The 109,985-nt window shown below is 40.3% G+C and carries 91 protein-coding genes and 2 pseudogenes (1 of these 93 running past the window's edge); 67 read left to right on the forward strand and 26 right to left on the reverse strand.

Annotation, left to right across the window (positions count from 1 at the left end; genetic code table 11):
- The 4 genes from ACVC7R_RS04955 to ACVC7R_RS04970 form a co-directional block, all read left to right on the forward strand.
- Positions 1 to 435, forward strand: the 3' portion of a protein-coding gene (locus ACVC7R_RS04955; protein WP_447263792.1) for a threonine/serine exporter family protein. Its footprint begins 324 nt before the window's first position; the window shows 435 of its 759 coding nt (coding positions 325-759); its start codon lies off the left edge, out of view; its stop codon occupies positions 433 to 435.
- 1 nt (position 436) lies between these two features.
- Positions 437 to 886, forward strand: coding sequence for a threonine/serine exporter family protein (locus ACVC7R_RS04960; protein WP_447263793.1), 450 nt, complete (start codon positions 437 to 439; stop codon positions 884 to 886).
- Between the two features lie 162 nt (positions 887 to 1,048).
- The gene (locus ACVC7R_RS04965; protein WP_447263794.1) at positions 1,049 to 2,221 is read left to right on the forward strand and encodes a hydroxymethylglutaryl-CoA synthase; all 1,173 of its coding nucleotides are present in this window, start codon (positions 1,049 to 1,051) and stop codon (positions 2,219 to 2,221) included.
- Positions 2,221 to 3,495 (forward strand): hydroxymethylglutaryl-CoA reductase, degradative, encoded by a 1,275-nt coding sequence (locus ACVC7R_RS04970; RefSeq protein WP_447263795.1) that lies wholly within the window; start codon positions 2,221 to 2,223, stop codon positions 3,493 to 3,495. Before ACVC7R_RS04965 ends, ACVC7R_RS04970 begins: the two co-directional genes overlap by 1 nt.
- 62 nt (positions 3,496 to 3,557) lie before the next feature.
- On the opposite strand, the gene ACVC7R_RS04975 is transcribed toward ACVC7R_RS04970, so the two are convergent.
- Positions 3,558 to 4,523, reverse strand: coding sequence for a LacI family DNA-binding transcriptional regulator (locus ACVC7R_RS04975; RefSeq protein WP_447263796.1), 966 nt, complete (start codon positions 4,521 to 4,523; stop codon positions 3,558 to 3,560).
- Complete coding sequence (locus ACVC7R_RS04980) at positions 4,504 to 5,958, reverse strand: sucrose-6-phosphate hydrolase (protein ID WP_447263797.1); 1,455 nt, start codon at positions 5,956 to 5,958, stop codon at positions 4,504 to 4,506. Before ACVC7R_RS04980 ends, ACVC7R_RS04975 begins: the two co-directional genes overlap by 20 nt.
- Positions 5,959 to 6,322: 364 nt before the next feature.
- Between ACVC7R_RS04980 and ACVC7R_RS04985 the strand changes: the two genes are divergently transcribed.
- Together ACVC7R_RS04985 and scrK are read left to right on the forward strand one after the other, a co-directional pair.
- Complete coding sequence (locus ACVC7R_RS04985; RefSeq protein WP_447263798.1) at positions 6,323 to 8,218, forward strand: sucrose-specific PTS transporter subunit IIBC; 1,896 nt, start codon at positions 6,323 to 6,325, stop codon at positions 8,216 to 8,218.
- A 140-nt stretch (positions 8,219 to 8,358) separates the two neighbouring features.
- Positions 8,359 to 9,246 (forward strand): fructokinase ScrK, encoded by an 888-nt coding sequence (gene scrK / locus ACVC7R_RS04990; RefSeq protein WP_447263799.1) that lies wholly within the window; start codon positions 8,359 to 8,361, stop codon positions 9,244 to 9,246.
- Between the two features lie 194 nt (positions 9,247 to 9,440).
- On the opposite strand, the gene ACVC7R_RS04995 is transcribed toward scrK, so the two are convergent.
- Positions 9,441 to 10,631: a cation diffusion facilitator family transporter gene (locus ACVC7R_RS04995; RefSeq protein WP_447263800.1), complete on the reverse strand. Its 1,191-nt coding sequence runs from the start codon at positions 10,629 to 10,631 to the stop codon at positions 9,441 to 9,443.
- 270 nt (positions 10,632 to 10,901) lie between these two features.
- Between ACVC7R_RS04995 and ACVC7R_RS05000 the strand changes: the two genes are divergently transcribed.
- From ACVC7R_RS05000 to ACVC7R_RS05060, 13 genes and pseudogenes are all read left to right on the forward strand, one after another.
- Positions 10,902 to 13,586 (forward strand): cation-translocating P-type ATPase, encoded by a 2,685-nt coding sequence (locus tag ACVC7R_RS05000; RefSeq protein WP_447263801.1) that lies wholly within the window; start codon positions 10,902 to 10,904, stop codon positions 13,584 to 13,586.
- A 104-nt stretch (positions 13,587 to 13,690) separates the two neighbouring features.
- Entirely contained in the window at positions 13,691 to 14,101 is a 411-nt protein-coding gene (locus ACVC7R_RS05005; RefSeq protein WP_447263802.1) for a peptide deformylase, read from the forward strand.
- Between the two features lie 45 nt (positions 14,102 to 14,146).
- Positions 14,147 to 14,869 carry a peroxide stress protein YaaA gene (gene yaaA, locus ACVC7R_RS05010; protein WP_447263803.1) on the forward strand — a complete coding sequence of 241 codons (723 nt, stop codon included), beginning with the start codon at positions 14,147 to 14,149 and terminating at the stop codon, positions 14,867 to 14,869.
- A 285-nt stretch (positions 14,870 to 15,154) separates the two neighbouring features.
- Positions 15,155 to 16,441: a homoserine dehydrogenase gene (locus ACVC7R_RS05015; RefSeq protein WP_447263804.1), complete on the forward strand. Its 1,287-nt coding sequence runs from the start codon at positions 15,155 to 15,157 to the stop codon at positions 16,439 to 16,441.
- A gap of 1 nt (position 16,442) precedes the next feature.
- Positions 16,443 to 17,312 carry a homoserine kinase gene (gene thrB, locus ACVC7R_RS05020; protein ID WP_447263805.1) on the forward strand — a complete coding sequence of 290 codons (870 nt, stop codon included), beginning with the start codon at positions 16,443 to 16,445 and terminating at the stop codon, positions 17,310 to 17,312.
- A gap of 124 nt (positions 17,313 to 17,436) precedes the next feature.
- On the forward strand, positions 17,437 to 18,375 hold the full coding sequence (gene msrB, locus ACVC7R_RS05025) for a peptide-methionine (R)-S-oxide reductase MsrB (protein WP_447263806.1): 939 nt from the start codon (positions 17,437 to 17,439) through the stop codon (positions 18,373 to 18,375).
- Positions 18,376 to 18,685: 310 nt separating this feature from the next.
- Positions 18,686 to 20,410, forward strand: a complete 1,725-nt coding sequence (locus ACVC7R_RS05030) for an ABC transporter ATP-binding protein (protein WP_447263807.1) — start codon at positions 18,686 to 18,688, stop codon at positions 20,408 to 20,410.
- Position 20,411: 1 nt separating this feature from the next.
- Positions 20,412 to 22,160 (forward strand): ABC transporter ATP-binding protein, encoded by a 1,749-nt coding sequence (locus ACVC7R_RS05035; protein WP_447263808.1) that lies wholly within the window; start codon positions 20,412 to 20,414, stop codon positions 22,158 to 22,160.
- Between the two features lie 124 nt (positions 22,161 to 22,284).
- A pseudogene (locus ACVC7R_RS05040) lies at positions 22,285 to 22,707 on the forward strand (amidohydrolase family protein); the annotation flags it as partial.
- Between the two features lie 179 nt (positions 22,708 to 22,886).
- Positions 22,887 to 23,982 (forward strand): peptide chain release factor 2 gene (gene prfB, locus ACVC7R_RS05045; RefSeq protein WP_447263809.1). Its coding sequence is split into 2 segments (ribosomal slippage): positions 22,887 to 22,958 and positions 22,960 to 23,982, totalling 1,095 coding nucleotides; the frame shifts between segments, so codons are not numbered across the junction.
- Positions 23,983 to 23,997: 15 nt separating this feature from the next.
- Positions 23,998 to 24,690: a cell division ATP-binding protein FtsE gene (gene ftsE / locus ACVC7R_RS05050; RefSeq protein WP_004251332.1), complete on the forward strand. Its 693-nt coding sequence runs from the start codon at positions 23,998 to 24,000 to the stop codon at positions 24,688 to 24,690.
- Complete coding sequence (gene ftsX, locus ACVC7R_RS05055) at positions 24,683 to 25,609, forward strand: permease-like cell division protein FtsX (RefSeq protein ID WP_447263810.1); 927 nt, start codon at positions 24,683 to 24,685, stop codon at positions 25,607 to 25,609. Before ftsE ends, ftsX begins: the two co-directional genes overlap by 8 nt.
- 179 nt (positions 25,610 to 25,788) lie before the next feature.
- The gene (locus ACVC7R_RS05060; RefSeq protein ID WP_447263811.1) at positions 25,789 to 26,943 is read left to right on the forward strand and encodes an MFS transporter; all 1,155 of its coding nucleotides are present in this window, start codon (positions 25,789 to 25,791) and stop codon (positions 26,941 to 26,943) included.
- A gap of 43 nt (positions 26,944 to 26,986) precedes the next feature.
- Here the strand turns inward: ACVC7R_RS05060 and ACVC7R_RS05065 are convergent, their stop codons facing one another.
- On the reverse strand, positions 26,987 to 27,607 hold the full coding sequence (locus tag ACVC7R_RS05065; RefSeq protein WP_447263812.1) for a TVP38/TMEM64 family protein: 621 nt from the start codon (positions 27,605 to 27,607) through the stop codon (positions 26,987 to 26,989).
- Between the two features lie 136 nt (positions 27,608 to 27,743).
- Between ACVC7R_RS05065 and ACVC7R_RS05070 the strand changes: the two genes are divergently transcribed.
- The 25 genes and pseudogenes from ACVC7R_RS05070 (at position 27,744) to dtd (ending at position 58,117) form a co-directional block, all read left to right on the forward strand.
- Entirely contained in the window at positions 27,744 to 30,398 is a 2,655-nt protein-coding gene (locus ACVC7R_RS05070) for a DEAD/DEAH box helicase family protein (RefSeq protein WP_447263813.1), read from the forward strand.
- A 74-nt stretch (positions 30,399 to 30,472) separates the two neighbouring features.
- The gene (locus ACVC7R_RS05075) at positions 30,473 to 33,463 is read left to right on the forward strand and encodes a type I restriction endonuclease subunit R (RefSeq protein WP_447263814.1); all 2,991 of its coding nucleotides are present in this window, start codon (positions 30,473 to 30,475) and stop codon (positions 33,461 to 33,463) included.
- 34 nt (positions 33,464 to 33,497) lie between these two features.
- A complete protein-coding gene (locus tag ACVC7R_RS05080; RefSeq protein ID WP_447263815.1) occupies positions 33,498 to 34,502 on the forward strand; it encodes an SIR2 family protein in 1,005 nt (334 codons plus the stop codon).
- Positions 34,499 to 36,346 (forward strand): ATP-binding protein, encoded by a 1,848-nt coding sequence (locus ACVC7R_RS05085; protein ID WP_447263816.1) that lies wholly within the window; start codon positions 34,499 to 34,501, stop codon positions 36,344 to 36,346. Before ACVC7R_RS05080 ends, ACVC7R_RS05085 begins: the two co-directional genes overlap by 4 nt.
- A gap of 3 nt (positions 36,347 to 36,349) precedes the next feature.
- The gene (locus ACVC7R_RS05090; protein ID WP_447263817.1) at positions 36,350 to 37,060 is read left to right on the forward strand and encodes a hypothetical protein; all 711 of its coding nucleotides are present in this window, start codon (positions 36,350 to 36,352) and stop codon (positions 37,058 to 37,060) included.
- The gene (locus ACVC7R_RS05095) at positions 37,057 to 37,323 is read left to right on the forward strand and encodes a hypothetical protein (RefSeq protein WP_447263818.1); all 267 of its coding nucleotides are present in this window, start codon (positions 37,057 to 37,059) and stop codon (positions 37,321 to 37,323) included. The genes ACVC7R_RS05090 and ACVC7R_RS05095 overlap by 4 nt, the downstream gene beginning before the upstream one ends.
- A gap of 208 nt (positions 37,324 to 37,531) precedes the next feature.
- Positions 37,532 to 38,569 carry a hypothetical protein gene (locus ACVC7R_RS05100; protein WP_447263819.1) on the forward strand — a complete coding sequence of 346 codons (1,038 nt, stop codon included), beginning with the start codon at positions 37,532 to 37,534 and terminating at the stop codon, positions 38,567 to 38,569.
- The gene (locus ACVC7R_RS05105; RefSeq protein WP_447263820.1) at positions 38,562 to 39,734 is read left to right on the forward strand and encodes a restriction endonuclease subunit S; all 1,173 of its coding nucleotides are present in this window, start codon (positions 38,562 to 38,564) and stop codon (positions 39,732 to 39,734) included. Before ACVC7R_RS05100 ends, ACVC7R_RS05105 begins: the two co-directional genes overlap by 8 nt.
- A 15-nt stretch (positions 39,735 to 39,749) precedes the next feature.
- A pseudogene (locus ACVC7R_RS05110) lies at positions 39,750 to 40,649 on the forward strand (HAD family hydrolase); the annotation flags it as partial.
- 84 nt (positions 40,650 to 40,733) lie between these two features.
- On the forward strand, positions 40,734 to 41,489 hold the full coding sequence (locus ACVC7R_RS05115) for a hypothetical protein (RefSeq protein ID WP_447263821.1): 756 nt from the start codon (positions 40,734 to 40,736) through the stop codon (positions 41,487 to 41,489).
- A gap of 45 nt (positions 41,490 to 41,534) precedes the next feature.
- Positions 41,535 to 43,136, forward strand: coding sequence for a type I restriction-modification system subunit M (locus ACVC7R_RS05120; protein WP_447263822.1), 1,602 nt, complete (start codon positions 41,535 to 41,537; stop codon positions 43,134 to 43,136).
- A gap of 81 nt (positions 43,137 to 43,217) precedes the next feature.
- Positions 43,218 to 43,622: a YbgA family protein gene (locus ACVC7R_RS05125; RefSeq protein WP_447263823.1), complete on the forward strand. Its 405-nt coding sequence runs from the start codon at positions 43,218 to 43,220 to the stop codon at positions 43,620 to 43,622.
- Positions 43,606 to 43,971: a TIGR02328 family protein gene (locus ACVC7R_RS05130; RefSeq protein ID WP_447263824.1), complete on the forward strand. Its 366-nt coding sequence runs from the start codon at positions 43,606 to 43,608 to the stop codon at positions 43,969 to 43,971. The genes ACVC7R_RS05125 and ACVC7R_RS05130 overlap by 17 nt, the downstream gene beginning before the upstream one ends.
- A 184-nt stretch (positions 43,972 to 44,155) precedes the next feature.
- A complete protein-coding gene (locus ACVC7R_RS05135; protein ID WP_447263825.1) occupies positions 44,156 to 44,449 on the forward strand; it encodes a helix-turn-helix domain-containing protein in 294 nt (97 codons plus the stop codon).
- 98 nt (positions 44,450 to 44,547) lie between these two features.
- Positions 44,548 to 44,775 (forward strand): hypothetical protein, encoded by a 228-nt coding sequence (locus ACVC7R_RS05140; RefSeq protein WP_447263826.1) that lies wholly within the window; start codon positions 44,548 to 44,550, stop codon positions 44,773 to 44,775.
- A 158-nt stretch (positions 44,776 to 44,933) separates the two neighbouring features.
- On the forward strand, positions 44,934 to 47,183 hold the full coding sequence (gene metE / locus ACVC7R_RS05145) for a 5-methyltetrahydropteroyltriglutamate--homocysteine S-methyltransferase (RefSeq protein ID WP_447263827.1): 2,250 nt from the start codon (positions 44,934 to 44,936) through the stop codon (positions 47,181 to 47,183).
- 62 nt (positions 47,184 to 47,245) lie between these two features.
- Positions 47,246 to 48,106 carry a methylenetetrahydrofolate reductase [NAD(P)H] gene (gene metF / locus ACVC7R_RS05150; protein ID WP_447263828.1) on the forward strand — a complete coding sequence of 287 codons (861 nt, stop codon included), beginning with the start codon at positions 47,246 to 47,248 and terminating at the stop codon, positions 48,104 to 48,106.
- Between the two features lie 451 nt (positions 48,107 to 48,557).
- Positions 48,558 to 50,780 carry a polyribonucleotide nucleotidyltransferase gene (pnp, locus tag ACVC7R_RS05155; protein ID WP_447263829.1) on the forward strand — a complete coding sequence of 741 codons (2,223 nt, stop codon included), beginning with the start codon at positions 48,558 to 48,560 and terminating at the stop codon, positions 50,778 to 50,780.
- Between the two features lie 14 nt (positions 50,781 to 50,794).
- A complete protein-coding gene (gene cysE, locus ACVC7R_RS05160; protein WP_447263830.1) occupies positions 50,795 to 51,412 on the forward strand; it encodes a serine O-acetyltransferase in 618 nt (205 codons plus the stop codon).
- A gap of 32 nt (positions 51,413 to 51,444) precedes the next feature.
- Positions 51,445 to 52,788, forward strand: coding sequence for a cysteine--tRNA ligase (cysS, locus tag ACVC7R_RS05165; RefSeq protein WP_447263831.1), 1,344 nt, complete (start codon positions 51,445 to 51,447; stop codon positions 52,786 to 52,788).
- Positions 52,781 to 53,167 (forward strand): Mini-ribonuclease 3, encoded by a 387-nt coding sequence (locus tag ACVC7R_RS05170; protein ID WP_447263832.1) that lies wholly within the window; start codon positions 52,781 to 52,783, stop codon positions 53,165 to 53,167. The genes cysS and ACVC7R_RS05170 overlap by 8 nt, the downstream gene beginning before the upstream one ends.
- A gap of 3 nt (positions 53,168 to 53,170) precedes the next feature.
- Entirely contained in the window at positions 53,171 to 54,040 is an 870-nt protein-coding gene (locus tag ACVC7R_RS05175; RefSeq protein WP_447263833.1) for a PucR family transcriptional regulator, read from the forward strand.
- Positions 54,041 to 54,152: 112 nt separating this feature from the next.
- On the forward strand, positions 54,153 to 55,283 hold the full coding sequence (locus ACVC7R_RS05180; RefSeq protein ID WP_447263834.1) for an ABC transporter ATP-binding protein: 1,131 nt from the start codon (positions 54,153 to 54,155) through the stop codon (positions 55,281 to 55,283).
- A 143-nt stretch (positions 55,284 to 55,426) separates the two neighbouring features.
- Positions 55,427 to 57,643 (forward strand): RelA/SpoT family protein, encoded by a 2,217-nt coding sequence (locus tag ACVC7R_RS05185; RefSeq protein WP_447263835.1) that lies wholly within the window; start codon positions 55,427 to 55,429, stop codon positions 57,641 to 57,643.
- Between the two features lie 30 nt (positions 57,644 to 57,673).
- Positions 57,674 to 58,117: a D-aminoacyl-tRNA deacylase gene (gene dtd, locus ACVC7R_RS05190; RefSeq protein ID WP_447263836.1), complete on the forward strand. Its 444-nt coding sequence runs from the start codon at positions 57,674 to 57,676 to the stop codon at positions 58,115 to 58,117.
- A 64-nt stretch (positions 58,118 to 58,181) separates the two neighbouring features.
- Here dtd and ACVC7R_RS05195 read toward each other — a convergent pair whose 3' ends face one another.
- From ACVC7R_RS05195 to ACVC7R_RS05215, 5 genes are all read right to left on the reverse strand, one after another.
- On the reverse strand, positions 58,182 to 58,832 hold the full coding sequence (locus ACVC7R_RS05195) for a metal-dependent transcriptional regulator (protein ID WP_447263837.1): 651 nt from the start codon (positions 58,830 to 58,832) through the stop codon (positions 58,182 to 58,184).
- An 81-nt stretch (positions 58,833 to 58,913) separates the two neighbouring features.
- Positions 58,914 to 59,408 carry a thiol peroxidase gene (gene tpx, locus ACVC7R_RS05200; RefSeq protein WP_447263838.1) on the reverse strand — a complete coding sequence of 165 codons (495 nt, stop codon included), beginning with the start codon at positions 59,406 to 59,408 and terminating at the stop codon, positions 58,914 to 58,916.
- A 120-nt stretch (positions 59,409 to 59,528) separates the two neighbouring features.
- Complete coding sequence (locus ACVC7R_RS05205; RefSeq protein WP_447263839.1) at positions 59,529 to 60,461, reverse strand: metal ABC transporter substrate-binding lipoprotein; 933 nt, start codon at positions 60,459 to 60,461, stop codon at positions 59,529 to 59,531.
- Between the two features lie 27 nt (positions 60,462 to 60,488).
- Complete coding sequence (locus ACVC7R_RS05210; protein ID WP_447263840.1) at positions 60,489 to 61,337, reverse strand: metal ABC transporter permease subunit; 849 nt, start codon at positions 61,335 to 61,337, stop codon at positions 60,489 to 60,491.
- On the reverse strand, positions 61,334 to 62,056 hold the full coding sequence (locus ACVC7R_RS05215) for a metal ABC transporter ATP-binding protein (RefSeq protein WP_447263841.1): 723 nt from the start codon (positions 62,054 to 62,056) through the stop codon (positions 61,334 to 61,336). The genes ACVC7R_RS05210 and ACVC7R_RS05215 overlap by 4 nt, the downstream gene beginning before the upstream one ends.
- Before the next feature lie 178 nt (positions 62,057 to 62,234).
- Here ACVC7R_RS05215 and ACVC7R_RS05220 point away from each other — a divergent pair, with 178 nt between their 5' ends.
- Both ACVC7R_RS05220 and ACVC7R_RS05225 read left to right on the forward strand, forming a co-directional pair.
- Positions 62,235 to 64,127, forward strand: a complete 1,893-nt coding sequence (locus ACVC7R_RS05220) for a M13 family metallopeptidase (RefSeq protein ID WP_447263842.1) — start codon at positions 62,235 to 62,237, stop codon at positions 64,125 to 64,127.
- 87 nt (positions 64,128 to 64,214) lie between these two features.
- Positions 64,215 to 64,979 carry a hypothetical protein gene (locus ACVC7R_RS05225; protein ID WP_447263843.1) on the forward strand — a complete coding sequence of 255 codons (765 nt, stop codon included), beginning with the start codon at positions 64,215 to 64,217 and terminating at the stop codon, positions 64,977 to 64,979.
- Between the two features lie 213 nt (positions 64,980 to 65,192).
- Here ACVC7R_RS05225 and ACVC7R_RS05230 read toward each other — a convergent pair whose 3' ends face one another.
- Both ACVC7R_RS05230 and ACVC7R_RS05235 read right to left on the reverse strand, forming a co-directional pair.
- Positions 65,193 to 65,822, reverse strand: coding sequence for an MBL fold metallo-hydrolase (locus ACVC7R_RS05230; protein WP_447263844.1), 630 nt, complete (start codon positions 65,820 to 65,822; stop codon positions 65,193 to 65,195).
- Between the two features lie 104 nt (positions 65,823 to 65,926).
- Complete coding sequence (locus ACVC7R_RS05235; protein WP_447263873.1) at positions 65,927 to 67,003, reverse strand: DUF2974 domain-containing protein; 1,077 nt, start codon at positions 67,001 to 67,003, stop codon at positions 65,927 to 65,929.
- Positions 67,004 to 67,098: 95 nt separating this feature from the next.
- On the opposite strand from ACVC7R_RS05235, the gene ACVC7R_RS05240 reads away from it, so the two are divergent.
- The 6 genes from ACVC7R_RS05240 (at position 67,099) to ACVC7R_RS05265 (ending at position 73,674) form a co-directional block, all read left to right on the forward strand.
- Positions 67,099 to 67,776 (forward strand): response regulator transcription factor, encoded by a 678-nt coding sequence (locus ACVC7R_RS05240; RefSeq protein WP_000548968.1) that lies wholly within the window; start codon positions 67,099 to 67,101, stop codon positions 67,774 to 67,776.
- A complete protein-coding gene (locus tag ACVC7R_RS05245) occupies positions 67,769 to 68,743 on the forward strand; it encodes a sensor histidine kinase (protein ID WP_447263845.1) in 975 nt (324 codons plus the stop codon). The genes ACVC7R_RS05240 and ACVC7R_RS05245 overlap by 8 nt, the downstream gene beginning before the upstream one ends.
- A gap of 475 nt (positions 68,744 to 69,218) precedes the next feature.
- Positions 69,219 to 69,977, forward strand: a complete 759-nt coding sequence (locus ACVC7R_RS05250; protein WP_006152604.1) for an ABC transporter ATP-binding protein — start codon at positions 69,219 to 69,221, stop codon at positions 69,975 to 69,977.
- Position 69,978: 1 nt separating this feature from the next.
- Entirely contained in the window at positions 69,979 to 71,970 is a 1,992-nt protein-coding gene (locus tag ACVC7R_RS05255; RefSeq protein ID WP_447263846.1) for an ABC transporter permease, read from the forward strand.
- Between the two features lie 61 nt (positions 71,971 to 72,031).
- Positions 72,032 to 72,334, forward strand: coding sequence for a DUF898 family protein (locus tag ACVC7R_RS05260; protein ID WP_447263847.1), 303 nt, complete (start codon positions 72,032 to 72,034; stop codon positions 72,332 to 72,334).
- Positions 72,335 to 72,612: 278 nt separating this feature from the next.
- A complete protein-coding gene (locus ACVC7R_RS05265; protein WP_447263848.1) occupies positions 72,613 to 73,674 on the forward strand; it encodes a DUF389 domain-containing protein in 1,062 nt (353 codons plus the stop codon).
- Between the two features lie 362 nt (positions 73,675 to 74,036).
- Here ACVC7R_RS05265 and thrS read toward each other — a convergent pair whose 3' ends face one another.
- Positions 74,037 to 75,980: a threonine--tRNA ligase gene (thrS, locus tag ACVC7R_RS05270; RefSeq protein ID WP_447263849.1), complete on the reverse strand. Its 1,944-nt coding sequence runs from the start codon at positions 75,978 to 75,980 to the stop codon at positions 74,037 to 74,039.
- A gap of 317 nt (positions 75,981 to 76,297) precedes the next feature.
- Entirely contained in the window at positions 76,298 to 76,672 is a 375-nt protein-coding gene (locus tag ACVC7R_RS05275; RefSeq protein ID WP_447263850.1) for a hypothetical protein, read from the reverse strand.
- A 205-nt stretch (positions 76,673 to 76,877) separates the two neighbouring features.
- Here ACVC7R_RS05275 and rpsO point away from each other — a divergent pair, with 205 nt between their 5' ends.
- From rpsO to ACVC7R_RS05310, 7 genes are all read left to right on the forward strand, one after another.
- Positions 76,878 to 77,147, forward strand: coding sequence for a 30S ribosomal protein S15 (rpsO, locus tag ACVC7R_RS05280; RefSeq protein ID WP_001018251.1), 270 nt, complete (start codon positions 76,878 to 76,880; stop codon positions 77,145 to 77,147).
- Positions 77,148 to 77,842: 695 nt separating this feature from the next.
- Positions 77,843 to 78,889 (forward strand): FecCD family ABC transporter permease, encoded by a 1,047-nt coding sequence (locus tag ACVC7R_RS05285; RefSeq protein ID WP_447263851.1) that lies wholly within the window; start codon positions 77,843 to 77,845, stop codon positions 78,887 to 78,889.
- Between the two features lies 1 nt (position 78,890).
- Positions 78,891 to 79,646 (forward strand): ABC transporter ATP-binding protein, encoded by a 756-nt coding sequence (locus ACVC7R_RS05290; RefSeq protein ID WP_447263852.1) that lies wholly within the window; start codon positions 78,891 to 78,893, stop codon positions 79,644 to 79,646.
- Positions 79,647 to 79,669: 23 nt separating this feature from the next.
- Positions 79,670 to 80,680 carry an ABC transporter substrate-binding protein gene (locus tag ACVC7R_RS05295; protein WP_447263853.1) on the forward strand — a complete coding sequence of 337 codons (1,011 nt, stop codon included), beginning with the start codon at positions 79,670 to 79,672 and terminating at the stop codon, positions 80,678 to 80,680.
- Entirely contained in the window at positions 80,661 to 81,356 is a 696-nt protein-coding gene (locus ACVC7R_RS05300) for an alpha/beta hydrolase-fold protein (protein WP_447263854.1), read from the forward strand. The genes ACVC7R_RS05295 and ACVC7R_RS05300 overlap by 20 nt, the downstream gene beginning before the upstream one ends.
- 152 nt (positions 81,357 to 81,508) lie before the next feature.
- A complete protein-coding gene (locus ACVC7R_RS05305; protein WP_447263855.1) occupies positions 81,509 to 82,852 on the forward strand; it encodes a DEAD/DEAH box helicase in 1,344 nt (447 codons plus the stop codon).
- Between the two features lie 237 nt (positions 82,853 to 83,089).
- Complete coding sequence (locus tag ACVC7R_RS05310) at positions 83,090 to 84,469, forward strand: VWA domain-containing protein (RefSeq protein WP_447263856.1); 1,380 nt, start codon at positions 83,090 to 83,092, stop codon at positions 84,467 to 84,469.
- A gap of 263 nt (positions 84,470 to 84,732) precedes the next feature.
- Here the strand turns inward: ACVC7R_RS05310 and ACVC7R_RS05315 are convergent, their stop codons facing one another.
- The 7 genes from ACVC7R_RS05315 to ACVC7R_RS05345 form a co-directional block, all read right to left on the reverse strand.
- Positions 84,733 to 85,959, reverse strand: a complete 1,227-nt coding sequence (locus ACVC7R_RS05315) for a tyrosine-type recombinase/integrase (protein WP_016398787.1) — start codon at positions 85,957 to 85,959, stop codon at positions 84,733 to 84,735.
- Between the two features lie 3 nt (positions 85,960 to 85,962).
- Complete coding sequence (locus tag ACVC7R_RS05320; RefSeq protein WP_000803256.1) at positions 85,963 to 86,157, reverse strand: DUF3173 family protein; 195 nt, start codon at positions 86,155 to 86,157, stop codon at positions 85,963 to 85,965.
- Positions 86,158 to 86,164: 7 nt separating this feature from the next.
- Positions 86,165 to 86,977: a rolling circle replication-associated protein gene (locus ACVC7R_RS05325; RefSeq protein ID WP_447263857.1), complete on the reverse strand. Its 813-nt coding sequence runs from the start codon at positions 86,975 to 86,977 to the stop codon at positions 86,165 to 86,167.
- A gap of 103 nt (positions 86,978 to 87,080) precedes the next feature.
- Positions 87,081 to 88,490, reverse strand: coding sequence for a cell division protein FtsK (locus ACVC7R_RS05330; RefSeq protein ID WP_447263858.1), 1,410 nt, complete (start codon positions 88,488 to 88,490; stop codon positions 87,081 to 87,083).
- Positions 88,487 to 88,924, reverse strand: coding sequence for a hypothetical protein (locus ACVC7R_RS05335; RefSeq protein ID WP_447263859.1), 438 nt, complete (start codon positions 88,922 to 88,924; stop codon positions 88,487 to 88,489). The genes ACVC7R_RS05330 and ACVC7R_RS05335 overlap by 4 nt, the downstream gene beginning before the upstream one ends.
- Positions 88,925 to 89,108: 184 nt before the next feature.
- Positions 89,109 to 89,795: a hypothetical protein gene (locus ACVC7R_RS05340; protein WP_447263860.1), complete on the reverse strand. Its 687-nt coding sequence runs from the start codon at positions 89,793 to 89,795 to the stop codon at positions 89,109 to 89,111.
- A gap of 4 nt (positions 89,796 to 89,799) precedes the next feature.
- On the reverse strand, positions 89,800 to 90,015 hold the full coding sequence (locus tag ACVC7R_RS05345) for a helix-turn-helix domain-containing protein (protein WP_000626832.1): 216 nt from the start codon (positions 90,013 to 90,015) through the stop codon (positions 89,800 to 89,802).
- 114 nt (positions 90,016 to 90,129) lie between these two features.
- Between ACVC7R_RS05345 and ACVC7R_RS05350 the strand changes: the two genes are divergently transcribed.
- Together ACVC7R_RS05350 and ACVC7R_RS05355 are read left to right on the forward strand one after the other, a co-directional pair.
- Positions 90,130 to 91,494, forward strand: coding sequence for a hypothetical protein (locus ACVC7R_RS05350; protein ID WP_447263861.1), 1,365 nt, complete (start codon positions 90,130 to 90,132; stop codon positions 91,492 to 91,494).
- A gap of 20 nt (positions 91,495 to 91,514) precedes the next feature.
- Positions 91,515 to 91,907, forward strand: coding sequence for a hypothetical protein (locus ACVC7R_RS05355; protein ID WP_000159996.1), 393 nt, complete (start codon positions 91,515 to 91,517; stop codon positions 91,905 to 91,907).
- A gap of 185 nt (positions 91,908 to 92,092) precedes the next feature.
- On the opposite strand, the gene guaA is transcribed toward ACVC7R_RS05355, so the two are convergent.
- Positions 92,093 to 93,655, reverse strand: a complete 1,563-nt coding sequence (guaA, locus tag ACVC7R_RS05360) for a glutamine-hydrolyzing GMP synthase (RefSeq protein WP_447263862.1) — start codon at positions 93,653 to 93,655, stop codon at positions 92,093 to 92,095.
- A gap of 140 nt (positions 93,656 to 93,795) precedes the next feature.
- On the opposite strand from guaA, the gene ACVC7R_RS05365 reads away from it, so the two are divergent.
- Entirely contained in the window at positions 93,796 to 94,494 is a 699-nt protein-coding gene (locus ACVC7R_RS05365) for a GntR family transcriptional regulator (RefSeq protein ID WP_024054207.1), read from the forward strand.
- A gap of 234 nt (positions 94,495 to 94,728) precedes the next feature.
- Positions 94,729 to 95,919, forward strand: coding sequence for a methionine adenosyltransferase (gene metK, locus ACVC7R_RS05370; RefSeq protein ID WP_447263863.1), 1,191 nt, complete (start codon positions 94,729 to 94,731; stop codon positions 95,917 to 95,919).
- Positions 95,920 to 95,958: 39 nt separating this feature from the next.
- Here metK and ACVC7R_RS05375 read toward each other — a convergent pair whose 3' ends face one another.
- The 5 genes from ACVC7R_RS05375 to ACVC7R_RS05395 form a co-directional block, all read right to left on the reverse strand.
- A complete protein-coding gene (locus ACVC7R_RS05375) occupies positions 95,959 to 96,597 on the reverse strand; it encodes a GNAT family N-acetyltransferase (RefSeq protein WP_447263864.1) in 639 nt (212 codons plus the stop codon).
- A 172-nt stretch (positions 96,598 to 96,769) separates the two neighbouring features.
- Positions 96,770 to 97,069, reverse strand: coding sequence for a DUF1827 family protein (locus ACVC7R_RS05380; RefSeq protein ID WP_447263865.1), 300 nt, complete (start codon positions 97,067 to 97,069; stop codon positions 96,770 to 96,772).
- A 63-nt stretch (positions 97,070 to 97,132) separates the two neighbouring features.
- Positions 97,133 to 97,582 (reverse strand): NUDIX hydrolase, encoded by a 450-nt coding sequence (locus ACVC7R_RS05385; protein ID WP_447263866.1) that lies wholly within the window; start codon positions 97,580 to 97,582, stop codon positions 97,133 to 97,135.
- 89 nt (positions 97,583 to 97,671) lie between these two features.
- On the reverse strand, positions 97,672 to 99,921 hold the full coding sequence (locus ACVC7R_RS05390) for an AAA family ATPase (RefSeq protein WP_447263867.1): 2,250 nt from the start codon (positions 99,919 to 99,921) through the stop codon (positions 97,672 to 97,674).
- Positions 99,922 to 100,160: 239 nt separating this feature from the next.
- Entirely contained in the window at positions 100,161 to 100,391 is a 231-nt protein-coding gene (locus ACVC7R_RS05395) for a DUF1797 family protein (RefSeq protein ID WP_004253825.1), read from the reverse strand.
- 202 nt (positions 100,392 to 100,593) lie between these two features.
- On the opposite strand from ACVC7R_RS05395, the gene ACVC7R_RS05400 reads away from it, so the two are divergent.
- The 4 genes from ACVC7R_RS05400 to ACVC7R_RS05415 form a co-directional block, all read left to right on the forward strand.
- A complete protein-coding gene (locus ACVC7R_RS05400) occupies positions 100,594 to 101,277 on the forward strand; it encodes an amino acid ABC transporter permease (RefSeq protein ID WP_447263868.1) in 684 nt (227 codons plus the stop codon).
- A complete protein-coding gene (locus tag ACVC7R_RS05405) occupies positions 101,277 to 102,011 on the forward strand; it encodes an amino acid ABC transporter ATP-binding protein (RefSeq protein ID WP_447263869.1) in 735 nt (244 codons plus the stop codon). The genes ACVC7R_RS05400 and ACVC7R_RS05405 overlap by 1 nt, the downstream gene beginning before the upstream one ends.
- A gap of 139 nt (positions 102,012 to 102,150) precedes the next feature.
- Entirely contained in the window at positions 102,151 to 103,008 is an 858-nt protein-coding gene (locus tag ACVC7R_RS05410) for a bifunctional methylenetetrahydrofolate dehydrogenase/methenyltetrahydrofolate cyclohydrolase (protein ID WP_447263870.1), read from the forward strand.
- A gap of 236 nt (positions 103,009 to 103,244) precedes the next feature.
- On the forward strand, positions 103,245 to 109,985 hold a 6,741-nt coding region (locus tag ACVC7R_RS05415), incomplete at its 3' end, for an Ig-like domain-containing protein (protein ID WP_447263871.1).

The raw sequence follows: 109,985 nt of genomic DNA on the forward strand, positions 1-109,985 counted from the left end.
AATGCCAAGCCTTCACCTTATACCAATGTTCAATTGACGGTTGCGGCGACCTTTAGTGCTCCTTTCTTTTCAATCATGTTTGGCGGCAATACCTATGATGCCATCGGAGCAGGAGTGGCGACCATATTTGCCTTTACCTTTTCTCTCTATGTAGAAAAGTTTATTCGTATTCCCTTTATGACAGCTTTTGCAGGTGCCCTTGTCTTTGGCTTGATTGCACAATTTTGGGCGCGCTATTCTGGTTTGCCATCTACAGCTGATTTGGTCATTGCAGGTGCGGTCATGCCATTTGTACCGGGAATTGCTCTAACCAATGCTGTTCGAGATATCATGACCAATCACATTAACTCTGGTATGAGCAAGATGTTTGAATCCTTGCTAGTTACCCTTGCCTTAGGGGCAGGCACCTCTGTCGCCCTTGTACTCATGAACTAATATGACTCTAACAACATTTTTATTGCAGGCGCTGGCGAGTCTGCTGGCTATTATCACTTTTTTAATCGTTTTAAATGTCCAACGTTCCATGCTCATCCCCGGTGGAATCTTAGGAATGTCTATCTGGTTACTCTATCTGATACTCAAGGAGCCAACAAATGTTATTTTGGCGACCTTTATTGCTGCTGTGATTGGTTCTTGTATCAGTCAGATTATGAGTATTATCTACAAAACACCAGCAGTTGTTTTTGCTTTGGCTATCTTGGCTCCACTAGTACCAGGTTATCTGTCTTATCGAACGACTTCCTTCTTTGTCACAGGCGACTATAGAAACGCCATTACCAGTGCAATGTTGGTGATGATGCTGGCCCTTGTTATCTCAATAGGAATGGCCAGTGGGACAGTTGTGCTGAAATTGTATTACTATCTCAAAAAGAATCGGGTTAGCTAGGGCTCGATTTTTTTCATGGCTAGAATGGCTGAAAAATAGGAGTACGACGATAGAAATGAACTTGATTTGGTGAATCAAGTCTTTTTTCGCTCATTTGACCTCAATTGTGATAAAATAGAGGTGAACGAATTTTTACAATGAATGATAAAAATAGAGGTAAATATGAAAATCGGTATTGATAAGATTGGTTTTGCGACCAGTCAATACGTTTTGAAATTACAAGATTTAGCAGAAACCCGAGGAATTGATCCTGAAAAATTGAGTAAAGGACTCCTTTTAAAAGAATTGAGTATCGCTCCGTTAACAGAAGATATTGTGACCTTGGCTGCCAGTGCAGGAAATTCTATCCTGACTGAAGAAGAGAAACAAGAGATTGATATGGTGATTGTAGCTACAGAATCTGGAGTCGATCAAAGTAAGGCGGCTGCGGTTTTTGTACACGGTTTACTTGGGATTCAACCTTTTGCCCGTAGTTTTGAAATCAAGGAGGCTTGCTACGGTGCAACTGCGGCCCTTCACTATGCTAAGTTACACGTAGAAAATTCTCCTAAATCAAAAGTCTTGGTGCTGGCTAGCGATATTGCAAAATATGGTGTCGAAACTCCTGGGGAACCAACTCAGGGGGCAGGTTGTGTTGCCATGTTGATTAGCCAAGATCCACGTGTCATGATTTTCAATAACGATAATGTTGCGCAAACTCGTGATATTATGGACTTTTGGCGTCCAAATTATTCAACGACACCATTTGTCAATGGAGTCTACTCAACGCAACAGTATTTGGATAGTTTAAAAACAACTTGGGAAGAGTATCAAAAGCGTTATGACTGTAGCTTGAAAGACTTTGAAGCTATTTGTTTCCATTTGCCATATCCTAAGTTAGCTCTGAAGGGTTTGAAAAAAATCCTCGATAAATCTCTACCTCAAGAGAAAAAGGATTTACTCCAAAAACACTTTGACGAATCCATTGTTTATAGCCAAAAGGTTGGGAATATCTATACCGGTTCACTCTTTTTAGGGCTTTTGTCTCTTCTTGAAAACTCTGATAGTCTCAAAGCAGGAGACAAGATTGCTCTCTACAGCTACGGAAGTGGTGCTGTATCTGAGTTCTTCAGTGTGGAATTGGTTGAAGGTTACGAGAAGCAGTTACAGGAAAATCGTCTAGAGCTGCTAGACCGACGTCAAGCTTTGACTGTTGCTGACTATGAACGAATCTTTTTTGAGGAAGCAAACTTGGATGAGTCAGGTTCTGCAACGATGTCGGGTTATGAAGGACAAGACTATGCTCTGGTTGAGATTGTAGAACACCAACGTCGCTACAGCAAGGTTGAAAAATAATGAAAAAAAATTGGAATGGATTTGCTAAAAAATCAACCCAAGAGCGCCTAGAGCTAGTGAAGTCTCAGGCGCTTACTTCTATAGAGGCACAGGAAAGTTTAGACCGAAATGAAAATCTAAGTTTAGCAATTGCGGATCAACTGAGTGAAAATGTAGTAGGAACCTTTTCACTCCCCTACTCAGTAGTTCCAGAAGTGTTGGTAAATGGTCAAGAGTACACAGTTCCCTATGTAACAGAAGAACCATCCGTCGTTGCTGCGGCTAGTTTTGCAAGCAAAATCATTAAACGTGCGGGAGGTTTCACTGCTCGGGTTCATCAACGTCAAATGATCGGTCAGGTTGCTCTCTATCAAGTACCAGATAGTGACCAAGCTCGTCAGGCCATTCTGAATCAAAAAGCGGAACTCCTTGAGCTGGCCAATCAAGCCTACCCATCAATCGTTAAGCGGGGTGGGGGTGCTCGTGATTTAAAGGTTGAGTTTATTTCTGGAGAGACGGACTTTTTAGTAGTCTATCTTCATGTGGATACTCAAGAAGCCATGGGAGCCAATATGCTCAATACCATGTTAGAGGCTATAAAACCTAGTCTAGAGGTTCTAAGTCAAGGGCAAAGTTTAATGGGGATTCTATCCAACTACGCAACTGATTCATTAGTAACCGCAACTTGTCGCATCGCCTTTCGGTATTTGAGCCGCCAAAAAGATGAAGCGCGTGAACTGGCAGAAAAAATGGTTTTAGCCAGCCAGTTTGCTCAAGCAGATCCTTATCGAGCAGCTACTCACAACAAGGGAATTTTTAATGGGATTGATGCTCTCTTGATTGCGACTGGAAATGATTGGCGTGCCATTGAAGCGGGAGCGCATGCCTATGCCAGTCATGATGGTGCTTATCGAGGTCTCAGTCGTTGGACGATGGATTTGGAAACAGAAGAGCTAATAGGAGAGATGACTATGCCGATGCCAGTTGCTACCAAGGGTGGATCAATTGGTCTTAATCCTCGTGTGGTTCTCAGCCATGAGTTGCTAGGTCATCCATCAGCTAAGGAATTGGCTCAAATTATCGTGTCAATTGGTCTTGCACAAAACTTTGCAGCTCTTAAAGCTCTTGTCAGCACAGGAATTCAGCATGGACACATGAAACTTCAAGCGAAGTCTCTAGCCCTCCTTGCAGGAGCCACAGAGGCTGAAGTGCCTAAGTTGGTAGAAAGCTTGATTGCTGAAAAAACCTTTAATTTAGAAAAAGCCCAAACACTTTTGAAACATTTAAGATCATAAAAAAAACTCAGACTGATTCAGTCCGAGTTTTTTTATTTATATTCAATGAAAATCAAAGAGTATTAAATACTTTTACCTGGTAAAAGAGAGACTGGCAAGAAATAACCAGTAGTAGCAACCTCTTTGCCTTCAATTTTTTGTAGAAGTAAATCAACTGTTAGGCGAGCAATTTCTTCCAAGGGTTGTTTAATAGTAGTGAGGTGAGGATAGTAATTCTCGATAAAGTAAGTTCCATCATAGCCAATCACCTTAAGCTGTTCAGGAACAGAGATACCAAGATCCTGGGCGATTTTGATAATGAGGATAGCTGTTAAATCATCCGATGCAAAGATGGCGTCGGGTTTTTGTTTGATTAGGATATTTTTGATTTCCATTTCCTTGCGAAGGGGAGAAAAATCACTGGAAACATTGATAATAGGAGCCTTTGGTAAGATCGAAGCGAAACCTGCATGACGAAGTCCAGTTGGAGAATTGGAATTGTCATTACCTGTAATCATAATGATCGATTTGGCTCCGGTTTTAGCCAAGGTCTGAGCAGCTAGGACTCCGCCAGCATAGTTATCAGAAGAAACGACAGGAATATCTGGAGATAGGTTCCGGTCAAAGGAGATGATAGGAGCCGTCACGCGATTGTAATCTTCGATACCTAAGTTATGACTTCCTGAAATGATACCGTCCACCTGATTGGCTTCCAACATTTCAATGTATTCACGTTCTTTTTTCGAATCGTGTTCACTATTACAAATGATAGTTTTGTAGCCTTTTTTGAAGAGTTCGTGTTCCAATTTATCAATCAATTCAGCATAGAACACATGGCTAATTTTAGGGAAAATCAAACCGATTAATTTGGCAGACTTTCCTTGAAGACTGCGAGCTAAGTTATTGGGTTTATAGCCTAGCTCACGCATAGCATCCTTAACTTTTTGGATGGTTTTTTCAGACAGATAACCCTTTTTATTGATAACACGTGAAACAGTAGTAGGGCTGACACCGGCTAGCTCCGCGACATCAGTTAGTTTTGCGACCATATTCTAATACGTAGTAAGTTCCAGTTGGGTTTCCAGATTTAATGAGGATTCCATTTTGATCTTCGAGAGGGAAGACACGACCAGAAAATACTTTTTCTCCTTTATTGATAAAGATTTCAAAGACGGAATTGTCGATGAAGATATTGACAGTTGTAGCTTGATTGTCAATTGGACATGAGCGAGTAGTTCCAAATTCTTGAGCATATTGCTCACCTGCTTGACTACGGTCAACGGTAACTTGACCATTGACAAGGTCAAAGTTGATAGAGAGCCCCTTGCCATCTTTATCAGCAAAAAGAACGATTTCACTTTGGCTGTTGGCTTCTAGGTTTAGCTCAAGTTCATAAGTATTCTTGGTTTCAGAGCGATTAGAAAATTCTTCTTCTGATGCTCGTAGTTCCTTGATAGCAGCTACAGGGTACTGATAGAGTTTGCCATCCTTAATGGTAAGTTCCTTGACTAGTGAGAAGGTTCCTTGATGATCGAAACGGTCAGATGGATAAGAAACATCTGGCAAACCAAGCCAGCTGACTGCTAGGGCACGTCCATCAGGGGCGTTGAAGGCCTGAGTCGCGTATGCTTCAAATCCATAATCGAGATTGTGAAGTTCTGAGACGTCTACCATACGAGCATTTTCTGGATCAAAGGAAGCACCGATTTTATACATATTTGGGTAGATGTTATCATAATCAAGAACTTTTTTGTCTAAACCTTGTGGGCAGTAGAGAAGTACAGGCTGTTCTCCGACAAAGACAAGATTTGGGCACTCCATCATATAAGCAGTGCGGTCATTGTTGAAGTCAAGGTCTCCGACTTCTTGCCAGTTAGTGTAATCATTATCGACAGCCTTGTAGAGACGGACAAATCCTTTTTTCTCCAAATCTTGACCGCCAACGATAGCGTAATATTGGCCTTTAAAGTTAAAAATCTGTGGATCGCGGAAGTGGTCAGTGGCATCAGCAGGTTGATCGATCAAGATTTTGTCAATCTTTTCAATCTTTCCATCCTTGTCCACTAAGGCACCAATCTGGTAAGGGTGGCGAATCCAATTTTCATCACGAACATTTCCAGTATAAAACAAGAATAATTGATCCCCAAACTGCATTGCAGATCCTGAGTAAGCACCGTGGCTATCGAGTGGAGTATCAGGCAAAATCTTGACACCAGTTTCTGAAAAATGAACTAAATCATCACTTTCAAGTTGTACCCAAGACTTTAACCCATGAGCTGCACCAAAGGGAAAGTTTTGGTAAAAGACAACCCACTTGCCATCGAAATATGAAAAACCATTTGGATCATTAAGGAGTCCTTCTTTTGGCTCAATGTGATAGCTGACGTGCCATGGGGATTGTGCCATCTTTTCTTGGATTTCTTTTCTTTCTTCTGGTGTCCAATCTTCATAGCGTCTATAACGACGCTCGGTAGTCCATTCCATTTATATTCCCTCCATAAATTCTACTATCTTTATAGTAAACGTTTCCTTATAAAAAAGCAAGTCTTTTATATCGAATTTGAGAAAAAAATGTCAAACGATTGACAGACAATTAGGAGCTTGTTTTTATGAAAATCAATGAAAATATGAAAGTTTTTGAAAAAATACACATAAAAACACGTAGAAAAAGGCGTTTTTGAGAGAATTTTATTAGGAAAGTAGCAAAAACTATCAAAAAATTTAACAATCGAAAAACTTTTTCTGCAAAACGCTTGACATATTTTTAAATCGTGATAGAATAATAATTGTAGGGCGAATAAATCGCTTTCAAACAAGAACAAATTTTTTTATAAGGAGATTTTTGCAAATGACCAATACAGAAATTGCAAAAAAAGTCATCGAAGCCTTGGGTGGACGTGAGAACGTCAACAGTGTAGCTCACTGTGCGACTCGCCTCCGTGTTATGGTAAAAGATGAAGCGAAAATCAATAAGGATGCTATCGAGAACTTGGAAAAAGTTCAAGGGGCTTTCTTTAACTCTGGTCAGTACCAAATCATCTTTGGTACTGGTACAGTAAACAAGATGTACGATGAAGTCGTAGCTCTTGGATTGCCAACATCTTCTAAAGAAGATATGAAAGCAGAAGCTGCTAAACAAGGAAATTGGTTCCAACGTGCTATCCGTACTTTCGGTGACGTATTCGTACCAATCATTCCAGTTATCGTAGCGACTGGTCTTTTCATGGGTGTTCGTGGTCTCTTGACCGCTCTTGGAATGACACTTCCAGAAGATGTAACAACTTATACTCAAATCTTGACAGATACTGCCTTTATCATCTTGCCAGGTTTGGTTGTTTGGTCAACATTCCGCGTATTCGGTGGTAACCCAGCGGTTGGTATCGTTCTTGGTATGATGCTTGTTTCTGGTTCACTTCCAAATGCCTGGGCCGTTGCGTCTGGTGGTGAAGTAACTGCAATGCAATTCTTTGGATTTATTCCAGTTGTTGGTTTGCAAGGATCCGTTCTTCCAGCCTTTATCATCGGGGTTGTCGGAGCTAAATTTGAAAAAGCTGTTCGTAAAGTTGTGCCAGACGTTCTTGACCTCTTGGTAACACCATTCGTAACACTTTTCGTGATGTCAATTCTTGGTTTGTTCATTATCGGACCAGTCTTCCACGTTGTTGAAAACTACATCCTTCTTGGAACAAAAGCTCTCCTTAACTTGCCATTCGGTCTTGGTGGTTTCTTAATCGGTGGAGTTCACCAATTGATCGTCGTATCAGGTGTTCACCATATCTTCAACTTGCTTGAAGTCCAATTGCTTGCTGCTGACCATGCTAATCCATTCAACGCTATCATTACTGCAGCTATGACTGCTCAAGGTGCTGCGACTGTTGCCGTTGGTGTGAAAACTAAAAATCCAAAACTTAAAACGCTCGCTTTCCCAGCTGCTCTTTCTGCCTTCCTAGGTATTACAGAGCCTGCTATCTTCGGGGTTAACTTACGTTACCGTAAACCATTCTTCCTTTCATTGATCGCTGGTGCAATCGGTGGTGGACTTGCTTCAATCCTTGGACTTGCTGGTACAGGTAATGGTATCACCATCATCCCAGGTACAATGCTTTACATTGGTAATGGGCAGCTTCTACAATATCTATTGATGGTAGCTGTATCATTCGCACTTGGTTTTGCTCTTACTTACATGTTTGGTTACGAGGATGAAGTAGAAGAAGTTTCAGGAGCAATTTCTGAAGCTGAAACTGACCGTTTAACAGAAGAAGCAGTAACTGGTAATCTTGTTTCACTTAGCGAAGGTGTCATCCAAACACCAATCGTTGGTGACGTTGTTGCTCTTTCAAAGGTGAATGATCCAGTGTTCTCAAGCGGAGCTATGGGACAAGGTATCGCTGTAAAACCAAGTGAAGATGTCGTTTATGCACCAGCTGATGCTGAAGTAACAATCGTCTTCCCAACTGGCCATGCTTATGGATTGAGAACAGCTAACGGTGCTGAAATCTTAATTCACGTTGGTATCGATACTGTTTCAATGAACGGTGAAGGTTTCAACCAAAAAGTTAATCAAGGTGATAAGGTTAAAGCTGGAGATGTTCTTGGAACATTTGACTCAGCTAAGATTGCTGCTGCAGGTCTTGATAACACAACTATGGTTATCGTAACAAACACTGCAGACTTTGCTTCAGTAAATTCAGTTGCTTCTGGATCTGTTGCTAAGGGTGATGCAATTATCGAAGTTAAAGCCTAATAAATCAAAAAAACGAACAAATGTCATGTTTGTTCGTTTTTGTTTAAATGGTAAAATTTACAGAGAAAAAACTAAAATATAGAGTAATCTTCCTTTTAGGAATATGCTATAATAGAGAAAATAAATACAAGAGGTTTATCATGACTAAACTATACGGAAGCTTGGAAGCAGGCGGTACAAAATTTGTCTGTGCTGTCGGAGATGAAAACTATAACGTTGTAGAAAAAGTACAATTTCCAACAACAACACCTATCGAGACAATCGATAAAACCATCGAGTTCTTCTCAAAATTTGAGAATCTTGCAGGACTTGCCATTGGTTCATTTGGTCCAATCGATATTGATAAAAACTCAAAAACTTACGGGTTTATCACAACAACTCCAAAACCTAACTGGGGAAATGTAGACTTGCTCGGTGCCCTTCGTCGCGCTCTAAACGTGCCAATGTATTTCACAACAGACGTAAACAGTTCTGCATACGGTGAAGTAGTTGCTCGTAACAATGCTGGCGGTCGTATCGAAAACTTAGTTTACTACACAATCGGTACAGGTATCGGAGCTGGTGTTATCCAACGTGGTGAGTTTATCGGTGGTGTTGGTCACCCTGAAATGGGTCACTATTATGTGGCTAGACACCCAATGGATATTGAAAAAGAATTCAACGGTGTTTGTCCTTTCCATAATGGATGTTTGGAAGGCTATGCAGCTGGTCCAAGTTTGGAAGCTCGTACAGGTGTTCGTGGGGAAAACATTGAACTGAACAATCCTGTATGGGATGTTCAAGCCTACTACATTGCTCAAGCTGCAGTTAATGCTACGGTAACTTTCCGTCCAGATGTGATTGTATTTGGTGGTGGAGTTATGGCTCAACAACACATGCTTGATCGAGTGCGTGAGAAATTCACAGCTCTTCTCAATGGCTACCTACCAGTGCCAGATGTACGTGATTATATCGTTACACCGGCTGTTGCAGGAAATGGTTCGGCAACTCTTGGGAACTTCGTCCTTGCTAAGAGCGTCGCAAAATAAGTATCAAAAATTAGAGGCTGGGACAAAAGTCCTAGCCTCTTTTTGATGTTAGATTGTCGAGCAAGACGCAGTGGTTGAGTGGGCTCTACTACGCTGATTTCATCAGCTTTTACAGCCCTACTCAACTGTGCGGAGGTGGGACGAAGAAATCGAATTCTAACGAATTACCGATTTCTGTCCCACTCTCTCTTTCTTTAGTCTTTTTCTATTTTTGTTTCCTGATGGAATATGTTTTGCCAAGTTTCGTGGCGGCGCCAGATGCTGGTATGAATGGTATCACCGACTTGGTAACGGATGAGTTTTGTTTTCCGACTGATAGAGGTTAAATGAAGCTCTTTAATGGCTGAGGTCAGTTCTTTTTCAGCCTTATAGGCATTCTTGTCCAGTTCTTGTCCGTCCTGGCGGATATAAATGAAGTCTTCTGCAAGTAATTCCTCCAATTGATTTCCTTGGTCGATTAGTTGCTCTCTCATGAGCAATTTTTTATAGACATTATCTAGGATTTCATCTTCAGGGATTGGTGCTGGTTCGATATGAATGTCTGTGTCAAAAACACCAAAACGTTCTGATAACATTGATTCAACCTGGTCCGCAATTTCATGACTTTCAAAAACAGACAGATCTGGGTTCATTTCCAGAGTAATATCTAGATAAATATTGCTTCCGTAGGTACGCCCCCGTTGTGATTTGACCTTGCTAATCTTGGGGATTTCCATGATAGCTTTTTGATAATCTTCTAGCAAGTGTTCATCAAAACCATCAGAAAGGCTGAAGGATGACTCGATAAAGATGTCATAAGCAGTTTTAAGAATAAAGAAGGTAATGATAATGGCGACCAACTTATCCACGATTGGATAGTTGAAGCTGCTGGCTAGAATAGCAATAGAAGTTCCAAGAGATGTTACGGCATCTGACAAATTATCCTTGGCTGCTGCCTTAAGGGCTTTAGACTTGGCTTGCTTGCTCAGATGGGTATTGTAGAGATAAACTACAAACATGATGATAGCAGAGATGACTCCCAGAGTCGCCCCAAGTGGATCAATGACTGTTTGCTCTCGGCTGAGTATCTTTTGAATGGTATCTCGTAGAACATCAAAACCAACGTAAAACATGATGATGGAAGTGATGAGACTGGCCAAGTCCTCTATTTTCCAATGACCGAAGCGATGGTCTTTATCTGCCGGTTGGCGAGCCAAACGAATCCCGATGAGGAGGGCCACGTTTCCGACGATATCTGAAACGTTGTTAAAACCATCTGCCACCAAACTGGATGAATGGAGTAGGTGTCCGGTTGCTAGCTTAGCTGCAGACAAGAATAGATAGGTCAAAATGCTGATAATAGCACCACGCTCAGCCAATTTTAAGTTTGAAACCGATTGATTCATCTAACTCCCCTTCTAGCATTTCAGTATGTTTTCATTATACTGGTTTTCCAAGGAAAATTCAAATAGAGGAAGTAAGCTAATTTCACCTCAACCCTTGAAAACTTTTGAAATTTTGATATAATAGAACTACTCAAGGGAGTAGCTGGCGGGAAACCGCGATAGTGTCGTCATTACGAATTATTTCCGGCACTATATTAAACAGCGAGACTTGTTTTTTTAAAAAACAGGTCTCTTTTTTTGTAAAAAGAGGCCAAAAAGGAGGAGACTGTTTTGTCAAAAGAACAAAATAAAGACTTGTTTTACACTCAAACCGCAGAAGAAGTCCTAAAGAACTTGGACTCATCTATCGAAGGTTTGTCAACTGCTCAAGCTCAAGAACGCTTGGCGACTTATGGTCGTAATGAGTTAGAAGAGGGTGAGAAACGTAGCCTACTAGCTAAATTCCTTGATCAATTTAAGGACTTGATGATTATCATCTTGCTGGCGGCAGCGGCACTTTCTGTGATTACAGAAGGAATGGACGGTCTAACGGATGCCATTATCATCTTGGCCGTTGTTGTCTTGAATGCTGCCTTTGGAGTTTACCAAGAAGGGCAAGCAGAAGCAGCCATTGAAGCTCTGAAAAATATGTCTAGCCCGATGGCCCGTGTTCGTCGTGATGGTCATGTTATTGAGATTGACTCGAAAGAATTGGTACCTGGAGATATCGTCTTGCTTGAAGCAGGAGATGTAGTTCCTGCAGATATGCGCTTGTTTGAAGCAGCTTCTCTAAAAATCGAAGAAGCAGCTCTTACAGGGGAATCTGTCCCAGTTGAAAAAGATGTGACAGGACTTGTTGAAGCAGATGCTGGTATCGGGGACCGTGTAAACATGGCTTACCAAAACTCAAACGTAACTTACGGTCGTGGTATTGGTGTTGTGACTAACACTGGTATGTATACAGAAGTTGGTAAGATTGCAGATATGTTGGCTAATGCCGACGAGACAGAGACACCATTGAAGCAAAGCCTGGAACAATTATCTAAGGCCTTGACTTACTTAATCATTGTGATTGCAGTTATTACCTTCTTGGTTGGTGTCTTTGTTCGTGGTGAACATCCATTAGAAGGCTTGATGGTGGCGGTTGCCCTTGCAGTAGCGGCTATTCCAGAAGGGCTTCCTGCCATTGTAACCATCGTTCTATCTTTGGGAACTACAACCCTTGCAAAACGTAATTCGATTGTCCGCAAATTGCCAGCGGTTGAAACTCTTGGTTCAACAGAAATCATCGCATCTGATAAAACAGGTACCTTGACTATGAACCAAATGACGGTTGAGAAAGTTTATACCAACGGTCAATTGCAAAGTGCTGCAACTGAGATTGCTGCTAACAATAATACCCTCCGTATCATGAACTTTGCCAATGATACCAAGGTGGACCCATCTGGTAAGCTGATTGGTGATCCAACGGAGACTGCTTTGGTTCAGTTTGGTTTGGACCACAACTTCGATGTCCGTGAAGTCTTAAAGGATGAGCCACGTGTGGCTGAATTGCCATTTGACTCAGATCGAAAACTCATGTCTACCATTCATAAGGAAGCAGATGGCTCTTACTTTATCGCTGTCAAGGGTGCGCCTGACCAATTGCTTAAACGCGTGACACGCATCGAAGTCAACGGAGAAGTTCGCCCAATCACAGAAGAAGATAAAAATGCTATCCTTGCTACCAACAAAGACTTGGCCAAACAAGCCCTTCGTGTCTTGATGATGGCTTATAAGACAAGTCATGAAATTCCAACCTTGGAATCTGAAATTGTTGAATCTGACCTCATCTTCTCTGGTTTGGTCGGCATGATTGACCCTGAGCGTCCAGAAGCTGCAGAAGCTGTCCGTGTTGCTAAGGAAGCAGGTATCCGTCCAATCATGATCACTGGTGACCACCAAGATACAGCGGAAGCTATCGCCAAACGTCTCGGAATCATCGATCCAAATGATACAGAAGACCATGTCTTCACTGGTGCAGAGTTGAATGAACTCACTGATGAAGAATTCCAAAAAGTCTTTAAGCAATACTCTGTTTACGCGCGTGTATCGCCTGAGCACAAGGTTCGTATCGTGAAAGCTTGGCAAAATGAAGGCAAGGTTGTTGCCATGACAGGTGACGGGGTTAATGATGCGCCATCACTTAAGACAGCTGACATCGGTATCGGTATGGGGATTACAGGTACAGAGGTTTCTAAGGGAGCTTCGGATATGGTCCTTGCTGATGATAACTTTGCAACCATTATCGTAGCGGTAGAAGAAGGACGTAAGGTCTTCTCAAATATCCAAAAATCAATCCAATACCTCTTGTCTGCTAATATGGCTGAGGTCTTCACTATCTTCTTTGCAACCTTGTTAGGTTGGGATGTGCTTCAACCAGTGCATTTGCTATGGATTAACCTGGTAACAGATACGCTACCAGCTATCGCCCTTGGTGTGGAACCTGCTGAGCCAGGTGTCATGACTCACAAACCTCGTGGCCGTAAGTCTAACTTCTTTGATGGCGGTGTCTTCGGAGCAATCATTTATCAAGGAATCTTCCAAACTATGCTAGTTTTAGGTGTTTATGGTTGGGCTCTTCTCTTCCCAGAGCACCAAAGTCATACTGAAATCCATGCGGATGCCCTTACCATGGCTTTTGCAACTCTCGGTTTGATCCAATTGCTCCATGCCTTTAACGTTAAGTCGGTTTACCAATCGATCTTTAAAGTGGGACTCTTTACGAACAAGACCTTTAACTGGTCTATCCCAGTTGCCTTTGTCCTCTTTGTGGTGACAATTTTGGTTCCTGGATTTAATAATCTCTTCCACGTGTCACATTTGAGTTTGACTCAATGGATGGTGGTTGCTGTAGGAGCGCTTATGATTGTAGTCCTTGTTGAGATTGTCAAAGCAGTTCAACGAGCACTTGGAAAAGATAAAAACGCTATTTAAACATTGAAAAGTCATCTTTGGATGGCTTTTTTGCTTTTATATATGGTAAACAGAGATAGATTTTATGCTATAATCAAGTTGAGAAAAAGATGGAGGAAAGAGTCTTGGAAAAGAAAATTGTAACAGATATCTTGTTTTTGTCGCAGGTATCCCAGCCTGCTAGTCAGGAAGATATACCCCTAGCAAAGGATTTGCAGGATACCCTACAGGCTAACCGAGAAACTTGTGTTGGACTGGCCGCCAATATGATTGGGGTGCAAAAACGCGTCATTATTTTTAATATCGGCATGATTCCCATGGTCATGTTTAATCCAGTCCTTTTGTCCTTTGAAGGTCCTTACAAGACAGAGGAAGGTTGTTTGTCTTTGACAGGTGTCAGACCGACAACTCGGTATGAAAAGATTACCGTGGTTTATCGGGATATCCATTGGCAGGAACAGACCATCACTTTAACTGGTTTTCCAGCTCAGATTTGCCAGCACGAATTGGATCATTTGGAAGGGATCATCATTTAGGCTTAAATCCTTGGTAGTCCTAAAAAAATATGCTACACTAACACTATGAAAATTCTAATCCCAACTGCAAAAGAAATGAATACCGAAATCCCTAGTTTAGAGGCTAAACCCTTACGTCCTGAAAGTCAGGCAGTGCTGGATGAATTGGCAAGATATTCTGCCCAAGAGCTGGAGAGTTTTTACAAAATCTCTGCCGAAAAAGCGCAAGAGGAGTATGACCATATCCAGGCCTTGAAAAATGGAACTGCGACAAACTATCCAGCCTTGCACCTCTTTGATGGACTCATGTATCGCAACATCAAACGGGACGATCTCACCAAGGCGGAGCAAGCCTATCTCGAAAAACACCTCATGATAACGTCAGCTCTCTATGGTGTGATTCCAGCCTTTGCGCCGATTGCGCCTCACAGACTGGACTTTTTGATGAAGCTCAAAGTCGCTGGAAAAAGCTTGAAAAGTCACTGGCAGCTAGCCTATGAGGAGTCAATGAGAGATCAGGACCTAATCTTTTCTCTCTTGTCTTCGGAGTTTGAAAATGTCTTTCCTAAAGAAATTCGTGAGAAAATGGTGACTTTCAAGTTTATGGAAGAAAGAGATGGAAAGCTTAAAATCCACTCAACCATTTCCAAAAAAGCTAGAGGTGCCTTCCTAACAGCCTTGATGGAAAATCAAGTAACTTCGGTTGAAGAGATTACAAAACTAAGCTTTGCAGGTTTCAATTATCGAGAAGACCTGTCTAGTGACAAGGAATTGGCTTTTGTAAAATAGATTGAAAATAGAGAGTGGGACAGAAATCGGTAATTCGTTAGAATTCGATTTCGTTGTCCCACCTCCGCACAGTTGAGTAGGGCTGTAAAAGCTGATGAAATCAGCGTAGTTAGAGCCCACTCAACCACTGCGTCTTGCTCGACAATCCAAAGGCAATTGAGAGGCTAGGACTTTTGTCCCAGCCTCTTTTTGTGATTTGGTGCTCCTATTTTTAGTTTAGAATGGTAGGAATTTTCTCACAATTTTGGTATAATAGGACTATTAGAAAATTTCGAGGAGACAAACATGTCAGTTAAGATTGCTTTACTTGGATTTGGTACAGTAGCCAGTGGTGTGCCATTCTTGCTAAAGGAAAATAGAGAAAAAATTGTTCAAGCAGCTCAGTCAGAAATCGAAGTAGCTAAAGTTTTGGTCAAAGACGATCAAGAGAAAGCACGCTTGCTTGAAGCAGGAAATGATTTTAATTTTGTAACAAATATCGATGAAATCTTGTCAGATAAAGACATCACGATTGTTGTTGAGTTGATGGGGCGTATCGAACCTGCTAAAACATTTATCACTCGTGCTTTAGAAGCAGGCAAACACGTCGTGACAGCCAACAAGGATCTTTTGGCAGTCCATGGTGCAGAATTGCTTGAGGTAGCCAAAGCGCACAATGTTGCTCTTTACTACGAAGCAGCTGTTGCAGGAGGAATCCCAATCCTTCGTACCTTGGTCAACTCACTAGCATCAGATAAAATCACACGTGTTCTTGGTGTTGTCAATGGAACATCTAACTTCATGATGACCAAAATGGTCACAGAAGGCTGGTCTTATGAAGATGCTTTGGCAGAAGCCCAACGACTTGGCTTTGCTGAAAGCGACCCTACCAATGATGTTGACGGGATTGATGCGGCCTACAAGATGGTCATCCTCAGTCAGTTTGCCTTTGGTATGAACGTCAAGTTTGAAGATGTTGGCCACCAAGGAATTCGCAACATCACTCCAGAAGATGTAGCAGTAGCTCAAGAGCTTGGTTATGTGGTTAAATTAGTTGGGTCTGTTGAAGAAACAGCTTCTGGGATTGCTGCTGAGGTTACACCAACCTTCCTTCCTAAAGATCACCCACTTGCAAGCGTTAACGGTGTTATGAATGCTGTCTTTGTCGAATCTATCGGTATCGGCGAGTCTATGTACTATGGACCAGGTGCAGGTCAAAAGCCAACTGCAACAAGTGTTGTGGCTGATATTGCTCGTATCGTTCGTCGTCTGAATGATGGAACAATTGGAAAAGCCTTTAATGAATACAGCCGTCCAGTAGTCTTGGCTAAGCCAGAAGATGTCAAAGCCAACTACTATTTCTCAATCTTGGCTCCAGATTCAAAAGGTCAAGTCTTGAAATTAGCTGAACTCTTTAATGCGGAAGATATTTCCTTCAAGCAAATCCTTCAAGATGGTAAGCAAGAAGGCAAGGCTCGTATCGTCATCATCACTCATAAAATCAACAAGGCGCAACTTGAAAATATTACAGCAGCTTTGAAGGATGTAGCTGAATTTGAACTTCTCAACACCTTCAAGGTTTTAGGAGACTAAGATGAAGATTATTGTACCTGCTACAAGTGCCAATGTGGGTCCTGGTTTTGACTCGGTTGGTGTAGCTGTAACGAAGTATCTAGAAATTCAGGTTTGTGAGGAACGTGAAGAATGGATGATTGAGCACCAATTAGGCAAATGGATTCCACGTGATGAACGTAATCTTTTGCTCAAGATTACGCTACAAATTGCTCCAGACCTACAACCAAGACGTTTGAAGATGGTCAGTGATATTCCTCTTGCGCGTGGACTAGGTTCTTCTAGTTCAGTCATTGTTGCTGGGATTGAACTGGCAAATCAATTAGGAAATCTCAAATTAAGTGATCACGAGAAGTTGCAATTGGCGACTAAGATTGAAGGGCATCCTGATAATGTTGCACCGGCTATCTATGGAAATCTGGTCATTGCGAGTTCAGTAGAAGGTCAGGTTTCAGCTGTTGTGGCGCCTTTCCCAGAGTGTGCCTTTCTAGCCTACATTCCAAATTATGAATTGCGAACTCGAGATAGTCGTGGTGTCTTGCCTAAGAAATTATCCTACAAGGAAGCTGTTGCAGCAAGTTCGATTGCCAATGTGGCTATCGCAGCCCTACTGACTGGAGATATGGTCAAAGCAGGCCAGGCTATTGAGAGTGACCTCTTCCACGAGCGTTACCGTCAAGAACTGGTGCGAGAATTTGCGACGATCAAGAAAGTTGCCAAGAGAAATGGTGCTTATGCGACTTACTTGTCTGGTGCTGGTCCGACTGTTATGGTCTTGGCTGATCCTGACAGGATGCCTAAGATTAAAGCAGAGCTTGCAAAGCAACCCTTCAAAGGCAAGCTTCATGATTTGCAAGTAGATACACAAGGCGTTCGCGTCGAAGCAAAATAAATAGAACAATAGGATGGGGAAACTCTCTAGTAGAGGGCTTCCTGTCCTTTTTTTGAAAATGAAAGATGGGAACTGAAATGTTTCCTGTGTTTAGCGACCAACAGATGGTCAAGGAGGATTTGAAATGGCAGAAATATATTTAGCAGGTGGTTGTTTTTGGGGCTTAGAAGAGTACTTTTCCCGTATTTCTGGAGTGCTGCAAACCAGTGTTGGTTATGCCAATGGACAGGTAGAAACCACCAATTATCAACTGATCAAAGAAACAGATCACGCAGAGACTGTGCAAGTCATTTATGATGAGAAGGCGGTCTCGCTCCGTGAGATTTTACTCTATTATTTCCGAGTCATTGATCCTTTATCTGTCAACCAACAAGGGAATGACCGTGGTCGTCAATACCGCACAGGGATTTATTACCTAGAAGAAGCTGATCTACCAACGATTAATACAGTAGTTCGCGAACAAGAACTCCTCATCGGTCGTAAAATAGCAGTAGAAGTGGAGAAACTACGTCACTACATCCTGGCTGAAGACTACCACCAAGACTACCTCAAGAAAAATCCTGGAGGCTATTGCCACATTGATGTGAGGGATGCGGAGAAGCCACTCATAGATGCCGCCAACTATGAAAAACCGAGTCAGGCAGTTTTACGAGAAAATTTGTCAGAAGAGTCTTATAGAGTTACCCAAGAGGCTGCGACGGAAGCTCCCTTTAGCAATGCTTATGACCAAACTTTTGAGGAAGGGATTTATGTCGATATCACGACTGGTGAGCCCCTCTTCTTTGCCAAGGATAAGTTTGCCTCAGGCTGTGGTTGGCCAAGCTTTAGCCGACCTATTTCTAAAGAGCTGATCCATTACTATCGTGACTTGAGTCATGGCATGGAACGTATCGAAGTTCGTTCACGTTCAGGAAATGCTCACTTGGGACATGTCTTTACAGACGGACCTCAGGAACTAGGTGGTTTACGCTATTGTATCAATTCTGCTTCCTTACGTTTTGTCGCTAAGGATGACATGGAGGAAGCTGGCTATGGTTACTTGCTTCCATATTTGAACAAGTAGAAAGAGAGAGTGGGACAGAAATCGTTAATTCGTTAGAATTCGATTTCGTCGTCCCACCTCCGCACAGTTGAGTAATACTCAATGAAAATCAAAGAGCAAACTAGGAAGCTAGCCGCAAGCTGTACTTGAGTACGGTAAGGCGACGCTGACGTGGTTTGAATCTGATTTTCGAAGAGTATAAGGTTGTAAAAGCTGATGAAATCAGCGTAGTAGAGCCCACTCAACCACTGCGTCTTTTTCGACAATCCAAAGACAATTGAGAGGCTAGGACTTTTGTCACACTCTCTTCATTTTGAAATAGAAGGGACTTATGAAACACTTACTTTCTTATTTTAAACCATATATCAAGGAGTCTTTCCTAGCGCCCTTGTTTAAGTTGCTAGAAGCCGTTTTTGAACTCTTGGTTCCCATGGTGATAGCTGGGATTGTTGACCAATCGATCCCTCAAAAAGATCAAGGACATCTGTGGATGCAAATGGGTCTCCTCTTTGTTTTTGCGGTTATTGGTGTTTTGGTAGCTTTAGTAGCCCAGTTTTATTCAGCCAAGGCAGCTGTCGGCTTTACCAAGGAGTTGACCAATGACCTCTATCGCCATATTCTCTCCTTGCCCAAGGACACTAGAGACCGCCTGACGACTTCGAGTTTGGTGACGCGTTTGACTTCAGATACTTATCAGATTCAAACGGGAATCAATCAATTTTTACGTCTGTTTTTAAGAGCTCCCATTATTGTCTTTGGGGCTATTTTCATGGCCTATCGTCTCTCGCCTGAATTGACCGTCTGGTTTTTGGGCATGGTTGCCATTTTGACCGTTGTCATTGTCGTTTTATCACGTTTGGTCAATCCTCTTTATAGCAGCTTGAGAAAGAAAACAGACCAGCTGGTTCAGGAAACACGCCAACAGATACAAGGTATGCGCGTGATTCGTGCCTTTGGTCAAGAAAAAAGAGAAATTGAACATTTCCAACGACTCAATCAAGTCTATACGGCTATTCAAATGAAGACAGGTTACTGGTCTAGTCTTCTGACACCTTTGACCTATTTGATCGTCAACGGAACCTTGTTAGTGATTATCTGGAATGGCTATATTTCTATCCAAGGAGGTTGGCTCAGTCAAGGTGCTTTGATTGCCCTGATTAACTATCTCTTGCAAATCTTGGTAGAGTTAATCAAATTGGCCATGCTCATCAATTCGCTCAACCAGTCTTATATTTCTGCCAAGCGGATTGAAGAAGTTTTTTCCGAAAAACCTGAGGATATTCATTCTGAGATTCAGGCTGGAAGAGTGTTTGGTCCCCAAGTTTTACAAGTCAGTCACTTGACTTTTACCTATCCAGATGCAGCTCAACCTTCTCTAAGGGATATTTCTTTTGGAATGAAAGAAGGGCAAATTCTTGGAATCATCGGTGGGACTGGTTCTGGTAAATCAACCTTGGTACAGGTTCTACTTGGCCTTTATTCGGCAGATAAGGGAAGCATTTCCCTTTATCGAGATGGACGTAGTCCTCGCAATCTTGCTGAATGGCGATCTTGGATGGCCTATGTCCCTCAAAAGGTTGAACTCTTTAAGGGGACCATCCGTTCCAACTTGACTTTAGGAATGGAAGAGACAGTCTCTGACCAAGAACTCTGGCAGGCTTTGGAAATTGCCCAAGCCAAGGATTTTGTCAGTGAAAAAGAAGGGCTCTTGGACGCAGAGGTCCAAGCAGGAGGTCGTAATTTCTCAGGTGGTCAGAAGCAACGCTTGTCCATTGCCCGAGCAGTTTTACGTCAAGCACCTTTTCTCATCCTGGATGATGCGACTTCGGCCCTTGATACGATAACTGAGTCTAATCTTCTAAAGGCCATTCAGGAAAACTTGCCAAATACCAGCTTGATCCTGATTTCCCAACGGACTTCGACCTTGAAGATTGCAGAGCAGATTCTTCTTTTAGAGAAGGGGCAACAATTAGCACTTGGAAATCATGAAGAATTGATGGAAACTAGTCAAGTCTATCGTGAGATCAATGCATCCCAACATGGAAAGGAGGACTAGAATGAAAGGCAAACATGCAAGTCAAACCCTTAAACGATTAGCAAAAGATTTAGCAAGCCATCCCATCCTTCTTTTCCTGGCTTTCTTGGGAACCATTGCTCAAGTGGCCCTATCCATCTATCTGCCAATCTTGATTGGACAGGTGATTGACCAAGTCTTAGTGACGGGCTCATCTCAGGTGTTCTGGCAAATTTTTCTCCAGATGATTTTGGTAGTCATCGGAAATACGCTGGTACAATGGGCCAATCCCCTCCTCTATAATCGTCTCATCTTTTCCTATACCAGAGATTTGCGAGAAAAAATCATTGAGAAACTCCATCGTCTCCCAATCGCCCTTGTAGATAGACAAGGTAGTGGGGAAATGGTCAGCCGTGTGACGACAGATATTGAACAGTTGGCCGCAGGTCTGAATATGATTTTCAACCAATTTTTTATCGGAGTATTGATGATTTTGGTCAGCATCCTTGCCATGCTCCAAATTCATCTCTTGATGACGTTATTAGTGCTCCTCTTAACACCTCTGTCCATGGTCATTTCACGCTTTATCGCCAAGAGGTCCTACCATCTCTTTCAGAAGCAGACAGAGACTAGGGGGATTCAAACCCAGCTGATTGAAGAATCACTTAGTCAGCAAAACATTATCCAGTCTTTTAATGCTCAGGAAGAATTTATCGATAGACTTCATGAGGCAAATGACAACTACTCAGGTTATTCTCAATCGGCTATCTTTTATTCGTCAACAGTCAATCCCTCGACACGATTTGTCAATTCCCTTATTTATGCTCTTCTTGCTGGGGTAGGGGCCTTACGCATCATGGCAGGTTCCACTTTGACCATTGGTCGTTTGGTGACTTTTTTAAACTATGTGCAACAGTATACCAAACCCTTTAACGATATTTCATCAGTTTTGGCTGAGTTGCAGAGTGCCTTAGCCTGCGCAGAACGTGTTTATGCTGTGTTAGAAAGTCCTGAAGTTACAGAAACTGGTCTGGAAGAATTAAACAGTGACCAAGTCAAGGGAGCCATTTCCTTTAAGCATGTTTCTTTTGGCTACAATCCTGAAAAGATTTTGATTAAGGACTTGTCTATGGATATTCCAGCGGGTAGTAAGGTTGCCATCGTTGGTCCGACAGGTGCTGGGAAGTCTACCCTGATCAATCTTCTCATGCGTTTTTATCCTATTAACTCAGGAGATATTTTGCTAGACGGTCACTCGATTTATGACTATACCCGTGCATCATTGAGACAGCAGTTTGGAATGGTGCTCCAAGAAACTTGGCTCAAGCAAGGAACTATTCATGACAATATTGCCTTTGGAAATCCTGATGCTAGCCGAGAGCAGGTTATTGCAGCAGCTAAGGCCGCGAATGCAGATTTCTTTATCCAACAGTTGCCACAGGGCTATGATACCAAGCTTGAAAATGCGGGTGAATCCTTGTCTGTTGGTCAGGCTCAGCTTTTAACCATTGCCCGTGTCTTTCTAGCCATCCCTAAGATTTTGATCTTAGACGAAGCGACATCCTCCATCGATACTCGGACAGAGGTGCTGGTTCAGGATGCCTTTGCCAAACTCATGAAGGGGCGGACAAGCTTTATCATCGCCCACCGTTTATCGACCATTCAGGATGCTGATTTGATTCTTGTCTTGGTAGATGGAGATATTGTCGAACATGGGAATCATGAGGAGCTTATGGAGAGAAAAGGCAAATACTATCAAATGCAGCAAGCAGCAGCTTTTAGCCCAGAATAAATGGGAAAGCCATTATAATGCCAATGAACAAACAAGAAAAGTTGCCTTGGGGTGACTTTTTTGTTACAATAACTAGAAAAATTGTGATATCTAATACTCAATGAAAATCAAAGAGCAAACTAGAAAACTAGCCTCAGGGATTGCACCAGTCGTCCAACTTCAAAAAGCAGGAGTGCCGGTTGGTATTGCGACAGATTCCGTTGCTTCTAATAACAACCTTGATATGTTTGAGGAAGGGCGGACCGCAGCACTGCTACAGAAGATGAAGAGTGGTGATGCTAGCCAATTCCCAATCAAAACCGCCCTCAAGGCCTTGACGATTGAGGGGGCTAAGGTATTAGGAATGGCAGATGTGATTGGTAGTCTAGAAGTCGGCAAGCAGGCTGATTTCCTCGTCATCCAGCCCCAAGGAAAAATTCATCTCCAACCACAAGAAAACATGCTGTCTCATCTAGTCTATGCCGTCAAATCCAGTGATGTTGATGATGTCTATATTGGTGGAGTACAGGTCGTGAAAGATGGTCAAGTTTTGACGGTTACCTTGTAAAAATAAGTATAAATTCTCTCAATCTCATGAGATTTTTCTCGTGAGATTTTTAAAGTTTAGCCTAGAATAAGCTTGTCTGACTTCAAAGAGTAACATTTTGAAAATAAATTTTAAAAAAGTCAGTTAGATAATTATGAGAAAATATGGTATAATTGAAAGATGCAAAAAAAGGAGTAACTATGGACATTTCAGAAATTCGTCAAAAAATTGATGCAAATCGTGAAAAATTAGCTTCTTTCAGGGGGTCTCTTTGACCTCGAAGGTTTAGAGGAAGAGATTGCTATTTTGGAAAACAAAATGACAGAACCTGATTTTTGGAACGATAATATTGCGGCCCAAAAGACGTCGCAAGAATTAAACGAACTCAAAAATACCTATAATACCTTCCACAAGATGGATGAGCTACAGGATGAAGTTGAGATTTTACTGGACTTTTTGGCAGAGGATGAATCCGTTAAGGATGAGCTGGTTGAGAAACTCTCTGAGTTAGACCAGATGATGACTAGCTACGAAATGACCCTTCTCTTGTCAGAACCCTATGATCACAACAACGCCATCCTTGAAATCCATCCTGGTTCAGGGGGAACAGAGGCTCAGGACTGGGGCGATATGCTCCTTCGTATGTATACTCGCTATGGAAATGCCAAAGGCTTCAAGGTTGAGGTCCTGGATTACCAAGCAGGTGATGAGGCAGGAATCAAGTCAGTAACCTTGTCTTTTGAAGGACCAAATGCTTATGGTCTTCTCAAGTCAGAGATGGGAGTTCACCGTTTGGTTCGAATCTCACCATTTGACTCTGCTAAACGTCGCCACACCTCATTTACTTCTGTAGAAGTTATGCCAGAGTTGGATGATACCATCGAAGTTGACATCCGAGAGGATGATATCAAGATGGATACCTTCCGTTCAGGTGGAGCAGGTGGACAAAACGTCAACAAGGTTTCAACAGGTGTCCGTTTGACCCACATTCCGACAGGTATCGTCGTAGCATCAACTGTTGACCGTACTCAGTACGGAAACCGTGACCGTGCTATGAAGATGCTTCAGGTAAAACTCTATCAGATGGAGCAGGAAAAGAAAGCTGCTGAGGTAGACTCGCTCAAGGGTGAGAAAAAGGAAATTACATGGGGAAGCCAAATCCGCTCCTATGTATTTACACCTTATACAATGGTAAAAGACCATCGTACAAACTTTGAAGTAGCGCAAGTTGATAAGGTTATGGATGGAGACCTAGATGGTTTCATCGATGCTTATCTGAAATGGCGTATCAGTTAAAAGAAAGGAAGTCACATGTCAATCATTGAAATGAGAGATGTTGTCAAAAAATACGACAACGGGACAACAGCCCTACGTGGCATCACTGTAAATATCGATGCAGGAGAATTCGCCTACATCGTAGGACCTTCAGGTGCTGGTAAATCAACTTTTATCCGTGCCTTGTATCGTGAGGTCAAAATCGACAAAGGAAGCTTGCAAGTTGCAGGTTATAACCTCGTTAAGATAAAAAAGAAAGATATTCCGTTCTTGCGTAGAAACGTTGGAGTAGTCTTTCAGGATTACAAACTTTTGCCAAAGAAAACCGTTTATGAGAACATTGCTTACGCCATGGAGGTTGTTGGTGAAAGTCGTCGTAACATCAAAAAACGTGTTATGGAAGTCTTGGACCTTGTTGGTCTGAAGCACAAGGTTCGTTCATTCCCGAATGAACTTTCAGGTGGTGAACAACAACGTATCGCCATTGCGCGTGCTATCGTAAACAATCCTAAGGTTTTGATTGCCGACGAACCAACAGGAAACTTGGACCCAGATAACTCATGGGAAATCATGAACCTCTTGGAACGTATCAATCTTCAAGGGACAACTGTTTTGATGGCGACCCACAACAGCCAAATCGTAAATACCTTGCGCCACCGCGTTATTGCCATCGAGAATGGTCGCGTGGTACGTGATGAAGCGAAAGGAGAGTACGGATACGATGATTAGTAGATTTTTCCGCCATCTGTTCGAAGCTTTAAAGAGTTTAAAGCGTAATGGGTGGATGACCATTGCTGCTGTCAGTTCAGTAATGATTACCTTGACCTTGGTTGCTATCTTTGCTTCAGTTATCTTCAATACTGCGAAATTAGCAACTGATATTGAAAACAACGTCCGCGTCATGGTTTATGTTCGTAAAGACGTTGAAGACAACAGTGAAACCATTGTAAAAGAAGGCCAAACAGTCACTAACAATGACTACCACAAGGTCTATAACGCCCTTAAAGCTCTGCCAGCTGTAAAAAATGTAACCTTCTCAAGTAAAGAAGAACAGTACCAAAAGCTGACTGAAACTATGGGTGATGAGTGGAAGGTGTTTGAAGGAGATGCAAACCCTCTTCATGATGCCTACATCGTAGATACCAATTCACCAAGTGATGTAAAACCTGTAGCTGAAGAAGCTAAGAAAATTGAAGGTGTCTCTGAAGTCCAAGACGGTGGTGCCAATACCGAACGTCTCTTCAAGTTGGCTTCCTTCATCCGTGTATGGGGATTAGTCATCGCAGGACTCTTGATCTTCATCGCAGTCTTCTTGATTTCAAATACCATCCGTATTACTATCATTTCACGTAGCCGTGAAATCCAAATCATGCGTTTGGTTGGTGCCAAGAACGGTTATATCCGTGGCCCATTCTTGCTAGAAGGTGCCTTTATCGGATTGTTTGGAGCAGCTCTTCCATCAGCATTGGTTTACTTTATCTATAATCGAGTGTTCCAATCTGTCAACCCATCCTTGGTTGGTCAAAACCTATCTTTGATTACACCGAATACCTTTATTCCATTGATGATCGGTCTCTTGTTCCTCATTGGAATCTGTATCGGTTCACTAGGTTCAGGAATCTCAATGCGTCGATTCTTGAAAATCTAAGTCACATAACTGGATAAAACACATAAAAAAGTAGGATGTCATCAAGACTTCACAAATCTTGATGCCCCGCTTTTTCTTTTGGTCTTGGTGCTTACTCGCTTGCCAATTTTGGGTAAAGAGTGTATGATAGGAAAGGACCTTTTTACTAATATGAAAAATGAACAATGAATGAGGAAAAGATGAAACAATTTTTGGAAAAAGTGAGCATACTCTCCCTATCGTTAGTATTGATCACATCGTTTTCAATTTCGAGTGCCCTGCCTGCTATGTTTGACTATTATCAGGGTTATTCGACTGGTCAGGTTGAACTCTTGGTCAGCCTCCCATCCTTTGGGATTATGGCCATGCTTTTATTGAACGGAGTTTTAGAGCGTATTTTTCCTGAACGCCTCCAGTTGACCTTGGGACTCTTGATTTTATCCATCAGTGGAACAGCACCTTTCTGGTATCAGGGTTATTACTTTGTCTTTGCGACACGCTTGCTATTTGGGCTTGGAGTAGGAATGCTCAATGCCAAGGCTATTTCGATCATCAGTGAACGTTACCACGGCAAAACTCGTATCCAAATGCTTGGTTTTCGTGGGTCAGCTGAGGTAGTAGGAGCCTCTATCTTGACGCTGGCAGTCGGTCAGCTCTTGGCCTTTGGCTGGACAGCAACCTTCCTAGCCTATGCAGCTGGTCTAGTAGTTCTCGTACTCTTCCTTCTCTTTGTCCCTTATGGAAACGCAGAAGTTCATGAGTCCAAGCATCAGACAGAAGAAGCAGTAAGATTGACTGCTTCTATGAAAAAGCTCATTTTCTTCCTTGCCATTGCAGCTGCAGTGATTGTATGTACCAATACGGCTATTACCTTCCGTATCCCGAGTCTCATGATTGAGGCAGGTTTCGGAGATGCTCAGTTGTCGAGTTTGGTACTCAGTGCCATGCAGTTGATCGGGATTCTAGCTGGAATCAGCTTTTCTTTCCTGATCTCGACCTTCAAGGAAAGACTTCTATTGGTAGCTGGTGTAACCTTTGGAATTGGTCAAATCATCATCGCTCTTGCTCCATCACTCTGGGTAGTCGTTGCTGGTTCTATCCTGGGAGGTTTTGCTTACAGCATCGCCCTGACGACAGTCTTTCAGTTGATTTCTGAGAGAATCCCTGCAAAACTCCTCAATAAAGCAACTTCCTATGCGGTTTTAGGATGTAGTTTTGGTGCATCTTTAACGCCATTCGTTCTCTCAGGGATTGGTCTGGTCACTCAGGATGGTCGCATGACCTTTATCATTCTAGGGGCATGGATGATTGCCACTTCGGTCCTTGTTTCCCTTTTATTGAAAAAAGAAGCCTAACAAAGAAAAAAACTCAAGGAGAATCCTTGAGTTTTTTTGTGTATTAGGCAAACATCTGCCAAAAGTAATCGATGATGTAGGTCAAGCCATAGGTGTAAACGACCAGAGTAAAGGGCTTGGTCAGGATGATAATGGTCATATACCGCTTGAAGCTCATCTTGGTCAAAGCAGCCAACATGCAGAGAAAATCAGCTGGACTAACTGGCCAAATCATCATAAAGATAAAGAATCGGTCAAAGCGATTGCCCTCATCCAGCCAGCCGATATACTTGTCATAGGTGCGTTTGCTGACCATGGACTGGACAAAAGGCGCACCATAGAGCCTTACTAGGTAAAAGATAATAGCACAACCAATGACAATACCGATATAGTTGTAAATGGTCCCAATGATATGACCGTAGATAAAGACACCTGCTACAGATGTCAGAGCACCAGGGATAATAGGCACGACCGTCTGCAAAATCTGTAAAAAGATAAAGAGCGGTGGGCCCCAGATGCCTGCCTGTTGGATAAAGGCAGAAAGGGTTTCCTTGGAGTGCAGGATACCAGCCTGATAGGCCCAGATGCAGAATATTAAAGTACCAACTCCACCGAGGATGGAGGAAATATGAATGGCTTGCTGTAGAAGGGGAGAAACAGCTTTCATTTCTTTCTCGTGTGACATGTAAACTCCTCTTGTCTAGTATGATTCTACTATACCATATTTTAGGGAGAAAGACTAGATGGGATACTTCGTGTGACTTTGCATCAAGTATGGTAAAATGGGAATAAGAAAATGACAGCTTAGAATGAGGAAAATCATGTTAGGATTGAAGTTTAATGGCACTTGGCGCAACTACCAAAAACAGGTATTGGACAATTTCCAAGAATACCAAGCAGATGGCCATGTCCACTTGGTGGCAGCACCAGGTTCAGGGAAAACAACCATAGGAATCGAGTTGATTGCTCGCTTTGATAAGCCTGCCCTCGTTTTGGTACCGACGGTGACCATCCGGGAACAATGGGTGGATAGGATTGGCCAGGCCTTTTTAGAGGGTGAGGACCAAGTCCAAAGTCTCGTGTCTCAAAATCTCAAGGACATGAAGCAAATCACCATCGCCACCTACCAAGCTTTTCACAGCGCTATGCAACAGGTACAATCACAAGAAGATAATGGCAAGGTTGAGGATTTTGTAGGCTTTGACCTACTTGCCAGACTCAAGGAAAGGGGTGTCGAAACTCTCTGTCTGGACGAATGCCATCACTTGAGAAATGAATGGTGGAAAAGTCTAGAAGACTTCCGTAAAAACTACCAGCAACTGCAAGTCATCTCTCTCACTGCGACACCGCCTTATGACAGTGAACCAGAACTCTGGGATCGCTATCTCCAGATGTGTGGCGAGATTGACCAAGAAATCACGGTGCCAGAACTAGTCAAGGAAGACACTCTGTGCCCTCATCAGGACTTTGTCTATATTTGTTTTCCGACTAAGGAAGAGGACAAGCGCCTAGAAGAGTTTGAAGAAACCAAGTGGCAGTATGTCAGCCAACTAGTCGTTGATTCTGACTTCCAAGAGTTGATTCGGAGCTCCAAGGTTCTTAATGGCCAAATCTCGGCAGATCTACTTCTTGAAGATCCCAAGTATCTCTCGGCTATCCTCATTTATCTACAGTCTCAAAAACAGGAAATTCCCAAGCATCTACAAGATTTACTGGGAGCTGAAGGCTTGCCTGCCCTCAATTATTATTGGCTAGAAGTTCTCTTGCAAGGCCTTCTCTATCAGACTCCTGACTGGTATGAAGATCCACAGGAGACCAAGAAAAAGATAGAAGCAGAACTGAAATTAAGAGGACTGATTGAAAAACGTCAGGTTTTCTTGGTCAAATCCAAAGCCAATGATCAAATCCTCAACCAATCTCTAGGAAAACTAGCTGGTATTGCATCTATCTTTGAGACTGAGTATGCTAGTCTAGGCAAGGACTTGAGACAGTTAGTCTTGGCGGACTATATCCGTAAGGATTTTACGACTTATCTGGGAGATGACCAAGCACCCATCACGCAATTAGGAGTCCTCCCTTACTTTGAAACCATTCGCAGAAGTGCACAAAAGCAAGGCCTTTCTGTCCCCATAGCAGTCCTTTCTGGTAGTGTCGTGATTATACCCGCGAGTGTCAAGGCAGAACTCGAAGAAGTCATCCCAAACACTAGCTTAAGCTTCTCTGCCATCGGGAAACTCGATCAAGAGTCCTATCTCCAAGTGAGCTTTCCATCCAGCTTTAAGGGGATGGTCGCAGCAGTGACCGAGCTCTTCCAACGAGGTTCTATCCAGGTCTTGGTCGGAACCAAGTCTCTCTTAGGTGAAGGGTGGGATGCGCCTTGTGTTAATTCTCTGATCTTAGGTAGTTTTGTGGGGAGCTTTATGCTCAGCAATCAGATGCGAGGGCGTGCCATTCGTGTCTGGTCAGGACATCCAGAAAAGACAAGCAATATCTGGCATCTGGTCGCAATCAAACCCTATACAAAAAATCTTTTCTTGCGGGAAAATGAAGAGGAAGAGGAAGTAGATAAGGATAATTCCTATCAAGATTTACTCAATCTAACTCGCCGTATGGACCATTTCCTGGGCTTGTCCTATAAGGAAGATACCATCGAGACAGGGCTGGATCGCTTGGACTTTCCTGAGTTCCCATTTAAGAAAAAGAAACTCGAAGACTATAACGAGAAGATTATGGAACTATCCAAGGATCGCGCCTCCCTACGTAAAAAATGGCAGGAATCTCTCATCGTTGCAGATAAGATTGAGATTGTCAATGAGGTAGCAACAGATCGTAAGCAAATCCCTCTCTTGACACTAGTTGATGGTGAAAAGTGGGTTCGCTATTCTTTCTTATTGATTGCAGTTAATCTCCTCCTCTATCTTTTTAAAACAAATGGTATTCATCTTGCTTGGTTAACGACTATTAGTCTTGTTTTGCTTACTATTGCTTTGGTCCGTTATTTCTTTTATAAGAGTCCTTATGTACGTCTACGTCAGATCGGTGAAGCCATTCGTAAGGTCATGGTGACTGCAGGGCATTTGTCTGATGACCAGTCGCGCGTGCAGGTGGAAGAAGATAAGGATAGCTATTGCGTTTTTGCCTATCTTAAGGGTGGCAGTATGCGAGACAAGGAACTCTTTTCTCAGACCTTGGGCGAATTCTTTGCCCCAGTCGACAATCAACGCTACCTATTAGTCGCTCAAAAAGCACCAGCAGGACAGTCCAAGTATTTCGTAGTGCCTAGCCTCTTTGAAAAACGCAAGGAAGATGCTCAGCTCTTTCTAGACGCAGTCGCCCCTCAGTTAGGTGATTACCAGCTAGTCTACACCCGCAACGAAGCAGGCAGAAAAGTCTTACTCGAAGCCCGACTCAAATCCCTAGCCAACAAAAATGACCGCCTCATTACCAAGAAGAAGGTTAAAAGTGCGTTGAAATAGAAGGAAGTGAGCGTTTTCTTTCCAGAATATGATATAATAATAGCAAGAATATGGTCCCTGAAGGAGAAATATAGATGCAGGTAAAACCAGAACTGGAAATAGAAAAACAACTGATAAACCAGCTGGTAACTGGTGAGAGCCAATGGACTTATAGAGAAGACCTAAAAACAGAAGAACAACTATGGGACAATTTCTTTGAGAAGCTAGCCCAAAATAACGTTGCTCTGCTATCAGATCATCCCTTGACAGAACAGGAAAAACGCCAGATTCAGAACCAACTAAACTTTGTTAGCTATTATGATGCTGCCAAGTGGTTGGTCGGAGAAAATGGCATTGCCAAAGTCGAGGTTCAAAGAGAAGATGCGAGTCTAGGCACCATCCGATTGTCAGTCATTTGGCGCGATAATATCGCAGCAGGAAAGTCTAGCTACGAAGTTGTCAATCAAGTCCAACGAGAAAAAGTAAATCCTCTGGACCAAGACCGTAGATTGGATGTTACCCTGCTGATCAATGGCTTACCTATGATTCAAATCGAGCTCAAGAGCACTCAAGCAGCATTTATCGATGCCTTTCATCAGATTAAAAAATATGATCGTGAAGGGAAGTTCCGTGGCATCTACTCTAGCTTGCAGATGTTTGTTGTGACGAACAAAGTAGATACCCGCTATATTGCTGCAGCTCGTGAAAATAAACTTAACAAGCAATTTCTAACCAAGTGGGTGGATAGGGACAATCATCCTGTGACAAACCTGACTAGCTTTGCTCACGAAGTCCTTTCTATCCCTCGTGCTCACCAGATGGTCATGCAGTATTCGGTCATTGATGATAGCAAGAAATCTCTCATCCTCTTGCGCCCCTATCAGATCCACGCCATCGAAGCAGTGCAAGAAGCCTCTCGCCAGCAGGCATCAGGCTATGTCTGGCATACGACAGGTTCAGGGAAGACTTTGACTTCTTATAAGGTAGCGAGGAATCTCCTTCAGATTCCATCTATCCAAAAGACGATTTTTGTCGTGGACCGTAGAGACTTGGACCAACAAACCACATCATCCTTCCTCTCCTATGCGACCAATGATGTTATCGACATCGATGAGACGGATAATACACATGATCTGGTTAAGCGCTTATGCAGTAATGATAAGCGTGTCGTGGTGACAACCATCCAGAAAATCACCACCATGATGCGCAAGTTTGACCAAGGTCTTTACCAACGAGATGCGGACAAAATCAAAGGACTCCGAGTGGCCTTTGTCGTGGATGAATGCCACCGTGCCGTGACCCCACAAACACAAAAAGACATTAAAGCCTTTTTCCCACAGTCCCTCTGGTATGGATTTACAGGCACACCCATCTTTAAGGAAAATAAACGCCAGCAGGTCGGCGACCTAGCTCAAACTACCCAGCAACAGTATGGAGACCGTCTCCATGAGTATACAGTCAAGGAAGCTATCCACGATGGAGCTGTCTTAGGCTTTAAGGTGGATTACCGTAATACCCTCATTACAGATCAGGCTGAAAATGGAATACCAGATACCGTCTATGAAAATGAGGAGCACATGCTGGAAGTCTTGGATGCCATTATCAATAAATCCCGCCAACAACTAGGCTTCCAAAAAGGTGTGGGCAATACCTACAATGCTATTCTAACCGTCAAGTCCATCCCGCAAGCCCAAGCCTACTATGACCTTCTCAAAAAAGTCAAGGCTGGTCAGACACGTGTCAAGGTATCAGAGAGAGTCAAGATGGTCCTCCCAGACTTTCCGAAATTTACCATTACCTACTCTGTCACAGAAAACGAGGAGGACTCAAGAGCCAACCAAGACCACATGAAACAGGTCTTAGAGGACTATAATAGAGAGTTTGATACTCACTTTACCATGGCAGATCTTCGAGGCTTTAATACCGATGTCAATAACCGCCTTGCCCGTAAGCAAGATAAATATCTCTACCGCAATGAACAGTTGGACTTAGTCATCGTGGTCAATCGTCTCTTGACGGGATTTGATGCTCCTTGTCTATCGACTCTCTTTATCGATCGTAAACCCATGCAACCGCAGGACTTGATTCAGGCCTTTAGTCGAACCAACCGTATCTTTGATTCTAGTAAGACCTATGGTCATATCATCACTTTCCAAAAGCCTATAGCCTTTAAGGAAGCAGTCGATAATGCCCTCAAACTCTACTCAAATGGTGGAGAAAATGATGTCCTAGCACCAAGCTGGGAAGAGGAAAAGAGAAACTTTTTGAGAAGTTGTAGCGACTTCCAAAATCTTGTGACAGATGATCCCGAAGAAGGACTCCAGATCGAGCAAATCTCTACACCTGAATTAAGAAAACTAGCCAAGGCTTATCAATCCTTTGATAAATACTTGGCTTCTATCCGAGTTTATAAAGAGTATGACGAGGAAGAAATCTATGCAGAGACTGGACTAACTGCAGAAGAATTGGAAAACTATCTAGGTTTCTATCAAAATATCCTTGCCGAACTTAAAAGTCGTTCAGAAGATGGTGATGAAGATGGGGAGCCACTGGATATCCACTACGAACTGGAGTCTATCCAAGTCGATGAGATCAACTATGCCTATATCCTGACCTTGATCCAAAGTCTGATCGAGCAAGAGCAAAGTCAGGAAAAGAGTCTCAGTGCACAGGATAGAGAAGCAGTGGATACCTATATCCAAAGTCTGGAGAAGACCAATCCAAACCTTGCGCAGATCATCTCAGAACTTTGGCAAGAAGTACAGGCAAATCCAGACCGCTATAGAGGTCAATCCATCGCCAATATCCTTGACCAAATGATTGAAGCAGTCATCCAGCAGCATATCCAAGACTTTAGTAAGACCTGGTATGTGGGCGAAGATGAACTCCGCTACTATGTCAATCACTACCGCAAGGGAGCAAAAAAACAACTAGGAGAAAGTCAACTGACCAAGAGTCAGCGCTACAAGGACTATAAAGTTGAGGTGTCAGATGCACTCAACCCACTCCTCTATAAAAAACAAATCAAAGAAGCCTATACCCAACTGATCGAAGAAGTGATTGAGCCGTTGAGGGTTGGGAGGTAGAGGAAAGTATTTTATTCTTATTCGAGGAACAAATATGGTTGAAAAATTTGATATAAAACAGTTGCGTTATTTTGCAATGACTAAGAGGCTTAATTTTCTAATTGGATCAGGGACTTCAGTTCCAGCCATACCTTTAATGTCTTTTTTCAAAAGTGAAGATATTTCAGATGAGGAAGCTAATAATTTACTATCTGATAAAGTTAAAGCAGTTTCAATGAAAGTTCTTGAAGATATTAGTAATGCTAATGATGAAGAAAATATTAAAGCAGTTTTAAAAAGATATTCTGAATTTATTAAAGTTATACTTCAACTACTTTATCATGCAAATTCTAGACAAGTGACAAAAAATATTAATATTTTTACTACTAACTACGATCTCTTCATTGAGAAGGCACTAGATGAATTGATGAAATATGAATCATTTGTTTTTAATGATGGAAGTAATGGATATTTTAATAGAATTTTAGATAGTGCTAACTATAATAAGTCTGTTGCATATAGGGGATTAAATGATAATTACCTTAATGAACTTCCTACATTATCTTTGATTAAACCACATGGTTCGATGAACTGGGAAAGAGGGCAAGAGGACAATATTTTAATAAGGCAAAGTGTAGTTGAAAATCCTGTAGTAGTTAAACCAACGGGCTTAGAGGGTCAAGAAACGTTTCTAAATAATCATTTTCATGACATGCTAAGAGTATTTCAACTTGAGTTAGATAAACCACAATCTATTCTTATTGTTATTGGATTCTCATTTCAAGATAAACATATTGCTAAAATGTTGAACAGATCTTTGAAAAATCCTGAATTAAATGTCTTTATATTTTGTTATTCTGAATCTGATAAACAAAAAATATTAACAAATTTGGGCCTCAGTGATTGTCCAAGAAATTTGAATATCATTGCACCTAATGAATTAGAGGAAAAGTATAAATCAAAGCAAAAAAAAGACGATGGAAGTGAATGTTTTAGTTTCGATATTAGTAATCTAACTGAGTTGCTTAGAGATGTATCTTTTGAGGAGCAGTCAGAATGAAGACGAGTATCAAAAAATTAGGTGTAATAGTAGGTGTTGATGGGGATATTTCTCAAGTTGGAATGTATCATTTATCTAATGATGCAGAATATCTATGGCATGGTGATGTGTTACAAGGAGCAAAAATTGGAGCATATCTAACAATTTTACAGAACAATGTAAAAATTATCGCTTCTGTTGTTACTGAAAAAGTTGCTGATCAAAAAAATACAATTAGAAGCACAGAATTTGATAATCGTTTTTCAAAGAATTCTATAAATCGAATCGTTCATTTAAAAACTAAAGGTGTTATTGAAAACGATGAATTCCAAGTAACAAGTCAATATGTACCAATGATTGGAAATGAAGTATGTATTACTTCAAAAAAAGACTTAGAATTAATATATGGGATTAATAAGTCTGAGCCAACTGTTTCCATTGGACAGTCAATCTTAGAAGGTCAAGTTGTTCCTTTATCGATTAATAAAATTTTTGCTTCTCATATTGGTGTTTTTGGGAATACTGGTAGTGGTAAGTCTAATACATTGCATAAATTATTTTTAGAATTATTTCGGTCAGACTATCGAGAAAAAATTTTAGAGCATTCAAAATTCTATGTTATTGATTTTAATGGTGAATATACGAAAGATGATAGCTTTGGTGTAACTAATACCTACAAGAAAGTATTTAATGTTGAAACTAGGAGTAATACATCAAAAAAAATCCCTATTACTGAGGACTACCTTTTTGACCCAGATATTCTATCAATTTTATTTGGTGCTTCATCAGCAACTCAAGTTCCATTTCTTAGGAAAGCAATGAAAGAGTGGAATGAAAAAGAACATACGGGAGAAGTTATTGCAAAATTTGTGGTTGGAACGTTGAAAAAAATTCTTACAACGGGGGATGCAGCATTATCTGATTCAAGAGATAATTGGATCAAAGTAGCAAAATCATACATAGCAAAAGATAACTGGATATTATTTGATCAAGTTTCCTCATTATCTTACCATGCAACATCAAAAGCTTATATTTTTCAGGGAGAAGAACGAATATATTTAAATGATAAGTCTGATTTAACTGAACAGATAGAAAAAAAGTTACAGATAGATGAAATTAGGCAAAAACTTGCAGAAAGTTTTGATTCTTTGAACTTGATAGATAGTTTAAAGTTCTTTTTAGATTTTCAAAAAGTTCACTATAGTACTTGGAAATCAACTAATATTGAGCATATTAATCCTTTGTTTCATAGGATTGATACAGCTCTGAATAGCTTGAAGAAAGTTGTTAAAGTTAAGAAAGATATAACTACCGATTTTTCTAGTCTAAATATTATTAATCTTGTACATGCTAATCAGGAGATTACTAGATTAATTCCTATGCTTATCTCTAAGATGATATATGATCAACAGAAAGCGAAAATAGCAGGAAACGATGTTACATGTACTAGTCATTTGATTATTGATGAAGCACATAATATTTTAAATGCTCAAAACCATTCTGTAGGAGATACTTGGCAGGACTACAGATTGAATATTTTTGAGGAAATCATTAAAGAAGGGCGAAAATTTGGTTTCTACTTAACTTTATCTAGTCAACGACCCGCAGATATTTCACCTACTATTCTTTCACAGGTTCATAATTATTTCATCCATAGATTGGTTAATGATAATGATTTACGTATGCTCGTAAATACCATGCCTACGTTGGATAAAACTTCCTTTAATAAAATTCCTAGTTTAGGTAAAGGTGAAGTTATAATTACTGGTAACGCAATTCAAGTTCCAGTATTTTTGAAAGTAGATAAAGAAGAAGTCATTAGACCGAATAGTGATGATGTTATTTTGACAGATTTATGGAGTTGAACTATGAATAAAAAAGAAATGTGTAGATTACTCGGAGTAGTAGATGAAAATGAATTGAAAAGGTTATTGGAAAGTGAATCGGTTGAGTATGCTGATGTAATTTCTGAGGAGAATTATTTTATAATTAATCGCAAAACATCTAAGCATGGAATTCCTTTGATTAATCGTAGTGAATTTGAACATAAAAAACATAAGTTGCTTGAATTGCCAACAGATTTAAATGAACGTCCTTATATTTGTGAAGCATTTCTGACTAGAAGAAGTCTGGATACTTTAGGAAGCAAGAAGAGAAAGAAATTAAAGGATCCAGTCAATTGGGAATGTGTTGCTTCAGATATATTTGCAAAAAAGTATTTTCATAGAGGACATATTATTGGTCATTCATTAGCCAATGAACTTGTTAAAAAAATTTACAATAAGAATAAGAGAATCTTATTTGTTCAAACAGCATGGAGTAACATGAATTCTCAAGGTCTTAATACTTTTAGTCAGTCTTATTTCGAAAATATACTTGAAAAAACCATAGAAAATGGGAAGAACATTTTTTACAAATCAAAATTAATCTATAAAAATAAAAATGACAAAATACCTATTGGTATTCAAATTCAAGCTATCTCTATTGATGAAGAACTGTCTATTAATGTTTTTATTCCAAATGTTTCTCCAGAAATATCAATTGATTATACAGAAGGTAAGGTAACGAGGTTAGAATGAAAAAACAAATAAATGATCCCAGTATTATTTTTTCAAGATTCAATGAAGATTCGTCATGGAAATCAAAAAAATTCAAAGAATTATTAAACCCAACGGAGGGAATTAGACGAGGTCCATTTGGTAGTGCTTTAAAAAAATATTTTGTTCAAGTGGCGAGTAAGCTGTTTATGAAGAGTAAAGTGGGACTTACATCCTCTTTATGCGTTTATGCGCTATTGCGGAAGACTATCTTGAAAAGAAACAGTGACTCAACTCTTCAATGACCTCAATAGCATCCGAGATAGCAAGTACCGTCTCATTTCTAGTAACAAGAAAGAAAAAGGTCAAACCAGAAGAATCAGCCCAGTATAAGGATATGGACAATCCCCTTAGAAAGGAATTGCTAAGGGGATTTTTGGTGGATTCGTGGTATAATTTTAGTATGTAGAATTATTCTTAGTAAAAATAGAGTTTTAATTTAGAGAGGTTGAAATGGGTTTATCTAATATTGAAATAAAAAAGGAGTTATCTAGGCGGTTCCAAGAAGCTAGAAAGAAATCTCGACCTCAGACATGTTTGCTATGCAATAAGCCACTTACTAAACTTTGCAATTCACATTCGGTTCCTCAATTTGTCTTAAAACATTTGGCTGAGAATGGAAAAATTATGCAGTCTAGTTCACTAATGTTTTTTGAAGATATAGATTTATTTGAAACTGAAAAAGGTGTGAACAATTCTGGAATCTTTAAATTTATATGTCATTCTTGTGATAATGAATTCTTTAATGATTATGAATCTGAAGAAGCATTGTTAGGGGAAATTTCAGATAAAATGTTAGCTGAAATTGCTTTGAAAAATGGATTGATGAATGTTTCAAAGCGAAGCCAAGAAGTAAAATTGTATAGTTCTCTTCCAGAAAGAATAATTGGTATTGACGATATGATAGATTTGTATAGTTTAGATTTAAGAGATTTTCTTCAAGAAGTGGAAGTTCATAAGCGAGAAATTTTAAATAATACAAAAGGTGCATATCAAATCGTGTTTAAAGAGATTCTCCCATTTGTGGTTCCTATTGCTACACAAGTAGCTATTACACTACAATTTGATATGTATGAGTATCCCGTAAATGATGTTTTTAATCCTGATCCAAAAGTCAGTATGCAAGATTTACATCTGGTCATTTTCCCTTTTAAAAAATCATCTCTGGTTTTATCTTTCTATCATAAAAAAGACAAAAATTATAGAACTCTAAGACATCAGTTTAATAGCGAAAATCCTAAAAAAATCAAAGAATTTTTAAATTATCTTGTATTTGCCTACACAGAAAATTTTTTTATTTCAAAAACAATTTATGAAAAAATTCAAAATAATAAAAAACTAATCCAGCTAAGTCGTGAATTGTATCAGAAACCTAATCTTGGTAATTTAAGTATGTATGAATTTTTTAATTTGAAATATGAACCAGTAAAGCCTGACGAAATTCCCAATTTCTTAACAAAAGACTGGGCACTAGGAGAAAATGATGAGTAAAAATATTGTTCCCCGAATTAGATTTAACAGATTTGATAGTGTTTGGGAAGGAAATAGAATTGCAGATATAGTTAAGATATCTGCGGGTGGTGATGTAGATAAAGAAAGATTGAAGGAAAGTGGGAAATATCCCGTTATTGCAAATGCTTTGACAAACAAAGGAATTGTTGGATTTTATGACGATTATAAAGTGAAAGCTCCTGCAGTGACTGTTACAGGTCGTGGAGATGTTGGATATGCAGTAGCTCGACATGAAAATTTTACTCCAGTTGTTAGACTTCTGACTCTTCAATCAGAAAATATTGATGTTGATTATCTTGAAAATCAGATTAATTCAATGAGAATTTTAAATGAGTCAACGGGTGTTCCTCAGCTAACAGCTCCTCAACTTGGGAACTACAAAGTGTATCATCCTGAAATTGATGAACAATCCGCCATCGGATTCCTCTTCCGCAACCTTGATGACCTTCTGGCTAGCTACAAGGACAATCTCGCCAACTACCAATCTCTTAAGGCGACCATGCTTTCCAAAATGTTTCCAAAAGCTGGACAGACAGTCCCTGAGATTCGTTTGGATGGATTTGAAGGTGAGTGGGAAGTTCAAATTTTAAAAGAATTAGCTCGTTTTTCTAAAGGGAATGGTTATACTAAAAATGACTTAATTAATTCTGGCAGAGAGATAATTCTATATGGTCAACTTTATACTAATTATCAAACTGTAATTTCTAAAGTTAATACTTTTGTTACTACAGTAAAAGCAAATGCAGTGATTAGTAAAGGTGGAGAAGTTATAGTTCCAGCATCTGGTGAAAGTGCAGAGGATATTTCGAGAGCATCAGTTGTTGAGAAATCAGGAATTATTTTGGGTGGTGATTTAAATATAATCTACCCAGATAAAAAAAAGGTGGACTCTATTTTCTTGGCTTTAACCATTTCAAATGGAAGTCAACAGAAAGAACTGATTAAAAGAGCACAAGGTAAATCAGTCGTACACTTAAGAAATAACGATTTAGAAAAGGTTATTTTACACTATCCCTCTATGGCTGAACAACAAGCCATCGGCACTTACTTCTCTAATCTCGATAACCTTATCAACTCTTACCAAGAAAAAATTACTCAGTTAGAAACTTTGAAAAAGAAACTCTTGCAGGATATGTTTATATAAAAGGAGTGCAGTAAAATGTCAAAAGTAAAATCAGAAACTCTAAAGAAAGAAGAAAAACCTGTAGTAGCTATCTGCTATGATTTTGATAAAACCCTGTCTCCTGATGATATGCAAGCGCAAGGATTTATACAGAAGCTCGGGTATGAAATCAGTGAATTTTGGAAGAAATCCAATGGTTTTGCCAAGGCTAATAATATGGACAAGAACCTTGCCTATATGTTTACGATGAAAACAGAATCTGCAGGAAAGGTTTTATTTACAAAGACAGAGTTAGCCAAGTTTGGTTCAGAGGTAGAACTATTTCCAGGAGTCAAAGACTGGTTTGAGCGTATTCGAAAGTATGGTGAAAAAAACGGAGTTATTGTTGAGCACTATATTATTTCATCTGGTTTGAAAGAAATGATAGAGGGGACTTCAATAGCTAAAAATGGTGCTTTTAAGAAAATTTATGCAACTTCTTTTTATTGTGATGAAAATGGTGTTGCAGTCTGGCCTGCTCAAGTTGTTAACTACACCAATAAGACTCAATTTCTTTTTAGAATTACCAAAGGTATTTTAGATGTCAATGACGATGCAGTGAACGATTTTTTTGCTGAAAGTGATTTACGAGTTCCTTTTAGAAATATGGTTTATTTAGGGGATAGTGATACTGATATACCCTGTATGAAGCTAGTCAAAACAAGAGGTGGCTACTCTATCGGTGTATTCAATCCAAAAACCAATGACAGAAAGAAAGTTCACAAAATGACTCAGGATAATCGTATTGATTATTTTGTTCCAGCTGACTACTCAGAAAATACAGAACTTGATAAACTAATCAAGACGATTATTAAAAAGACAGCTTATAATGAATTGTTAGAAAACAAGAAAAATGCTGATAAAATTGAAGCAAGCTCTAAAAAGCCAAGAAGAAAGCCAAAACTAAGGTGATTTTTTACTAAATAAAAGAATATCGAACAAAATTTATCGATGCTAGTATATATACATAAAGGAGTTGCCATGGTATCTGTAACACAACGTATCAAAGAAATTAGCCAACCTCGAGGTGGTTATCTGCCCATCAAGTTATTTTCAGTAGAGCAGTTCGAAGATCACAGAGTTCTGAATCCTGTAGAGTCTGTATCTCCTAGTTTAGTGGGGATTTGTGTGGATTACTTGACCCGTTTTATGAAAGGGGCAGAAGCCAGTGATGCTTTCAGAATTTCTCTCTTGGGAGCTCAGATGGTGGGCATGGGAGACCTAGCAGAAGCACTGCTCGATTTGGTGACAGGATTGGATGACTTATCGATAGAAAGTGCTTGTCGTCTAGCGTCCTTTGATGTCGTTTTTCGTGCAGGAAAACAGTATTATAAGCCTTTTGAGGAAATTACGGTGGATGCAGAAACGATAGAGAATATTCGTATCATGGTAGAACGAAGCCTTTGCTTCTTCGATCTCTATGGTCCTTTGGTAAAAGATGGCTTTCATTTTCTTGGAGGTTATACAGATACGATTGATAAGGGTGATGGAGATTTTCTTACCAAGGATACATTATGGGATTTTAAGGTGACTAAAACAGCTCCTAATAAAGACCATACACTACAAGTCCTTGTATACTATATCATGGGTTTACATTCCTATGATCCTGACTTCCTATCTATCGAAAATCTTGGATTTTATAACCCTCGAAAAAATATCGTTTATCAACTCCCAGTCTCTGATATTCCTTTGGACTTGATTCAAACGATTGAGAATGAAGTGATTTGTTATAAATGATTGCTTGTTTAAAAAAATTAATTGCAGAACTTAGAAAGAAACACTATGGAAACAACACAAACGTCCCAGTCGCTCTACCAAGCACTGTGGAACTCAGCGGATGTTCTCCGCTCTAAGATGGATGCCAACGACTACAAGTCCTATCTTTTGGGCATGGTCTTTTATAAGTATCTGTCGGATAAGATGCTCTTTTTCGTGGCGGAGACCATGGAGGAGGGGACAGATAGTCTTGAGGATGCCCTTGAGGTCTATCGCAACTACTACGAGGATGCGGATACTCATGAGGATTTGGTCTCTGTCATGAATGACGAGCTCAACTATATCATCAAGCCAGACTTGACCTTTACGGCTCTGGTAGCACGTGTCAATGAAGGGACTTTCCAGCTGGAAGATCTGGCGCAAGGTTTTCGTGATATCGAGCAGAGTGACGACCTCTATGAAAATCTCTTTGAAGATATCGACCTCTACTCTAAAAAGCTAGGGGCAACTCCACAAAAGCAAAACCAAACGGTAGCAGCAGTCATGAAGGAGTTGGCTGTGCTAGATGTAGCTGGTCATGCGGGTGATATGCTGGGGGATGCCTATGAGTATCTGATTGGTCAGTTTGCGACTGACTCGGGTAAGAAAGCTGGTGAGTTCTACACTCCTCAGCCTGTTGCCAAACTTATGACTCAGATTGCTTTTTTGGGCCGTGAGGATCAGGAAGGCTTTACTATCTATGATGCGACTATGGGGTCTGGCTCTCTCTTGCTCAATGCCAAGAAATACTCTCATAAACCGCAGACAGTGGTCTACTTCGGTCAGGAACTCAATACCTCGACCTATAACCTAGCTCGGATGAACATGATCCTACACGGTGTTCCAGTTGAGAATCAATTTCTCCACAATGCCGATACCTTGGATGAAGACTGGCCGACACAGGAGCCGACCAACTTTGACGGGGTTCTCATGAACCCTCCATACTCTGCCAAGTGGTCAGCAAGTTCAGGCTTTATGGCTGACCCTCGTTTCTCTCCGTTTGGGAAACTGGCGCCCCAGTCCAAGGCTGACTTTGCCTTTCTCCTACATGGATATTACCACCTCAAGCAGGATAATGGGGTCATGGCTATCGTTCTTCCCCACGGTGTTCTTTTCCGTGGCAATGCGGAGGGAACCATCCGTAAGGCCTTGTTAGAAGAAGGGGCTATTGATACAGTTATCGGTCTTCCTGCCAATATCTTCTTTAATACCAGCATTCCGACAACGGTTATCATTCTCAAAAAGAATCGAACTAATCGAGATGTTTACTTTATCGATGCTTCTAAGGAGTTTGATAAGGGGAAAAACCAGAATATCATGACGGATGCTCATATCGAGAAGATTTTGGAAGCCTACAAGTCTCGTGAGGAAATTGACAAGTTTGCCCATCTAGCGAGCTATGAAGAAATCGTCGAAAATGACTACAACCTCAATATTCCTCGTTACGTAGATACCTTTGAGGAAGAAGAAGTTGAACCATTGACGGAAATCGTCAGCAAGATTAACGAGACAAATCAAGCAATCCAAAGCCAAACAGCTTCCCTACTTGAAATGCTCGGCCAACTCCACGGAACTACAGCAGAAGCTGATGCAGAACTCAAAGAGTTTTTGAAAAACTTTAAAGGGTGATGAGGCTAATTGAATCGCTCATTTTATAGATATAACTTTGTTTCCGTATTTCCTGGGAACTAGTAGAAGGTTAGGAGAAATATGGAAAACAACAACCAACGTGCCCTTTGTCAGCAACTCTGGGCGGAAAATAAATACCTTGTTTTGAGCCATTCCAGCAATATTTACAAGGACATTCGCCAGTATCTCAAGCAAGAAGTGGTGGAGCTGAGTCAGGTTCAAGAGATGATTGACCGTGCCTGCCAGATCCCAGAACACAGGGGTCAGGTTTGCAACGCCTTTCAGCATATTTGGGGTTATTTTAAAAAGCAAGCCAGCCTTGATGAGCGCAAAGACTATATGCTCCTGCTGGATCGTTACCGCTTTGGTCAAGCTTCCAAGGAGGACTTGATTGCTAAGACGAGAGACTTGCTTGAACGTTACCCAAATGCTTATCTGCAACATTCTACCTTGCTGAAAGGAGACTCCCATGAGACTTTGGCATGAGGCTTTGATTTCACAACTTCCCCGTCCTCAGCTCTTGGGACAGCATCGAGAGTGTTGTGCTCTGCGTGGTAATGGCTGGGGCAGAAAGCATGCGACGGTGGACTATGTCTTTACCCACTCGCCCTATCGTCTCTATGCCTATCATCGCTTGATCATGGAGGAAATGGCTGACCGTGACTACAATGTCAGTCCAGAGTGGCTGGACAAGAACTACCGTGGCAAGACCTGCCCTCCGTATCAAGACTTAGCAGAGGAAAAGCTGAAAAGTCCTATCTATAGCGAGCATGACGATTCCTACTATGAGGAGTGTCTGGCAAATCTCCGTGAAAAGGGGATAGAGCTGGAGTAAGAATCGGGACTTTCTTAAATTTATAACTCTTTTCGTATTTTTTCGAATCATAAAAATGAGACCTTTAGAATTTTCTAAGGTCTTCTTTTTATAAGTATTTGAATTTACTTTTAATAACTTTTGAGTTATAATTTTAAAAAAGCCAAGCGTGAACTGAAGGACTTAAAAGAAAGAGGGTTAAGTGATGAAAAATAGTGCCATTGGGAGTAATTGGAAGGATGTCCGGTCAGAACTCTTCACCAAGGAGAAAATCCTTGAAAGTGATATGCGGGTGGCAATCATGAGTGAATTGATAGAGGCTAGACGAGAGCAAGGAATTAGTCAGAAAAAGCTAGAAGAACTCAGTGGAGTGAGCCAGCCTGTCATAGCTAGGATGGAAACAGGTAAGACTAGCCCTCAGTTGGATACGGTCTTAAAAGTTTTGGCCAGTTTAGGAAAGACATTGGCAGTCGTTCCACTTGAACAGGGAAAAAGTTGAGTGAATTTGCAATAAGTGATAGTTTGTTTATAAAGTAATATTGACATTTTTTGATATATTGATTATAATTATACTAATTCAAAATAGGGGTGACAGTTATGAGGCGTGTTCGAGGTGTAGATGTTGAAGTCAAAAAAGATGATACAGGTGGTTTTATTAGTGTTGATTGGCATTGTCCATATTGTGGAGGGTATAATGCAGGTCTCTATTTTACGACAAAAGCTGATGTGTTAGAATATAGCTTTGAGGTTGATCATGAATGTTGTGATTGTGGAAAAACTGTCACAATTGAATGTGAAGATGCAGAAATCGATTATTTCGATTAATAATTCGCAGTAAAGTTTTTTTCTCGGTTAATTCCGAGTTTTTTTGTCTCAAAAAATGATATAGTTTCAAACTATATCAAAGCCTAATTTTTTACAATTATACAGACAGTTTCTTTTCTGTTAAGATAGTTTCAACAACAATTTTTGGAGGACAAAACATGTCAACTACAATTATCGGTTTCCCTCGTTTGGGTGAATTCCGCGAATTAAAATTTACAACTGAAAAATACTTTAGAAAAGAAATCTCAGAAGAAGAACTTTTGGCTGCGGCTAAAGAATTGCGTGCGAAACACTGGAACATCGTCAAAGAAAAAGGCATCACTGAAATCCCATCAAATGACTTTTCACACTATGACAACTTCCTTGATGCTGCTTTCCTTTTCAACGTAGTTCCTGCATCTGTTCAAAACTTGGAATTGTCTGATCTTGAACGTTACTTTGCTTTGGGACGTGGTTACCAAGGAGAAAAAGGGGATGTTCGTGCCCTTCCAATGAAAAAATGGTTCAACACCAACTACCACTACATCGTTCCTAAATTTGAAAAAGACACTCAAGTAAAATTGGCGGGTCACAAGATCTTTGATGAGTTCCAAGAAGCAAAAGAACTTGGTCTTAACACTCGTCCTGTCCTTGTAGGTCCATTCACTTTCCTTCAATTATCAGACTATGAAGAAGGCGTGAAAGCAGAAGACTTCGTAGATAGCTTAGTAGCTGCTTACCAAGATGTTTTTGCAAAATTGGCTGAACTTGGTGCGACTCGTATCCAATTGGACGAAGCTGCTCTTGTGAAAGACTTGACAGCTGAAGAAAAAGCACTCTTCTTGAGCCTCTACAACAAGCTTTTGGCTGACAAGAAAGGTCTTGAAGTTTTGCTTCAAACTTACTTCGGTGACGTTCGTGACGTCTATGCTGACCTTGTCAAATTGCCAGTAGATGCGATCGGTCTTGACTTCGTTGAAGGTAAGAAAACACTTGAACTCGTTAAAGGTGGCTTCCCAGCTGACAAGACTCTCTATGCAGGTATTGTCAATGGTAAGAACATCTGGCGCAACAACTACGAAAAGAGCTTGGCTGTTCTTGAGCAAATTCCAGCTGAAAACATTGTTTTGACAAGCTCATGTTCACTTCTTCATGTGCCATTTACAACTGCTAACGAAGAATTTGAACCAGCTATTTTGAACCACTTTGCATTTGCAGTTGAAAAATTGGATGAAATCCGTGACTTGGATGCTATCCGCAACGGTCAAGGTGCAGAAGCTCTTGCAGCTAATAAAGAACTCTTTGCGACTGAACGTGTTGGTGAAAATGCGGAACTTCGTGCGCGTATCGCAGGATTGACAGATGCAGACTACACTCGTTTGCCAGCCTTTGCTGAACGTGAAGCTATCCAAGAAGATGCCTTCAAACTTCCAGCACTTCCAACAACAACTATCGGATCATTCCCTCAAACCAAGGAAGTTCGTGCTAAACGTTTGGCCTTCCGTAAGGGTGAATTGACTCAAGAAGAATACGATGCCTTCCTTGCTGAAACCATTGATGAATGGATCAAATGGCAGGAAGAAGTTGGATTTGACGTGCTTGTACACGGTGAATTCGAGCGTAATGACATGGTTGAGTACTTCGGTCAAAACTTGTCAGGTTACCTCTTCTCTAAAAACGGTTGGGTACAATCATACGGTATGCGTGGGGTGAAACCACCAATCATCTGGGGTGATGTCACTCGTCTCAACCCAATCACTGTCAAATGGTCAAGCTATGCACAAAGCCGTACGGACAAACCTGTCAAAGGGATGTTGACTGGACCTGTTACTATCCTTAACTGGTCATTCCCACGTGAAGACATCTCTATCAAGGATTCTACTCTTCAAATCGCTCTTGCTATCAAGGATGAAGTTCTTGACCTTGAAGCTGCAGGTGTGAAAATCATCCAAATCGACGAGGCTGCTCTTCGTGAGAAATTGCCACTCCGTCGTAGCGACTGGTACGAAGACTACCTTGACTGGGCTATTCCAGCCTTCCGCTTGGTACACTCAACTGTAGCACCAGATACACAAATCCACACTCACATGTGTTACTCAGAATTTACAGATATCATCCCAGCTATCGACAACATGGATGCGGACGTTATCTCATTTGAAGCTAGCCGTTCAAATCTTGAAATCTTGGACGAACTCAAAGCTCAAAACTTCCAGACAGAAGTGGGTCCTGGAGTTTACGATATCCACTCTCCTCGTGTGCCTAACGAAGGCGAAATCGACCACACCATCGAAGCCATCCTTGCGAAAGTCCCAAGCAAGAAAGTATGGATCAACCCTGACTGTGGTTTGAAAACACGTGGTATCCCAGAAACGAAAGAAAGCTTGATCCGCCTAGTAGACGCTGCGAAAGCTGCGCGTGAGAAATTGTAAGAAAAGACAGTTCTCTCTACATGGTTGATCAGTAAGAAATCAACTAGAAAAGGTTCATACATATGTCACGTCAAACACCGTCCCTCTCATTTGAAGTTTTCCCTCCAAACCCAGAAGTAGGCAATGACAAAATTATTGCAGCCCTGAAAGACATGCAGGGCTTGGCACCACACTTCATCAGTGTGACTGCTAGTAATAATAAATTTAATATCAAAGAGACGACGGTTCGTTTGGCAGACTATATCCAAAATGACTTGGAGATTCCAACCATTGCTCACTTGCCAGCTATCTACTTGACTAAGGATAAGGTGGCTGAGACTATTGCGGATTTGGATAAGGTTGGGGTTCAGAAGATCTTGGCTTTGCGTGGAGATATCATTCCTGATGTTGAGCCACAAAAGGATTTTCGTTACGCCACAGACTTGATTGAGTTTATCAATGAACAAGCCCCACACTTTGATATTGTTGGAGCTTGTTACCCAGAAGGGCACCCGGATTCGCCAAACCAAATCTCAGATATTCAAAATCTCAAGAGAAAAGTGGATGCAGGCTGTTCAAGTCTTGTCACTCAGCTATTCTTTGACAATGAGCGTTTCTACGATTTCCAAGACAAGTGTACCTTGGCTGGGATTGATGTTCCCATTCATGCAGGTATCATGCCAATCCTTAACCGTAACCAAGCGCTTCGTCTCTTGAAGACTTGTGAGAATATCCATCTCCCACGTAAATTTAAAGCTATCTTGGACAAGTATGAGAATGACCCTGAGTCACTCAGAGCAGCAGGACTTGCCTATGCCGTAGACCAAATCGTGGACTTGGTAACGCAGGATGTAGCAGGCGTGCATCTCTACACCATGAACAATGCAGATACGGCTCAGTACATCCACCAAGCAACCCATGCCTTGTTCAATCACCAACCTTAAATAATCAAAAGCAAACCATTCTTCTTTTCATAGCAGAATGGTTCCTTTTTTATAGAAAAGACAGTACTTTTTAAGAAAAATATGATAAAATAGACTCTGTACGTACTTGATACAAAGATGAGGATATAAACGTCTAAAATCTGTTCAAACTTAACTGGAACCAACCAAATTATCTTGAGTAATTGAACACGCCTACAACTCTGTGGAAAAAGATAAATCCTCCTAGGAGCGGTCGCTCCGTCGTTGGATTTCCTATTTTCCTTTGAGTTGTTTAACGGCTTAGTATCTTGATAGTTGAACACGGGCTAAATCCCTAGTGAAAAAGATAGATTTCCTGGTGTGCGTGGCACACTGCGTCAATCTCCTATTTTCATACGGGATTCTTCACGCCCTTTGTATCCTGATTTTTGTAGGCAAGGCGTATAATTTTATCAATCCAAAGGGGATTAAAATGACAAAACAAGTGTTTCAAACGACTTTTGCGGGTCGTGAGTTGATCGTAGAGACTGGTCAGGTTGCTAAGCAAGCAAATGGCTCTGTTGTCGTGCGTTACGGTGAGTCAACTGTTTTGACAGCAGCTGTCATGTCTAAGAAAATGGCAACTGGGGATTTCTTCCCACTCCAAGTCAACTACGAAGAAAAAATGTACGCAGCTGGGAAGTTTCCTGGTGGCTTTATGAAACGTGAAGGACGTCCTTCAACAGATGCGACTTTGACAGCGCGTTTGATTGACCGTCCGATCCGTCCCATGTTTGCGGAAGGTTTCCGTAACGAAGTGCAAGTCATCAATACGGTCCTTTCATACGATGAAAATGCATCTGCACCAATGGCAGCCATGTTTGGTTCATCATTGGCCTTGTCTATCTCAGACATTCCATTTGACGGACCAATCGCTGGGGTACAAGTGGGTTATGTCGATGGGGAAATCATCATCAACCCAACCCAAGAACAAGCAGAGCAATCGCTTCTTGAATTGACAGTAGCCGGTACCAAGCATGCCATCAACATGGTAGAGTCTGGTGCTAAAGAATTGTCAGAAGAAATCATGTTGGAAGCTCTTTTGAAAGGGCATGAAGCAGTCAAAGAATTGATTGCCTTCCAAGAAGAAATCGTTGCGGCTGTCGGCAAAGAAAAAGCAGAAGTTGAATTGCTTCATGTAGATGAGGAATTGCAAGCTGAAATCATCGCAACTTACAACAGTGACCTTCAAAAAGCGGTCCAAGTAGAAGAAAAATTGGCTCGTGAAGCTGCGACCCAAGCAGTGAAAGACCAAGTCACAGCCGTTTACGAAGAAAAATATGCAGACCACGAAGAATTTGACCGGATCATGCGGGATGTGGCTGAAATCTTGGAACAAATGGAACACGCAGAAGTGCGCCGTTTGATCACAGAAGACAAGGTTCGTCCTGATGGACGTAAGGTCGATGAAATCCGTCCTTTGGATGCGGTTGTTGACTTCGTACCTCGCGTGCACGGTTCAGGTCTCTTTACTCGTGGACAAACTCAGGCTCTTTCTATCTTGACTTTGGCGCCAATGGGTGAAACGCAAATCATCGATGGTTTGGATCCAGAGTACAAGAAACGCTTTATGCACCACTATAACTTCCCACAATACTCTGTAGGGGAAACGGGTCGTTATGGTGCACCTGGTCGTCGTGAAATTGGTCACGGTGCGCTCGGTGAGCGTGCTCTTGAGCAAGTCTTGCCAAGTTTGGAAGAATTCCCATATGCGATCCGTCTAGTAGCAGAAGTCTTGGAATCAAACGGTTCTTCTTCTCAAGCTTCTATCTGTGCGGGAACGCTTGCCCTTATGGCTGGTGGTGTGCCAATCAAGGCGCCAGTAGCTGGTATTGCTATGGGTCTCATCTCAGATGGAAACAACTATACCGTATTGACAGATATCCAAGGTTTGGAAGACCACTTTGGAGATATGGACTTTAAGGTTGCAGGTACTCGTGACGGGATTACAGCCCTTCAAATGGATATCAAGATCCAAGGGATTACTGCAGAAATCTTGACGGAGGCTCTTGCCCAAGCCAAGAAAGCTCGTTTTGAAATCCTTGATGTGATCGAAGCAACTATTACAGAAGTTCGTCCAGAATTGGCTCCAACTGCTCCGAAAATTGATACCATCAAGATTGATGTGGACAAGATTAAGATTGTCATCGGTAAGGGTGGAGAAACCATCGACAAGATCATCGCTGAAACAGGCGTTAAGATTGATATCGACGAAGAAGGAAATGTGTCTATCTACTCTAGCGACCAAGCCGCTATTAACCGTGCTAAAGAAATCATTGCTGGTTTGGTTCGTGAAGCCAAAGTGGACGAAGTCTACCATGCCAAAGTTGTTCGTATCGAAAAATTCGGTGCCTTTGTCAACCTATTTGACAAGACGGATGCCCTTGTTCACATCTCTGAAATGGCTTGGACTCGTACCAATAATGTAGAAGATTTAGTTCAAATTGGTGATTTTGTTGATGTGAAGGTTATTAAGATTGATGAAAAAGGTCGTGTAGATGCTTCTATGAAGGCACTCTTGCCACGTCCGCCAAAACCTGAACGTTCAGAAGAAAAAGGGGATAAAGGTCATCGTCATGGCGATCGTCCTCGTCACCACCACAAGGACCACAAACCTAAGAAAGAAACTACAGAAACACCAAAAGACTCAGAATAAGAAAGGAGAAATGTATGGGATGGTGGCGTGAAACCATTGATATCGTAAAAGAAAATGATCCAGCGGCTCGCACCACTTTGGAGGTTTTGTTGACCTATCCAGGTGTCAAAGCCTTGGCTGCCCACCGTCTCTCTCATTTTCTCTGGAAGCATGGCTTTAAGCTTTTAGCTCGCATGCACAGCCAGTTTTGGCGTTTTTGGACTCAGATTGAGATCCATCCAGGTGCTCAGATCGAATCAGGTGTCTTTATCGACCATGGTGCAGGACTTGTGATTGGGGAAACAGCCATCGTTGAAACAGGTGTTCTCCTCTATCACGGAGTTACTCTTGGTGGGACAGGTAAGGATAGTGGGAAACGCCATCCGACCGTTCGCAAAGGAGCCCTCATATCTGCACATGCTCAAGTCATCGGACCTGTAGAAATCGGTGAAAATGCCAAGGTCGGTGCTGCAGCGGTCGTTGTAGCAGATGTTCCTAGCGATGTGACGGTTGTCGGTATTCCAGCTAAAATTGTCCGAGTACATGGGCAAAAGGATGAACCAACCATTCATGAAGTTGAAGGAAAACGTGAATATTACGTCAATAAACTTGAGCAGGCGAGAGAAGCCAGTCACAGGTCGTCTGGTTTGTAAGTTTATAGCAAGACACAGAAAGGAGTCAGTGAGTGATTAAAATCTATGACACCATGTCTCGTGATTTGCGAGAATTTGTCCCAATCGAGGACGGTAAGGTTAAGATGTATGTCTGTGGGCCAACCGTCTACAACTATATCCACGTGGGAAATGCCCGCTCGACAGTTGCCTTCGATACTATTCGTCGCTACTTTGAGTACCGTGGCTATGAGGTTGCCTATATTTCTAACTTTACGGATGTGGATGATAAGATTATCAACCGTGCCAAGGAAGAAGGCATCACACCTCAGGAAGTGGCGGATAAGTACATCGCTGCCTTCCGTGAAGACGTGACGGCTCTTGGTGTTAAGCCTGCGACTCGTCATCCTCGTGTAGTCGAGTTTATGGCTGATATCATCCGCTTTGTCTCTGACCTGATTGAAAAAGGCTATGCCTATGAGAGTCAAGGGGATGTCTATTTTCGTGTGGAAAAATCCCATAACTATGCTAAGTTAGCCAATAAAACTCTAGAAGACTTGGAGTTAGGTGCTTCAGGTCGGACAGACGAAGAAACAGCTCGCAAGGAAAATCCTGTGGACTTTGCCCTTTGGAAAGCAGCCAAACCAGGTGAGATTTCATGGGATAGTCCTTGGGGACCTGGTCGTCCAGGTTGGCACATCGAGTGTTCGGTCATGTCTACTGAAATTTTGGGTGATACCATTGATATCCACGGTGGTGGAGCTGACCTCGAGTTTCCTCACCATACCAACGAAATTGCCCAGTCGGAAGCCAAGACAGGCAAGACCTTTGCCAACTACTGGATGCACAATGGTTTTGTCAACATTGACAATGTCAAGATGTCCAAGTCTTTGGGGAACTTCATTACGGTACACGATGCCCTCGAAACGATCGACGGTCAAGTATTACGTTTCTTCTTTGCGACTCAGCATTACCGCAAACCGATCAACTTTACGGAAAAGGCTGTGCGTGATGCCGAGACCAATCTCAAGTATCTGAAGAACACTTATGGGCAACCATTTACTGGAACTGTAGATGCGGGGGAGTTGCAAGCTTTTAAAGATAAGTTCGTAGCTGCAATGGATGAGGATTTCAATACAGCAAATGGTATCACAGTCGTCTTTGAAATGGCCAAGTGGATCAACTCAGGCAACTATGATGCAGCGGTTAAGGAAGCTCTTACGGCAATGTTAGAGGTCTTTGGTATTGTCTTTGTCGAGGAAGTTTTGGATGAGGAAATCGAAGCCTTGATTCAAAAACGTCAAGAAGCGCGTGCCAATCGTGACTTTGCGACAGCTGACCAGATCCGTGATCAACTAGCTGCTCAAGGGATTAAGCTGCTTGACACCAAGGATGGAGTGAGGTGGACACGTGATTGATGTCAATCTCATTAACGGGATTGCGCTAGCCTTTGAAGGAGATGCGGTTTATTCCATGTATATCCGCCGTCATCTCATTCTTAAAGGCATGACCAAGCCCAACAAACTCCACCAAGAGGCAACCAAGTATGTATCTGCCAAGGCTCAGGCGCGCTTGATTTCACTGATGTTAGAAGAAGAAGTTCTAACGGATAAAGAAGAAGAAATCTATAAACGTGGTCGTAACACCAATAGTCATACCAAGGCCAAGAACGCAGATGTAGTGACCTACCGCATGTCTACTGGCTTTGAAGCGGTCATGGGTTATCTTCATATGACCGAAAATATAGAGCGCCTCGAAACCTTGATTTCTTGGTGTATCCAAAAAGTGGAGGGCTAGGAAATGATTGCAAAAGAATTACTAGACTGGTTTCCACAAGCTCAAATTGTAGACCAGCCAATTGATAAAGCAGGTTTTCTTACGCTTCCAGTCTCCTCTCAACAATGGATTTTACTGGAGGAAGCTGGACTAAGTGAACGCGAGAAACAGTTGGTGGCTCTTTTAACGCAGCAGGAGCAAACCATCTCTCAAAATCCCTGGTATAGTTATTTGATCGAGGGCAAGGGACAAGCACCGCAAAGCTTTAAAAAGCTACAAGCTGTCTATTGTCACCTTTCTTATTACCAACAGGAAAACCTAACTTCTTGGTTGGATATGATGAAAACCCTCTTTCCCAATTGTGAAACAGTGCTTCAGGTGGGAGCCCAAGATTACCTTTTTGTTCTCCAACAGGACAAATATACTTCTGTTCGCTCGATCTTAACTGACACCTTGGAAGCAGTAGAGTATGACTTTGGGGTTCGTTTGTCTATCATGTTGGGACAGGTTTGGTCGCAAACAGGAAATCAAAGTTTGATAGAGGTAATCAAAGCAGAACGTGACTTGTTTAAAAATTGGTGGCGTCATGGTCATCAAGGATTTCATACTTTTTCTCAGCTCTACCTTTGGAGCCTGGGTGAACAAATGGTGGATCTCGGAATCATAAAAGAGTATCTACACCAGATGATTTTGGATCAGGATCAAATTCAGGAAATCATTCTCTCATTATGGGAAAATAGTGCAGTCCTAACTAAAACAGCACAACAACTGTATTTGCACCGCAATTCCCTCCAATACAAGATTGACAAATGGGAAGAATTAACCGGACTGCAGTTAAAAGAATTGACAGATTTGACCTTGTGTTACCAATTGATTTTACCAGATATTATTTAAAGTTTTGTGCAAGTTGCACAGAACTTTTTTATTTTTTTGGTCACCTTGCCATAGAAATGTAAAGCGTTTTCATCTATAATAAAACTATCAAAAATTAAAGGAGTTCACCGAAATGGTAGAATTAAATCTTAAAAATATTTACAAAAAATATCCAAACAGCGAGCACTATTCAGTTGAAGACTTCAACTTGGACATCAAAGACAAAGAATTTATCGTTTTCGTAGGACCTTCAGGATGTGGTAAATCAACTACTCTCCGTATGATTGCAGGTCTTGAAGATATCACAGAAGGTACTGCATCTATCGATGGCGTTGTTGTCAATGATGTAGCTCCAAAAGACCGTGACATCGCCATGGTATTCCAAAACTACGCTCTTTACCCACACATGACTGTATACGATAACATGGCTTTCGGTTTGAAATTGCGTAAATACAGCAAAGAAGATATCGACAAACGTGTGCAAGAAGCTGCAGCAATCCTTGGCTTGAAAGAGTTCTTGGATCGTAAACCAGCTGACCTTTCTGGTGGTCAACGTCAACGTGTTGCCATGGGTCGTGCCATCGTCCGTGATGCAAAAGTATTCTTGATGGACGAACCTTTGTCAAACTTGGATGCCAAACTCCGTGTATCTATGCGTGCTGAAATTGCGAAGATTCACCGTCGTATCGGTGCTACAACTATCTACGTAACCCACGACCAAACAGAAGCGATGACACTTGCTGACCGTATCGTTATTATGTCAGCAACTAAGAACCCTGCTGGTACAGGTACTATTGGACGTGTTGAACAAATCGGTACTCCTCAAGAAGTTTACAAAAACCCAGTTAACAAATTCGTAGCAGGATTCATCGGAAGCCCAGCTATGAACTTCATCAATGTTAAGTTGAACGGTGACCACATCGTTGCTGATGGATTTACTTTGAAAGTTCCAGAAGGTACTTTGAAAGTTCTTCGTGAAAAAGGCTACGAAGGTAAAGAATTGATCTTCGGTATCCGTCCAGAAGATGTGAACGCAGAAGAAGCATTCCTTGAAACATTCCCAGAATCAGTTGTGAAAGCAACGATCTCTGTATCAGAATTGCTCGGTTCAGAATCTCACCTCTACTGCCAAGTTGGTAAAGATGAATTCGTTGCTAAAGTTGATGCACGTGACTACTTGCAAGCTGGTGCAACTGTAGAACTTGGATTTGACTTGAACAAAGCTCACTTCTTCGATGTAGAAACTGAAAAAACAGTTTACTAAGATAGATTTGAATGAATCAACACTACTAGAATTTTTCTAGTAGTGTTTTTTATAAAGTTTAGAAACTCGGATAGAAGGAGACTTTACTAGTTTTCTTATTCATTAAAAAGTGTTAAAATGGTAGGAAGAACTGGAGAGTATGCATGCCAAAAGAAGTAATTTATTCTGGCGATGAAGTCGTCGCTTTAACGCAAAAATATTTATCGAAAGAAGATGTGGCTTTTGTCCATAAGGCCTTGGTTTATGCTGTAGAGTGCCATAGTGGCCAGTATCGTAAATCAGGCGAGCCTTACATTATCCACCCTATTCAGGTAGCAGGTATCTTGGCTAAGCTCAAGCTGGACGCTGTCACTGTTGCCTGTGGTTTTTTGCATGACGTGGTAGAAGACACAGAAGCTACTTTGGATGACTTAGAGCGCGAGTTTGGCCATGATGTTCGAGTGATTGTAGACGGTGTTACCAAGCTTGGTAAGGTCGAATACAAGTCAATCGAAGAGCAACTGGCTGAGAATCACCGCAAGATGCTTATGGCCATGTCAGAGGATATTCGCGTTATCTTGGTCAAACTCTCTGACCGCTTGCACAATATGCGCACCCTTACGCATCTTCGTAAGGACAAGCAGGAGCGTATTTCCCGAGAAACCATGGAAATCTACGCACCACTGGCTCACCGTCTGGGGATTTCCAGTGTTAAATGGGAACTAGAAGACCTTTCCTTCCGTTATCTAAATCCGACAGAGTTTTACAAGATAAGTCATATGATGAAGGAGAAACGTCAAGAACGTGAAGCCTTGGTCGATGAAGTTGTGACGAAACTCGAGGAGTATTCATCTGAGCGCAACCTGACAGGAAAAATCTATGGTCGTCCAAAGCATATCTACTCCATCTACCGTAAGATGCAGGACAAGAAAAAACGCTTTGAAGAAATCTATGACCTGATTGCCATTCGCTGTATCTTAGATACTCAGAGTGATGTCTATGCTATGTTGGGATATGTCCATGAGCTATGGAAACCAATGCCAGGTCGTTTCAAGGACTACATTGCCAATCGTAAGGCCAATGGTTACCAGTCCATTCATACGACTGTTTATGGACCAAAAGGACCGATTGAATTCCAGATTCGTACCAAAGAGATGCACGAGGTTGCTGAGTACGGGGTTGCGGCTCACTGGGCCTACAAAAAAGGAATCAAGGGTCAAGTTAATAACAAGGAATCTGCTATTGGGATGAACTGGATCAAGGAGATGATGGAACTCCAAGACCAGGCAGATGATGCCAAGGAATTTGTAGATACTGTCAAAGAAAACTATCTAGCAGAAGAGATTTATGTCTTCACTCCAGATGGGGCAGTTCGTTCACTTCCAAAGGATTCTGGACCGATTGATTTTGCTTATGAGATTCATACCAAGATTGGAGAAAAAGCGACTGGAGCCAAGGTCAATGGCCGTATGGTTCCCTTAACTACCAAACTGAAAACAGGTGATCAGGTTGAAATCATCACCAATCCAAATTCATTTGGACCAAGCCGTGACTGGCTCAACATGGTTAAAACTAGCAAGGCCCGCAACAAAATTCGTCAGTTCTTTAAAAACCAAGACAAAGAACTATCCATCAATAAAGGTCGTGAAATGCTGATTAGTCAGCTCCAAGAAAACGGCTATGTGGCCAATAAATTTATGGATAAGCGCCACATGGATGAAGTCCTGCAAAAAACCAGCTACAAGACAGAAGAAGCTCTCTTTGCAGCCATTGGTTTTGGAGAAATCGGAGCCATTACTGTCTTCAACCGTTTGACGGAAAAAGAACGTCGTGAAGAAGAGCGTGCCAAGGCTAAGGCAGAAGCAGAAGAACTGGTCAAGGGTGGCGAAGTCAAGGTAGAGAACAAGGACACGCTCAAGGTCAAGCATGAGGGTGGAGTTGTCATCCAAGGTGCTTCTGGACTCTTGGTCCGGATCGCCAAATGTTGTAATCCTGTTCCAGGTGATGATATCGTTGGTTATATCACCAAAGGTCGCGGAGTTGCCATCCACCGTGTGGACTGTATGAACCTTCGTTCACAGGAAAATTACGAGCAGCGTTTGCTTGATGTCGAATGGGAAGACCAATTCTCAACCAAGGAATATATGGCTCATATCGATATCTATGGACTCAACCGTTCTGGCCTTTTGAATGATATCTTGCAAGTCCTATCAAACACAACGAAGAATATCTCATCGGTTAATGCCCAACCGACCAAGGATATGAAATTTGCCAATATCCATGTATCCTTTGGGATTTCTAACCTTTCAATGCTGACAACGGTAGTTGATAAGATTAAGAGTGTACCAGAAGTCTACTCAGTCAAACGGACCAATGGTTAAGTTGGCTCGATACAGTCAGAAAGGATTTTTATGAAAATCATCGTTCAGCGAGTCAAGCAAGCTCAGGTTTCTATTGAGGGGCAGATTCATGGTCAAATCAAACAAGGACTCTTGCTCTTAGTGGGGGTTGGACCTGAGGATCAGCAGGAAGATTTGGATTATGCAGTCAGAAAACTTGTCAATATGCGGATTTTCTCAGATGCTGAAGGCAAGATGAATCTGTCTGTTAAGGATATCCAAGGAGAAATTCTCTCCATCTCCCAATTCACTTTGTTTGCCGATACCAAAAAAGGCAATCGACCAGCATTTACAGGTGCTGCCAAACCTGATATGGCTGAGGCCTTCTATCAAGGTTTTAACCAGGAACTAGCCAAAGAGCTTCCTGTTGAAACAGGTGTCTTTGGAGCAGATATGCAGGTAGAACTGGTCAATGATGGGCCAGTAACCATCATTCTTGATACCAAAAATAGATAAGAAAAACCAAGCTTGTGAACTTGGTTTTTTGTTTATAGACAGCAAGGTTTTAAATAATCAAGATTTACTTCATCTTTTCAACATAGAGCTGTTTGGCGATTTCGAGGCTGACTTGAAGTTCTTCATTGTTGTGAATTAAAGTAAAAGTATTAGAGAAATCATCAAACTGTTGAACTTGGAGTTTGTCTCCGATATTGAGAGCATGTTTTTCCAGATATTTTAGGAGATCAAAACTATCGTGAACCCGAGTCAGGAGATAGGTTCCAGCTTCTTTGGTTTCTGATAGTGGTAGGTTATTGATTTCAACCAAAAGCTCTCCCTTGGCAGGAATAGTACCGCCGTGAGGGCAAGTTTTTGGGAAACCTAGCATACTTTCTAATCTCTCTACAAAAAAGTCTGAAACGGTATGTTCTAATACTTCAGCTTCCTCATGAATTTGGTCACTGGTATAGTCTAGATGGTGGACCAGGAAAACCTCAATCAGACGATGTTTACGATAAAGCTCTGAAACAAGTCTTAGACCAATATCGGTTAGTAAGTATCCTTTTTTCTTATCTTTTAAAATGAGATTTTCAGACTGCATGCGCTTGATCATTTCGGTTACAGCTGGAGGAGATACCTGCATTCGAGCAGCAATTTCCTTATTGGTAATCTTAGGAACATCCATGCCAATCTCATAAATACATTTTAAGTAGTCTTCTTTATTTGGTGTCATTCGCATTTCCTTGTTTATTATCTCCATCTAGTATACCAAAAAAAGCTAGATTTCTCTAGCTTCTTGCTACAAGATCTGGACTTAGTTGAGTTCTTTTGCAGCTGCAATAGCGGCTTCAAAGTCTGGCTCGCTATTGATATTCTCCACGTATTCGACGTAGCGGATGGTATTATCAGTATCGAGAACAAATACAGCTCGAGCAAGCAGATGCCATTCATTGATCAAGAGGGCGTAATCTCGTCCAAAGGAGTGGTCGAAGTAGTCTGAAAGCATAATAGCATTCTCAATACCTTCAGCACCACACCAGCGTTTTTGAGCAAAGGGAAGGTCCATAGACACCGTAAGGACAACAGTGTTGTCCAAGCTAGCCAATTCTTGGTTAAATCGACGAGTCTGTAGTGAGCAGATACCTGTATCGATAGAAGGGATGACGCTTAAAATCTTTTTCTTGCCTTCAAAGTCAGCCAGTGTTTTTTTAGAGAGGTCAGTCGTTGTGAGCGAGAAGTCAAGCGCCTTGTCACCTACTTGTAGTTGTTTTCCTGTGAATGTCACAGGATTTCCAAGGAATGTAGTCATAAGGTACTCCAATCTTTTTTCTTTCATTCTACATTAAATGTTCAGAGTTATCCAATAGTTTGACCGGAATTTAAACAGACAAAAAACGCCAATTCAAGGAGACTGACGTTTTTTAAACGATTATTTAGCCAAACCTTCAGCAATCTTGTCAAGGTTGTATTTCATCATGTTATAGTAGCTATCGCCTTCTTTACCTTCTTCAGCAATTGAGTCCGTAAAGATTTGAGCATAGATTGGGATGTTTGTGTCTTTAGAAACAGTCTTCATTGGACGATCATCGACACTAGATTCAACAAATAATGATGGAACTTTCATTTGGCGAAGTTTTTCCACCAAAGTCTTGATTTGGTCAGGTGTTCCTTCTTCTTCAGTGTTGATTTCCCAAATGTAAGCACTTGGTACACCGTAAGCTTTAGAGAAGTATTTGAAGCATCCCTCGCTGGTTACGATGAGTTTCTTGTCATCAGAAATAGCGTTGAATTTCTCTTTGGCTTCCTTGTCAAGCTTGTCTAGTTTTTCAGTGTATTCTTTGAGATTCTTTTCGTAGAATTCCTTGTTGCTAGGGTCTTTAGCGATGAGTTGCTTAGCAATATTTTGAGCATAGATGATCCCATTTTCAAGGTTGAGCCAAGCATGGGGGTCTTCTTTGCCTTTTTCATTTTGGCCTTCTAGGTAGATGATATCAACGCCGTCGCTAACTGCAAAGTAGTCTTTGTTTTCAGTTTTCTTGGCATTCTCAACTAATTTTGTAAACCAGGCATTTCCACCTGTTTCAAGGTTGATACCGTTGTAGAAGATTAAGTCGGCTTGTGACGTTTTCTTGACGTCTTCTGGTAGTGGCTCGTATTCGTGTGGATCTTGTCCTACAGGAACGATACTATGAAGGTCAATCTTGTCTCCAGCGATATTTTTAGTAATATCAGCGATGATGGAGTTTGTAGCGACGACCTTTAATTTTTGGTCACTTGTGGCTGTGTCTTTTTTTCCGCTAGCACAGGCAGCTAATCCAATGATAGCAAGAAAAAGAACAAGCAATGTACCTAATTTTTTCATTAGATTCCTCCAGAGGGGCTTCCCTCATTATTGTTTGATTTTTTTATTTTTCAGTTTCAAATAGCGTTGTTTTGGTGCGATAAAGAAACTGATGAGAAAGAAACTGGCAGATGTCAGCACGATACTTGAACCTGCAGCCAGGTTAAAGCTATAACCGATAAAGAGTCCCAAGACAGAGGCTAGAGCTCCCAAGCTTGATGAAAGGAAAATCATGCTCTTAAGACTATTGGCGTAGAGATAAGCTGTCGCAGCTGGGGTAATCAGCATGGCTACGATAAGGATGGTTCCGACACTTTGCATGGCAGTCACTGACACCAGAGTCAAGAGTACCATGAGTAGATAGTGGTAGAAATTAACTGGCATACCCATAGCCTTGGCTAAGAGTTCATCAAAGGATGTAATCAAGAGTTGCTTGAAGAAAATCCCGATAATCAAGAGAATGAGAGCTCCCATACCGATAGTAATATACATGTCTATGTCTTGTACAGCCAAGATATTCCCAAAGAGAATATGGAAGAGGTCAGTTGAGCTTTTAGCTACGCTAATCAAGATGATACCTAGAGCCAAGAAAGATGAAAAGGTAATCCCTATGGCGGTGTCACTCTTGATAATAGAGTTCCCCTTGATGTAGGTGATGATGACAGAGGCAAGCAGTCCAAATATGATAGCTCCGATAAAGAAGTCAATTCCTAAAATAAAAGAAAGAGCTACACCAGGTAAGACAGCGTGCGAGATAGCATCACCCATAAGGGACATCCCACGGAGAATGATAAAGCATCCGACCGCTCCGGCAACAATACCAATCACAACAGCTGTGATCAAGGCGTTTTGGAGAAAGTGGAAGTTCTGCAATCCATCTATAAATTCTGCAATCATAGGTCACCTCCATTGAAAAAGAGTCGGTCACCATAAGCTTGTTTGAGATTGGCTTGGGTAAAGGTCTCCTTAGTTGGACCAAAGGCAATCAGTTCCTTGTTGATAAGGAGTACCTGGTCAAAATAATGGAAAACCTTGCCGAGATCATGGTGGACGATAAGGACCGTCTTGCCAGCTTTTTTAAGATCTCTCAGCGTATTCATGATGATTTCTTCACTGACAGAGTCAATCCCAACAAAGGGCTCGTCTAAGAGAATATAATCAGCATCTTGAACTAGACAGCGGGCGATTAAAACACGCTGGAATTGACCACCAGAGAGTTGACTAATCTGACGATCTGCGTAGTCAGATAGACCAACAATTTCTAGCGCTTCAGCCACCTTTTTCCAGTGACTTGCCTTCAAGGTATGAAAGAGTGGAATGGATGGATAAAGTCCCAGAGAGACACATTCTTTTACCTTGATAGGAAAGTTGTAGTCGATATGAATTTTTTGCTCGACATAGGCAACTTTCTTAAGAGATTTGTTCATTTCTTTATCATCGATAAAAGCATGTCCTTCATGTGGGATAATGCCCAGCATACTTTTTAATAAGGTTGATTTTCCAGCACCGTTTGGACCAATAATCCCGGTAATCGTTGGTCCTTGGAGCACTAGTGAAATATCCTTTAGTGCCAACGTTTCTTTGTAGGAGACACTGAGGTTTTCGATACGTATCATACAGTTGTATTCCTCCTGGGTTTTAATATACCTTAATTTTATTTTTAAGTCAAGTTAATTTTGGTAAAAATTTAAAATATAAACATCTAAAGAATCAGAAGATACGGCATTTTTAATTGCATTCCCAAGGGATTTTTGCTAAGCTAGGAATAAGTGAAAATAGGAAAGTGAGAACAAGATGACACGTTATCAAGATGATTTTTATGATGCTATAAATGGTGAGTGGGAAAAGACTGCAGTCATTCCTGCCGATAAATCGAGAACAGGTGGTTTTATCGACCTTGACGAAGAAATCGAAGAGTTGATGCTGACGACGACTGACAAGTGGTTGGCAGGAGAAGATGTGCCAGAAGATGCCATCTTAGCAAATTTTGTCAAGTACCATAGTATGGTCAGAGATTTCGATAAGCGAGAAGCAGATGGAATTGAACCAGTCCTCCCTTTATTGAAGGAATACCAGGATTTAGAAAGTTTTGCGGATTTCGCAAGTAAACTAGCAGCATTTGAATTAGCTGGCAAACCAAACTTCCTTCCATTTGGTGTATCACCAGACTTTATGGATGCTAGAACCAATGTTCTCTGGGCTAGTGCTCCAGGAACAATCTTGCCTGATACAACCTACTATGCGGAAGACCATCCTCAGCGTGAGGAATTATTGAACCTTTGGAAAGAGAGCACTCGTAATCTCCTCAAAGCCTATAACTTCTCAGATGAAGAAATCGAAGACTTGCTAGAGAAACGATTGGAATTGGACCGCCGTATCGCAGCTGTCGTACTTTCAAACGAAGAGAGTTCAGAGTATGCCAAACTTTACCATCCATATTCTTATGAAGATTTCAAAAAGTTTGCGCCTGCCCTTCCATTGGATGACTTTTTCCAAGCAGTGATTGGACAAACTCCAGATAAGGTTATCGTAGATGAAGAACGTTTCTGGCAAGCAGCAGAGCAATTTTATAGTGAAGAAGCTTGGCCTCTACTCAAAGCAACCTTGATCTTAGGTGTAGTCAATCTTTCAACGAACTATTTGACAGATGAGATTCGTATCTTGTCAGGTGCTTATGGCCGTGCTCTTTCAGGAGTTCCAGAGGCTCAAGATAAACGTAAGGCAGCTTACCATTTAGCTCAAGGACCTTTTAAACAAGCTCTCGGCCTTTGGTACGCCCACGAAAAATTCTCTCCAGAAGCTAAGGCGGACGTAGAGAAAAAAGTGGCGACCATGATTGACGTCTATAAGGAACGTTTGGCTAAAAATGACTGGCTGACTCCTGAAACTCGAGAAAAAGCCATCGTCAAACTCAATGTCATCAAGCCTTATATCGGTTATCCAGAAGAACTGCCAGCTCGCTATAAGGACAAGGTAGTGGATGAATCTGCTAGCCTCTTTGAGAATGCCCTAGCATTTGCGCGTGTAGAAATCAAGCACAGTTGGAGTAAGTGGAATCAGCCAGTTGACTACAAGGAGTGGGGAATGCCTGCTCACATGGTCAACGCCTACTACAATCCACAAAAGAACTTGATTGTCTTCCCGGCTGCTATCTTACAGGCACCATTCTATGACTTGCATCAGTCATCTTCTGCCAACTATGGAGGTATTGGTGCGGTTATTGCCCATGAAATCTCTCACGCCTTTGATACTAATGGAGCTTCCTTTGATGAAAATGGAAGTCTCAAGGATTGGTGGACTGAGAGCGATTATGCAGCCTTTAAAGAAAAAACACAGAAGGTTATCGACCAGTTTGATGGTCAAGAATCTTACGGTGCAAAAATCAATGGGAAATTAACTGTATCCGAAAACGTTGCCGACCTTGGAGGAATTGCTGCAGCGCTAGAAGCTGCTAAGAGAGAGCCAGATTTCTCAGCTGAAGAGTTCTTCAACAACTTCGCTCGTATCTGGCGTATGAAAGGTCGTCCAGAATTGATGAAACTCATGGCTAGTGTCGATGTACACGCACCAGCTAAACTCCGTGTCAACGTCCAAGTACCAAACTTTGATGACTTCTTTACAACCTATGATGTCAAAGAAGGTGACGGAATGTGGCGCTCACCAGAAGACCGCGTGATTATTTGGTAAAGTGAGTCCTTAACCAAGTATAACTTGGCGTGAATGATTCATTTTTGAAGTTTATACATCTGAAAATGCAATGCTATCGAGGTTAATATGAAGAAATTTTTAATGATGCTTTCAGCTATTTTTTCGATTTCAGTTTTGGCATCTTGTGGTCTCAATAAAAATAATAGCAATACAGAACCTTCATCTGAACTATCATCTGTTTCCAAAGACGATAAGTCTAGTACATCAACAGAAGCAAAGACTGAAAATACAAGCGACTCGTCAACCAAAGTGTCACAATCAACTGCTGAAAATAAGAAGGAAACGGGACCAGATTTGTATAAAGAAGTGATTGAACGTTATAATCACTATACAGAGCTTTTACATCAAGGGAATAGAGAAGATTTATACGAGGAAAATAAACAACATAAGATTGCTTCAGAGGAATATGGTCTGATCTTTTCACGAATGGATTATCAAAATGCACCAGACTTTAAATATGCCCTTCTTGATTTGAATAAGGATGGTCAAGACGAGTTGCTTATTGGAGATGAAAAATTTGTTTCAGCCATTTACTATTTGGAAAATCAAAAACCTAGTTTACTTCACACAGCATATGTAGCTTCTGCAGGTGGCTTTCGCTCAGGCTTTGTTATTTACGAAAATGGTCAAGTCTCTTATGCAGACTGGCAGTCAACTCGTCCAGAAATGAACCTGGCTCTATATTCGTTTACTAAAAATGGAGTACAGAAGATTAAAGAAGCAACTATTCAAATCGGTGGCAATGAAAAAGCAGAGCAAGTTTTAGATATTTCTTCTGAAAAGCTTGATTTGTCTAACATTGACTGGAAAGAATTAAATACAGCGAATTAGTTTTAAATCATTTTTCTAGTCAATTTTGATTCTACCGAGCAAGTGTTGATATAGAAATTGAAACTACGAAAAAGAGACTGGGAAAAAACTCAATTTCAGGAGAAAATGAAGGAAATTTTCCCACAATAAAACGCATAGTATCAAGGTTTTTCAACACCTGATATTATGCGTTTTTTGATTTAAAAGACTTTTGTCCCAGCCTCTTTTCGATTACTAGAAAAATGGATTGAAAGTTTTTTCGTGGGCGATAGTCGTAGCAGGTCCATGCCCTGGATAGACGTCGTAGTTAGGGAGGGTGAAGAGCTGGGTTTGGATACTGTGGAGAAGTTGTTCCATACTACCTGTAGGTAGGTCTGTTCGGCCAATGGTTTCCCGGAAAAGAGCATCTCCTGTCAAGACTAGATGACCATCAGGAAAGACGATAGAGACACCACCGATAGAGTGGCCTGGAGTAGGTAAGACTGTGAAGCGGAAGTCTTCAAGCTGGTATTCCTCATGAAAGACAAAGGTGTGCTCAGCTGGTTTACATACGACATTCGCCATATCATCGTGTCGAGGAAGCCCAGAAAGATTATCAACAGGGGTATAGAGCCAAGCAGCTTCACTTTCTGCCACATAGACTGGAGGATTTCCATAAGTATCTCTGACCAAGTCAAGACTCATAATATGGTCGTAGTGGGTGTGGGTCAGGAGAATCGCACAGACCGGTTTATTGATGTTTTCGATAGTTTTGCGAATGGCCTCCCAATGGCTACCAGGATCGACTACAATCAGGTGTTGCTCCTCTTCGAGATAATAAGTATTTTCATAGGCGACAGGATTCACAGTTTTATGGATTTTCATAGGATTTCCTCTTTCAAAGATTTACAGTTTCTAGTATAACACAGAAGCACAAAATAAGGAATCAACAAAAGAGTCCCTCCATAAAGGAAGGGACTTTTAACTTTTTAAAAATGATTTTTCCAGGCTTGGAAGCGTGCATCCAGTAGGAGTTGTGTCAGATTTTTTAAGATTTCGACTTGCTCGGGCTCTAGTGTCTGGGCTTGAGAAACAAGTTGTCGAACATGGTCAATAGCATTTTTAGAAGATAAATCGTTGATGGAAGTGATTCCAGATTCTAGGATGGTTCCGAAAAAGAGATCAAAATAGAGTTCGAGTTCTTCATCGGGAACACTGTCCACCCATTCTTTAAGAGCGTCTTTGATTTGTAGACTTTCACTACTAATTTCCTCTAGTTGAACAAAGTGGTGTCCTTCAGTTAGCCAGCTGAAAGTATTGTGTTGGGCGATACCTCCAAGAGCCGTAGATTTGACAACAATAGGAGTATCAGGCACTTCCAGCATCATTCCAATGACAGAACCTTGAGGTACAAAACGCTGAATTTTAGGGATAATGTCTTGGTAGCCAGTGGTTTCAGTCAGTTGAGCCTGCAAACCAGGAGCATCGTAGGTGTAGATAGCCGAAATTTTTTCCTGCAAATCAGGTTGGATTTGACTTGCGGCATAGACGGCTAGATTGCCACCTTTAGAATGTCCAGCAATGAGTACTTTTTGTTTTGGATATTGTTTAAAGAAATCTTCTAGGTAGGTTAGAGCATGTTTTTGGGCAGGAATTTCCTTCATGTAGGTCATATGGAAATCTTCCTTCCAACCAATAATACTATCGTCTGTACCACGAAAGACAATGAGATAAGTATCTAGGTTCAGACGATAGGTCATAGCAGCAAACTGTTTCTGTTGCTCAGTGTCAATCTCGTTGACAAAGTTAGAGAGTTTGCTATTTTTAAAACGTTTGTGTTGGGCAAGCTGGTCTAAAAGTTGCAGACGTTCTTTATTGGTCAACATGGTACTTTCTCGAGGGACACGTGTTGCGACATCACTTAAACGATTGACTGGCTGGTCCAATAGATTATCAAAAGGAAGATAAGTCAGCTCTGTCAAAGCAAGTACATCCAGTTCATTTAAGGGAAGATCATAAAAAGAATCGTACTGAACATCAGTTAGATAGTCAAAAATATTGGCCATGGGAATTCCTTTCTTAACTTTTATCATATCAGATTTGCATCAATTTCGCTAGTAGTCAGAAGAATTTTGCTATAATATAAAAAAAGGAGGAGCAGATGCATAAGATTTTACTAGTAGAAGATGATCCAGTAATCCGTCAGCAAGTTGGGAAAATGCTCTCCGAATGGGGATTTGAAGTAGTCATGGTAGAAGACTTTATGGAAGTTCTGACGTTATTTGTTCAGTCTGAGCCTCATCTGGTCCTGATGGATATTGGATTGCCTCTCTTTAATGGTTATCATTGGTGTCAGGAAATTCGCAAGATTTCCAAAGTTCCTATTATGTTTCTGTCTTCAAGAGACCAGGCTATGGACATCGTGATGGCTATTAATATGGGAGCTGACGATTTTGTGACCAAGCCTTTTGACCAGCAGGTCCTTTTAGCTAAGGTACAAGGATTATTGCGCCGCTCTTATGAATTTGGAAGGGATGAAAGTCTCCTAGAGTATGCTGGAGTTATTCTCAATACTAAGTCTATGGATGTGCATGTCAATGGAAAAGCTATCAGTTTAACAAAGAATGAATTTCAAATTTTGCGGGTTTTATTTGAACATGCAGGAAATATCGTAGCGCGTGATGATTTGATGCGGGAACTCTGGAACAGTGACTTTTTTATCGATGACAATACCTTATCTGTTAATGTCGCTCGCTTGCGCAAGAAACTGGAGGAAGAAGGTTTGATTGGTTTTATCGAAACGAAGAAAGGGATAGGGTATGGATTGAAACATGCTTGATATTAAAAGTTTTTTTCTAGCTTATATCCGTTCTCGTAGCCGTTTTTTTGCTTTTATTCTATCGCTTACAGGTTTGCTTTTTCTCTTTGAAATCTTGTTTGATAAGCAAGGGCCCTACTTTAACTATTTCTTCTTTCTATCTACATTTTTGACATTTTTGTTTTTGGTATTTGATTTCTTGATAGAATTGCAACGTTATCGTAAGGAATTGCTCTATGGCGAAAGAAAAGCTAAGTCACCAATGGAAGTCCTTCTAACTGAAAAATTGGAGAAAAGTGAATCTGAACTCTATCAAAAGAAATCAGATGCTGAAAACCGCTATAATGATTTGGTGGACTACTATACACTCTGGGTTCATCAGATAAAAACACCCATTGCAGCCAGTAAACTCCTAGTGAGTGAGGTGGAAGATCGCCAACTGAAACAACAGTTGGAACAGGAAATGTTTAAGATTGATTCCTATACCAACCTCGTTCTACAATACTTACGCTTAGAAAGTTTCCATGATGATCTAGTGTTAAAGAAAGAAAATATAGAGGATCTAGTCAAGGAAGTCATTCGTAAATATGCCCTTTTCTTTATTCAGAAAGGTCTTAGTATCAGTCTGCATGATTTGGATAGAAAGATTGTTACAGATAAGAAATGGCTACTAGTGGTCCTTGAGCAAATCATCTCAAACAGCCTCAAGTACACTAAGGAAGGTGGTCTTGAAATCTATATGGACGGTCAGGAACTCTGTATCAAGGATACTGGGATTGGAATCAAAAACAGTGATCAATTGCGTGTTTTTGAACGTGGATTTTCAGGCTACAATGGTCGCATGACCCAACAATCATCTGGACTTGGGCTCTATCTAACCCAGAAAATCAGCCAAGCATTGGGACATCAGATCCGAATAGAATCCGAACTTGGGCAAGGAACAACTGTGCGGATTCAGTTCTCAGAAGTGAATTTACTGGTTGAATGAAAAGAATTATAAAGAGGCTGGGACAAAAGTCCTAGCCTCTCAATTGTCTTTGGATTGTCGTGCAAGACACAGTGGTTGAGTGGGCTCTATGACGCTGATTTCATCAGCTTTTACAGCCTACTCAACTGTGCGGAGGTGGGACGACGAAATCGAATTCTAACGAATGGCCGATTTCTGTCCCACTCTCTTCTTTAGACCTCAAATAGGGTGGGCAATAGGCTTCAATCAGATAACAATTTTAATCTTACAAAAATGTAAGATTATAGACCTCTTTTGTAAGGTTATGTTATGGCAAGCTATCTTTTTTTGGAGTAAACTGATAGCATAAAGAAAAAGGAGAGAAAGCATGAAATCAATTTTACAAAAGAAACAAATCAGTAAGCCGAGTCCAAAGGATATCGAGCGAGTTCAAATCGGCATCGAAATGATGCAAGCTCAGTTTCACTTAATGGGATATTAAAAAGGAGAAGTTAAAATGACACTATTAGATGTAAAACACGTTCAAAAGATTTATAAAACTCGCTTTCAAGGCAACCAAGTAGAAGCCCTGAAAGATATTCACTTTACCGTTGAAAAAGGCGACTACGTCGCTATCATGGGTGAGTCTGGATCTGGAAAATCTACTCTACTCAATATTCTTGCTATGCTTGACAAGCCAACGCGTGGGCAGGTCTTCCTAAACGGAACTGACACAGCCACCATTAAAAATTCTGAAGCATCAAGCTTCCGTCGTGAAAAGTTAGGTTTTGTCTTCCAAGACTTCAATTTGTTAGATACGCTTTCTGTTAAAGACAATATCTTACTCCCTTTGGTATTGTCTAGAAAGCCTATTACAGAAATGATGAAAAAATTAGTCGTGACGGCTGAAAATCTTGGCATCAATCAATTGCAGGAGAAGTATCCTTATGAAATCTCTGGCGGACAAAAACAAAGGGTAGCAGTTGCACGGGCTATCATCACAGAACCAGAAATTCTCCTTGCGGATGAGCCAACAGGAGCTCTAGATTCTAAATCATCTGCAGCCCTCCTGGATATCTTTGATCAGATCAACGAGCAAGGGCAAACCATTCTCATGGTAACCCACTCAACGGCAGCAGCTAGCAGGGCTAAACGTGTCCTTTTCATCAAGGATGGCATTCTCTACAATCAAATCTATCGTGGTGAAAAGACGGATCGTCAGATGTTCCAAGAAATCTCTGACACCTTGACTGTTATGGCGAGTGAGGTGAACTAGTATGTTTCGATTAACCAATAAGTTGGCCATTTCCAACTTAATCAAAAACCGCAAACTCTATTACCCTTTTGCACTGTCTGTTATTTTGGCAGTCACTATCAGTTATCTATTTTATTCCCTAGCCTTTAATCCAAAAATTGTGGATTTACGTGGAGCGTCCGCGATTCAATTTACCCTACAACTTGGACTTATCGTAGTAACATTTGCCTCTGCCGTTATCGTGCTTTATGCCAATAGCTTTGTCATGAAAAACCGTTCCAAAGAACTGGGTGTATATGGCATGTTAGGCTTAGAAAAGCGCCATTTGATTGGGATGACCTTTAAGGAACTCCTGATTTTTGGTCTAGTAACAGTTACTGCTGGGATTGGGATTGGCGCCATTTTTGATAATCTGATTTTTGCTTTATTGCTCAAACTTGCAAAGATGAAGGTGGAGCTAGTCGCAACCTTCCAATGGTCCGTAGTGCTTTCAATCCTTCTGGTATTTGGAGTCATCTTTTTAGTCATCGTTTTCCTAAATACCCTACGTATCATCCGTATGGATGCACTCCAACTCTCTCGTGAGAAAGCAAAAGGTGAAAAGAAAGGCCGTTTCCTAGTCCTTCAAACACTTGTAGGGTTAATTGCTCTAGGTAGTGGCTACTATCTAGCACAAAGCGTTACAGATGTTATGAAAGCAATCGCTACATTCTTTATCGCTGTTATATTGGTCATTATTGCTACCTACCTCTTGTTTAATGCTGGAATTACCGTTTTCTTGCAGTTGCTCAAGAAAAACAAGCGTTATTACTACCAACCCAACAACCTCATCTCTGTTTCTAACCTTATCTTCCGTATGAAGAAAAATGCTGTCGGTTTAGCAACCATTGCCATCCTTTCAACCATGGTTTTGGTGACCATGTCTGCAGCAACAAGTATCTATAACGGATCTGAGAATATGAAAAAACTCATGTATCCTCACGATTTTGATGTTAAGGGGCAAAATGTAGCAGTTGAGGATTTAGACCAACTATTGAGTCAATATGCCAGTGAAAAGAACCTAACGATCAGCAATAAGGATGTTCTCAGCTTTTCAAGTTTCGGTCTTTCTAGTCAAGATGGGACCAAATTAACCATCTTTGAAAAAGGGCAAAACAACGTTATGCCCAAGACAGTTTTTCTAGTTTTTGACCAAAAAGACTATGAAAAAATGACTGGACAAAAGCTTGGTTTAACGGATAATGAAGTCGGACTGTGGGCTAAAAATGACCAACTAAAAGGTCAGAAAGCATTTAGCCTTAACAATCAAGAGTATCGTATCAAGAAAGAAATCCAGCAAGATTTTATCATCAATCATGTTTCAAACCAGTATGTTCTCTTGATCTCAGATTATAACTACCTTGTCGTTTCAAATCTACAGAGCTTTTTAGAAAAATACCAAGATTCTGCTATCTATACTCAGTTATACGGTGGCATGGATGTAACCGCCAGTCAAGAGGAGCAGTTAAAGCTAGCTGATGATTTTGATGAGTATGTGAATAATTTTAGTCATAATCTCCAGAGTAAAGAGGGTATGGTATACGGTGGAAATACTGCAAGTGATGCAATTACCCAAATGAACGCTCTCTTTGGAGGAGTACTCTTTATCGGTATTTTCCTCTCCATCATCTTTATGGTAGGTACTATACTGGTCATTTACTACAAACAAATCTCAGAAGGTTATGAAGACCGTGACCGCTTTGTGATTTTACAAAAAGTTGGTTTAGACCAAAAACAAATCAAGCAAACCATTAATAAGCAAGTCTTGACTGTTTTCTTCCTCCCTGTAATCTTTGCTTTCCTACACTTGGCTTTTGCCTATCATATGTTAAGTTTGATTCTCAAGGTTATTGGCGTTGTCGATACAGCTATGATGCTAAGTGTAACACTTTCTATCTGTGGTATCTTTGCCCTTATCTATGTTTTAATCTTTATGATTACTTCAAGAAGTTATCGTAAGATTGTCCAAATGTAAAAAAAAGAATGTTATACTAGAAAACGACTAGAATATAGTCCAAAAAATAAAGGAGGCAAAAATGAAAGAAAGTTATTTTGACGGAGGAATCCTAGATTATATCGGATACTCTATCTTAGTAGCCATAATTTGCAGTCTTACCTTGGGTATCGCAACACCTTGGGCAGTTTGCATGATGCAAAATTGGAAAACCAAACACACGGTTGTAGATGGTCAACGTCTATACTTTGACGGGACTGGAGCACAACTGTTTGGTAACTGGATCAAGTGGTTTCTTCTAACCATCATCACGTTTGGAATCTATGGCTTCTGGTTGAAAATAAAAATGGAGCAATGGATTGTCAAACACACTCATCATATTTAAACATTAAAACGGTATCTTCTTTTCGAGGAGATATCGTTTTTTCTTCTTCGGATAAGGATACAAAAATTTCTTCCTTTCTCTATCTTTTAAATTAATTGATTTCTTCAGAGAAAGACCGTCAAATTTTTGATATAATAGTTAGGATAGACTGATGGATATTCAAGGGATCATTTTCAAAAGAATGACAGATGAGAATTAAAAACATGTCAGTTTGGACAGAAGTCTCTCTACCATCATCCATGCAGAAACAAGATTATATGAAATAAAAGGAGTAACCAATGACCGGAAACTATTCAACACGGGAATACCGTGAGAAATTATATGATGACCTTCATGTTCGATTAAGTAATATATTGATTTTAATGTGTTCGATTTTTATTGCCTCTATAGGCCTAAATATGAATTCAACAGCTGTCGTTATTGGAGCTATGCTGATTTCCCCTCTTATGACACCGATTGCTGGAATGGGGTTTGGTTTAGCTATTTTTGATACGCGTTTAATTGAGCAATCTCTAAAGGTTTTATTTACTCAAGTATTGGTCAGTTTGCTTGTATCGGCTCTGTATTTCTGGATTTCTCCCTTATCTTATGCAAGTAGCCAGTTGATTGCACGAACCTCTCCAACCATTTGGGATGTTCTCATTGCTATTGCGGGTGGGATAGCAGGTGTCATTGGTTCAAGGAAAAAAGAAGCAAACAATATCGTACCAGGAGTAGCCATCGCAACAGCTCTGATGCCACCTATCTGCACTGCAGGATATGGTTTAGCTAATGGAAATGTTCGATTTTTATTTGGGGCCCTTTATCTTTTCTTGATCAACTGTGGCTTTATCATGCTAGCCAACATTGTTGGAACAAGAATTATGATGAAAAAATCTGCCTTAAGTTCATTTAATGAGCTAAACATTAAAATTAGAATTGGGTTGATATCCTTGATTGTATTATTGGTCCTTCCAGCCAGCTATTCAGCAGTCACTCTGACGATGAATGAAAAACGAAAACAAGAGATCAAACAGTTCGTAGGAAAAGAGTTCGCCAATTATACGGTCATTAATCAAGTTTACGAGTCAAGTAATAATGAATTGGTCTTGACTGTTGTTGGAGATCCGATTTCAGAAGAAGAATTAGAAACAATTCGCCAAAAACAAGCCTCTTACGGTATTGAATCTGTTCAATTGAAAGTCAAGCAATTCCATAATTCGGAAAAATTAGATAGTGAGACGGTCAAGGAATTTTACGAAAACATTGACAAGTATATCGAACAAAAACTCTCTGAAAAAGATTCACAAAACGATCGCGCAAAAGAAAATGAAGCAGACAATGAAGCAGACAAGGATTGAGGATATTGACTTGTCTAATTCATGAGAGCAAATCTTGGGAGGATATCCTATATCCAAAAGTTAATGGATAGAAAGGATTGTTGATGAGGATAGCATTTTTAGTGAGTTGACCAATCACTACTGAGTCAGGTTAAACAAAATATAAAAAAGAGAGTGGGACAGAAATCGGTAATTCGTTAGAATTCGATTTCGTCGTCCCACCTCCGCACAGTTGAGTAGGGCTGTAAAAGCTGATGAAATCAGCGTAGTAGAGCCCACTCAACCACTGCGTCTTGCTCGACAATCCAAAGAAAATTAAGAGGCTAGGACTTTTGTCCCAGCCTCTCTTCTTATTGAAAAATATTTCTCAGACTATAATCGTTTTATTTCTCAACTCGTGATTTGTTGGCGATATCAGCAAGGATTGCGGCTACAAACTCATCTACTGGGACAGTGTTGGTTTCTTTTTGTCCATAGCGACGAACGTTGACAGTTCCGTCTTCCATTTCCTTGTCACCAACGATCAATTGGTAAGGAATCTTGCTAGTTTGTGATGCACGGATCTTGAATTGCATTTTTTCATTACGTTCATCCACATCAGCACGAACCCCACGGTCACGGAGCTTCTTAGCCACTTCCCAAGCGTAGTCCACATGTTTCTCATTAGATACTGGGATGAGGGTTACTTGATGTGGTGCCAGCCATGTTGGGAAGGCACCCTTGTAGTTTTCAATCAAGATCGCTGTGAAGCGTTCCATCGTTGAGATAACCCCACGGTGAATCATAACTGGACGGTGCTCTTCACCATCAGCTCCGATGTATTTAAGGTCGAAACGTTCTGGGAGCAAGAAGTCAAGCTGGATTGTAGAAAGGGTTTCTTCTTTACCAAGGGCAGTCTTAACCTGGATATCCAATTTTGGACCGTAGAAGGCAGCTTCACCTTCAGCTTCAAAGTAGTCAACGCCCATTTCATCAAGGGCTGCACGAAGCATGGTTTGTGCATTTTCCCACATCTCATCGTTGTCGAAGTACTTGTGAGTATCTTGAGGGTCACGAAGAGAGAGACGGAAGCGGTACTCAGTCAAGTTGAAATCTTCATAAACATCGATAATCAACTGAAGGGCACGTTGGAATTCTTCTTGGATTTGTTCTGGAGTCACAAAGAGGTGACCGTCGTTAAGAGACATTTCACGTACACGTTGAAGACCTGTGAGGGCACCTGATTTCTCATAGCGGTGCATCATACCGATTTCAGCGATACGGATTGGCAACTCACGGTAAGAGTGAACATGGTGTTTAAAGACTTGGATGTGGTGTGGGCAGTTCATTGGACGTAGGACGAATTCTTCACCGTCACCCATATCCATAGTTGGAAACATATCTTCTTGGTAATGATCCCAGTGACCAGAAGTCTTGTAAAGTTCTACAGAAGCAAGTGGTGGAGTGTAGACGTGTTGGTAGCCTGAAGCCAACTCTTTGTCTACGATGTAGCGCTCCAACTCACGACGAATAGTCGCACCATTTGGCAACCAGAATGGAAGTCCTTGGCCGACTTCTTGAGAAATCATGAAGAGGTCAAGCTCTTTACCAAGTTTACGGTGGTCACGTTCTTTGGCTTCTTCACGCATTTGAAGATAGTTCTTCAAGTCTTTCTTGTCAAACCAAGCTGTACCATAGATCCGTTGCATCATGGCGTTGTCGCTATTTCCACGCCAGTAAGCACCAGCTACATGGAGAAGGTGGAAGATTTGGATACGGCCTGTTGAAGGAACGTGTGGGCCACGGCAGAGGTCCACATATTCACCTTGGCGGTAGATGGTCAAACCACCTTCGTCTTCTGAGTGCTCTTCAATCAGTTCCAATTTGTATGGATCATTTTTGAAGATTTCACGCGCTTCATCTTTAGTCACTTCCTCACGAATAGATGGGAAGTTTTCTTTCACGATTTTTTGCATTTCTTCTTCGATACGAGGAAGATCTTCGTTAGAGATTTGACCAGCTTCATTATCTGTATCGTAGTAGAAACCATCTTCGATAGCTGGACCAACACCCAAGTGAATGTCTGGGAAAAGGCGACGAGCGGCTTGGGCAAATAAGTGAGCAGCTGAGTGACGCAAGATATCCAATGCATCTTCGTGATCTGGTGTCACGATTTCGATGCTTCCGTCTTCAGTGATTGCACGAGTCGTGTCGATGAGTTTGCCGTTAAATTTACCAGCTAGAGCTTTTTTAGCAAGGGAATTGCTAATTGATTGAGCAATTTCAAAAGTTGTAACGCCAGATTCGAATTCACGAACAGCGCCATCTGGGAAAGTAATCTTAATCATGATGTTCTCCTTATTTTGGTTATCCATTATTTCTAAAGCAGAAGTGTTTCCCTATTTTGCAGTCTTAAATCAAGAAAAACAAAAAGCGACATCCAAAAAGGACGTCGCAACGTGGTTCCACCTTCATTTATGCTCCTCAAAAAAGAGGGACACCTCTGATTGGCTCTAACGTAGCCACCGTTTTATGTTTGCATAAAAGTCAGTAGAGTAGTATCAATATAGTCTTTCTATGCGTTCTCAGCAACCACGCACTCTCTGGTAGAAAGGTTCTAAGTGACTTGTCTCTATGCATTATTATAGCATGATTGCGAGATTTTTCAAGGTTTTTGTGAAAGTTTTTTATTTTTCAGTTTTTGCACTATATTCTTAATAGCGGCACCGACAGCCATACCCGCGAGGGCAAAGATTTCATAGGCTAGGAAGTAGAGAAGGATAAATTCTCCGAAAGTAATGATGGTAAAGCAAAAGAGGATTCCAACTCCAATTAACCACCAAACTGAGAACTTGAAACGATAAGAGTAGAATAGTGATACTATGAAAGTCACCAGTGGAGAGAAGATAATAACGTTGCTGATGGTGAGTTCCTCCAAGATATAGTTTTTAGTAATAGTCCAAAATAACAGCTCATAAAGTGGCCAATAAAAGAAAAATATGACCAAATAGTAGGGGAGATAACGATAGTATTTACGCATGGTAATCACCTCTCTTTTCAAGATGTCTACTTAGATATCCTTCCTATAACTATTATAGCACATTTGCGGTAAGAACAGTAAATTAGTTGACAAAGAACTTAGTTATTGGTAGAATAAGAAATGTCGTAAAGACAAATAACTTCTTCTTGGTTACAGGCATGCCAACCTGTCACTCGGATGAAGCCAAATAAAAAGGAGAAACATCATGGCAATCTCAAAAGAGAAAAAAAATGAAATCATTGCACAATATGCACGTCACGAAGGTGATACAGGTTCAGTAGAGGTTCAAGTTGCTGTCCTTACTTGGGAAATCAACCACCTTAACGAACACATCAAACAACACAAAAAAGACCACGCTACTTACCGTGGATTGATGAAGAAAATCGGTCGCCGTCGTAACTTGCTTGCATACTTGCGTAAAAACGACGTTAACCGTTACCGTGAGTTGATCAACTCTCTTGGACTTCGTCGCTAATCATGATGCTAAGGGCGTTAAAAATCCGTATGAAAATAGGGAAACGACACCGTGTTCGATGAACACAAGGAGTTTCATCTTTTTCACTAGGATTTTAGCCCGAGCTCAAATCAGCTCTCTGACTTCAGAGGGCTTTTTGTTTTTTCCAAATGCTTAGGCCGTGTTCAATTGAGCACATCTTTAAAATAAGGCTACTCTAGTTGAGTAGCTTTTTTATTTTGTCACCTTACCTCGATATACTCAAGTATTATCTTCGGTTACGGTTCCTAGCACTGTAAGGTAAAATAAACCAGAATAATCTCCCTTAGCGGAGATTTTTTTGTTTCACTAAAATTTTTGTACAATCTTCAGCTCTCTGACTTCAGAGGGCTTTTTGTTTTTGCCAAGTGCTTAGGCCGTGTTCAATTGAGCATATCTTGAAAAAAAGGCTACTCTAGTTGAGTAGCTTTTTATTTTTGTCACCTTACCTCGATGTAGTCAAGTATTATCTTCGGTTACGGTTCCTAGCACTGTAAGGTAAAATAAACCAGAATGATCTCCCTTCGGGGGGATTTTTTGTTTCACTAAAATTTTTGTACAATCTTCAGCTCTCTGACTTCAGAGGGCTTTTTTTGTGTCTTGTTCCTGCTTTGGAAATGTGGTATACTAATTATGAAAATTGTCTAAATTTTTAATTTTTATTAAGGGAGGGTTTCATGCTTTCCAAATTTTCTGGAAGCCATCAAAACCTGCGATATGTTTTTCTCCTAGCTATCTTGCTCGGAGCTTTGGGAATTTCTTTGTTTCTGGCAGTTTCTATGGGTTCTGTTCAAATCAGCTTGAGTGATACCTATCGGATCATTTTGAGTCAGTTAGGGACTCCTTTTGAGATAGGAGATATCTCAAGGTCTACGCTTGCTATTGTTTGGAATATGAGATTGCCACGGGTTTTTCTTGGTTTGATTGTGGGTGCAGGCCTTTCCATGTGTGGCAGTGTCATGCAGTCAACCGTCAATAATCCAATCGCAGAGCCCTATGTCTTAGGAATTTCTGCCGGGGCAACCTTTGGAGCAACTTTGAGTATTATTCTTGGATTTAAAGTTATGATTGGTTTAGGTTCTTTCCTTGGTGCGATTTTAGCAACGCTTGCAGTTCTTCTCATTGCATCGATGCAGGGCAGGATGACAACTTCTAGCTTAATCCTATCGGGGACAGTTGTCAATGCACTCTTTTTGGCTTTTTCAAACTTTATTATCTCTATTGGTGCCAATGCTGACAGTGTTATGACCATCAAGTTTTGGACTATGGGTTCTTTAGCGGGAACCTCTTGGGGACACTTAACCTTACCAACTATAATCGTGGGACTAGCCTTTTTATTTTTCTCCACTCAATATCGTGTTTTCAATGCCATGATGATGGGAGATGAGGGGGCTTTGACCTTGGGGATTCCCCTACGTTTTTACTGGTATCTCTATGTGACGATTGTAGCTGTGATGACGGCAGTCCTAGTTTCGACTTGTGGGATCATCGGTTTTGTCGGTTTGATTACACCTCATCTAGCCCGAAGTTTGGTAGGGACAAATTACAAAAGGCTTTTTCCGATTGCAACCTTACTAGGCGCCCTCTTTGTCGTCTGGGCAGATGTCTTTGCTCGCATTCTGATTCAAAATGCTGAACTACCGATTGGAATTTTCACGGCCCTAGTAGGAGCACCCTTCTTTATCTATATGGTTGCAAGTAGACGAGGGGAGGTGAAGGTCTGATATGGACTTAATGTGTCAGGATATTCACTTTGGAATCGGAGAAAAAAAGATTCTCAAAGGAGTCTCACTTAAACTTGAGGGAAAGCAATTTCATACTATTTTGGGACCAAATGGAAGTGGAAAGACCAGCTTGCTGAAACTCTTCTATCGACTGGAAAAGCCAAATCAGGGATTGATTTCTTTAGATGGGAAGCCTCTAGACCAAATGAGCGTCAAAGAAACGGCAAAGCAGATGGCAGTTATCACGCAGTTTAATCAACTTCAGTTTGATTGTACGGTTGAGGAGATTGTCATGCTGGGTAGAACACCCCATCTCTCTTTCTTGCAAAAGGAAACAGACAGAGACTTTGCTTTGGTTGAGGATGCTTTGGTCAAGGTAGATATGCTCGAAAAGAGAAATCGACTCTACTCTTCTTTGTCAGGAGGAGAGAAGCAGCGGGTTCTGTTAGCACGCGCCTTGGCCCAAGAGCCAACCCTCTTGCTCTTAGATGAACCGACCAATCATTTGGATATCAAGTATCAGCTAGACTTATTGACCATTGTCAAAAATCTTCAGATCAACGTGCTAGCTGTCTTGCATGATATTCAGCTAGCTTGTCGCTATTCAGACTATCTCTACCTAATGAAAGAAGGGGAGATTGTTTACCAAGGAACTCCAAAAGAGACCATCACACCCGAGTCATTGCAGGCTGTCTATGGCGTTCAAAGTAAGGTAACTTGGACAGAAGATCAGCAAGCCATGATTCACTATTTATAAAAACTAAAAAGGAAAATAAAAACATGAAAAAAACACTTAGTATTTTACTTGTAACAGTAGCTACCTTATCTTTGGCAGCTTGTGGTAACGCATCTAAAGAAACAGCAACGGCACCGGCTACAACAGAAGCTAGTCAAAAAGCTAATACAGAAACCAGCTATCCTGTAACCATCAAAACTTATGATGCTAAAGGAAATGAAGTCGAACAAGTCTTTGAAAAGGCACCTGAAAAGGTCATCACCAACAACCTCTCAACAACTGAAATCCTGCTTGAACTCGGTTTGCAAGATAAAATTGCTGGCATGCTCAATCCTGATAATGCCGTAACTGGTAAATACAAGGATGCTATTGAAGCCATCCCTCACATTGGCGATAAAAAATCTGTCTCACAAGAAACAGTTCTTTCTTATGAACCAGATGCCTTGATGGGACGCAACATGATGTTTTCTGAAAAGTCAATGGGAACCATTAGTGCTTGGAATGAAAACAAAATCCCTGTTTATACGCAAAAAGCTTCACTTTCAACTATCCAACAAGATTTAGGAAATATCGTCGAAGATGTGAAGAATCTTGGTACCATTTTCAATGTCCAAGACAAGGCGAATCAATACGCAGAGCAATTACAAGCTAAAATCGATGCGGTTAAAAAAGCCAACCCAGATTCACAGGGTGAAAAGAAAAAGGCTTTGATCATGGTAGCTTACAATGATGAAACCTTTGGTGCCTACAAGTCAGCCCTACAAGAAAGCTTGCTCAACCAACTTGGTTATACCAATGTCGCAACAGGAACTTCTGGCTTGACCCTGGAAAATCTAGTGTCAATGGATCCAGAGTTGATTATCTATGTAACCAGCGATCGTAATCAAAAGTTAGATGAAAAAGCAGTGGATTTGATGAAGGCAAATGCTGTTTTAGAAAATGTACCAGCAATCAAAAATAAAAAAATCATGACTATCTCTTACGATGAGTTGATGGATTACGGTCCTGCAGTGATTGATTCCCTTGAAAAAATCAATGACTTTATCAAGAAATAAGGAGTTTAACTGGGAGGGGATTCGAGTTAGGATCAGTCTTCCTTCAAACTATGATCCTCAACAAGCCTACCCAATGGTTCTGTTAAATGATGGGCAATTGGACTATTTGTCAGAACTATCCCAATCTGTGATTTTGGTGGGTTTGATCCCAGAAAATCGTCTGGATGACTTTACACCTTGGAAGGCTAGTGCTTTGAAAGAAGGGGTTCCAGATTTTGGTGGGAGGGGAGATGAATACCATCAGAAGCTCTTTCAGGGAATTTTAACAACTCTAAAAAAAGACTATTTACTTGATGAAAGCAGAATTGCTTATGGTGGCTATTCGCTTGGAGGTCTGGCTGCCGTTTATAGTCTCTATAGTAGTCATCTTCCTATTGCCTGTATCTTCTCTATCTGTGGTTCCTTCTGGTATCCAGGCTTTATAGACTTTTGTAGGGGACATACCTTGATACAGAATCAAAGTCTGATTTATCTGCAAAATGGGCAGACAGAAGGTGCTAATCATTCCAATCGACTGTCTAAGGCTCCTATGTATGCCAGAGATTTACATGATTTGATTTCAGAGAAAGTCCCTTCAACTTATTCGACATTTGATGCTTATGGGCATCATGAAGCCCTCGACCAACGCTACCACTATTTTTGTGATTGGTTGAGAGAAGAATGGAAGCTTAAGTAACCTGATAACACTCCTTGTTCATGGTAACTAGGAGTGTTTCTTATGTATGCTTGGTTGATAAAATGTTCATGGTATTATTCTTGACGGAAATCCAGCCCCTGTTATAAACGAAATTATGGTATAATGAGTAGATAGATAGAATCGAGGAAATTATGTCATTTACACAATTTAAATTTAAAAACTATATAGAAAAAGCCTTGGAGGAGTTGAAGTTTACGACTCCTACCGAGGTGCAGGAAAAGTTGATTCCTATTGTTCTGGCAGGTCGTGACTTGGTTGGTGAATCCAAAACAGGTTCAGGGAAGACTCATACCTTCCTGTTACCGATTTTCCAACAATTGGATGAAGAAAGCGATAGTGTGCAGGCAGTTATCACAGCTCCAAGTCGTGAATTGGCAACGCAGATTTACCAAGCAGCTCGTCAGATTGCAGCTCATTCGGATGTGGAAGTACGTGTCGTTAACTACGTTGGTGGAACAGACAAGGCGCGTCAGATTGAAAAACTGGCTAGCAACCAACCTCATATCGTTATTGGAACTCCAGGTCGTATCTACGACTTGGTAAAATCAGGCGATCTAGCCATTCACAAGGCTAAGACCTTTGTAGTCGATGAAGCCGACATGACCTTGGATATGGGATTCTTGGAAACAGTTGATAAGATTGCAGGTAGTCTTCCTAAGGACTTGCAGTTCATGGTCTTTTCAGCAACTATTCCACAAAAACTACAACCATTTTTGAAGAAATACTTGTCAAATCCTGTCATGGAGAAAATCAAGACCAAGACAGTTATCTCTGATACCATTGACAACTGGTTGATTTCGACCAAGGGTCGTGACAAGAATGCTCAGATTTATGAGTTGACTCAAGTTATGCAACCATATCTAGCCATGATTTTTGTCAATACCAAGACGCGGGCAGATGAATTGCATACATACCTAACAGCTCAAGGCTTAAAGGTGGCTAAGATCCATGGAGATATTGCACCTCGTGAACGCAAACGGATCATGAATCAGGTGAAAAATCTTGATTTTGAGTATATCGTCGCAACTGACTTGGCGGCGCGTGGGATTGATATCGAAGGTGTCAGCCACGTTATCAATGATGCCATTCCACAAGACTTGTCCTTCTTTGTCCACCGTGTTGGACGAACTGGACGTAATGGTCTACCAGGTACAGCCATTACCCTTTATCAGCCAAGCGATGACTCTGATATTCGTGAGTTAGAGAAATTGGGAATCAAGTTTGTACCTAAGGTTGTTAAAGACGGAGAATTCCAAGACACTTATGACCGTGACCGTCGTGCCAACCGTGAAAAGAGACAGGATAAGCTTGATACTGAGATGATTGGTCTGGTTAAAAAGAAAAAGAAAAAGATCAAGCCTGGCTATAAAAAGAAAATCCAGTGGGCTGTTGATGAAAAACGTCGGAAGACTAAGCGAGCAGAAAGTCGTGCCCGTGGACGTGCAGAACGTAAGGCTAAACGTCAGACATTTTAAAAATGAGAACAGTAGAACTAAGCGGTTTTACTGTTTTTTAAAATCTCAATAAGATAAGAATTATAGGAAATGATGCTTTGAAACTTGGAACAAAAATTATCTTTAAATATTGATACTATCGTTTTTTTAGTTACAAAGTCTCTCAAGTAAACGCTTGTAAATTGTAGTGATTTATGTTATTCTAAAAAAAAACAGATTTTAAAAAAATATTAAATCTGTTAAAGAAAAGAGGTCATTATGGCAAAAGGAATGTTTAAGCAAGAACGTTTTTCATTGCGTAAGATGAAAGTTGGATTGGCATCTGTGGCTATCCTCTTTGCTTTTGCACAACTTGGACAAGTTGCTGCTGATGAAACTAGTAAGGTTCCGTCAAGTGAAATTACTAAGGTAACTGAGACGCCAAAAGCAGTAGAAGAAGTCAAATCACCAATTAAAGAGGCGAAAGCAGAAATTGTAGCAGAAAGTGAGAAACCTGTTGTAAAAGAATCAGAAGCAAAACCAGGAGATTTGATTGATGTTTCTACCAAACTATCACCTATTAATGTCAAAGAAAGTCAAGAAGGCAATCAAAAAGTCCATGTAGAAACAGCGACTGCAGAAGTTTCAAAAACAGAAGTGATTGCATCTAAAGATGAGACAATTCCGGCACCAGCAACGACGACTACTGAAGGTACAGTAACTGGCAAGGATGAAAAAGGAAATACATTTACTCAGTACGAACGAGTAGACAAGACAACAACTGTGGAAATAACTAAAACACCACCAACTGTTAAAAAAGCAGGAGCAGCTGATATTGTTTTCGTGGTTGACCGTTCAGGATCTATGGGTGGAACCATTAATACTGTTCGTAAAAATGTCAATGAGTTTGCAAGAAATCTTGCCAAAGATGGAGTAGCGGCACGTTTTGGATTAGCTACATATAGTGATGAAGTATACGGACGTCGATTAGGAAAAACTGACGAAGATACAATTCTAACGAAATTTGGTGAGACTTATTTTACAACAGATCCAGTTGAACTTGAAAAAGCTTTAGAAAAAATTAAGATTGCACATGGGGGAGATTCTCCTGAAACAGCAACTCCTGCTCTCACAAAGATTGTTTCTACTTACGACTGGTCTAAGTCACCAAAAAATAAAAAGTTTGTGGTGTTGTTAACAGATGCTAGGATGAAAGAAGATCCGTCAATTCCATCTATCGCTGAGACATTAACAACTCTGAAAAAAGCTGGTATTGATAGGATCGTAGCAACAACCTTTTATAATCAACGAAACTATAAAGATTTTGTGTCTGAGGGACGTTTAATGGATATTGATCGTAACTTGGCTGACTCTTTAACTAAGGATGCAGCTTCATGGATTGTGGAAACAGTCGGTGAAGGCCGTCAATACAAGGTAACAAAAGACAGCTACCAATTCTACTTAGAACGTCGTACAACTGTGCCAGTTTTGGAGCAGAAAGCAACTCCTAAACCAGCACCTACTGCTTACAAACCAGAACCAGCTAAACTTCCTGAAACTGGAAGCAATGATACAAGAAATCAAAGTCTCATGGGACTTGGTCTATTGTTCGCTGGACTTGGATTAGCCCTAGGAAACAGAAAATTAAAAAAACACTAAGATAAATTAATAAAAACAAAACACCTGAATTAGAGCTATATAGGCTTTATCAGGTGTTTTTTTGATTCTGGAATTAAGATTTTTGTTGTTAAATTGGTGCTATAAAGAAAATAAAAACGCTGAAATTATTGATTTCAGCGTTATTTGAATAACTCATTTTATTCCCACTCAATTAAAAATTTCATAGGTTTAGTGCCAGAAAACCTTGATTTATTAAGGTTTACAATGCCTTTTAAATATATTTGGCGGGATTTCTGGCGGGGTTATCTTTTTAGGTTTTGATTCCCGTTGAATTGAATTTTTGTTTTTGGAGCTGTATGTATGGATATATTCCCACTCATTATTTCAGCAATAGATTCGTCAGCTCCACGCCAAAGGTGTGAGTAATGTTTCAAAGTAATTTCTGGGCTAGAATGACCTAACCTTTTCGACAAAATCAAGACAGATACATTAAACTCGTTTATCAAATAAGAAGCGTTACTATGACGAAGTCCTTTACCCTGTATTCGCTTTACATTAGCTAGTTCAGAATATCGTTGAATAATTCTAGCTAGTGTAGATTTTATCATTGGAAGGCTATCATATGTAAATATAAAATCAGTTTCATTGCCTAAACCAATTTCTTTCTGTCTGTCTTTCCAACGCTTTAAAATAGAAATCGTATCATCATCTAGGGAAATAATACGTTTGCCATCACTTGTTTTGGTATAGGCATTTCTTTGCCAGTTTTTCCTTGATTTTAGAATAAGCATATGATGAACACGCATACGCTTTTTATCGAAATCAATATCATTCCACCAAAGTGCCATTCCTTCATTTACTCGAATACCTGTCATGAAAAAAGTCCAAAGCATAACGAAATTAAGATGTTCATAAAAATCATCAAGACAGATTTGAGCAATAACACGCTCAAATTCTACTTTAGTCCAGTATGGAACGATAGCCTTTCCTTTCGGAATAGCTTTGGCTTTCTTAGAGATATTAGTTTCCAAATAACCCATTTCTACAGCATAATCAAGAGACTTTCTAAACATACCAAAGATTAGACTAGCGTAGGCTTGAGAGTAGCCAGAACCGTTTTCGTCTTTGCTTGACAGTAACCATATCCGATAGTTTTGAATATCTTCAATAGTCAAACCACGTAGTGTCTTGTTATAAAATCGTTCAGCAATCTTTTCAAGATTTTTGATTCTGACAGCATAAGTACTTTCTTCCACATACGATTTATAATATGGTATATAACAATCTAAAATAAACTGCTTGACAGTCATATTGTAATTAGCGTAAGTATGAGCTTTGTGATACTCTCGTTTTACCCGAGTCAATTCTAAATACGCCTCTCTGGCAGTAGAAAAAGGCTTACCGTTGCTATCTTTTCTACTTTTCTTTCTAATACGTTTACCACTGATTCTATCAATGCCTAGCTCTGTTTCATAGAAATATTTTCCTTTCGTATCAACAAACACACCGCTATAACGTGTTTTTGCCATTTGTTATTCCTCATCTAGTTTTACACCGATAAGGTTTTCTACCCTTTCCCGTGGGACTAGTCCAAGTCTACGGTTATTGTAGAATGGTATACCTTTATTATACACCAAATCCTGCTTTACCGCTTGAATAATACTAATTGCAGTATGTTTCTTATATCCTAGTTTTATCAAGTCGTCTTTACTAATCAATGGTTTCATACGCTTACTATTCCCTTCTGATTTTTATTCTTGTATCAGTTGAATTTTGAATAATCTCCCCATTGTCATCTATTGATAGATTGTAAATCGCAATATCTTCTTTGTACTCAAGATTATCTAAATGACCTACTGAAAAACTGGGGGTTAATCTCTCAAAATAATTTCTTTCTAAATTTTCATAGCTTACTATCGGTTTTATTAAACCACGAGATGAAAAATATTTTTGCTGTTTATATCCACTTGGAATAGCTAGTAAATCTTTTGTGATATATTTTGTAATGTAGTTAGCAACTTTTTCAGAAGAATCGATTTTTGTAACGGTACTAAATCCTAATTGATATGAATCAACATTATAGACTTGCTTGCCATTCTTTTTTATCAATCGACCAGTTTTAGTATTTCTTGCTTTTGTTAATTTTGGACTAAAACCGCCTGTTACTCCATGAAAATGAAGCCGTCCATTTTTGTGTAATTCTGGTATGAAAATGTAGTGAAATTTTCCATATTTTTCACGCTGAGCTTTGAGCCAAGTGCGTATTTTCTTTTTTACGATTAAATAATCATGGGAATTGATTTTTTCGTCGTTAAAAGTTAATGTCCAAAATAAATCGAAATCATTGCACAGCATGTAGTGACGAATACGCCTTTTTATCCTATTGGCTTGCTGATAGAGTTCTTTTTCACTTGGACTTTTAGAAGTATTAGATACTGTAGTATCGGTTTCTCCTAGTCTTCTAAATTTTGGTTTTCGATAGTATATGACCTCGAAAGTATTTGGATTATATTGAATTATTTTTGTGTTATATAATTCTCTAGTCATTAGTCCTCCGCTTATCATGCCTGCATGTCAAGTAGCAGGCTAATATACACATCTAGCGAGCCCTGGCTTGCTTATGGGCAAGCCGGCTCACTAGATAGTTAGTTCATTCTATCTGCTTTCTTGGAATAGTTTGAAAGTCTCTTATTTTATCTTTGAAAGCTATTGAATCTAAATCAAAATATGGAGTCTCAAAATATTTTATTCCGTTTGTTTTCGGAGTTAAAATATATCCTTTTCCAACTCCTCCTCTGTACTCCGCCAAAAGGTCTCTTTTCTCTTTACCCATGACACTGTAAAACGTTTCTTCGGATATGCTTGATTCACTTCCTAAAATAATTCTTGTCTGGCACTGTTCGGTTACTGCACGTGGTAAATCTGAAGCAAGTAATTTTTGGCTTGCCAAGATGAGTAAACCACGTCCGGAAGCTCGTGATTTTAGAGCAAGTATTTTTAGCAATCTAACCATCTCCTTTTGTTGGGAAGGTGTGCCAGATTCTAAGGCTGCAAGCACCTCATCAAATATAAGATAATGGGCAGGAAGTGAGAAATCACTATAAGTAGTTGAAAAATCAACCGAAGAAAAGGAGAAATAACGTTTGTAGGTATCTTCCATTTCAAAAACCATTTGTTCAAGAAGTAGAACAATCTCTTCTGCCGTACGTGCAACAGTAATACCGAGATTTTCAAAGGTTGCACCTAAAGAAGTTCGTTTTGCGTCAATTAAACTCACAGAATGCCCCTGTTTAATTAGCATACCAGCAAGAGAAGAAAGATAAAGTGATTTTCCTGCTCCGCTAGGGGCTATAACAATCTGGTGGCAAGCCTCACTAGCTATATCAAAACAAATATTATCATAAAGTTTTATTGGCTTATAATTGATATAATAATCTTCATCTGCTATCTTGAATAGTTCACTAACAGTATATCTTGGATTTGATTTTCCATATTTTATAACAACGTAACTATTTTGCACAGTTGATTCCAAGATATTCCAGTCCTCGTTAGTAGCTTGAATAAGAAATTCGGTCAACCGCCTTGTTATTTCTTTTACTTGCTGAATATTAGGAATTGTCCCTGAAGGATTGAGTTCAATTATAATCCTTTCATTTTCTTTATAAAATTTCCATTCAACTGTTTTTATCTGTATTTTATTAGAGGGAAGTTGAATTAGGTCTAAACGTTCTGTTGCAAGTCTAAGAATGCTTAAAAATCTGTACTTCCATATAGGAGAGTAAGTAGAAAATAAGAATTTTACTACAATATACCATATAAAAATATCTAACAGAACAGAAGATATAACAATACTTATCTTGTAGATAGTGCTTAATAAAGGAAAATGTGATGAAAGAAAGGTAATGATAACAGATATTAGGAACACCTTTAACAGTTTCTTAATAAGAGAGTACTGCCTTTCTTTACGGCTTTCTATAGTTTCTGAAACAGATAAGTAAGTAGGGGTATATTCACGACAATCATATTTACTAAGTTTCCTTTTTATTTTAGATACTATCATGATTTAGCACCCGATAACTTTATTTCTGAAATAATGAGCTTGAATTCTCGGTACGCACCACCATTTCGACCATCAGGTACCCATTTTAACGCTAATAATGCTCCTTCTAAATCTATTGTTTTAGCAATGATTAACTCATTATTAATTTTTTTTAAAAAAGATTCATCGTTGTATATCTCAATAGTGAAAGGTTTTATGCTACTTAAATCTCCACCAACCTCTTGAATAGCCTTAACAATTTCTGGCTGAAGAGCCAATAAAACTTTTTTACTTATTGTTCCATCAATGACTTCATTTTTTTCATTACGTTTAGGAACATCTCTACATTCAATAACAAAAGCACTAGTAGGAGTATGTTCTACATTGGACGTACCAATTAGTAGATTTTTCAAGCTTGGTGAGTTAAAACTCACTTTTCCAAAATTATTTTCCATTTGTTACCTCTTTATCTTTGTGTGCACACTAGATTAATTTCATCAAGCAGTTCATGACCTCCTTGACAGTCATATTGTCTCATTTTTAATTAGTTGAAATGTGGGGATAAAAATTTTTTGACAACAAAAAAATCCCCACGCGAAGTGGGGAAAATATGCTATACAGTACTAAATAAAAATTTTATTATTTACGATAAATTAAACTTTCGAGTGTTAGTTTATCTATCATTGGTAATAAAATATACTTTGCTAATAAGTCTAACTTTTCTGGAAGTTTTTGATAGCTAAGATAAGATTCCTTATTTTTAGGTGATAGTGTGACAGAGTCCTTTTTCCTAAATAAAAATACTGAATCGTTTTCTAAAACTTCTATAGTATCAAACTGATTATAGGTAAAATCAATAAATTTATCTTTTAATTCATTGTAAGAAGAACTTGCCAAAGGAAAATGTTGTTGAAAATATTCTTTGATATCCTCTGTATTTGTTAGTGATAAATTCAATAAGTGCTTAGAATATTCTGGTATTCCTTGAATATCAAGAATCATTTCAATAAAGAAATCTTCTAAATATTCGTCTATATCACGGCCCCATAATACTTCATTCTCATCATTAAAATAATGTTCTTCATTAACAAAGTAATTCAATACACTTGGAGTTATTAAATAGGGATTGTTCCTACTTAAATCAGATAAATTGGAGTAATTTAATATTTTCCCAATAAGTTTTTCATCTGAATGTAAATCGATATGTCTTTTGAGTTTTAAATCTTTGTATTTCTTTTGGATTCTTTGTGAACATTTTTTAAAAATAAAATGACATGAATTAGGAAATTTTTGCTTACATAAATTATTGAATTGCTTACTTGACATATATTTAAACTTCTTCTATATCATCTGGAATATAAGTAATTACATCATATACATTGCAGTTCAAAATAAAACATAGGGTATCTAATGTAGCTGTAGTTATTGGTTTTCCTTTTTTCATTCTATGTAGTGTATTGCTGGATAGACCGTGGTGAAAAATTAATTCGTACTCTGTTTTTCCTTGTTTAAACAAGGTTTCGTAGAAGGGTTTATATGAAATCATCGTTCTCATCTCTTTTCTAAATAGATAATTTCATTTTATCTCTATTAATTTATTGACTATACTCAATAAATTGACTATAATTAAAGGGAGATTAATCGATTGGAGGATTTTATATTGAAACTTGAAGATTTCCAGACTTTTCCATTTAAAAGTGTGCAAGAATATATTTCAGACAAAGAAAAAGCAATAAAATTTAGTTTCTTATTGCAAGGAGACGAACCTGACCGTTCTGAATTGATGAAATTAATATATAAAGACATTTTCGAATGGTATGATGACAAAGTACATAGTGGCGACACTCTTATAACATATCGTACAGCAATTTTTCGAAAATATTATGGAAAATCATATAGTAAGTTATCCAGAGATAAGCAACGCGAGATTCTTAATATTATAAAATCATACACTGAATATGATGATGATTTTCCTTTCGAATTTGAGCTTGACAATAAAGAAAAAAACGTTTATCAGATTTGTAATAATTATCAAATAGGAAATTTTGGAATTTTTCCAAAAGGAAGAATAAATCCTAAAAGAGCACAGTCTCCTTATAATGATTATTTTGATCTTACTCTATCAGTAATATGGGACTTATATGATGGCACATTGACTCCAGATGATGAGTTTAAAAGAGCAATTTTAGATGAAAAGGAATATTTTGACCAATTTAAAGATTTTGAAACATTTCTATCCGATAACTTCTTAACTGTATTTTTTGATGATGAAGGATATTTAATTCGATTATCTGAAATTGATGATTTTGAGGAATATGTAAGAATTAGTAATCAAATTATTTATACTAGAGGGCTTGCTATTCTAACCTACCTTCAATCAATGTATGATGATAATAGTGAATTGCCTACCCAACAACTTGAAGAAAAGAAAACAGTTCCTAGACCAACTACCAAAGAGTTAGCACATCGAACTCTTAAAATTGCAGAAGAAGAAATAGATAAAATTTCTAAATTTGATGAATATTATAATGAACTTGAATTTAATCTTCATAAAGAAAAATTTGAAACTACAAAAAAACGAATATACGGTGCTATTGTTCTTTTCTTGTTCATTGTATCACTATTTTTTTACACTTCAGAAATTATCATGTTCATTTGGATTTTATCTACAGTACTATATGTAGCAGATAAAATCAGAATTGTTAAAGAAAAAATAAAATACGATAAAATAATAAATGCGACTCAAGAAAAATATAGGGAAGAAAAGAAAAAATTATTATCTACTTTGCGAAAAGAGTACTACTCCATTCCAACTGAATTTAGAACATATAATCATATTTCAGGTATACGATATTTTTTAAACGCTGATATTGCATCAAATTTGCAACAAGCTATTCACTATTATTCAAATGAATACAATTCTAAAATGATGCAAGACCAAATTTATAGCTTACATCATTCAAACACAATATTACAAGATAGAATTAAGGAGCTCGAATTAGAAAGAGAGCTGGAAAAATACTAATCAAAAAGGAGAATACTACAATGACAAAATTTAATTTACAATCAAATCAAATTTATAGTGAATTAAGTAAGTTTGAGATAGAAGAAATACTGTATAATGCTACAAAACAATTGAACGGTAGTGTTGAACGGCAAAGTTCTGAAGAAATTTCATACTCTGGACAGGGAAATTTTTTTGATTACATGAAGCACCCAGGTTTAAGTAGATATACATGTTGGCAAGTCTTAGTTACTATATCAGATTTAGGAGATAAACGAAAAGTTGAGCTAACTGCAGTCGGAGAAAGTCCGATTAGTTACCTACTAAATAATTTTCTATCATTCATTACTTTTTATACCTTATTCCAACGTCATCGTAATCTTAATTTTGGCATATCAAAAGAAAAGGCTAAATACCTTTCTAATTTGTTGTAGAAGATAATTTATATACAAAAAACTCTCTTAGTACATATTCACACTAAGAGAGTTTTTTGTAATCTATTTGCCAAGTTTGGCGGGAAAATTGGCGGGGTAACTTTTCTAAAAAGATAAATTTATACCATTCTAACTTCTATAAACCCGATAGAATCGGTGTAAAACATTCATTTTTACTTTCTATATTATTCCCACTCTACAGTTGCAGGTGGTTTACTTGTAATATCGTAGACGATGCGGTTAACGTGGTCAACTTCGTTTACGATACGGACAGAGATTTTTTGAAGGACTTCCCAAGGGATTTTAGCGAAATCAGCTGTCATACCATCGATCGAAGTGATAGCACGGATAGCGATGGTGTAGTCGTAAGTACGGCCATCTCCCATAACACCTACGGAACGAACGCCGGTGTTAACAGTGAAGTATTGCCAGATATCACGGTCAAGACCAGCTTTGGCGATTTCTTCACGGAGGATAGCGTCTGATTCGCGAACGGTTTCCAGTTTTTCTTCAGTAATTTCACCCATGACACGGATAGCAAGCCCTGGACCTGGGAATGGTTGGCGCCACACGATGTGGTCTGGCATACCAAGTTCTGTACCAAGGGCACGAACTTCATCTTTGTAAAGAGTGTTGAGTGGCTCGATCAGTTCAAACTGCATGTCTTCTGGGAGTCCACCAACGTTGTGGTGAGACTTGATGGTTTGAGCAGTATCCGTACCAGACTCAATCACGTCAGTATAAAGAGTTCCTTGAGCCAAGAATTTCACATCTGTTAGTTTGCTTGCTTCGTCATCAAAGACATAAACAAACTCGTTACCGATAATCTTCCGTTTTTGTTCAGGATCAGATACACCAGCCAATTTATCAAGGAAACGTTTGGCAGCGTCTGCTTTAACGATATTGAGACCAAACTTACCACCAAGCATCTCCATAACTTGGTCAGCTTCCCCTTTACGGAGAAGACCGTGGTCTACAAAGATACAGATCAATTGGTCTCCGATAGCTTTTTGGAGAAGAACTCCAACTACAGAAGAGTCAACACCACCGGAAAGTCCGAGGAGAACACGTTTGTCTCCAACTTTTTCGCGGATTTGTTTGATTTGCATCTCGATGAAGTTATCCATAGTCCAGTCGCCTTTGGCACCACAGATATTCAAAGCAAAGTTACGCAAAATATCATAACCATGAACTGAGTGACGAACCTCAGGGTGGAATTGGATACCATAGATTTTCTTGTCTGGATTTTCAATAGCTGCATAAGGGCAGTCAGCAGAAGTACCAGTACGGACAAAGTCTGCAGGAATTTCTGTAACAGCGTCTCCGTGGCTCATCAAGACTAGTTGCTCTTCTGGAGTACCCGCAAAAAGAGCTGATTCTGTGTGAGTCAATGTTGATTGACCGTATTCACGATTTCCGGCATCGCCTGCAGGAACTACCTTACCACCAAGCTTGTGGGTCAAGAGTTGCATACCGTAGCAGATTCCTAAAATTGGAATACCAAGTTCGAAAATTTCTGGATCAATATCAAATGATCCTTCCTCATAAACAGAGTTTGGACCACCTGAAAGTACAATCCCGATAGGATTGATAGCACGGACTTCGTCAGCCGAAATCTTGTGACTTTTTAGTTCTGAAAAGACACCAATCTCACGGATACGACGTGAGATAAGTTGGTTATACTGGCTACCATAGTCCAGTACGATGATCTTTTCGACATCTTGCAAATCAGTTGAAATGTTGCTCATCTTTTCCCTTTCTTGAAAGAAATATCTTCTTGAATATTCTATCATAAAAGGGGTAGAATTACCAACCAAACAAGTGCGGTTTGACTTTTCCCTATGAGATAGGGTACAATGGAAAAAATAAAGAAAAGAAGTGATCAAGCATGTTACCAGCTTATATGAAAATCCACGACCAAATCAAGAAAGACATTGATGAGGGGAGTTGGAAAATTGGAGAAAGACTTCCAAGTGAGCGCGATTTAGCAGAAGAATTTGCCGTTAGCCGCATGACCTTACGTCAAGCAATCTCTCTTTTGGTTGAAGAAGGGGTTTTGGAACGACGTGTAGGTAGTGGGACCTTTGTTTCAAGCACACGTGTTCAGGAAAGAATGCGTGGAACAACTAGTTTTACAGAGATTGTTAAAGCTCAAGGGAAAACTCCGTCTAGTCACTTGATTTCTTATCGTCGAACCATCCCAAATGAGCAAGAAGTGGCTAAACTAGGTTTACTGCCAACTGACAATATCATTCGTATGGAACGTGTTCGCTATGCGGATAAGGTTCCTGTTGTCTATGAAGTGGCATCGATTCCTGAGAAATTTATAAAAAATTTCAAAAAAGAAGAAGTAACCAAGCACTTCTTTCAAACTTTGCAAGAGCATGGTTATCGAATTGGTAAATCTCACCAGACCATATACGCACGTTTAGCAAAAGAAAAGATAGCTCATTACCTAGAAGTCGAAAAAGGGCATGCTATTTTAGGTCTGACCCAGGTTTCTTACTTTGATGATGGTACAGCTTTTGAGTATGTAAAGAGCCAATACGTTGGGGAGCGTTTTGAATTTTATCTAGAAAACAATTAGGTTAACATCACTCTTGAAGTAGAAACCCGTCTACTTTAAGAGTTTTTATTTGGTTAAGATTGGAAAACATTTTCCAAGTGAGAAAAATAGTAATCATACGAGTATTTTTTAAAAATTCGTGTTATAATAGTTAGGTTATATGGTCCCGATAAGGTGGTGGGATTGATTGCAACTACTCTTCCTACCAGTTCTTTGTAACTCTATAACGAATATTTTTTAAGGGGGGACATTTTTATGTCAGAACGTAAATTATTCACGTCTGAATCTGTATCTGAGGGGCATCCAGATAAGATTGCAGACCAAATTTCAGATGCTATCTTGGATGCTATTTTAGAGCAAGATCCAGAAGCACACGTTGCTGCTGAAACAGCTGTTTATACTGGTTCAGTTCATGTCTTTGGTGAGATTTCAACTACAGCTTACGTAGATATTAACCGTGTAGTTCGTGATACCATTGCAGAGATTGGATATACCAATACAGAGTATGGATTTTCTGCTGAGACGGTAGGAGTACACCCATCATTGGTAGAACAATCTCCTGATATCGCCCAAGGTGTTAATGAAGCCTTGGAAGTTCGTGGTAATGCAGATCAAGATCCACTTGACTTGATTGGAGCTGGAGACCAAGGTCTCATGTTTGGGTTTGCGGTGGATGAAACTGAAGAACTTATGCCACTTCCAATCTCACTCAGTCACAAGTTGGTTCGTCGTTTGGCAGAGCTACGTAAGTCTGGTGAAATCAGCTACCTTCGTCCAGATGCGAAATCTCAAGTTACGGTTGAATATGATGAGAATGACCAACCAGTGCGCGTGGATACAGTCGTTATTTCAACCCAACACGATCCAGAAGTTACCAACGAACAGATCCATGAAGATGTGATTAACAAGGTGATCAAAGAAGTGATTCCAGCTTCTTATCTGGATGATGAAACGAAGTTCTTTATCAATCCAACAGGTCGTTTCGTTATCGGAGGACCTCAAGGAGATTCAGGTTTGACTGGTCGTAAGATCATCGTGGATACCTATGGTGGTTATTCTCGTCACGGTGGTGGTGCCTTCTCTGGTAAGGATGCGACTAAGGTTGACCGTTCGGCTTCTTATGCAGCTCGCTACATTGCTAAAAACATTGTTGCTGCAGGTCTTGCTAAGAAAGCAGAAGTGCAATTGGCTTACGCAATCGGTGTCGCTCAACCTGTATCTGTTCGTATCGATACTTTCGGTACTGGAACAGTCGCAGAAAGTAAGCTTGAACAAGCAGCGCGTCAAATCTTTGACCTTCGTCCTGCAGGAATTATCCAAATGTTGGACCTCAAACGTCCGATTTACCGTCAAACAGCGGCTTATGGACATATGGGACGGACTGATATTGACCTTCCATGGGAACGCTTGGACAAGGTCGAAGCCCTGAAAGAAGCAGTTAAGTAACATAAAAAAAGATTGGTCTAAGGACCAATCTTTTTTTGTTTAACATTCGTTATCCAGTACCTTTACAAAAGCCCAGTTTCCAATCGATTTTGTTCCGTATTCTAACATCATCGAATCCAGTAATTCATACTTGTTTTTTTCATAGAAGCAAACATTTTTTTCAGTACTAGTAATCAAGCCCAAGCGTTTGCAGCCTTTGGATTTCAGATAAGGTTCAACACCTTCTTGTAGAAAAGCACTCCCGATTCCTTGGTGTTGACTAGAAGCGTTTACTCCTAACATCATCAAATACCAGTCAAAATTTCCTGATCTTTTCAAATGCTCTTCGGAGCGTTCCACCAAATCAAGATATTTCAAGAGATTGCGCGGAGTAATAAAACGGAAAAGCTTGACCATACCATTCAGCAAATAAGATAGAATGGAAAAATCCTTTTGTTGCAGGAGGGCAACGGCCATGATTTCCCCGTCTTGTTCAGCGACTAGACAGGTCTCTCCTTTGATATAGAGTCTGGTCAGAAGGCTATCCAATAATTCTAAGAATGCTGGGTAATATTCTGGTTTTTTTAAATCATCTTTGATAAGAGTCATGAAAGGGTAGTCCATAAAGGATCCAGCCAACACTTTCCCGATTTTTTGGTATTCATCTAGCCTGGCTTCTCTGTATACTAATTCTTTCATATCAAACTCCTTCATTAAAATCTCTCTATCTATTATAACGAAATTTCTCACATTTTTCGATTGAAATGTGAAATTTTCACAAAAAAGCCTTATTCACAATAATTTATTTAAAGATATAAACAAGAAAAGGTATTAAAAAACCCCGCAGTTTTAACTGTAGGGTAGATTAATTCTATTTTGTAGGGATTGAAATCTCAATTAATTTATCAGAATAGAGGGTTTTAATATTTGCCTTATCAATAGCCTGTTGATCAATTTTACGACTGAGGAAAAATTCTTTGATTTTTTCCATTTCTTTTTCACGGATTGCCCGATGTTTATTGGAAATGAGGATTTCGTAATGAAGCGGAGCCTGAGTAAAAATAACATCTGTATTTCCCGCAGAATAAACCTCTACAAGCGTTGCGTCTGTGTTTTCTAGCTGACTTTTAACAAGTTGCGAGTGTGAATTTGTAGTGTTGATAAGCTTCATAGGGTTTCCTCCTGTATTTCTATGTCTATTATAGCACTTTTTGGGAAATTTGGTAAAGATAGTTTAAATTTGATGTTGTTTTTTCCAAGCTTCAATCGCCCATTTGTGACTTCCACGTTTTAAGTTAGTAATAGCTTCATCGATTGGGAACCAAGCTAGGTGATTGAAGTTCTCGAGAGGTTTTTGAATTTCTTGATAAGAAGTAGCTTCATAGAGATAAGCTGGATTGTAGTAGTAGGTGTCACGATGGCTAGAGTAGAAGTATTCATCCGCTTGGCCATAGTAGGTGCCAATTTCAGCAGAAAATCCTAATTCTTCAATCAATTCTCGTTTGAGAGCTTCGAGATGGTTTTCGCCTTCTTCAATTTCACCTCCTGGTAAGAACCATGCACCATTTGGAGCTTGTACGAGGATAATCTTTTCATGATTTGCATCCGGTATGACTGCATAAACGCCATATCTATTTTTGTAGGTAACTCCCTCTTTTTTTTCTCCAAATGTTGGATTTGCCATAAAGTTCTCCTTCGTGAGTGCGCTTTCTTTCTATAATAGTAAAGAATGTTCTTACTGTCAAGTAAGAACATTCTTTTGTATGTGAGGAACTAGTCGTCTGACTCAACTGTTTCTATTTTATTTTTTGGCTTAATCAGGATTTTCCCCTTACTTGTCATGACTGCCTTGAGCTCTTTTTCGCTTGGATTTTCAAGGTAATAGTCCGTAATGGCATCTTCGATATAGTCCTGAATCGTACGACGTAGTGGACGAGCTCCCATTTTTGGATCGTAGCCAAGGTCTACAAGTTTTTCTTTAACCTTATCTGTAACATCGAGATGGATGTTATTGCTTGAGAGTCGTTTATTTACATCATCTAGCATGAGGTCAACTATTTGAAGGAGATTTTCCTTGCTGAGAGCCTTGAATTCGATAATACCATCGAAGCGGTTCATGAACTCAGGGCTAAAGAAATTGCCTAATTCTCCAAGGACGGAGTTGGTACGACCTTCTCTAGCAGCACCAAATCCAACACTAGCTTCAGCTTTGCCTGTACCTGCATTTGAGGTCATGATAATGATGGCATCCTTAAAGCTAACAGTTCGCCCTTGACCGTCCGTTAAGCGCCCGTCATCTAAGACCTGAAGGAACAGGTGCATGACATCAGGATGGGCTTTTTCTACTTCGTCTAGTAGAATAAGTGAGTAGGGGTTGCGACGGATTTTTTCAGTCAGTTGTCCCGCTTCATCATATCCGACATATCCTGGAGGGGCACCGACGAGTTTAGCTACGCTATGTTTTTCCATGTATTCGCTCATATCAAAGCGAATCATGCTATCAGCAGAACCAAAAAGCTCAATAGCCAGTTGTTTAGAAAGTTCTGTTTTACCAACACCAGTAGGACCAACAAAGAGGAAGCTACCGATAGGACGGTTTGGAGTTCCAAGGCCAACACGGTTGCGGCGGATAGCCTTAGCAATCTTATCAACTGCATCATCTTGGCCAATAACATGAGCCTTGAGGTCGTCTGCTAGATTGATCAGTTGAGACTGCTCTTTTTCTTTCAAATCACCAACTGGAATATTAGTCTTTTGCTCAATAATGTGTTCAATCGTCTTTTCGCTGATAATCGGGGTATCCTGATCCGTTACTTTTGTCTTTTGCATTTCTTTATATTTAGCAATCTGGTCACGGAAGTAGGCTGCTTTCTCAAAATCTTCATCTCGAGTTGCTTGGGCCTTGAGATTTTCTGCTTCGATTAAGCGTTGGTCGATTACCTTAGGATCCACAAAATTCAAGGTTAAGTTCATTTTAGAACCAGCTTCATCTAGGAGGTCAATTGCCTTGTCTGGCAAGAAACGATCTTGAATGTAGCGGTTAGAAAGAGTCGCAGCGGCTTCGATAGCAGCGTCTGTATATTGAACGTGGTGGTAATCTTCGTATTTTTTTTGAATACCTTTAAGAATAATAATGGTTTCTTCAACTGTCGGTTCATCAACCTTAACAGGTTGCATCCGGCGTTCAAGGGCAGCGTCTTTTTCAATGATGCGGTACTCATTGAGGGTAGTAGCACCCACTAACTGAAGTTCGCCACGAGAAAGGGCAGGTTTCAGAATATTTCCTGCATCCATATTACCGTCTCCAGCAGAACCAGCACCGACAATCTCGTGAATTTCATCGATAAAGAGGATGACATCTTTGCGCTGACGAATTTCTTCCATGAGTTTCTGCATGCGCTCTTCAAACTGTCCACGAATTCCTGTGCCTTGGACAAGACTTACGACGTCTAGGCGAATGACTTCTTTCCCTTGCAGTTTATGGGGAACGTCACCGTCAACTATTTTCTGAGCGAGGCCCTCGACAACGGCTGTCTTACCAACACCGGGCTCACCGATAAGGACAGGATTGTTTTTGGTTCTACGGTTAAGAATTTCAATGACACGGATGATTTCTTCGTCACGACCGATAACAGGGTCGACATTTCCACGACGAGCAATCTCAGTTATATTGATACCGTACTCTTCCAAGAGTCCTTTTTCTTGACTAGGAGGAGGTGTTTGAGCGGGCCCGCGATTTTGGGAACCATAACCACCATTGCCACCATATCCACCACCTGATTGAGTTGGAGGAACATTGTTATTTGAAGAAGGTCTAAAGTTATTTAGATCGTTAAAGAAGTCTCCAAAGGGATCAAAATCACGGTTGTTTAAATCTGTAATTCCTTTAAATAAGCTATTGTTAGGATCTGTTTTGATAATTTTGTAGCAATTTTGACAAAGGTCAATTTGCTTTTGTTGTCCATTAAGATTGGTGTAAAGATGGATCGTTGAGTCATTGATTTTACAATTTTGACAGAGCATACCTCTACCTCGTTTCTTTCTTGACTTTGACTAAAAAAGAAAGGTCAAAAATAGTCAAAGTTCTTTAGTTTCATTATATCATGATTGAAGGGGAAAGCAAGCAAAAAGATTAAGTCTTAGAAGTCAATATTAAAGACTTTAGTAGATGAAATATAGCATAAAAAGAAAAATCCCATTTGTCAGACAAAAAGGATTTTCCTGGGTCAAAGCAGGAGTATTCTCCAGCCTCTATAAAACGATTAGTATAAAAGTTCGTAGATTTCCATCGCAATCAAGTCGATGCTATCAAATGTATAAGTTTCACGAGCTTCAACATCACGAAGTGTAAAGAGTGGTCCGTTTTCTTCGTCGTGGTTAAATGCAACCTCTGCGACAACAACTCCTTCGCGTTCAAAGTTACGTTTTAAGTTACCACCATCTTTTGTCATTGCTTCTAAGCGATTGATGATTCTAACCAAATGTGATTCCATTTTGATTCTCCTCCATTTCTTATCTTTACTATTTTACCATAAACAGACTCTACTTGACTAGAAAAAACATAGATTTCTCGCCATTTCCCTCGTCTTTGAAAATTTATTGAAATTATCAGGTAAGGATGTTGCATTTTTATGCAAAATATGTTATCCTTATACAAGTTTTGAGTTTAAATTAAATATAGAAAGTAGAGCATCCATGAATTTTTCTTTTTTACCGAAATACCTGCCATATTTTAACTACGGTGCCATTGTTACCATTATCATTTCTATTTTAGTGGTCTTTTTAGGGACCATTCTAGGAGTGCTATTGGCCTTTGCACAACGTTCAAAGATGAAGCCACTTGCTTGGTTTGCCAATCTTTATATCTGGATCTTCCGTGGGACACCGATGATGGTGCAGATTATGATTGCATTTGCGCTGATGCATATTAGTGCTCCAACTATTCAAATTGGGATTTTAGATGTTGATCTTACTCGTTTGATTCCAGGAATTTTGATTATTTCGATGAATAGTGGTGCCTATGTATCAGAAACCGTTCGTGCTGGGATTAATGCAGTACCAAAGGGCCAATTAGAAGCTGCTTATTCACTAGGGATTCGTCCGAAAAACGCCATGCGCTATGTCATCCTCCCACAAGCTATTCGAAATATTTTACCAGCCTTGGGGAATGAGTTTATTACCATTATCAAAGATAGCTCGCTCTTGTCAGCAATCGGAGTGATGGAGTTGTGGAATGGGGCTACTACAGTATCAACAACCACTTACCTACCTTTGACTCCGCTTTTATTTGCAGCCTTTTACTACTTGATTATGACATCAATCTTAACACTGGCCTTGAAAGCTTTTGAAAATCGTATGGGACAAGGAGATAAGAAATAATGACTGAAACACTTATAAAAATTGAAAACCTTCATAAAAGCTTTGGAAAGAATGAAGTTCTAAAAGGAATCGATCTTGAAATCAAAAAAGGAGAAGTAGTAGTCATTATCGGACCTTCTGGTAGCGGTAAGTCAACCCTTCTTCGTTCGATGAATCTCCTCGAAGAAGCTACAAAAGGAAAGGTTATCTTTGAAGGTGTCGACATTACGGATAAGAAAAATGACCTCTTTGCCATGCGTGAAAAGATGGGAATGGTTTTCCAACAATTCAATCTCTTCCCCAATATGACAGTGATAGAAAACATCACGCTTTCTCCTATTAAGACCAAAGGCGAAAGTAAGGAAGTTGCTGAGAAGAGAGCGCATGAGCTATTGGAAAAGGTTGGTTTACCTGATAAGGCAGATGCCTATCCACAAAGCTTGTCGGGCGGTCAACAACAGCGTATCGCTATTGCGCGAGGTCTTGCTATGGAACCAGATGTCTTGCTCTTTGATGAACCGACTTCTGCCCTAGACCCTGAAATGGTAGGAGAAGTACTAACAGTTATGCAAGAACTTGCTCATTCAGGAATGACCATGGTTATTGTAACGCATGAAATGGGCTTTGCTCGTGAAGTAGCAGACCGTGTCATCTTTATGGCTGATGGTGTTGTTGTCGAAGACGGAACCCCAGAGCAGATTTTTGAACAAACCCAAGAACAAAGAACCAAGGACTTTTTGAGTAAGGTTTTGTAAGACTAGAGTCAATTAGAAAAGCTCCAAATGGAGCTTTTTCTTATAGTTTCAGACTATAAGGTCTATTAGAAAAGAAGTGTTAGAATGCAGATGGATTTTTTGTTATAATAGAGAATATTTGTTAGAAAAGAGAAAAGACATGACACAGATGATTGATGGGAAGGCCTTGGCAGCCAAGTTACAAGCTCAATTGGCTGAAAAAACGGCTAAACTAAAAGAAGAGACAGGCTTGGTACCTGGCTTAGTCGTTATTTTAGTTGGAGAAAATCCTGCCAGCCAAGTCTACGTTCGCAACAAGGAACGTTCAGCTATCGCAGCAGGTTTCCGAAGTGAAGTAGTGCGAGTTCCTGAAACCATTACCCAAGAAGAATTGTTGGAGTTGATTGCCAACTACAATCAAGATCCAGCTTGGCACGGGATTTTAGTACAGCTACCATTGCCAAAACATATCGATGAAGAAGCTGTTTTATTGGCTATTGACCCTGAGAAGGATGTGGATGGTTTTCATCCGCTCAACATGGGACGCCTTTGGTCTGGTCACCCAGTTATGATTCCTTCAACTCCTGCAGGAATTATGGAAATGTTTCATGAATATGGGATTGATTTAGAAGGTAAAAATGCGGTTGTCATTGGTCGTTCCAATATTGTTGGGAAGCCTATGGCGCAGTTATTGTTGGCTAAAAATGCAACTGTAACCTTGACCCACTCTCGCACCCACAATTTAGCCCAAGTAGCTTCTAAAGCTGATATTCTGGTAGTAGCAATTGGCCGTGCTAAGTTTGTGACTGCTGATTTTGTGAAGCCTGGAGCAGTTGTTATCGATGTGGGAATGAACCGAGATGAAAATGGCAAGCTCTGTGGAGATGTTGATTACGATGCTGTTGCATCAATCGCTAGCCATATCACACCTGTCCCTGGTGGAGTTGGACCGATGACCATTACCATGCTGATGGAACAAACTTATCAGGCTGCTTTACGTTCACTGGATAAAGATTAACCTCTAGTACAATCATTCATAAATTTTTAAAAAGCAAGTTCTAATGAACTTGCTTTTCTTTGGCTCTATTTCTAATAAAATTCTAGTAAAACTTCTACAAATTATTGAAAAAACTCTACTATTTTGATATATTAAAAGTATCAATATGTATATGCAAAAATAAGTAAGCGTCTAGAGGGAGGTTTATTTTTTGAGAAAAAATGTAATCGCTTACTAAAAGTTAGAAAGGAACCATAATGGATAAGAGATTTTTTGAAAAACGCTGTCATTTTAGTATTCGTAAATTTGCAATTGGTGCGGCTTCGGTTATGATTGGAGCTAGTATCTTTGGTCTTCAGGTAGCCCAAGCTGCAGAAACTGAAACATCCAGTTCAAACGAAGAAGTCATTCATCAAGTTCAACCCTTAGATAAACTTCCAGATGATCTTGCTGCTGCCATTGCAAAAGCTGAGCAAAATGGCGCACAAGATTCCGCTACTGAAAAAGAAGAAAAGGATACGGATGAACCAGTAAAACCAGCAACTGAAGAAAAGGTGACTGAGGCAACAAGTCCTAAGGAAGAAAAGGAAGCAGAAGTAGTTAGTCCTAAGGTAGATAAATCTGAAAAACCTGCTGTCCAAGTGGATGGGAAAGAGGCTGTAGTTTCAGAAGCAAGTTCTGAAAATCCAGCAGTTCCAGAAGAACATACGGATACAACGAATCAGAACAAACCGGCAGCTGACCATAAGCCTAAGGAAGAAAAAACAGCGCCAACAGACTTACCTCAAGTTACCAAAGAGAAAGAAAAAGAAGACCAACTTTTACAGGAAAGAAAACAAAATTTTAACAAAGACTGGTATTTTAAATTAAATTCTCAGGGTGATTTCTCTAAGAAAGATGTGGATGTTCATGACTGGTCTAAGTTGAACCTTCCTCATGACTGGAGTATCTATTTTGATTTTGATCACAAATCTCCTGCTCGAAACGAGGGTGGCCAATTAAATGGTGGTACTGCCTGGTATCGTAAAACCTTTACTGTAGACGAAGCTGCCAAGGACAAAGACGTTCGTATTAATTTTGATGGAGTTTACATGGACTCCAAGGTCTATGTAAATGGTCAATTTGTCGGTCATTATCCAAGTGGTTACAATCATTTTTCATATGACATTACTGAATTTTTAAATAAAGATGGTAGTGAGAATACCATTGCTGTCCAAGTTACCAATAAGCAGCCAAGTAGTCGTTGGTACTCAGGTAGTGGTATCTATCGTGATGTGACGCTTAGCTATCGTGACAAGGTGCAAGTGGCTGAGAATGGCAATCACATTACAACTCCAAAATTGGCTGAACAAAAGGATGGCAATGTTGAAACACAAATTCAAAGCAAGATTAAAAACACTGCTAAGAATTTAGCCAAGGTATTTGTAGAGCAACAGATTTTTACCAAAGAAGGGAAGGCTGTTTCAGATTTGGTTCGTTCTGTAACCAAGAACCTAGCAGGAAATGAGACAGCTGACTTTAAGCAAACAATCTTAGTCAACAAGCCAACTCTCTGGACAACAAAAAGCTACCATCCTCAGCTCTATGTTCTGAAAACAAAGGTTTATAATGACGGTCAGCTAGTTGATGTAACAGAAGATACTTTTGGTTATCGTTATTTCAACTGGACAGCTAAAGAAGGTTTCTCTCTGAACGGTGAGAGAATGAAATTCCATGGGGTTAGTATCCACCATGATAACGGTGCCTTGGGAGCTGAAGAAAATTATAAGGCAACTTATCGTAAATTGAAACTCTTGAAGGATATGGGAGTTAACTCTATCCGTACGACTCACAATCCAGCAAGTCCACAGTTGCTTGATGCTGCGGCAAGTCTAGGACTTTTGGTGCAAGAAGAGGCCTTTGATACTTGGTATCGTGGTAAGAAAACTTATGACTATGGACGTTTCTTTGACCAAGATGCGACTCACCCAGAAGCTAAGAAGGGTGAAAAGTGGTCTGATTTTGATCTGAGAACCATGGTCGAACGAGATAAAAACAATCCTTCAATCATCATGTGGTCACTCGGTAATGAAGTGGATGAGGCTGATGGTGGAAAACGTTCACTAGAAACAGCTAAGCGTTTGAAAGCTGTCATCAAAGCTATTGATACAGAGCGCTATGTGACCATGGGTGAAAATAAATTCAGTCGTGCTTCTACGGGCTTGTTCTTAGAATTAGCAGCAATCATGGATGCTGTCGGTATGAACTATGGAGAGCGTTTTTACGATGCCGTTCGGAAGGCACATCCAGACTGGTTGATTTATGGTTCTGAGACTTCTTCAGCAACTCGAACACGTGATTCCTACTTTTATCCTGCTAAAAATCTCTATCACGATAATCGTCCAAATCGTCATTATGAACAATCCGACTATGGTAATGACCGTGTAGCCTGGGGTAGAACAGCTACTGAATCTTGGACCTTTGACCGTGATCGTGCTGGCTATGCGGGTCAGTTCATCTGGACTGGTTTCGACTATATCGGTGAGCCTACACCATGGCATAACCAAGATCATACACCAGTGAAAAGTTCTTACTTTGGTATTATTGATACGGCAGGATTGCCTAAGAATGATTTCTATCTCTACCGTAGTGAATGGTATAGTGCCAAAGAAAAACCAACTGTTCGCATCATGCCTCACTGGAATTGGACTGAAGAAACGCTCAAGGAACGTAATATGCTCATCAATGGCAAGGTTCCCGTTCGGACCTTCTCAAATGCCGCTAGCGTAGAATTACTTCTGAACAACAAATCTCTTGGTAAGAAAGAATTTGTTAAGAAAACAACTGAAGATGGCCGCCCTTATCACGAGGGAGCGAAACCAAGTGAATTGTATCTTGAGTGGTTGGTTGACTATAAACCAGGTACCCTAACAGCTATTGCTCGTGATGAAAATGGCAAAGAAATTGCGCGTGATAGTGTAACAACAGCAGGTGAGCCAGCTAGAGTTCGTCTCACCAAGGAAGAACATGTCATCACTGCAGACGGAAAAGATTTATCATATATCCATTATGAAATCGTTGATGAAGATGGCAATGTCGTTCCAACTGCCAATAATCTGGTTCATTTCAATCTTCATGGGCAAGGACAAATCGTTGGTGTGGATAATGGCGAACAAGCTAGCCGTGAACGCTACAAAGCTCAGAAAGATGGCACATGGCAGAGAAAAGCCTTCAATGGTAAAGGTGTTGTCATTGTTAAATCTACTGAAAAAGAAGGGAAATTTACCCTGTATGCAGATTCTGCAGGTTTAGCTTCTGATCAAGCAACAGTCACAACTGTTTCCGGTAAAAAAGAAAACCGTCACTTTGTCGCTTTTGCCCCTGTTAAGGCAAGAACTGATGTCAGTGAAAATCCTAAATTACCAGAGACAGTGACAGCTATTTATAGCGATGGTAGTGTCGAAGAAAAAGCAGTAACTTGGAATATCCCAGATGATCTCCTTACGAGTGCTGGTGAGAAAAAAGTTCTTGGTAATGTTGAAGGACTCGAAGCTAAGGCTGAAGCCCTTGTCAAGGTAGTTGCGCTCGATAAGTGGTTGCCTAAGGTAGCAACAGTCCCAGTTGGTACAGCTGTGGAAGATTTGGACAAGACTGTTACGGCTGTTTTGTCAGACGGAAACTTAGTTGATGCAGATGTCGTTTCTTGGACCTTGAAAGATCCTTCTGCCTTGACAAAAGAAGGTGGACGTACGGAAGCAACTGGTAAATTAGTAGGTAATGACTACGAGGTGACAGCGACCTTTATTGCAAGTGACAAAGAGACAGAAAGTACTGTTACAGGTCTCACGGTTGGAGATAAGACTCTTGAAAACTTTGAACCTGGAAAGACCTACTACCGAGTGTCCCTTCCTTATACTGCTAAAATCCCAAGTGTTGGAGCACAGACAACCGGCTATCAGGTAACAGTTCAACAAGCTTCAGCAGCTAATGATTATCAGGCTTCTGTATTCTTGAGTGACCAGAAGGGCGATTTGGTTCAAACATATTTGATTCAATTCGTGAAAGAAGCTCCTGCCTTGACGCGCTTAGAAGTAAGTGTAGAAGGTAAAGAAAATGCAACAGAAGATCAAGTCCTCCCTTATCATGTCATTGGACATTACGAAGATGGGTCACAGACTGAATTTTCAGCATCAGATATCCATTTGGAAGCCAAATCAGCTGACGGTGGTCATCTGGAGGTGAATGATCAGAACTTGCTTCTTTACACAAAAGGTAGTGTAACGCTCACTCCTCGTATAGAACATCAAACAGAGAAGACACAATCTGTAGCCACTGTAGTGGTCATCAAAGAAAACAAAGTAGACAAGAAAATTGTCAAACTTCATCCTGTTTCTATCTCTACAGATATCAATCAGCAACCGAATTTGCCTAATCAAATCGGAGCAGAATTTGACAAAGGCTTGCCTCGTAAGGTAACTGTAACTTGGGATAAGGTGAATGGAAAAGAACTTGCTAGCTATCATAGCTTTACCCTTAAAGGTCATGTAGAAGGTACAGATATTGAAGCTACTGCAAACGTGACTGTTGAAGGTTTGCAGGTTGCAGAGGAAATCAGCCTCACTCTTCCTAAGGGTGAAACGGTTCAATTGCCAGCTAACGTTCGTGCCTACCACTCTAATGGAACAACGGTCTATAAAGATGTCGTTTGGGACAAGGTGCCAGCTAATTTTAGTCAAACTGAAGGCATCTTTGAAATCAAGGGTCAATTAGTGGGTAGTCGCTTGACTACCAAGGCTCATGTTCGTGTTTCCAGCCAGGTTGTTGAGGGAAATAACATCTCGAAACAATGGACAGGTTCCCAATTGCCAGCAGCTATCGTGTCCAATACTGGTGGAGATGATTCGGCAAATACCCTGAACGATTTGACCGTTTCAAGAGCCAATACAGATGTCAAAAATCGATGGACTACATGGCAAACAAATACAGATAATGATTGGGCATCTATCTTGTTTGGTAACTCAGGTGATTTGACAAAACGATTTGTCGATAATCTATCAGTTGATTTCTATACAGATGGTGCAATCGGACTTCCAAAAGAATATGTCATCGAATACTATGTTGGTCAAGAAATTCCAGATTTGCCAACGGATGTCAATCATGCTCAAGGAGATGTCAAGCATCCATTTAACAATGCTGCCAACTGGAAAGAAGTTGAACATCTCAAAGCCCCAGGACAGTTATCCGCAAGTCAAACCAACCACTTTACATTTGATAAGGTTGAGACCTATGCTGTTCGTATTCGCATGAAGAAGGCAAATGGAACGGCTGGTGTCGGTTTGACCGAAATTACCATCTTAGGAAATAAGGTTCCAGCGGCTTCAAGCTCAGAGATTTCTATTACAGTAGACGGTCAGAAGTTGAAACATTTCAATCCATCTAAGACAGACTACCATATTCCGCAAACTAGCAAAGAAATTACTGCCACAGCTAGCGATAATGGTGTGGTAACGATTGTTCCTGCTACAAGTCCAACAGGAGCAACACGTCTCATTTTGAAGGCAGAAGACGGAACCATCTTGAAAGAGTACCGCATCTTCCGTGATGGTGAAAAAGAATCTACACGACCAGTTGCTGCTGAAAATGGTGCCATGACCTTAAGTGTTGGTGATCAGCTCCAATTACCTACAGAAGCGACAGTCTACTATCCATCAGAAACAGATTGGAAAACAGATAAACTAGCTGTTGAATGGGATGCAGTCCCTGAACATGCGACAGACCAAGAAGGCACCTTTGAAGTGCTTGGTCATGTTCTAGGAACAGACTTGACAATGAAGATGCAAGTAACCGTTCTGGCAAGAGGAAATCAAGTCATCTCTGAGAATGCAAGCAATAACGCGACAGATTCTAAAGCTTTTGCCTCTACTACAAACGATACCGATGCCGCTTCTAATGATCGAATCTTCTATATCAACGATGGGCGATTTAATGAGGATGGTCGTTGGACTAACTGGTCCCGTACTCCAAAGGATCAAGAAGTGTCCGTAGGAGTTCTCTTTAAGAAGAATGGTCAGATTACACCTCAGTCTGTTGGGAAAGTAGCAATCCAATTCTTCAAAGACAGTGGAACAGATGCACCAGCAACAATGGTCCTCGAAAGATATGTTGGACCAACTTATTCTGAACCAAGCACCATTTCACGTTATGAAGAAAATGCAGACCATCCGTTTAACAAGGCAGAAAATTGGAAAGAAATTCCTTATAAGGCGTCTGGAGCAATCGTGGCTGGTAAGCCGATCGAATTTACCTTTGATCCGATTCAGACAACCGCTATTCGCGCACGGATGACTCGTAAATCCACAACCAATGGTCTTGCAATGGTTGAGTTTAGTGCCTATTCTCCAGCTAAAGTAAGTGATTCAGAAACACCAGCAGTGACGATTTCAGTTGCTGGAAAAGCATTGGAAAACTTTGACCCTGCTGTTTCAGAATATCGATTAACCGCTAATGGAGCGAAACCACAGGTGACTGTCCAAACAAGTGGTCATGGTGTAGCGACTGTCATTGAGTCAAATCAAGACAATCTACCAACCCTTGTTCGACTCCTTGCTAAGGATGGTAGTCTTGTGAAAGAATATCGCCTTCGCTTTGAGGCTGGTTCAGAGGCTAGTCATGCAGTGGATGATCAAGCTCTTGTCCTAGACCGTCCAAGTCTAGAAGTTGAGAAAACTGTCATTCCATTCAAGGAAATTATTCGTGAGAATAGTGACTTAGCAAAAGATGAACGTCGTATCGTCTCAGAAGGTCAAAATGGGGAAAAGGTAGACTTCATCGAAGTTTTAGGAACAAATCGTAAGGTTGTCCACACTGAAACAAGAGATGCAAAAGATCAAATTGTTGAAGTGGGAGTGAAAGCAGTTGTTACTAGTAGCAAAGGTGATGAACCAGCTCCAGTTCTTGAAGTTCCAGAGTATACGGACCCTATTGGAACTGTAGGTGAGGAGCCAGCCCCAGTAGTAGAA

Source organism: Streptococcus sp. Z554, from assembly GCF_053010305.1.

Coding starts and splice junctions, on each gene's coding strand:
- ACVC7R_RS04960 (WP_447263793.1), top strand. CDS start 437: ATGACTCTAACAACATTTTTATTGCAGGCGCTGGCGAGTCTGCTGGCT.
- ACVC7R_RS04965 (WP_447263794.1), top strand. CDS start 1,049: ATGAAAATCGGTATTGATAAGATTGGTTTTGCGACCAGTCAATACGTT.
- ACVC7R_RS04970 (WP_447263795.1), top strand. CDS start 2,221: ATGAAAAAAAATTGGAATGGATTTGCTAAAAAATCAACCCAAGAGCGC.
- ACVC7R_RS04975 (WP_447263796.1), bottom strand. CDS start 4,523: ATGGTCGCAAAACTAACTGATGTCGCGGAGCTAGCCGGTGTCAGCCCT.
- ACVC7R_RS04980 (WP_447263797.1), bottom strand. CDS start 5,958: ATGGAATGGACTACCGAGCGTCGTTATAGACGCTATGAAGATTGGACA.
- ACVC7R_RS04985 (WP_447263798.1), top strand. CDS start 6,323: ATGACCAATACAGAAATTGCAAAAAAAGTCATCGAAGCCTTGGGTGGA.
- scrK (WP_447263799.1), top strand. CDS start 8,359: ATGACTAAACTATACGGAAGCTTGGAAGCAGGCGGTACAAAATTTGTC.
- ACVC7R_RS04995 (WP_447263800.1), bottom strand. CDS start 10,631: ATGAATCAATCGGTTTCAAACTTAAAATTGGCTGAGCGTGGTGCTATT.
- yaaA (WP_447263803.1), top strand. CDS start 14,147: ATGAAAATTCTAATCCCAACTGCAAAAGAAATGAATACCGAAATCCCT.
- ACVC7R_RS05015 (WP_447263804.1), top strand. CDS start 15,155: ATGTCAGTTAAGATTGCTTTACTTGGATTTGGTACAGTAGCCAGTGGT.
- thrB (WP_447263805.1), top strand. CDS start 16,443: ATGAAGATTATTGTACCTGCTACAAGTGCCAATGTGGGTCCTGGTTTT.
- msrB (WP_447263806.1), top strand. CDS start 17,437: ATGGCAGAAATATATTTAGCAGGTGGTTGTTTTTGGGGCTTAGAAGAG.
- ACVC7R_RS05030 (WP_447263807.1), top strand. CDS start 18,686: ATGAAACACTTACTTTCTTATTTTAAACCATATATCAAGGAGTCTTTC.
- ACVC7R_RS05035 (WP_447263808.1), top strand. CDS start 20,412: ATGAAAGGCAAACATGCAAGTCAAACCCTTAAACGATTAGCAAAAGAT.
- ftsE (WP_004251332.1), top strand. CDS start 23,998: ATGTCAATCATTGAAATGAGAGATGTTGTCAAAAAATACGACAACGGG.
- ftsX (WP_447263810.1), top strand. CDS start 24,683: ATGATTAGTAGATTTTTCCGCCATCTGTTCGAAGCTTTAAAGAGTTTA.
- ACVC7R_RS05060 (WP_447263811.1), top strand. CDS start 25,789: ATGAAACAATTTTTGGAAAAAGTGAGCATACTCTCCCTATCGTTAGTA.
- ACVC7R_RS05065 (WP_447263812.1), bottom strand. CDS start 27,607: ATGTCACACGAGAAAGAAATGAAAGCTGTTTCTCCCCTTCTACAGCAA.
- ACVC7R_RS05070 (WP_447263813.1), top strand. CDS start 27,744: ATGTTAGGATTGAAGTTTAATGGCACTTGGCGCAACTACCAAAAACAG.
- ACVC7R_RS05075 (WP_447263814.1), top strand. CDS start 30,473: ATGCAGGTAAAACCAGAACTGGAAATAGAAAAACAACTGATAAACCAG.
- ACVC7R_RS05080 (WP_447263815.1), top strand. CDS start 33,498: ATGGTTGAAAAATTTGATATAAAACAGTTGCGTTATTTTGCAATGACT.
- ACVC7R_RS05085 (WP_447263816.1), top strand. CDS start 34,499: ATGAAGACGAGTATCAAAAAATTAGGTGTAATAGTAGGTGTTGATGGG.
- ACVC7R_RS05090 (WP_447263817.1), top strand. CDS start 36,350: ATGAATAAAAAAGAAATGTGTAGATTACTCGGAGTAGTAGATGAAAAT.
- ACVC7R_RS05095 (WP_447263818.1), top strand. CDS start 37,057: ATGAAAAAACAAATAAATGATCCCAGTATTATTTTTTCAAGATTCAAT.
- ACVC7R_RS05100 (WP_447263819.1), top strand. CDS start 37,532: ATGGGTTTATCTAATATTGAAATAAAAAAGGAGTTATCTAGGCGGTTC.
- ACVC7R_RS05105 (WP_447263820.1), top strand. CDS start 38,562: ATGAGTAAAAATATTGTTCCCCGAATTAGATTTAACAGATTTGATAGT.
- ACVC7R_RS05115 (WP_447263821.1), top strand. CDS start 40,734: ATGGTATCTGTAACACAACGTATCAAAGAAATTAGCCAACCTCGAGGT.
- ACVC7R_RS05120 (WP_447263822.1), top strand. CDS start 41,535: ATGGAAACAACACAAACGTCCCAGTCGCTCTACCAAGCACTGTGGAAC.
- ACVC7R_RS05125 (WP_447263823.1), top strand. CDS start 43,218: ATGGAAAACAACAACCAACGTGCCCTTTGTCAGCAACTCTGGGCGGAA.
- ACVC7R_RS05130 (WP_447263824.1), top strand. CDS start 43,606: ATGAGACTTTGGCATGAGGCTTTGATTTCACAACTTCCCCGTCCTCAG.
- ACVC7R_RS05135 (WP_447263825.1), top strand. CDS start 44,156: ATGAAAAATAGTGCCATTGGGAGTAATTGGAAGGATGTCCGGTCAGAA.
- ACVC7R_RS05140 (WP_447263826.1), top strand. CDS start 44,548: ATGAGGCGTGTTCGAGGTGTAGATGTTGAAGTCAAAAAAGATGATACA.
- metE (WP_447263827.1), top strand. CDS start 44,934: ATGTCAACTACAATTATCGGTTTCCCTCGTTTGGGTGAATTCCGCGAA.
- metF (WP_447263828.1), top strand. CDS start 47,246: ATGTCACGTCAAACACCGTCCCTCTCATTTGAAGTTTTCCCTCCAAAC.
- pnp (WP_447263829.1), top strand. CDS start 48,558: ATGACAAAACAAGTGTTTCAAACGACTTTTGCGGGTCGTGAGTTGATC.
- cysE (WP_447263830.1), top strand. CDS start 50,795: ATGGGATGGTGGCGTGAAACCATTGATATCGTAAAAGAAAATGATCCA.
- ACVC7R_RS05175 (WP_447263833.1), top strand. CDS start 53,171: ATGATTGCAAAAGAATTACTAGACTGGTTTCCACAAGCTCAAATTGTA.
- ACVC7R_RS05180 (WP_447263834.1), top strand. CDS start 54,153: ATGGTAGAATTAAATCTTAAAAATATTTACAAAAAATATCCAAACAGC.
- ACVC7R_RS05185 (WP_447263835.1), top strand. CDS start 55,427: ATGCCAAAAGAAGTAATTTATTCTGGCGATGAAGTCGTCGCTTTAACG.
- dtd (WP_447263836.1), top strand. CDS start 57,674: ATGAAAATCATCGTTCAGCGAGTCAAGCAAGCTCAGGTTTCTATTGAG.
- ACVC7R_RS05195 (WP_447263837.1), bottom strand. CDS start 58,832: ATGACACCAAATAAAGAAGACTACTTAAAATGTATTTATGAGATTGGC.
- tpx (WP_447263838.1), bottom strand. CDS start 59,408: ATGACTACATTCCTTGGAAATCCTGTGACATTCACAGGAAAACAACTA.
- ACVC7R_RS05205 (WP_447263839.1), bottom strand. CDS start 60,461: ATGAAAAAATTAGGTACATTGCTTGTTCTTTTTCTTGCTATCATTGGA.
- ACVC7R_RS05210 (WP_447263840.1), bottom strand. CDS start 61,337: ATGATTGCAGAATTTATAGATGGATTGCAGAACTTCCACTTTCTCCAA.
- ACVC7R_RS05215 (WP_447263841.1), bottom strand. CDS start 62,056: ATGATACGTATCGAAAACCTCAGTGTCTCCTACAAAGAAACGTTGGCA.
- ACVC7R_RS05220 (WP_447263842.1), top strand. CDS start 62,235: ATGACACGTTATCAAGATGATTTTTATGATGCTATAAATGGTGAGTGG.
- ACVC7R_RS05225 (WP_447263843.1), top strand. CDS start 64,215: ATGAAGAAATTTTTAATGATGCTTTCAGCTATTTTTTCGATTTCAGTT.
- ACVC7R_RS05230 (WP_447263844.1), bottom strand. CDS start 65,822: ATGAAAATCCATAAAACTGTGAATCCTGTCGCCTATGAAAATACTTAT.
- ACVC7R_RS05235 (WP_447263873.1), bottom strand. CDS start 67,003: ATGGCCAATATTTTTGACTATCTAACTGATGTTCAGTACGATTCTTTT.
- ACVC7R_RS05240 (WP_000548968.1), top strand. CDS start 67,099: ATGCATAAGATTTTACTAGTAGAAGATGATCCAGTAATCCGTCAGCAA.
- ACVC7R_RS05245 (WP_447263845.1), top strand. CDS start 67,769: ATGCTTGATATTAAAAGTTTTTTTCTAGCTTATATCCGTTCTCGTAGC.
- ACVC7R_RS05250 (WP_006152604.1), top strand. CDS start 69,219: ATGACACTATTAGATGTAAAACACGTTCAAAAGATTTATAAAACTCGC.
- ACVC7R_RS05255 (WP_447263846.1), top strand. CDS start 69,979: ATGTTTCGATTAACCAATAAGTTGGCCATTTCCAACTTAATCAAAAAC.
- ACVC7R_RS05260 (WP_447263847.1), top strand. CDS start 72,032: ATGAAAGAAAGTTATTTTGACGGAGGAATCCTAGATTATATCGGATAC.
- ACVC7R_RS05265 (WP_447263848.1), top strand. CDS start 72,613: ATGACCGGAAACTATTCAACACGGGAATACCGTGAGAAATTATATGAT.
- thrS (WP_447263849.1), bottom strand. CDS start 75,980: ATGATTAAGATTACTTTCCCAGATGGCGCTGTTCGTGAATTCGAATCT.
- ACVC7R_RS05275 (WP_447263850.1), bottom strand. CDS start 76,672: ATGCGTAAATACTATCGTTATCTCCCCTACTATTTGGTCATATTTTTC.
- rpsO (WP_001018251.1), top strand. CDS start 76,878: ATGGCAATCTCAAAAGAGAAAAAAAATGAAATCATTGCACAATATGCA.
- ACVC7R_RS05285 (WP_447263851.1), top strand. CDS start 77,843: ATGCTTTCCAAATTTTCTGGAAGCCATCAAAACCTGCGATATGTTTTT.
- ACVC7R_RS05290 (WP_447263852.1), top strand. CDS start 78,891: ATGGACTTAATGTGTCAGGATATTCACTTTGGAATCGGAGAAAAAAAG.
- ACVC7R_RS05295 (WP_447263853.1), top strand. CDS start 79,670: ATGAAAAAAACACTTAGTATTTTACTTGTAACAGTAGCTACCTTATCT.
- ACVC7R_RS05300 (WP_447263854.1), top strand. CDS start 80,661: ATGACTTTATCAAGAAATAAGGAGTTTAACTGGGAGGGGATTCGAGTT.
- ACVC7R_RS05305 (WP_447263855.1), top strand. CDS start 81,509: ATGTCATTTACACAATTTAAATTTAAAAACTATATAGAAAAAGCCTTG.
- ACVC7R_RS05310 (WP_447263856.1), top strand. CDS start 83,090: ATGGCAAAAGGAATGTTTAAGCAAGAACGTTTTTCATTGCGTAAGATG.
- ACVC7R_RS05315 (WP_016398787.1), bottom strand. CDS start 85,959: ATGGCAAAAACACGTTATAGCGGTGTGTTTGTTGATACGAAAGGAAAA.
- ACVC7R_RS05320 (WP_000803256.1), bottom strand. CDS start 86,157: ATGAAACCATTGATTAGTAAAGACGACTTGATAAAACTAGGATATAAG.
- ACVC7R_RS05325 (WP_447263857.1), bottom strand. CDS start 86,977: ATGACTAGAGAATTATATAACACAAAAATAATTCAATATAATCCAAAT.
- ACVC7R_RS05330 (WP_447263858.1), bottom strand. CDS start 88,490: ATGATAGTATCTAAAATAAAAAGGAAACTTAGTAAATATGATTGTCGT.
- ACVC7R_RS05335 (WP_447263859.1), bottom strand. CDS start 88,924: ATGGAAAATAATTTTGGAAAAGTGAGTTTTAACTCACCAAGCTTGAAA.
- ACVC7R_RS05340 (WP_447263860.1), bottom strand. CDS start 89,795: ATGTCAAGTAAGCAATTCAATAATTTATGTAAGCAAAAATTTCCTAAT.
- ACVC7R_RS05345 (WP_000626832.1), bottom strand. CDS start 90,015: ATGATTTCATATAAACCCTTCTACGAAACCTTGTTTAAACAAGGAAAA.
- ACVC7R_RS05355 (WP_000159996.1), top strand. CDS start 91,515: ATGACAAAATTTAATTTACAATCAAATCAAATTTATAGTGAATTAAGT.
- guaA (WP_447263862.1), bottom strand. CDS start 93,655: ATGAGCAACATTTCAACTGATTTGCAAGATGTCGAAAAGATCATCGTA.
- ACVC7R_RS05365 (WP_024054207.1), top strand. CDS start 93,796: ATGTTACCAGCTTATATGAAAATCCACGACCAAATCAAGAAAGACATT.
- metK (WP_447263863.1), top strand. CDS start 94,729: ATGTCAGAACGTAAATTATTCACGTCTGAATCTGTATCTGAGGGGCAT.
- ACVC7R_RS05375 (WP_447263864.1), bottom strand. CDS start 96,597: ATGAAAGAATTAGTATACAGAGAAGCCAGGCTAGATGAATACCAAAAA.
- ACVC7R_RS05380 (WP_447263865.1), bottom strand. CDS start 97,069: ATGAAGCTTATCAACACTACAAATTCACACTCGCAACTTGTTAAAAGT.
- ACVC7R_RS05385 (WP_447263866.1), bottom strand. CDS start 97,582: ATGGCAAATCCAACATTTGGAGAAAAAAAAGAGGGAGTTACCTACAAA.
- ACVC7R_RS05390 (WP_447263867.1), bottom strand. CDS start 99,921: ATGCTCTGTCAAAATTGTAAAATCAATGACTCAACGATCCATCTTTAC.
- ACVC7R_RS05395 (WP_004253825.1), bottom strand. CDS start 100,391: ATGGAATCACATTTGGTTAGAATCATCAATCGCTTAGAAGCAATGACA.
- ACVC7R_RS05400 (WP_447263868.1), top strand. CDS start 100,594: ATGAATTTTTCTTTTTTACCGAAATACCTGCCATATTTTAACTACGGT.
- ACVC7R_RS05405 (WP_447263869.1), top strand. CDS start 101,277: ATGACTGAAACACTTATAAAAATTGAAAACCTTCATAAAAGCTTTGGA.
- ACVC7R_RS05410 (WP_447263870.1), top strand. CDS start 102,151: ATGACACAGATGATTGATGGGAAGGCCTTGGCAGCCAAGTTACAAGCT.